General features: G+C 70.3%; 102 protein-coding genes and 4 pseudogenes (2 of these 106 cut by a window edge). 52 read left to right on the forward strand and 54 right to left on the reverse strand.

Annotated elements, in window-relative coordinates; translation table 11 throughout:
- Positions 1-621, forward strand: partial view of an LVIVD repeat-containing protein gene (locus ACFVKT_RS07990; RefSeq protein ID WP_385728775.1) — the final stretch only. The gene continues 882 nt to the left of window position 1, outside the view; the window shows 621 of its 1,503 coding nt (coding positions 883-1,503); the start codon falls outside the window, past its left edge; it ends in the stop codon at positions 619-621.
- Here ACFVKT_RS07990 and ACFVKT_RS07995 read toward each other — a convergent pair.
- Positions 609-1,328, reverse strand: coding sequence for a TetR/AcrR family transcriptional regulator (locus ACFVKT_RS07995; RefSeq protein WP_385728777.1), 720 nt, complete (start codon positions 1,326-1,328; stop codon positions 609-611). The genes ACFVKT_RS07990 and ACFVKT_RS07995 overlap by 13 nt on opposite strands.
- Positions 1,329-1,511: 183 nt before the next feature.
- Here ACFVKT_RS07995 and ACFVKT_RS08000 point away from each other — a divergent pair, with 183 nt between their 5' ends.
- Entirely contained in the window at positions 1,512-1,757 is a 246-nt protein-coding gene (locus tag ACFVKT_RS08000; RefSeq protein WP_385728779.1) for a DUF2630 family protein, read from the forward strand.
- 41 nt (positions 1,758-1,798) lie between these two features.
- Here the strand turns inward: ACFVKT_RS08000 and ACFVKT_RS08005 are convergent, their stop codons facing one another.
- The 4 genes from ACFVKT_RS08005 to ACFVKT_RS08020 form a co-directional block, all read right to left on the reverse strand.
- A complete protein-coding gene (locus ACFVKT_RS08005; RefSeq protein ID WP_385728781.1) occupies positions 1,799-2,497 on the reverse strand; it encodes an HAD family hydrolase in 699 nt (232 codons plus the stop codon).
- A 33-nt stretch (positions 2,498-2,530) separates the two neighbouring features.
- Entirely contained in the window at positions 2,531-3,214 is a 684-nt protein-coding gene (locus ACFVKT_RS08010) for a phosphatase PAP2 family protein (RefSeq protein ID WP_385728783.1), read from the reverse strand.
- Between the two features lie 71 nt (positions 3,215-3,285).
- Positions 3,286-4,221, reverse strand: a complete 936-nt coding sequence (locus tag ACFVKT_RS08015; protein WP_385728785.1) for a M56 family metallopeptidase — start codon at positions 4,219-4,221, stop codon at positions 3,286-3,288.
- Between the two features lie 109 nt (positions 4,222-4,330).
- Entirely contained in the window at positions 4,331-4,876 is a 546-nt protein-coding gene (locus tag ACFVKT_RS08020) for a DUF5134 domain-containing protein (protein WP_385728787.1), read from the reverse strand.
- Between the two features lie 239 nt (positions 4,877-5,115).
- Between ACFVKT_RS08020 and ACFVKT_RS08025 the strand changes: the two genes are divergently transcribed.
- Complete coding sequence (locus tag ACFVKT_RS08025) at positions 5,116-5,709, forward strand: MarR family winged helix-turn-helix transcriptional regulator (RefSeq protein WP_385728789.1); 594 nt, start codon at positions 5,116-5,118, stop codon at positions 5,707-5,709.
- Between the two features lie 23 nt (positions 5,710-5,732).
- Here the strand turns inward: ACFVKT_RS08025 and ACFVKT_RS08030 are convergent, their stop codons facing one another.
- Together ACFVKT_RS08030 and ACFVKT_RS08035 are read right to left on the reverse strand one after the other, a co-directional pair.
- Entirely contained in the window at positions 5,733-6,497 is a 765-nt protein-coding gene (locus ACFVKT_RS08030; protein WP_385728792.1) for a VOC family protein, read from the reverse strand.
- Between the two features lie 68 nt (positions 6,498-6,565).
- A complete protein-coding gene (locus ACFVKT_RS08035; protein WP_385728794.1) occupies positions 6,566-6,952 on the reverse strand; it encodes a VOC family protein in 387 nt (128 codons plus the stop codon).
- Between the two features lie 70 nt (positions 6,953-7,022).
- Between ACFVKT_RS08035 and ACFVKT_RS08040 the strand changes: the two genes are divergently transcribed.
- Entirely contained in the window at positions 7,023-7,565 is a 543-nt protein-coding gene (locus ACFVKT_RS08040; RefSeq protein WP_385728795.1) for a GNAT family N-acetyltransferase, read from the forward strand.
- Between the two features lie 3 nt (positions 7,566-7,568).
- On the opposite strand, the gene ACFVKT_RS08045 is transcribed toward ACFVKT_RS08040, so the two are convergent.
- Positions 7,569-8,252 carry a glycerophosphodiester phosphodiesterase gene (locus ACFVKT_RS08045; RefSeq protein WP_385728797.1) on the reverse strand — a complete coding sequence of 228 codons (684 nt, stop codon included), beginning with the start codon at positions 8,250-8,252 and terminating at the stop codon, positions 7,569-7,571.
- 379 nt (positions 8,253-8,631) lie between these two features.
- Between ACFVKT_RS08045 and ACFVKT_RS08050 the strand changes: the two genes are divergently transcribed.
- The 5 genes from ACFVKT_RS08050 to ACFVKT_RS08070 all read left to right on the forward strand — a co-directional run bounded on the left by ACFVKT_RS08050 (position 8,632) and on the right by ACFVKT_RS08070 (position 13,257).
- Complete coding sequence (locus tag ACFVKT_RS08050) at positions 8,632-10,029, forward strand: DUF6421 family protein (RefSeq protein ID WP_385728799.1); 1,398 nt, start codon at positions 8,632-8,634, stop codon at positions 10,027-10,029.
- A 35-nt stretch (positions 10,030-10,064) separates the two neighbouring features.
- Positions 10,065-10,823 carry an SDR family NAD(P)-dependent oxidoreductase gene (locus ACFVKT_RS08055; RefSeq protein ID WP_385729910.1) on the forward strand — a complete coding sequence of 253 codons (759 nt, stop codon included), beginning with the start codon at positions 10,065-10,067 and terminating at the stop codon, positions 10,821-10,823.
- The gene (locus ACFVKT_RS08060; protein ID WP_385729912.1) at positions 10,820-11,902 is read left to right on the forward strand and encodes a threonine aldolase family protein; all 1,083 of its coding nucleotides are present in this window, start codon (positions 10,820-10,822) and stop codon (positions 11,900-11,902) included. The genes ACFVKT_RS08055 and ACFVKT_RS08060 overlap by 4 nt, the downstream gene beginning before the upstream one ends.
- An 81-nt stretch (positions 11,903-11,983) precedes the next feature.
- Positions 11,984-12,556 carry a transglutaminase domain-containing protein gene (locus ACFVKT_RS08065; RefSeq protein WP_385728801.1) on the forward strand — a complete coding sequence of 191 codons (573 nt, stop codon included), beginning with the start codon at positions 11,984-11,986 and terminating at the stop codon, positions 12,554-12,556.
- Between the two features lie 8 nt (positions 12,557-12,564).
- Positions 12,565-13,257 (forward strand): B3/4 domain-containing protein, encoded by a 693-nt coding sequence (locus ACFVKT_RS08070; protein WP_385728802.1) that lies wholly within the window; start codon positions 12,565-12,567, stop codon positions 13,255-13,257.
- 4 nt (positions 13,258-13,261) lie between these two features.
- Here ACFVKT_RS08070 and ACFVKT_RS08075 read toward each other — a convergent pair whose 3' ends face one another.
- The gene (locus ACFVKT_RS08075) at positions 13,262-13,990 is read right to left on the reverse strand and encodes a lysophospholipid acyltransferase family protein (protein ID WP_385728804.1); all 729 of its coding nucleotides are present in this window, start codon (positions 13,988-13,990) and stop codon (positions 13,262-13,264) included.
- A gap of 183 nt (positions 13,991-14,173) precedes the next feature.
- On the reverse strand, positions 14,174-14,590 hold the full coding sequence (locus tag ACFVKT_RS08080; protein WP_385728806.1) for a DUF4395 domain-containing protein: 417 nt from the start codon (positions 14,588-14,590) through the stop codon (positions 14,174-14,176).
- A gap of 75 nt (positions 14,591-14,665) precedes the next feature.
- Here ACFVKT_RS08080 and ACFVKT_RS08085 point away from each other — a divergent pair, with 75 nt between their 5' ends.
- From ACFVKT_RS08085 to ACFVKT_RS08100, 4 genes are all read left to right on the forward strand, one after another.
- Positions 14,666-15,079, forward strand: a complete 414-nt coding sequence (locus ACFVKT_RS08085) for a TlpA family protein disulfide reductase (RefSeq protein WP_385729914.1) — start codon at positions 14,666-14,668, stop codon at positions 15,077-15,079.
- A gap of 207 nt (positions 15,080-15,286) precedes the next feature.
- The gene (locus tag ACFVKT_RS08090; RefSeq protein WP_385728808.1) at positions 15,287-15,796 is read left to right on the forward strand and encodes a flavin reductase family protein; all 510 of its coding nucleotides are present in this window, start codon (positions 15,287-15,289) and stop codon (positions 15,794-15,796) included.
- A gap of 216 nt (positions 15,797-16,012) precedes the next feature.
- Positions 16,013-16,798: an electron transfer flavoprotein subunit beta/FixA family protein gene (locus ACFVKT_RS08095; RefSeq protein ID WP_385728810.1), complete on the forward strand. Its 786-nt coding sequence runs from the start codon at positions 16,013-16,015 to the stop codon at positions 16,796-16,798.
- 67 nt (positions 16,799-16,865) lie between these two features.
- Complete coding sequence (locus ACFVKT_RS08100) at positions 16,866-17,828, forward strand: electron transfer flavoprotein subunit alpha/FixB family protein (protein ID WP_385728812.1); 963 nt, start codon at positions 16,866-16,868, stop codon at positions 17,826-17,828.
- A 69-nt stretch (positions 17,829-17,897) separates the two neighbouring features.
- Here ACFVKT_RS08100 and ACFVKT_RS08105 read toward each other — a convergent pair.
- Positions 17,898-18,791: pseudogene (locus ACFVKT_RS08105) on the reverse strand (endonuclease/exonuclease/phosphatase family protein).
- 205 nt (positions 18,792-18,996) lie between these two features.
- Between ACFVKT_RS08105 and ACFVKT_RS08110 the strand changes: the two are divergent.
- The gene (locus tag ACFVKT_RS08110) at positions 18,997-20,301 is read left to right on the forward strand and encodes a DUF6986 family protein (RefSeq protein WP_385728814.1); all 1,305 of its coding nucleotides are present in this window, start codon (positions 18,997-18,999) and stop codon (positions 20,299-20,301) included.
- A gap of 183 nt (positions 20,302-20,484) precedes the next feature.
- Positions 20,485-22,179 (forward strand): serine/threonine-protein kinase, encoded by a 1,695-nt coding sequence (locus ACFVKT_RS08115; RefSeq protein WP_385728816.1) that lies wholly within the window; start codon positions 20,485-20,487, stop codon positions 22,177-22,179.
- Positions 22,180-22,187: 8 nt separating this feature from the next.
- On the opposite strand, the gene ACFVKT_RS08120 is transcribed toward ACFVKT_RS08115, so the two are convergent.
- Together ACFVKT_RS08120 and ACFVKT_RS08125 are read right to left on the reverse strand one after the other, a co-directional pair.
- Positions 22,188-22,955 (reverse strand): hypothetical protein, encoded by a 768-nt coding sequence (locus tag ACFVKT_RS08120; protein ID WP_385728818.1) that lies wholly within the window; start codon positions 22,953-22,955, stop codon positions 22,188-22,190.
- 3 nt (positions 22,956-22,958) lie between these two features.
- On the reverse strand, positions 22,959-24,041 hold the full coding sequence (locus ACFVKT_RS08125) for a LacI family DNA-binding transcriptional regulator (RefSeq protein ID WP_385728820.1): 1,083 nt from the start codon (positions 24,039-24,041) through the stop codon (positions 22,959-22,961).
- Between the two features lie 237 nt (positions 24,042-24,278).
- Between ACFVKT_RS08125 and ACFVKT_RS08130 the strand changes: the two genes are divergently transcribed.
- The gene (locus tag ACFVKT_RS08130; RefSeq protein ID WP_385728822.1) at positions 24,279-25,238 is read left to right on the forward strand and encodes an ROK family protein; all 960 of its coding nucleotides are present in this window, start codon (positions 24,279-24,281) and stop codon (positions 25,236-25,238) included.
- A gap of 78 nt (positions 25,239-25,316) precedes the next feature.
- Here ACFVKT_RS08130 and ACFVKT_RS08135 read toward each other — a convergent pair whose 3' ends face one another.
- Both ACFVKT_RS08135 and ACFVKT_RS08140 read right to left on the reverse strand, forming a co-directional pair.
- Positions 25,317-27,359 (reverse strand): NPCBM/NEW2 domain-containing protein, encoded by a 2,043-nt coding sequence (locus ACFVKT_RS08135; protein WP_385728824.1) that lies wholly within the window; start codon positions 27,357-27,359, stop codon positions 25,317-25,319.
- A gap of 464 nt (positions 27,360-27,823) precedes the next feature.
- The gene (locus ACFVKT_RS08140) at positions 27,824-28,294 is read right to left on the reverse strand and encodes an excalibur calcium-binding domain-containing protein (RefSeq protein WP_385728826.1); all 471 of its coding nucleotides are present in this window, start codon (positions 28,292-28,294) and stop codon (positions 27,824-27,826) included.
- 123 nt (positions 28,295-28,417) lie between these two features.
- On the opposite strand from ACFVKT_RS08140, the gene ACFVKT_RS08145 reads away from it, so the two are divergent.
- Positions 28,418-28,609: a hypothetical protein gene (locus ACFVKT_RS08145; protein ID WP_385728828.1), complete on the forward strand. Its 192-nt coding sequence runs from the start codon at positions 28,418-28,420 to the stop codon at positions 28,607-28,609.
- 144 nt (positions 28,610-28,753) lie between these two features.
- Entirely contained in the window at positions 28,754-29,794 is a 1,041-nt protein-coding gene (locus tag ACFVKT_RS08150) for an NUDIX domain-containing protein (RefSeq protein ID WP_385728829.1), read from the forward strand.
- Positions 29,795-29,815: 21 nt separating this feature from the next.
- Here the strand turns inward: ACFVKT_RS08150 and ACFVKT_RS08155 are convergent, their stop codons facing one another.
- Both ACFVKT_RS08155 and ACFVKT_RS08160 read right to left on the reverse strand, forming a co-directional pair.
- Positions 29,816-30,883 (reverse strand): protein kinase family protein, encoded by a 1,068-nt coding sequence (locus ACFVKT_RS08155; RefSeq protein WP_385728831.1) that lies wholly within the window; start codon positions 30,881-30,883, stop codon positions 29,816-29,818.
- A 112-nt stretch (positions 30,884-30,995) separates the two neighbouring features.
- A complete protein-coding gene (locus tag ACFVKT_RS08160) occupies positions 30,996-32,351 on the reverse strand; it encodes a dipeptidase (RefSeq protein ID WP_385728834.1) in 1,356 nt (451 codons plus the stop codon).
- Positions 32,352-32,535: 184 nt separating this feature from the next.
- Here ACFVKT_RS08160 and ACFVKT_RS08165 point away from each other — a divergent pair, with 184 nt between their 5' ends.
- On the forward strand, positions 32,536-33,741 hold the full coding sequence (locus tag ACFVKT_RS08165) for a geranylgeranyl reductase family protein (RefSeq protein ID WP_385728836.1): 1,206 nt from the start codon (positions 32,536-32,538) through the stop codon (positions 33,739-33,741).
- 27 nt (positions 33,742-33,768) lie between these two features.
- Here ACFVKT_RS08165 and ACFVKT_RS08170 read toward each other — a convergent pair whose 3' ends face one another.
- Positions 33,769-34,221 carry a nitroreductase family deazaflavin-dependent oxidoreductase gene (locus ACFVKT_RS08170; RefSeq protein ID WP_385728838.1) on the reverse strand — a complete coding sequence of 151 codons (453 nt, stop codon included), beginning with the start codon at positions 34,219-34,221 and terminating at the stop codon, positions 33,769-33,771.
- Positions 34,222-34,514: 293 nt separating this feature from the next.
- On the opposite strand from ACFVKT_RS08170, the gene ACFVKT_RS08175 reads away from it, so the two are divergent.
- Positions 34,515-35,252, forward strand: a complete 738-nt coding sequence (locus ACFVKT_RS08175) for a TetR/AcrR family transcriptional regulator (protein WP_385728840.1) — start codon at positions 34,515-34,517, stop codon at positions 35,250-35,252.
- Here ACFVKT_RS08175 and ACFVKT_RS08180 read toward each other — a convergent pair.
- Positions 35,204-36,004, reverse strand: a complete 801-nt coding sequence (locus ACFVKT_RS08180; RefSeq protein ID WP_385728842.1) for a BTAD domain-containing putative transcriptional regulator — start codon at positions 36,002-36,004, stop codon at positions 35,204-35,206. The genes ACFVKT_RS08175 and ACFVKT_RS08180 overlap by 49 nt on opposite strands.
- A 124-nt stretch (positions 36,005-36,128) precedes the next feature.
- Between ACFVKT_RS08180 and ACFVKT_RS08185 the strand changes: the two genes are divergently transcribed.
- Genes ACFVKT_RS08185 through ACFVKT_RS08195 form a run of 3 tightly spaced genes read left to right on the forward strand, consistent with a single transcriptional unit; the run spans position 36,129 to position 40,272 of the window.
- Complete coding sequence (locus tag ACFVKT_RS08185; RefSeq protein WP_385728844.1) at positions 36,129-38,318, forward strand: MMPL family transporter; 2,190 nt, start codon at positions 36,129-36,131, stop codon at positions 38,316-38,318.
- 53 nt (positions 38,319-38,371) lie between these two features.
- Entirely contained in the window at positions 38,372-39,610 is a 1,239-nt protein-coding gene (locus ACFVKT_RS08190) for a sensor histidine kinase (protein WP_385728845.1), read from the forward strand.
- Positions 39,607-40,272 (forward strand): response regulator, encoded by a 666-nt coding sequence (locus ACFVKT_RS08195; RefSeq protein ID WP_385728847.1) that lies wholly within the window; start codon positions 39,607-39,609, stop codon positions 40,270-40,272. The genes ACFVKT_RS08190 and ACFVKT_RS08195 overlap by 4 nt, the downstream gene beginning before the upstream one ends.
- Here the strand turns inward: ACFVKT_RS08195 and ACFVKT_RS08200 are convergent.
- Entirely contained in the window at positions 40,233-40,523 is a 291-nt protein-coding gene (locus ACFVKT_RS08200; RefSeq protein WP_385728849.1) for a DUF6332 family protein, read from the reverse strand. The two genes, ACFVKT_RS08195 and ACFVKT_RS08200, sit on opposite strands and share 40 nt — an antisense overlap.
- A gap of 73 nt (positions 40,524-40,596) precedes the next feature.
- Positions 40,597-42,093 (reverse strand): MFS transporter, encoded by a 1,497-nt coding sequence (locus ACFVKT_RS08205; RefSeq protein ID WP_385728851.1) that lies wholly within the window; start codon positions 42,091-42,093, stop codon positions 40,597-40,599.
- 85 nt (positions 42,094-42,178) lie between these two features.
- On the opposite strand from ACFVKT_RS08205, the gene ACFVKT_RS08210 reads away from it, so the two are divergent.
- Positions 42,179-42,586, forward strand: coding sequence for a MarR family winged helix-turn-helix transcriptional regulator (locus tag ACFVKT_RS08210; protein WP_385728853.1), 408 nt, complete (start codon positions 42,179-42,181; stop codon positions 42,584-42,586).
- Between the two features lie 152 nt (positions 42,587-42,738).
- On the opposite strand, the gene ACFVKT_RS08215 is transcribed toward ACFVKT_RS08210, so the two are convergent.
- Positions 42,739-43,938 carry an MFS transporter gene (locus ACFVKT_RS08215; RefSeq protein ID WP_385728855.1) on the reverse strand — a complete coding sequence of 400 codons (1,200 nt, stop codon included), beginning with the start codon at positions 43,936-43,938 and terminating at the stop codon, positions 42,739-42,741.
- A 393-nt stretch (positions 43,939-44,331) separates the two neighbouring features.
- On the opposite strand from ACFVKT_RS08215, the gene ACFVKT_RS08220 reads away from it, so the two are divergent.
- Positions 44,332-45,159, forward strand: a complete 828-nt coding sequence (locus ACFVKT_RS08220; RefSeq protein WP_385728857.1) for a hypothetical protein — start codon at positions 44,332-44,334, stop codon at positions 45,157-45,159.
- 146 nt (positions 45,160-45,305) lie between these two features.
- Here ACFVKT_RS08220 and ACFVKT_RS08225 read toward each other — a convergent pair whose 3' ends face one another.
- The 12 genes from ACFVKT_RS08225 to ACFVKT_RS08280 all read right to left on the reverse strand — a co-directional run bounded on the left by ACFVKT_RS08225 (position 45,306) and on the right by ACFVKT_RS08280 (position 59,672).
- Positions 45,306-46,181, reverse strand: a complete 876-nt coding sequence (locus tag ACFVKT_RS08225) for an amidohydrolase family protein (protein ID WP_385728859.1) — start codon at positions 46,179-46,181, stop codon at positions 45,306-45,308.
- Between the two features lie 12 nt (positions 46,182-46,193).
- Positions 46,194-47,006 (reverse strand): HpcH/HpaI aldolase/citrate lyase family protein, encoded by an 813-nt coding sequence (locus tag ACFVKT_RS08230; RefSeq protein WP_385728861.1) that lies wholly within the window; start codon positions 47,004-47,006, stop codon positions 46,194-46,196.
- An 18-nt stretch (positions 47,007-47,024) separates the two neighbouring features.
- Positions 47,025-48,227: a DUF5624 domain-containing protein gene (locus ACFVKT_RS08235; protein WP_385728864.1), complete on the reverse strand. Its 1,203-nt coding sequence runs from the start codon at positions 48,225-48,227 to the stop codon at positions 47,025-47,027.
- 150 nt (positions 48,228-48,377) lie between these two features.
- Positions 48,378-49,478 carry a hypothetical protein gene (locus tag ACFVKT_RS08240; protein WP_385728866.1) on the reverse strand — a complete coding sequence of 367 codons (1,101 nt, stop codon included), beginning with the start codon at positions 49,476-49,478 and terminating at the stop codon, positions 48,378-48,380.
- Between the two features lie 71 nt (positions 49,479-49,549).
- Entirely contained in the window at positions 49,550-50,281 is a 732-nt protein-coding gene (locus ACFVKT_RS08245) for an ABC transporter ATP-binding protein (protein WP_385728868.1), read from the reverse strand.
- Positions 50,278-52,110, reverse strand: a complete 1,833-nt coding sequence (locus tag ACFVKT_RS08250) for an ATP-binding cassette domain-containing protein (RefSeq protein ID WP_385728870.1) — start codon at positions 52,108-52,110, stop codon at positions 50,278-50,280. The genes ACFVKT_RS08245 and ACFVKT_RS08250 overlap by 4 nt, the downstream gene beginning before the upstream one ends.
- Positions 52,107-52,991: a branched-chain amino acid ABC transporter permease gene (locus ACFVKT_RS08255; RefSeq protein WP_385728872.1), complete on the reverse strand. Its 885-nt coding sequence runs from the start codon at positions 52,989-52,991 to the stop codon at positions 52,107-52,109. The genes ACFVKT_RS08250 and ACFVKT_RS08255 overlap by 4 nt, the downstream gene beginning before the upstream one ends.
- Positions 52,991-54,214 (reverse strand): amino acid ABC transporter substrate-binding protein, encoded by a 1,224-nt coding sequence (locus tag ACFVKT_RS08260; RefSeq protein ID WP_385728874.1) that lies wholly within the window; start codon positions 54,212-54,214, stop codon positions 52,991-52,993. Before ACFVKT_RS08260 ends, ACFVKT_RS08255 begins: the two co-directional genes overlap by 1 nt.
- Before the next feature lie 415 nt (positions 54,215-54,629).
- Complete coding sequence (locus tag ACFVKT_RS08265; RefSeq protein ID WP_385728876.1) at positions 54,630-55,307, reverse strand: GntR family transcriptional regulator; 678 nt, start codon at positions 55,305-55,307, stop codon at positions 54,630-54,632.
- 82 nt (positions 55,308-55,389) lie between these two features.
- The gene (fahA, locus tag ACFVKT_RS08270; protein WP_385728878.1) at positions 55,390-56,580 is read right to left on the reverse strand and encodes a fumarylacetoacetase; all 1,191 of its coding nucleotides are present in this window, start codon (positions 56,578-56,580) and stop codon (positions 55,390-55,392) included.
- A gap of 136 nt (positions 56,581-56,716) precedes the next feature.
- Positions 56,717-57,922, reverse strand: a complete 1,206-nt coding sequence (gene hppD, locus ACFVKT_RS08275) for a 4-hydroxyphenylpyruvate dioxygenase (protein ID WP_385728880.1) — start codon at positions 57,920-57,922, stop codon at positions 56,717-56,719.
- A 238-nt stretch (positions 57,923-58,160) separates the two neighbouring features.
- Entirely contained in the window at positions 58,161-59,672 is a 1,512-nt protein-coding gene (locus ACFVKT_RS08280; RefSeq protein WP_385728882.1) for a glycoside hydrolase family 3 protein, read from the reverse strand.
- Positions 59,673-60,230: 558 nt separating this feature from the next.
- Between ACFVKT_RS08280 and ACFVKT_RS08285 the strand changes: the two genes are divergently transcribed.
- From ACFVKT_RS08285 to ACFVKT_RS08315, 7 genes are all read left to right on the forward strand, one after another.
- Complete coding sequence (locus ACFVKT_RS08285) at positions 60,231-61,295, forward strand: phytanoyl-CoA dioxygenase family protein (protein ID WP_385728884.1); 1,065 nt, start codon at positions 60,231-60,233, stop codon at positions 61,293-61,295.
- A complete protein-coding gene (locus tag ACFVKT_RS08290) occupies positions 61,277-62,596 on the forward strand; it encodes a DUF6271 family protein (protein ID WP_385728886.1) in 1,320 nt (439 codons plus the stop codon). Before ACFVKT_RS08285 ends, ACFVKT_RS08290 begins: the two co-directional genes overlap by 19 nt.
- Before the next feature lie 8 nt (positions 62,597-62,604).
- The gene (locus tag ACFVKT_RS08295; RefSeq protein ID WP_385728887.1) at positions 62,605-63,783 is read left to right on the forward strand and encodes a type III PLP-dependent enzyme; all 1,179 of its coding nucleotides are present in this window, start codon (positions 62,605-62,607) and stop codon (positions 63,781-63,783) included.
- The gene (locus ACFVKT_RS08300; RefSeq protein WP_385728889.1) at positions 63,780-64,385 is read left to right on the forward strand and encodes a GNAT family N-acetyltransferase; all 606 of its coding nucleotides are present in this window, start codon (positions 63,780-63,782) and stop codon (positions 64,383-64,385) included. The genes ACFVKT_RS08295 and ACFVKT_RS08300 overlap by 4 nt, the downstream gene beginning before the upstream one ends.
- The gene (locus ACFVKT_RS08305; RefSeq protein ID WP_385728892.1) at positions 64,363-65,562 is read left to right on the forward strand and encodes an MFS transporter; all 1,200 of its coding nucleotides are present in this window, start codon (positions 64,363-64,365) and stop codon (positions 65,560-65,562) included. The genes ACFVKT_RS08300 and ACFVKT_RS08305 overlap by 23 nt, the downstream gene beginning before the upstream one ends.
- 370 nt (positions 65,563-65,932) lie before the next feature.
- Entirely contained in the window at positions 65,933-66,829 is an 897-nt protein-coding gene (locus ACFVKT_RS08310) for a S1 family peptidase (RefSeq protein WP_385728893.1), read from the forward strand.
- Between the two features lie 693 nt (positions 66,830-67,522).
- Complete coding sequence (locus tag ACFVKT_RS08315) at positions 67,523-70,939, forward strand: CARDB domain-containing protein (protein WP_385728895.1); 3,417 nt, start codon at positions 67,523-67,525, stop codon at positions 70,937-70,939.
- A gap of 128 nt (positions 70,940-71,067) precedes the next feature.
- On the opposite strand, the gene hutH is transcribed toward ACFVKT_RS08315, so the two are convergent.
- Together hutH and ACFVKT_RS08325 are read right to left on the reverse strand one after the other, a co-directional pair.
- The gene (hutH, locus tag ACFVKT_RS08320; RefSeq protein WP_385728897.1) at positions 71,068-72,630 is read right to left on the reverse strand and encodes a histidine ammonia-lyase; all 1,563 of its coding nucleotides are present in this window, start codon (positions 72,628-72,630) and stop codon (positions 71,068-71,070) included.
- Positions 72,627-73,628 carry an ornithine cyclodeaminase family protein gene (locus ACFVKT_RS08325; RefSeq protein WP_385728899.1) on the reverse strand — a complete coding sequence of 334 codons (1,002 nt, stop codon included), beginning with the start codon at positions 73,626-73,628 and terminating at the stop codon, positions 72,627-72,629. Before ACFVKT_RS08325 ends, hutH begins: the two co-directional genes overlap by 4 nt.
- A gap of 260 nt (positions 73,629-73,888) precedes the next feature.
- Between ACFVKT_RS08325 and ACFVKT_RS08330 the strand changes: the two genes are divergently transcribed.
- The 7 genes from ACFVKT_RS08330 to ACFVKT_RS08360 all read left to right on the forward strand — a co-directional run bounded on the left by ACFVKT_RS08330 (position 73,889) and on the right by ACFVKT_RS08360 (position 79,964).
- Positions 73,889-75,094 (forward strand): ABC transporter ATP-binding protein, encoded by a 1,206-nt coding sequence (locus tag ACFVKT_RS08330; protein WP_385728902.1) that lies wholly within the window; start codon positions 73,889-73,891, stop codon positions 75,092-75,094.
- Positions 75,091-75,756, forward strand: coding sequence for an ABC transporter permease (locus ACFVKT_RS08335; RefSeq protein WP_385728904.1), 666 nt, complete (start codon positions 75,091-75,093; stop codon positions 75,754-75,756). The genes ACFVKT_RS08330 and ACFVKT_RS08335 overlap by 4 nt, the downstream gene beginning before the upstream one ends.
- Positions 75,753-76,442 (forward strand): ABC transporter permease, encoded by a 690-nt coding sequence (locus ACFVKT_RS08340; RefSeq protein WP_385728906.1) that lies wholly within the window; start codon positions 75,753-75,755, stop codon positions 76,440-76,442. Before ACFVKT_RS08335 ends, ACFVKT_RS08340 begins: the two co-directional genes overlap by 4 nt.
- A 47-nt stretch (positions 76,443-76,489) precedes the next feature.
- Complete coding sequence (locus tag ACFVKT_RS08345) at positions 76,490-77,410, forward strand: ABC transporter substrate-binding protein (protein ID WP_385729916.1); 921 nt, start codon at positions 76,490-76,492, stop codon at positions 77,408-77,410.
- A gap of 203 nt (positions 77,411-77,613) precedes the next feature.
- Positions 77,614-78,477, forward strand: coding sequence for a MurR/RpiR family transcriptional regulator (locus ACFVKT_RS08350; protein WP_385729918.1), 864 nt, complete (start codon positions 77,614-77,616; stop codon positions 78,475-78,477).
- Positions 78,478-78,679: 202 nt separating this feature from the next.
- Positions 78,680-79,276: a hypothetical protein gene (locus ACFVKT_RS08355; RefSeq protein WP_385728908.1), complete on the forward strand. Its 597-nt coding sequence runs from the start codon at positions 78,680-78,682 to the stop codon at positions 79,274-79,276.
- A gap of 235 nt (positions 79,277-79,511) precedes the next feature.
- On the forward strand, positions 79,512-79,964 hold the full coding sequence (locus ACFVKT_RS08360; protein WP_385728909.1) for a phospholipase: 453 nt from the start codon (positions 79,512-79,514) through the stop codon (positions 79,962-79,964).
- 87 nt (positions 79,965-80,051) lie between these two features.
- Here ACFVKT_RS08360 and ACFVKT_RS08365 read toward each other — a convergent pair whose 3' ends face one another.
- The 3 genes from ACFVKT_RS08365 to ACFVKT_RS08375 form a co-directional block, all read right to left on the reverse strand.
- A complete protein-coding gene (locus ACFVKT_RS08365) occupies positions 80,052-81,581 on the reverse strand; it encodes a metallophosphoesterase (RefSeq protein WP_385728911.1) in 1,530 nt (509 codons plus the stop codon).
- Positions 81,582-81,709: 128 nt separating this feature from the next.
- On the reverse strand, positions 81,710-82,516 hold the full coding sequence (locus ACFVKT_RS08370; RefSeq protein WP_385728913.1) for a DUF427 domain-containing protein: 807 nt from the start codon (positions 82,514-82,516) through the stop codon (positions 81,710-81,712).
- A 234-nt stretch (positions 82,517-82,750) separates the two neighbouring features.
- On the reverse strand, positions 82,751-83,530 hold the full coding sequence (locus ACFVKT_RS08375; protein WP_385728915.1) for a DeoR/GlpR family DNA-binding transcription regulator: 780 nt from the start codon (positions 83,528-83,530) through the stop codon (positions 82,751-82,753).
- A gap of 120 nt (positions 83,531-83,650) precedes the next feature.
- Here ACFVKT_RS08375 and ACFVKT_RS08380 point away from each other — a divergent pair, with 120 nt between their 5' ends.
- The 3 genes and pseudogenes from ACFVKT_RS08380 (at position 83,651) to ACFVKT_RS08390 (ending at position 86,331) form a co-directional block, all read left to right on the forward strand.
- On the forward strand, positions 83,651-84,541 hold the full coding sequence (locus tag ACFVKT_RS08380) for an SIS domain-containing protein (RefSeq protein WP_385728917.1): 891 nt from the start codon (positions 83,651-83,653) through the stop codon (positions 84,539-84,541).
- A gap of 81 nt (positions 84,542-84,622) precedes the next feature.
- Complete coding sequence (locus ACFVKT_RS08385; RefSeq protein WP_385728919.1) at positions 84,623-85,474, forward strand: ketose-bisphosphate aldolase; 852 nt, start codon at positions 84,623-84,625, stop codon at positions 85,472-85,474.
- An 81-nt stretch (positions 85,475-85,555) separates the two neighbouring features.
- Positions 85,556-86,331: pseudogene (locus ACFVKT_RS08390) on the forward strand (helix-turn-helix domain-containing protein).
- Here the strand turns inward: ACFVKT_RS08390 and ACFVKT_RS08395 are convergent.
- On the reverse strand, positions 86,321-87,454 hold the full coding sequence (locus ACFVKT_RS08395; RefSeq protein ID WP_385728921.1) for a methyltransferase: 1,134 nt from the start codon (positions 87,452-87,454) through the stop codon (positions 86,321-86,323). The pseudogene ACFVKT_RS08390 and the gene ACFVKT_RS08395 sit on opposite strands and share 11 nt — an antisense overlap.
- A 66-nt stretch (positions 87,455-87,520) precedes the next feature.
- Here ACFVKT_RS08395 and ACFVKT_RS08400 point away from each other — a divergent pair, with 66 nt between their 5' ends.
- Both ACFVKT_RS08400 and ACFVKT_RS08405 read left to right on the forward strand, forming a co-directional pair.
- Positions 87,521-88,165, forward strand: a complete 645-nt coding sequence (locus tag ACFVKT_RS08400; protein ID WP_385728923.1) for an alpha-ketoglutarate-dependent dioxygenase AlkB family protein — start codon at positions 87,521-87,523, stop codon at positions 88,163-88,165.
- Positions 88,166-88,213: 48 nt separating this feature from the next.
- Positions 88,214-89,461: an ROK family protein gene (locus ACFVKT_RS08405; protein WP_385728925.1), complete on the forward strand. Its 1,248-nt coding sequence runs from the start codon at positions 88,214-88,216 to the stop codon at positions 89,459-89,461.
- Here the strand turns inward: ACFVKT_RS08405 and ACFVKT_RS08410 are convergent.
- From ACFVKT_RS08410 to ACFVKT_RS08425, 4 genes and pseudogenes are all read right to left on the reverse strand, one after another.
- Positions 89,458-89,862 (reverse strand): annotated as a pseudogene (locus ACFVKT_RS08410) (MFS transporter); the annotation flags it as partial. The gene ACFVKT_RS08405 and the pseudogene ACFVKT_RS08410 overlap by 4 nt on opposite strands.
- A pseudogene (locus ACFVKT_RS08415) lies at positions 89,857-89,955 on the reverse strand (phosphotriesterase); the annotation flags it as partial. The pseudogenes ACFVKT_RS08415 and ACFVKT_RS08410, both read right to left, overlap by 6 nt.
- Complete coding sequence (locus tag ACFVKT_RS08420) at positions 89,949-90,533, reverse strand: DUF4865 family protein (RefSeq protein ID WP_385728926.1); 585 nt, start codon at positions 90,531-90,533, stop codon at positions 89,949-89,951. The pseudogene ACFVKT_RS08415 and the gene ACFVKT_RS08420, both read right to left, overlap by 7 nt.
- A 19-nt stretch (positions 90,534-90,552) precedes the next feature.
- Positions 90,553-91,134 carry a TetR/AcrR family transcriptional regulator gene (locus ACFVKT_RS08425; RefSeq protein WP_385728928.1) on the reverse strand — a complete coding sequence of 194 codons (582 nt, stop codon included), beginning with the start codon at positions 91,132-91,134 and terminating at the stop codon, positions 90,553-90,555.
- Between the two features lie 189 nt (positions 91,135-91,323).
- On the opposite strand from ACFVKT_RS08425, the gene ACFVKT_RS08430 reads away from it, so the two are divergent.
- The 3 genes from ACFVKT_RS08430 to ACFVKT_RS08440 are packed head-to-tail and all read left to right on the forward strand — an operon-like array spanning position 91,324 to position 94,927.
- Positions 91,324-91,614 (forward strand): SHOCT domain-containing protein, encoded by a 291-nt coding sequence (locus ACFVKT_RS08430; RefSeq protein ID WP_385728930.1) that lies wholly within the window; start codon positions 91,324-91,326, stop codon positions 91,612-91,614.
- On the forward strand, positions 91,611-92,369 hold the full coding sequence (locus tag ACFVKT_RS08435; RefSeq protein WP_385728932.1) for an ABC transporter ATP-binding protein: 759 nt from the start codon (positions 91,611-91,613) through the stop codon (positions 92,367-92,369). Before ACFVKT_RS08430 ends, ACFVKT_RS08435 begins: the two co-directional genes overlap by 4 nt.
- Positions 92,366-94,927, forward strand: coding sequence for an ABC transporter permease (locus tag ACFVKT_RS08440; protein WP_385728934.1), 2,562 nt, complete (start codon positions 92,366-92,368; stop codon positions 94,925-94,927). Before ACFVKT_RS08435 ends, ACFVKT_RS08440 begins: the two co-directional genes overlap by 4 nt.
- 26 nt (positions 94,928-94,953) lie before the next feature.
- Here ACFVKT_RS08440 and ACFVKT_RS08445 read toward each other — a convergent pair whose 3' ends face one another.
- Positions 94,954-95,469: an ATP-binding protein gene (locus ACFVKT_RS08445; protein WP_385728936.1), complete on the reverse strand. Its 516-nt coding sequence runs from the start codon at positions 95,467-95,469 to the stop codon at positions 94,954-94,956.
- A 215-nt stretch (positions 95,470-95,684) separates the two neighbouring features.
- Positions 95,685-96,008, reverse strand: coding sequence for a hypothetical protein (locus ACFVKT_RS08450; protein ID WP_385728938.1), 324 nt, complete (start codon positions 96,006-96,008; stop codon positions 95,685-95,687).
- A gap of 346 nt (positions 96,009-96,354) precedes the next feature.
- On the opposite strand from ACFVKT_RS08450, the gene ACFVKT_RS08455 reads away from it, so the two are divergent.
- Positions 96,355-97,479, forward strand: coding sequence for a PLP-dependent cysteine synthase family protein (locus ACFVKT_RS08455; RefSeq protein WP_385728940.1), 1,125 nt, complete (start codon positions 96,355-96,357; stop codon positions 97,477-97,479).
- A gap of 108 nt (positions 97,480-97,587) precedes the next feature.
- On the opposite strand, the gene ACFVKT_RS08460 is transcribed toward ACFVKT_RS08455, so the two are convergent.
- Positions 97,588-98,067 carry an SRPBCC family protein gene (locus tag ACFVKT_RS08460; protein ID WP_385728942.1) on the reverse strand — a complete coding sequence of 160 codons (480 nt, stop codon included), beginning with the start codon at positions 98,065-98,067 and terminating at the stop codon, positions 97,588-97,590.
- Positions 98,068-98,173: 106 nt separating this feature from the next.
- Entirely contained in the window at positions 98,174-99,004 is an 831-nt protein-coding gene (locus tag ACFVKT_RS08465; protein WP_385728944.1) for a DeoR/GlpR family DNA-binding transcription regulator, read from the reverse strand.
- A 271-nt stretch (positions 99,005-99,275) separates the two neighbouring features.
- Between ACFVKT_RS08465 and ACFVKT_RS08470 the strand changes: the two genes are divergently transcribed.
- Positions 99,276-101,678, forward strand: a complete 2,403-nt coding sequence (locus ACFVKT_RS08470; RefSeq protein ID WP_385728945.1) for a hypothetical protein — start codon at positions 99,276-99,278, stop codon at positions 101,676-101,678.
- Here the strand turns inward: ACFVKT_RS08470 and ACFVKT_RS08475 are convergent.
- The 4 genes from ACFVKT_RS08475 to ACFVKT_RS08490 all read right to left on the reverse strand — a co-directional run bounded on the left by ACFVKT_RS08475 (position 101,648) and on the right by ACFVKT_RS08490 (position 106,360).
- A complete protein-coding gene (locus ACFVKT_RS08475) occupies positions 101,648-104,083 on the reverse strand; it encodes a right-handed parallel beta-helix repeat-containing protein (RefSeq protein ID WP_385728947.1) in 2,436 nt (811 codons plus the stop codon). The genes ACFVKT_RS08470 and ACFVKT_RS08475 overlap by 31 nt on opposite strands.
- A 157-nt stretch (positions 104,084-104,240) precedes the next feature.
- The gene (locus ACFVKT_RS08480; protein WP_385728949.1) at positions 104,241-104,846 is read right to left on the reverse strand and encodes a hypothetical protein; all 606 of its coding nucleotides are present in this window, start codon (positions 104,844-104,846) and stop codon (positions 104,241-104,243) included.
- 80 nt (positions 104,847-104,926) lie between these two features.
- On the reverse strand, positions 104,927-105,859 hold the full coding sequence (locus ACFVKT_RS08485; RefSeq protein ID WP_385728951.1) for an MOSC domain-containing protein: 933 nt from the start codon (positions 105,857-105,859) through the stop codon (positions 104,927-104,929).
- 60 nt (positions 105,860-105,919) lie between these two features.
- Positions 105,920-106,360, reverse strand: coding sequence for a DUF6643 family protein (locus tag ACFVKT_RS08490; protein WP_385728953.1), 441 nt, complete (start codon positions 106,358-106,360; stop codon positions 105,920-105,922).
- 298 nt (positions 106,361-106,658) lie between these two features.
- Between ACFVKT_RS08490 and ACFVKT_RS08495 the strand changes: the two genes are divergently transcribed.
- Positions 106,659-107,951: a TerD family protein gene (locus ACFVKT_RS08495; RefSeq protein ID WP_385729920.1), complete on the forward strand. Its 1,293-nt coding sequence runs from the start codon at positions 106,659-106,661 to the stop codon at positions 107,949-107,951.
- A gap of 4 nt (positions 107,952-107,955) precedes the next feature.
- Here ACFVKT_RS08495 and ACFVKT_RS08500 read toward each other — a convergent pair whose 3' ends face one another.
- Positions 107,956-109,131 carry a glycosyltransferase gene (locus ACFVKT_RS08500; RefSeq protein WP_385728955.1) on the reverse strand — a complete coding sequence of 392 codons (1,176 nt, stop codon included), beginning with the start codon at positions 109,129-109,131 and terminating at the stop codon, positions 107,956-107,958.
- Between the two features lie 58 nt (positions 109,132-109,189).
- On the opposite strand from ACFVKT_RS08500, the gene ACFVKT_RS08505 reads away from it, so the two are divergent.
- Together ACFVKT_RS08505 and ACFVKT_RS08510 are read left to right on the forward strand one after the other, a co-directional pair.
- Positions 109,190-109,975: a glutamate racemase gene (locus ACFVKT_RS08505; protein WP_385728957.1), complete on the forward strand. Its 786-nt coding sequence runs from the start codon at positions 109,190-109,192 to the stop codon at positions 109,973-109,975.
- Positions 109,976-110,116: 141 nt separating this feature from the next.
- Positions 110,117-110,665: a hypothetical protein gene (locus ACFVKT_RS08510; RefSeq protein ID WP_385728959.1), complete on the forward strand. Its 549-nt coding sequence runs from the start codon at positions 110,117-110,119 to the stop codon at positions 110,663-110,665.
- Positions 110,666-110,671: 6 nt separating this feature from the next.
- Here ACFVKT_RS08510 and ACFVKT_RS08515 read toward each other — a convergent pair whose 3' ends face one another.
- Positions 110,672-111,134 carry the 3' portion of an O-antigen ligase family protein gene (locus tag ACFVKT_RS08515; RefSeq protein ID WP_385728961.1) on the reverse strand. 605 nt of this gene lie beyond the right edge of the window, so the window shows 463 of its 1,068 coding nt (coding positions 606-1,068); the start codon falls outside the window, past its right edge; the stop codon is at positions 110,672-110,674.

Genomic DNA, 111,134 nt, shown 5'->3' on the forward strand with positions numbered 1-111,134 from the left:
ATGGGCGACGGCATCCTGTTCTCCATCAAGGATCCGGAGAACCCCAAGGTCATCGACCGGGTCCAGGACAACGTGAACTTCGCGTTCTGGCACTCGGCGACCTTCAACCAGGACGCCGACAAGGTCGTGTTCACCGATGAGCTGGGCGGCGGTGGCGCGGCCACCTGCAACGCGGCCATCGGTCCCAACCGCGGCGCCGACGGTATCTACGACATCGTTGGCAAGGGTGACAACCGCAAGCTCGTCTTCAAGAGCTACTACAAGATCCCCCGTTACCAGGCCGACACCGAGAACTGTGTCGCCCACAACGGCTCGATCATCCCCGTCGAGGGCAAGGACATCATGGTCCAGGCCTGGTACCAGGGTGGCGTGTCCGTCTGGGACTTCACCGACTCGGCCAAGCCCAAGGAGATCGCCTACTTCGAGCGCGGCCCGCTGAGCACCACCACGTTCTCGGTCGGCGGCTCATGGTCGGCGTACTACTACAACGGCTACATCTACTCGAACGACATCATCAAGGGCTTCGACGTACTGAAGCTCAGCGACCGGCGCACCGACCCGGCGAAGCGGGTCAAGCTCCGCGAGCTGAACGTCCAGACGCAGCCGGACTACTTCGACTGATCGTCCGGCCGATCGGACCGGTCGTCGTCCTGACCACCGGGCTGATCGGCCGGCTGTCGGTCGGTCGCGAAGAACCGTGACAGGTCCGTGTCGCACGTCCCGCCGGGCACCTCGGTGTCCGGCGGGGCACCCAACTCCCGTTCCAGGCCATACCGTTTGAACAGCTCGGCCCGCAGCGTCGGAATCGGCATCGGGACGCCGGGGACCACGGCCGCGTACACCGCGCCCATGAGCAGCGCGCGCAGCATCGGGTAGTCGGTGGCGGCGTCCGGTGAGCCGAAGCGCGCGACGGTCTCACTGAGAAGCTGCGCGAGACGCTGTTGATCCGGGCACTCCACGAATCCCTCGGGCTGCAGGATCCCGGCCATGTGCTGGCGCATCAGCACCGGCTGGTCCCGGGCGAGCCCCAGAATCGAGTCGATGGCCCGCGCCATCCGCTCCCGGCCGTCCTCGGTGTGCGGCTCGCGCTCCAGTGCCTCTTCCAGCGTGCGGTGCATCAGCCGGTGCACGGCGGACTGCACGAGCTGACGCTTGCCGGGGAAGTAGTACGACACCAGTCCGCGCGCCGATCCCGCGCGATCCGCGATGTCGCCGAGCGTCGTCGACTCGTAGCCCTGCTCGCTCACCAGTTCCACCGCGGCCTGCAGAAGCCGTTCCCGGGAACGCCGCCGCAACTCTTCGTTGACGGATCGGCTGCGCGGGGACATTCTGAAACTCCTGCGTTGACTGGCTGTCAGCCAACTATACTCAGGTTGTCCGGACCAAGCCCCTCAGGGGGCTGATTCGGGCTGCCGTCTGCCTCGGGTGACGCGGGGGATCATCCGAGGCGGACGTGCGGGGCAGGGGCGGTCTCCTTAGAGTGGGCTGGAGTGCCGAGGAGGCGGGTGGACATGGATCAAGATCAGATCCTGGCCAGGATCACGGCGATGGTCGACGACGAACGACGCCTGCGCGACGCCCTCGCGTCCGGTCAGATCGACAGCTCGACCGAGCACGAACGGCTTGGACAGCTTGAGCGCGATCTCGACCAGTGCTGGGACCTGCTGCGCCAGCGGCGTGCGAAGTCCGAGTTCGGCGAGAACCCGGACGAGGCCCGGGTCCGTCCTTCCTCGCAGGTCGAGGGCTACCAGGGCTGAGGCGGCGGTTCCAGGAGCGGCCCGGAGCGCGCGCCGGGACGTCAGCCGGTCAGGTCGAGAACCGGCCGCAGCCCGTCCGGGCGCTCGGCCACCGGCAGATGGTCCACGAAGTGCACGGCGCAGCCCAGCGCCGCAGCGCCCCCGTCCGCAGGACGGCTGTCCCCGACCATCAGCGCGTCCTCCGGCGCGACCCCCAGAGCGTCGCAGGCGATCGCGAACAGCCGCGGATCCGGCTTCTGGATGCCATGTTCGTACGACAGGACGTACGAGCCGATGTACGGGTCGAGGCCGTACGCGCGGAAGACGGGCCGCAGATCCCAGCCGATGTTGCTGACCACACCGACGGCGATCCCGCGCTCGCGCAGCGCGTCCAGTACCTCCTCGGCGTCCGGGTAGGGCCGCCAGGCGTCCGGGACCATATGGCGTTCGTACAGCGCGTCGTGCAGCCCGGGATCGGGCAGCGTCACCCGGCGGGAGAGCGCGGTGTAGGCGGCTCGGTGCGACTCAGCGCTCTCGTCCCGGATCTCCCACACCTCGGTGATGTCGTCCGGCAGCGGCTCCGCCGGGGAAGCCCCGCCCGGAAGGGCGCCCGCCGACTCCAGGTCCCGGGCGGCGCGGATCAACTCGGGCTCGGACAGCGGGATGCCGGTCTCCGTCAGCACCGTCCGCAGCCAGGACTCGGTGGATTGGACGCGGAAGAGTGTTCCGGAGAAGTCGAAGAGCACGCCTTTGATCGTCATGAGGGAGATCCTTCGCGGCGCGGCCCGCACCGGTCAAGACCGCTTTGAAGCGGCCCACCGTTCGTAGGAGGCCACCGCCAGCGCCACCATCAGCGCCCCGAGAAGCCAGCCGCCCACGACGTCCGACGGCCAGTGGACGCCGAGCCAGACACGGGTCAGACCGACGCCCACGACGGAGACGACGGCCAGAGCGAGCGCCGTACGCCGCAGGGTGGCTCCGGCGTCGTACAGGTGCAGCAGCCACAGCAGCAGCCCGCACACCACCGTGGCCGTCATGGCGTGGCCGGAGGGGAAGGCCGCGTAGTGGGCGGAGTCGACGGGGTCGGGCCAGACGGGGCGTGCGCGGCCGATCGCCGACTTCAGCCCCTGCTGCACCACGGTGCCCAGCACACATGTGGCCACCACCCATAGGGCCGGCCACCACGCTCGGTGTCGCCACACCAGCCAGACCACGGCGGCGGCACACAGCGCGCGCATGGTCCAGGGATCCCACACCCAGTCCGTGAGGATGCGGAACGCATGGGTGAGGCCGGGTTCGTCGACCGCCCAGGGGTGCATGGTGCGGGCGATGTCCCCGTCGAGGGTGAGCAGTGGCTGCCAGGAGAACGCGACCAGCAGGAGAAGCAGCACGGAGGGCACGGCGAGAGCCGCCGCCGTGAGCGCCGCGGTCCGTGGACCCGGCGTGTGCGGAGGTGCGTCGACAGGCGGGGATTGCATGGGTTGATCCTCGCCGATGTACGGGGCCGGAAACCAACCTCGGGGAGCCCGCGGGTCGCGCAGCCGCCTGGTTACCCCAGCGCCCGCAGCGCCGGTACGAACGTCACCAGGAGCGGGATCACCGGCACCAGCGCGGCCGCCGCCGTCAGCCGCAGGCGCCGGGCCGCCGTGAGCCGGTCCGGGGGAGTGAGGAGGCGGTGGACACGGTGCGGGACATGGGACTGCGGGGTGGGGCAGGGCCCGAACACGCCCCGGTCCTCGTTGAGTTCCACCAGGGCGAGGGCGATCGTGAGGCGGCCGAAGCGGCGCGAGGCCATGTCGTCGGCGGAGAGTTCGACCAGCCGGTGCATCTCGTCGCGGAACGCGGCGAACACCGGAACCTGCGGGAATCCGTTGGCCAGCGCGCCCGAGCAGTGCAGCAGCCAGTCGTGCCGCGCCCGCGCATGCCCCTGCTCATGGGCGAGCACGGCATCCAGCTGAGGTCCCTTGAGACGGCGCAACGCGCCCGTGGTGACGACCAGTCGGGGCGCCGCTCCGGGCAGCCACCAGGCGTCCGGGCGGACCCCCTCCAGGACCACCAGACGGTCGGCGGCGGGCTCCTCGCCGGGCAACAGCGGGGCGCGCAGAAGGAGTTCGGTCCGGCTCTGCCGACGGCGGGCCCGGGCGCCCGCGATCTCGCGGACCAGCATCGCCGCGGTCCACACGCCACCGCAGGCGAGCGCGACGGCGGTCGTCGCGGCCCAGGGACTCCCGGTGCTCAACGAGTAGGCGTCCACGACCGAGTGCGGCGCCGGACCGAACACCTGGCCCCGGACCACCACCCAGGCGGCGGCCGCGCTCAGAGTCATCGACAGCGCGCAGCACAACAGGACGGCCGCGACCACGCACTGCCACACCCACAGGGCCACCACCGGTTCGCGGTCCACCCAGTCCGCCCTGGCGAGCAGTCGCGGAGCGACCACGGCAGCCAGCGCGCCGAGCAGCAACAGTGCCGCGGGGACCATCATGGCCGAAGCCTATGAGCGGGGTGTCGCCGGAGGATACGGGCCACCACGGCAAAGTGACGTACGCCACGGTCTTGTCGTGACAGCGCCCCGAGGTCGGGAGCCGTCGGTCTCAGAGCGTGACGAGCATGGCCAGCATCGCTATCCCCATGGACAGCCGGCAGGCCTGTGACAGTTCGGGGCGGTCGGCCCAGCCGACGGTCCCTGCGCCGCCGGCAACGCTGCCCATCGGCAGCAGGCGCAGGCCCGAGCGCAGCACATACCCGGCGAAGTAGAGCAGGAGCACTCCGGTCAGCAACGGCACCCCCGAACCGCCGTGGGTGTGCCCGCCAGGAGCGGCGGCCATCACCCCCGCCATGTAGACCATCGCGCAGGCACCTACCAGATGGTGCACATGGTGCGGGCTCGTACGGGCCACCCACAGGGCGCGTACGGCGGCTGCGCCGAACACGGCCGCGTAGGCGAGCCAGGCCCAGCGCGGCGGCGCGGCCACCGCCGCGGGCACGGCCATCGCGGCCATACCGAAGCCCATGAGCGCCTCACCGCCCGCGGCGCGGCGCTGCTCCTCGACGGAACTGCGCATCCGCAGAAGGCAGTAGGCCCCGGTCGCCGCACACAGCGCGACGAGCAGCCAGCCGGGCGAAGCCGGTCCGTGCATCGGGCACCTCCCCTCGACGGCATCGGACATCGGACAGTCGGTCAGGGCATGCCCGGCCGGGGCGGGGCGCAAGCGAGCGCAAGGGTGTACACGGGGGAGCGTTCTGAGCGCACTGCAGGTGAGCCGGTGCGGCGCGCCCCGCCGGAGGACCGCGTGATGCCGGTCGCAGAGGCCGCACACCGTACGCTCGCGGCGACGGTACGACGGCAGGGACCGCACTCCTTGGAGGACGCATAGGAATGACGGCAGCCAACGGGCGGACGACGGACGACAACGCCCATGCGGAGCGGGGGGAGATCTCCGACACCCGCTCCGGGCGGGGGGTAGGGCCCGACGACACCATGGCCGCGGTCGTACGGCAGTGGCAGGCGGTGCGACCCGACCTCGACACCGGACCGATGGAGATCATCGGCCGTATCAACCGCTGCGCCGCCCTGCTCCAGCAGGCGGAGGACGCCCCGCTGCGCCTTGCCGGACTCACCCGCCCGGAGTTCGACGTCCTGGGCACGCTGCGGCGGACCGGACACGAGCTGACCCCGAGCGAGATCGCCCGCGAGACGTTCTCCTCCGGCACTGCCGTCACCAAGCGCCTGAAGCAGCTGACCGAGCGAGGCCTGGTCGAACGGCGCGGCGACACCCGTGACCGGCGGGTCGCGCACGTCCGGCTGACCGACGAAGGACGCGAGCTGGTGGACGGCATCCTGCCCGAACAGCTCTCCTACGAGACGACGGTCCTGTCGGGCACCGACCTGGGCCGGCAACGCGAACTGGCCGACCTGCTGGCAGAGTTGCTCGGCCAACTGGAGGGCCGACTCAGAGTGTCACGCGCCTGAATCTCCGTGACCGGGCTCAGGCCTCAGCCCTTCTCACCCTCTACATGGATGCCGAAGGCTGCCCCCTGGGCGTCCCGTACGACGGCGATCCGGGGGCCGTGCGGCACGGACATGGGCTCCATGAGCAGGTGGCCCCCGGCCAGGAGGGCGGCATCCGCGGTGGCGTCCACGTTCTCGACGGTGAAGTAGGGCAGCCAGTGCGAGGGAACCTCGTGCGGGAACTTGTCGTCCATCGTCACCATCCCTCCGAAGTCGGCGCCGTCGACACCCCACTGCGTGTAGTGCTCCGAGGCGTTCACCGTCCAGCCGAACACCGTCGTGTAGAACTCGGTGACCCGGTCGGGGGCCCGGGTGAGCAGCTCCACCCAGCCGAGGGCGCCCGGCGTGTTGAACAGCCCCGCACCAGGGAAGGACCGCGCCTGCCAGAGCTGGAAGGCGGCGCCGCCCGGATCGAACAGGACCGCGAAACGGCCCTGGTCGAACACGTCCGTCGGGCCGAGGACCACCGTGCCGCCGGCCGCCTCCACTGCGGCCACGGCGGCGTCCGCGTCGGCCACGGCGAATGAGACGTTCCACGCGACGGGCTGCGACTCCTGGTACAGCGGCGCCAGCCCGGCGACCGCGGCGTCACCGAGGTGGGCCACGGTGTAGCCGCCCGCCCCCTGGCGCGCGTCAGACTCCGGACGCCAGCCGAACAGGTCGGCGTAGAAGCGCTTGGCCGCTGCCAGATCGCTGGTCCCCAGCTCTGTCCAGCAGGGCCCGCCGATCACCGGCCTGTCGAGCTTCATGAGGTTCCTTCCGAAGCGGACCCCCTCAAAACGCTAGTCCCGGGCCACCGTGGCGGCCATCCGGGGCTTCAGGGGCGAGAACGCAGCGGATGGTCCGCCGGAATCTCGACGAGCACGATCTCGGTGCCGTCCGGGTCCGAGACCCACATCTCGATCAGCCCCCATGGCTCCTTCACCGGCGACCGCAGGATCTCGACACCGGCGGCCGCCAGTTCCTCGTGCGCCGCCTGCGCGTCCGCGACCTGGAGCCACAGCTTCACCGCGGGGGACGGCGGCGTCTCGGAGCGCCCCGCGACCTCCAGGAAGCCGCCGCCGAGGAAGTAGACGGTGCCGCGTCCGGGGCCCGTACCGAACTCGCGGTAGACGGCGAGCCCCAGCTTCTCGCCGTAGAAGGCGCGGGAGCGCTCCGGGTCGGTGGGGCGCAGGAGGGTTCGGCTGCTCAGTACATGCACCATGCAGCCGAAGCGTAGGGGAGGGTTACGCTCGGCGGTGCCCGAGCCGCGCCACCGAACGGAGAACCGCTCCATGGACACCACCGCCTCCACCGGACTGACCTTCCGCGATGCCACCGACAGCGATGTGGACGCCCTGGTGGCGCTGATCGAGTCGGCGTACCGCGGGGACTCCAGCCGGGCGGGCTGGACCACGGAGGCGGACATCCTCGAAGGGCAGCGGACCGGCCCCGAGGGCGTGCTCGCGGTCATCAAGTCGCCGGACAGCAGGCTGGTGACCGTCGAGCGGGACGGCGCGGTCGTGGCCTGCTGCCAGCTCGAACACCGCGGCGACCACGCCTACTTCGGCATGTTCGCGGTCAGCCCAGCGCTTCAGGGCGCGGGCCTCGGCAAGGTGATCATCGCCGAGGCTGAGCGCCACGCGCGCGAGGTCTGGGGCGCCGAGGAGATGCACATGACGGTGATCTCCGTACGCGAGGACCTCATCGCCTGGTACGAGCGGCGCGGCTACCGCCGTACGGGAAAGATGAGTCCCTTCCCGTACGGCGATGAGCAGTTCGGCATCCCGCAGCGCGACGACCTGCAGTTCGAGCTGCTGGTCAAGCCGCTGGTGTGACGTTCATGCGGTGAAGCGGCCGGTGCGCTTGATCTCGGGATAGTCGGTGGTGGCGCCGTCCAGTCCCAGGGCGCGCACCAGCCGCAGCTGGTCCTGGGTGTTCACCACCCAGCCGATGATCCGCAGGTCGGCCTTGCGGGCGTGCTCGACGACCTCCAGGGTCAGCCGGCGGATGTTGAGACAGACGGTCGCGGCGCCGACGTCCACGGCGCGGTCCACCACGTCGGTGCCGTACCGGCTCGCGATCAGCGCGGTGCGGGCGCCTGGCACGAGCCGGGCGATCTCGTCGATCGCCTCGTCGTGGAACGAGGACACCTCGACCTGTCCGACCAGGTCCCGCCGGTGCATGACCTCGGCCAGCGCCCGTGCCGCCGCCACATCCTTGATCTCGGCCTGGAGCGGCGTCGTGAGGGCGTCGAGGACCTCCTCGAAGACGGGAACCCTCTCACCGCGTCCCGCGTCCAGCGCGCGCAGCTCGGCGAGGGTCTTCTCGGCGATCGGCCCCGACCCGTCGGTCGTACGGTCCACTTCGGCGTCGTGCATGACGACGAGGGCGCCGTCCTTGCTCAGATGCAGATCGAGTTCGATCAGGTCGAGGCCCGCGTGCTGGGCGGCGATGAAGGAACGGAGGGTGTTCTCGGGTTCGACACCCATGATTCCGCGGTGACCGATGGTGAGGAAGTTCAAGATGCGACTCGCTTCCGTCGACGGCGGCTCGGCTCGCGCGTGGTTCCGACGGCGGCGCCCACGCGGCAAGGCCGCAGCCTAATGGCCCTGCTCTGCGATGTACCCGCTCGTACGAGGGCCAATGACCCCGCCGGTCAGGGAAGACCCGCCCGGCGCCGCCACCCCGGGTCACTCCGCGGTGGGCGAGTCCCGGCGGCGGTTGACTCCGGGCGATGCCTTCGCCGCATCCGGCAGTGGTAGCCGCCCGAACGGTTTCCGGCAGGAAAAAAAGCGGTGAAGATGCGGGTGCGCAGGATAATGCCCCGAGTTCCCGCTTGTGAGAAGGAAGTCCACTCGCATACGGTGTTCTTACGCGAGGTTCTCCTGTGGAGGGTGGGACATGACGGAAATTCTTGTGCGGGTAGGTACGGAGGAGCAGGCTCCTTCCGTGGCCAGTGTGGTGGAGCACCCCGCATGGCCTGTCCTCAAGGACACCGTGGAGGAGATCAGGCCGTGGCAGGCCAAGGACGGCTCGATCGACTTCGCCGTGGAGGGCGCGCCGGACGCGTCCGACGCGGATCTGGCCGTACGCCGTGCCATTGACGCGATCGAGCGGCTCGCCCCGCTGCTGCCGCACGACGCCGCCTATCACGAGGCCCTTGTGAAGGATCTGCGCCGCTGGGCCGACGAGGGCTTCCAGGTGCCCGACTTCCTCGACTCGCTGCTGGCCTTCCGGCCCGCCGCGCACCGCGAGGACGGCCTCCAGCACCTGGTCGTGTTCCCGATGTACACGCAGAACGGCAACCCGGACCGCAACTTCGAAGCGGTCGTACTGCGCATGGTGTGGCCGGACTGGCTGGCCGAGCTGGAGCGCACCCGCTACGACAACCCGCTGTTCTGCGGCATCACCTTCGAGGACTTCACCGCCGGCTACGACACCAACTCGGCCGTGCTCTTCCCGGAGACCATCGCCGTGCGCGAGGCACCCGAGCGCTTCTCCTGGGGCGGCATCTTCTGCGACCGTGAGGCCGCCCGCTTCCGCGCCGTCACCGATGCCGCCGTGGGCATCCTCGGTCTGGAGCTGCCCGAGGACATCGCCGCGATGGTTCAGGACCAGGAGCGCTGCGAGCAGGCCTTCGTGCTCTGGGACATGGTCCACGACCGCACCCACAGCCATGGCGACCTGCCCTTCGACCCGTTCATGATCAAGCAGCGCCAGCCGTTCTGGATGTACGGCCTGGAGGAGCTGCGCTGCGACCTCACCGCCTTCAAGGAGGCCGTGAAGCTGGAGGCCGACGGTTTCCCGCAGGGCCGTGACGTGCAGTACGCCGTGCTCTTCGACCGGATGTTCCGCTTCCCCGTAACCGGCGAGCGCGTCCGCAATTACGACGGCCTCGGCGGCCAGCTTCTCTTCGCCTACCTCCACAAGCACGACGTCGTCCGCTGGACCGACAACAAGCTGCACATCGACTGGCAGCGCGCCCCGCAGGTCACCAACCAGCTGTGCGCGGAGATCGAGGACCTCTACCGCGCCGGCATCGACCGCCCCAAGCTCGTCCACTGGTTCAAGGCGTACGAGCTGGTCGCCACGTATCTCGCCCCGCACCCGGGCTCCCGCTGGGCCAAGGGCCCGGACGCGCTGGACGTGACCCAGCCTCCGCGCAAGCTCGTCGACGACGTGCTTCCTGACGAGTTTCCCCTGAGCATGTTCTATGAGGCGCTCGCCAAGAAGCTCAAGCACGTGATCGCCTCCACCAAGGGCATCACCGCGGCGAAGGCCGAGCAGGTCGCCGCGTGAGTGCCCGTGCCGAGGACGTATCGGAGGCGAAGACGATGTCCAACGGAAACGGCAACGGAGCACTCGGCGGAGCGGTGATCGCGGTGGCGGGCGCAGGCGGCCCCGCGGGCCGCGCGACACTGCTGCGGCTCGCCGAGGCGGGCGCGACCGTCGTCGGCTCGGACAACGACCCCGAGCGCCTCGCGGAGGCTGTGGACGCGGCCCGCTACGCGTACGGCGGCGCCACCGTCGTCGGTGAGACGGTCGACCTTCTCGACCTCCGGTCGACGCGCGACTGGGCCACCCGTATCGAGAAGGACTTCGGCCGCGTCGACGGCCTGGTCCACCTCGTCGGCGGCTGGCGGGGCAGCGAGACGTTCACCAAGACCGTCCTCGATGACTGGGACCTCCTCGAACTGCTGCTCATCCGCACCGTGCAGCACACCTCCCTCGCCTTCCACGAGGCGCTGCAGCGCAGCGAGCGCGGCCGGTACGTCCTGACCAGCGCGGCCGGCGCCAGCAAGCCCACCGCGGGCAACGCGGCCTATGCCGCCGCCAAGGCCGCCGCCGAGGCCTGGACGCTCGCCATGGCCGACTACTTCCGCAAGGCCGGGGGCGAGCAGGGGCCGACCTCCGCGGCTGCCATCCTGGTCGTCAAGGCACTGGTGCACGACGCGATGCGCGCCGAGCGCCCGAACGCGAAGTTCGCGGGCTTCACGGACGTCAAGGAGCTGGCCGATGCCATCGCCGGCGTCTGGGACAAGCCCGCCGCTGAAGTGAACGGAAAACGTCTGTGGCTGACCGAGAAGCCGTGAACCCTCCCAAGGCCCCGTATACAGCGGCCCGGCGTCACCACGACCCGGCCGTCCGGGGCTTCGCCAGCGACAACTACGCGGGGGCCCACCCCGAGGTGCTCGCCGCCCTGGCCCTCGCCAACGGCGGACACCAGGTCGCGTACGGCGAGGACGACTACACCGCCAACCTCCAGCGCATCGTCCGCAGCCACTTCGGAGCCACGGCCGAGGCCTTCCCGGTCTTCAACGGAACGGGCGCGAACGTGGTCGCGCTGCAGGCCGTCACCGACCGCTGGGGCGCGGTGATCTGCGCCGAGAGCGCGCACATCAACGTCGACGAGGGCGGCGCCCCCGAGCGCATGGGCGGCCTCAAACTGCTCACCGTGCCCACCCCCGACGGCAAGCTCACGCCCGAGCTGATCGACCGGCAGGCGTACGGCTGGGACGACGAGCACCGGGCGATGCCGCAGGTCGTCTCGATCACCCAGAGCACCGAACTGGGCACCCTCTACACACCCGACAAGATCCGGGCGATCTGCGACCACGCCCACGCGCACGGCATGAAGGTGCACCTGGACGGGTCCCGGATATCGAACGCGGCCGCCTCCCTGGACGTCCCCATGCGGACGTTCACCAACGCGGTCGGCGTCGACATCCTCTCGCTGGGCGGCACGAAGAACGGCGCCCTGTTCGGCGAGGCCGTCGTCGTCCTCAACCCGGACGCCGTCAGCCACATGAAGCACCTGCGCAAGCTGTCGATGCAGCTCGCCTCCAAGATGCGCTTCGTCTCCGTGCAGTTGGAGGCGCTGCTCGCCAAGGACCTCTGGCTGCGCAACGCCCGCCATGCCAACGAGATGGCCCAGCGGCTCGCCGAGGGGGTGCGCGCGGTGCACGGCGTGGAGATCCTCTACCCGGTCCAGGCCAACGCGGTATTCGCGCGCCTTCCGCACGACGTGAGCGAGCGCCTGCAGAAGCGCCACCGCTTCTACTTCTGGGACGAGGCCGCGGGCGACGTCCGCTGGATGTGCGCCTTCGACACCACCGAGGACGACGTGGACGGGTTCGTAGCGGCACTCAAGGAGGAGATGGCGCACCCGTAACCCGGGGCAGTGATGCATAGGTATGCGGTCACCTGAAAAGTCATTGACTCTCGGGTGGTCGCATTCCTATGCTCTGCGGGCATGGAGCTGATCCAGAAAACCACAGACCTGTCCGCGTACTTGGCCGCCGACGAGGTCATCGACCATCACCATCCGCTGGTGCGCGAGACGGCCGCACGGCTCGCCAAGGGATCCGCCGACTCGTATGCCTATGCACGGTCCGTATTCGAATTCGTCCGCGATGAGATCCCGCACTCACAGGACTCCGGCGACTTGCGTGTCACCTGGCGCGCGTCCGACGTACTGGAGCAGCGCACCGGGATCTGTTACGCCAAGGCCCATGCCCTTGCCGCGCTGCTGCGGGCCGAGGACATCCCGACGGCGTTCTGCTATCAGAAGTTCGACGAGGTGCACGGGCTCGTCGCCGTGCGGTTCAGGGGTGCCTGGCACCGCCAGGACCCGCGCGGCAACAAACCGGGAGTGGACGCCCAGTTCTCCCTGGACGGTGAACAGCTGGCCTTCACTCCGGACCAGGAGTTCAATGAGATGGACTACCCGGTACTGTACGCTGAACCTCACCCGGTTGTGCTGAGCGCCCTCAAGGCCGCCTCAGACCGGCCGCACCTCTGGCAGACGCTCCCCACCGCACTCTGAGGCAGGCCATGACCCTCACACTCACCGTGTCCGACGAGGTGCGCGCCCTCGCGCCCGGCTTCACCCACCTCGCCATCGAGGCGTACGGACTCGTCAACGGGCCCAGTACCGAAAGGACTTCGGCGCTGCTCGAAGACGCGGCCCGCCGGCTGGTCGTACGACTGGACGGTCGCGCTCCGCACGAGGACCCGCACATGGCTGCCTGGCGGGAGACCTACACGGCGTTCGGCTCCAAGCCCTCGCGGACCCGCAACTCGGCGGAGGCGCTGGCCAAACGGGCGCTCTCGGACGCCGGGCTGCCCCGGATCAACCTGCTGGTCGACCTCTACAACGCCATCAGCGTCGCCCACTTGATCCCGGTGGGCGGGGAGGACATCGACCGGATCCAGGGCGGGATGCGCCTCGTGCGGGCCACGGGGGACGAGGACTTCGTGACCGTCGCGGGCGGCGAGGAGGCTGTTGAGCACCCCGACGCGGGCGAGGTGGTGTGGTGCGACGACGCGGGGGTGACCTGCCGCCGCTGGAACTGGCGCCAGGGGCCGCGCACGCGGCTCACCGAGGAGTCGGTCTCCGCGGTCTTCCTGCTGGAGAGCCTGGCGCCGATGCCGGTGGCCGACGTCACGCGGGCCGGAGCCGAACTCGCCGAACTCCTGGAGAAGTTCAGCCCCGGGGCGCGGATCACCGTCCACGCCCCGGAGTGACGATTCAGCGCGCCTCGGCCGCCTTCACCTCTTCGGGGGTCGGCGCGGTGCCACCGAGGTGCGCGGGCATCCACCAGGTGTCGTCCGGCCCCTTGGGCCGCACGGGGTAGGCGCGCTGCGCGGCTTCGAGGAGCTCCTGTACGCGGTCACGCAGCCGCCGGGTGATCGCCCCCGCGTACTGGTCCTTCGGAGCCTCGACGGGCTCGCCGACCCGGATGGTGATCGGGGTGTGGCTGCGCTTGAAGTTGCGCGGGTGACCCTTGGTCCACAGGCGCTGGGTGCCCCACACCGCCATCGGGATCAGCGGCACGCCGGCCTCCTGCGCCATGCGCGCGGCACCCGACTTGAAGCTCTTCAGGGTGAACGACGGCGAGATGGTGGCCTCGGGGAAGACGCCGATGATCTCGCCGGAGCGCAGCGACTCCAGCGCGTGCTGGTATGCCGTCTCACCCTGCTTGCGGTCCACCGGGATGTGCTTCATGCCCCGCATCAGCGGTCCGGAGATCTTGTGCCGGAACACCGACTCCTTCGCCATGAAGCGCACGAGGCGCTTCTGCGGCAGGGCGGCCATGCCGTCGAAGATGAAGTCCAGATAGCTGATGTGGTTGCTGACCAGCACAGCGCCGCCCGAGCGCGGAATGTTCTCCGATCCCTTGCAGTCGATCTTGAGGTCCCATGCCTTGAACAACACTTGGGCGAGACCGACGACGGGACGGTAGACAAGCTCTGCCATGGACGGGGTGGGCCCTTCTCTCTGCCTGGGAAGGGGTTTCCCGGCGAAAGTTACGCAGCCGTAGGTTTACGGCATTGCGCAGATCGTGCCCGAAGAACGGACGAGTGGCCAGTCCTGGTGCCCGGACCGGGCGAGATCCTCGTCACGTCACCCCTTGATCCACCTCGGAGTTTTAACCCCCCTTTACTCCGTACGTACTGTGACTCGGCGCACTAGCAGGTACATCTCGCACCCGAGGCAGTAACCGAACGCGGCATTGAGGAACGCGGCCGCGAGCGCGCACCCGGTCGCCGCGAGCCCCAGCCACTGCGGCCCCACTACGTAGCCGACGAGCCCCACGACCGCGAACGCGAGGCCGACCGTCTGCGCGAATCGCGGCGGCTCCGGTGCCTCGAACTCCGTAGGCGGCCCGATCCGCGGGCGTACGGCCTTGCGGAACAGCCAGCCGTACGGGGAGCGCCCCACACCGCCCGCCGCACCCAGCGCGAACGCCAGCGTCTGCCAGGCGAGCAGCCAGGCGCTGCCGCTGATCAGGACGACCGCCAGCACGAGGGTCGTCACGGCCGCACCGAACCGCGGCCCTCTCACATCGATTTCCATGAACCAAGCATTCCGCACCGGGCGCGATTCCCGTAGCCGGGAATCTTTGCGGTCTCGTGAATGCTTGTGGAGAAGATGAACGGACTCGTGGTGTGCGTGGTGGTGCTCGCGGTGGCGAGCGCCTACGGAGTGCTGCATCGGCGGCGGAGCGGGAGGGTGAGGGTGCGCGGGCGCGACGGCGGAAAGCTGCTCGGCGCGGCCGAGTTGGGGGAGGGGCTCGGCGAGCGGGCCACGCTCGTCCAGTTCTCCAGCGCCTTCTGTGCTCCCTGCCGGGCGACCCGGCGGATCCTCGCCGAGGTGGCGGAGCTGGTCCCCGGGGTGTCCCACGTGGAGATCGACGCGGAGGGCCACCTGGACCTCGTACGCGAACTCGACATCCTCAAGACCCCGACCGTCCTCGTGCTCGACGCCGACGGGCGGATCGTGCGGCGGGCGACGGGGCAGCCGCGCAAGGCGGATGTGATCGCCGCGCTGGGGGAGGCCGTCTGACCCGTGGTGACCAAGGTGAGGCACCTCCCAGATACCGGAACGCACTTGACTGCACCCACCACCTATCGTCAGCCTGACCGTATGCCCCCGGAACTCCTTCTCTTCGAGCGCGTCCACGTGGACCTGGCCCGAACCGCGAGTGCGCGCTGTCCGGGCTGCTGAGCAGCCACGGATCAGCCCGTCACCTCTCGCAGAAGGAACAGGTCCATGACGGCCACGCCCGACCTCGGTACCCCCCAGCTCGCCTCCCCCGAACTGCTGCGCTCCGTCTTCAGGCGGCACGCGGCCGGTGTCGCCGTGATCACGGCTCCCGGCGGCGACGGCCCCGTCGGCTTCACCGCCACGTCGCTCACCTCGGTCTCCGCCGAGCCCCCGATCGTCTCCTTCGGGATCGGCGTGGGCGCCTCCAGCTGGCCCGCGGTCTCCGAGTCCGACCACATCGGCGTGCACATACTCGGGGAACACCAGCAGGAACTCGCCGGCACCTTCGCCAGGAGCGGCGCCGACCGTTTCGGCGCGCCCACCCGTTGGCGTAACGGCCCCGAAGGCGTTCCGGTGCTCGACGACGTCCTCGCGTGGCTCGTATGCCGTGTCGTCGCGCGCGTGCCCGCGGGGGATCACCGCATCGTCCTGGCCGAGGTCGTCCTCGGCGACCCGTCGGGCGCCGGCAGCCCGCTGCTCTACCACGAGGGGCGCTTCAACGGCCTGCGCGACTGAGCAGAGTCCGGTCCTACTCGTCGGCCCTACCCGTCGGTTACGCAGCGTTGCGAACGTCACAGTTCAAAGCGCTTGCTTAGTGGGCATCCACTGGGTGTACTGGTGAGTAATATTTCGGTCGGAGCGCGGGCCGCCCCGACCGGGATCGGCCGCTTCAGGCGCCTATGCTGCCGATAAGAAGGCAGCCAAAAATGACGATGCAGTAGGAGAGCCGGCGTGAGCTTGAGGATCGTTGTCACTGTGAAGTACGTGCCCGACGCCACCGGCGACCGGCACTTCGCCGATGACCTGACCGTCGACCGTGACGACGTGGACGGTCTGCTCTCGGAGCTCGACGAATACGCGGTGGAGCAGGCGCTGCAGATCGCCGACGAAGCCGATGACGCCGAGATCACGGTGCTGACCGTCGGCCCCGCGGACGCCAAGGACGCGCTGCGCAAGGCGCTGTCGATGGGCGCGGACAAGGCCATCCACGTCGAGGACGACGACCTGCACGGCACCGACGCGATCGGTACGTCGCTGGTGCTGGCGAAGGCCATCGAGAAGGCCGGCTTCGACCTGGTCATCTCCGGCATGGCGTCCACCGACGGCACCGCGGGTGTCATCCCGGCCCTGCTGGCCGAGCGTCTCGGCGTTCCTCAGGTCACCCTGCTCTCCGAGGTCTCCGTCGAGGGTGGCGTGGTCAAGGGCCGCCGCGACGGCGACTCCGCCTCCGAGCAGCTCGAGGCCTCCCTCCCGGCGGTCGTGTCGGTCACCGACCAGTCGGGCGAGGCGCGTTACCCGTCCTTCAAGGGCATCATGGCCGCCAAGAAGAAGCCGGTGGAGGCCTGGGACCTGGAGGACCTGGAGATCGAGGCGGACGAGGTGGGCCTCGAAGGCGCCTGGACCAAGGTCGACTCCGCGACCGAGCGCCCCGCGCGCACCGCCGGCACGATCGTCAAGGACGAGGGCGAGGGCGGCAAGCAGCTCGCCGAGTTCCTCGCGGGCCAGAAGTTCATCTGAGAACACCGGCCTGCCGCAGGCTCCCTGACCGCCCCTCATCTTTCGCAAGCAGGAGAGAAGAAGTCCCATGGCTGAAGTTCTCGTCTACGTCGACCACGTGGACGGCGCCGTCCGCAAGCCCACCCTCGAGCTGCTGACCCTGGCCCGCCGTATCGGCGAGCCCGTCGCCGTCGCCCTCGGCTCCGGCGCCGAGGCCACCGCCCCCGCGCTCGCCGAGCACGGCGCGGTCAAGGTCCTCACCGCCGACGCCCCCGAGTTCACCGACTACCTGGTCGTACCGAAGGTGGACGCGCTCCAGGCCGCGTACGACGCCGTGTCCCCGGCCGCCGTGCTTGTGCCGTCCTCCGCCGAGGGCAAGGAGATCGCGGCCCGCCTCGCGCTCCGTATCGGCGGCGGCATCATCACCGACGCCGTCGACCTGGAGGCCGGCGACGAGGGCCCGGTGGCCACGCAGTCCGCGTTCGCCGCCTCCTTCACCACCAAGTCCCGGGTGTCCAAGGGCACCCCGGTCATCACGGTCAAGCCGAACTCGGCCGCCGTGGAGGCCGCCCCGGCCGCGGGCACCGTCGAGGCCCTCGCCGTGTCCTTCTCCGAGAAGGCCACCGGCACGAAGGTCACCGCGCGCACCCCACGCGCCGCCAGCGGCCGCCCCGAGCTGACCGAGGCCGCGATCGTGGTATCCGGCGGCCGTGGCGTCAACGGCGCCGAGAACTTCGCGATCATCGAGGGGCTCGCCGACTCCCTCGGCGCGGCCGTGGGTGCCTCGCGCGCGGCGGTCGACGCCGGCTGGTACCCGCACTCCAACCAGGTCGGCCAGACCGGCAAGTCGGTCTCCCCGCAGCTCTACATCGCCTCGGGAATCTCCGGTGCGATCCAGCACCGCGCGGGCATGCAGACCTCGAAGACCATCGTCGCCATCAACAAGGACTCCGAGGCCCCGATCTTCGACCTCGTCGACTACGGCGTCGTCGGCGACCTCTTCGAGGTCGTCCCGCAGCTCACCGAGGAGATCAAGTCCCGCAAGGGCTGAGTCTCCGACGTACGAGGCATGAACAGAGGCCCCTGCCGCCGCGGTTGACGCGGCGCAGGGGCCTCTTGCTCATGGCGGGGTCAGCGTCGCCCGTACGGGCATTTGGCCGCTCGGGAACTGGCCGCCCAGGGAGAAGGTGTTGACCGTGGAGCGGTGTGCGGTCACACCCGGCGTGGCGAGGATCCGGTCGATGCGGTCGCCGTCCGGTGTCAGCGGCTGGTAGCCGTGGAAGGTGGCGTACAGCTTGCTGCGTTCGGCCGCCGTGTCCCAGGTGTCGACGAGTCCGGCGGCCGGCATCGTGTCGTAGACGGGGTTCTTGTGGGCCCCGACGTTGAAGTCGCCGGTCACGGTCAGCGGCACGGAACGGCCGAGTCCCGCGATGCGTTGGCTGATCAGCGCGGCGGCACGCGCGCGTGCGTTCTGGCTCGCGTTGTCCAGGTGGGTGTTGAGGAAGTGGAGCTCCCGCCCGCCGTTGCCGAGATCGCGGAAGCGGACCCCGGTGACCATGCGGATGGAGCCACCGCCCCAGGTGTTCGAGCCGATCAGGGCAGGGGTGTCCGAGAGCCGGAAGTGGTCGTATTCGACCGGGGCCAGCCGGCGGGTGTTGTAGAAGACCGCCATGAACTCGTCCCGGCTGCCGCCCGCGCGGCCGGTGCCGATCCAGTCGTAGTGCGGTCCGAGATCGGCCTCGATGTCGAGGACCTGCTGGTAGAGGCACTCCTGGGTGCCGATGACCTGGGGCTGTTCCTGGAGCAGCAGAGCCCGCGTCACGGGACGGCGGGCGGCTCAGTTGTTGGGTTCCGTGGTGCTCGCGTAGCGCAGGTTGAACGTCATGGCCTCCAGGCGGAGGGCGGCTCTCCCGGCGGCGGAGGCGGACGTCGTGCTCAGCAGGGGTAACGCGACCGCGGCGGCCACTGCGGTCTTGAGTCCCGTGGGACGGGTGAGTCTTCTGGCGTTCGGCACGCGTGCTCCTTCGATCGCTGGTCTCGCGCAGGATGATGAAGGGTGCGAACCGCAGTGTGCTGGAGGCAGCTGAGAGGGGAGTGAACGCGGCGGGTTCGGGGAGTGACCCGGTGCCCAAGAGGGTGTTGACCGGCGGGAAGGTCCCCGGATAACTTCGTTCTACGGATTGTTGATTCCGTACTGCGGAAAACATGGAGGGTGTGGAATGGGTCAGGGTCAGCAGGAGAAGGTGGCGACCAGCCTCACGGGCGCCGTCAGCGAGGAGATCAGCGCCTCCCTCGCCACGGTCGACGCCGAGCTGGAGCGCCACTACCCCGGCGATCCCGGCACCCGGCAGCCCGTCCACACCGTGTACGTACCCGGTGACGAGTTCACCGCCGACACGGTCCGCAGCTGGGGCGACCGCGCCCTCGCGGCCCTCGACGAGCACGCCCCGGACGCCGCCTCCCTCGCCGCCGTCCTCGGCCTCGGCGACGAGCTCGCGAAGCCCGTGTACGACCGTGTACGGGCCAAACTGGAGCGCGAACCGATCGAGGACCTGCGCATCGACTTCGAGGACGGCTACGGCCCGCGCCCGGACGCCGAGGAGGACGAAGCGGCGGCCCGCGCGGCCCGGCTGATCGCCGAGGCGTACGAGAACGGCACGGCGGCCCCCTACATGGGCATCCGCATGAAGTGCCTGGAAGCCCCGGTCCGCGCCCGCGGCATCCGCACCCTCGACATCTTCCTCACCGGCCTGATGGAGGCCGGTGGTCTGCCAGACGGGCTCGTCCTGACCCTGCCGAAGGTGACGTACGCCGAGCAGGTCACCGCGATGGTCCGGCTCCTGGAGGAGTTCGAGAAGGCGCGCGGTCTGGAGGCCGGGCGGATCGGCTTCGAGATCCAGATCGAGACCAGCCAGTCGATCCTCGCCGCCGACGGCACCGCGACCGTCGCCCGCATGATCCGGGCCGCCGAGGGCCGCGCCACCGGCCTGCACTACGGCACCTTCGACTACAGCGCCTGCCTCGGCGTCAGCGCCGCCTACCAGGCGAGCGACCACCCCGCCGCCGACCACGCCAAGGCGATCATGCAGGTCGCCGCCGCGGGCACCGGCGTGCGTGTCTGCGACGGCTCCACCAACGTCCTGCCCGTCGGTCCGACGGAGCAGGTCCACGACGCCTGGCGGCTGCACTACGGCCTCACCCGACGCGCCCTCGCCCGCGCCTACTACCAGGGCTGGGACATGCACCCCGGCCACATCCCGACCCGCTACGCGGCCGTCTTCGCCTTCTACCGCGAGGGTTTCGAGCAGGCCGCCGCCCGCCTCTCCCGCTACGCCAACCAGGCCGGCGGCGACGTCATGGACGAACCCGCCACCGCCAAGGCTCTCAGCGGCTATCTGCTGCGCGGGCTGGACTGCGGCGCCCTGGACATCGCCGAGGTGGCGCGGGTGACGGGGCTGACGCGGGCGGAGCTGGAGGGGTTCGCGGTGCCGAGGCGGGCGGACTTGACCATCTCGGCCAAGTAGAGGGCTCCGTAGGGGCGCGGGGACTGCGCGACCAGTCTGCGGGCGGCCCGCAGCCTCACGAGGGCCTTTGACGCCGGTTTGCGCGGCGACCACATCACAGAGGGCCTACTCCCGGCACCAGCCGTCACTCCTGCCCCGTAGGGTGGACGCCATCCACTGGCGTGACCAAGGAACGGGGCAGCGGTGTCTTCGGGGGAGAACCAACAGGCGGACGGAACCGGCCGGTTGCTGGCCGGGCGCTATCGCGTGCTGGCCCAACTCGGCCGAGGCGGTATGGGCGTCGTCTGGCGGGCCCGGGACGAGATCCTGGGCCGCGAGGTCGCCGTCAAGGAACTGCGCACCTACACGGACGCCGTCGCCCCCGAACTGGCCGACCTGGGCAGGCGGATGCAGCGCGAGGCCCGCGCGGCGGCCCGGGTGCGCCACCCCGGAGTCGTGGCCGTCTACGACGTGGTGGCGGTCGACGGACGCCCCCTCATCGTCATGGAACTGGTGGACGGCCCCTCACTGGACGACGTCCTGGGGGAGCGCGGCACCCTGACTCCCCGCGAGGCGGCCTCGATCGGCGCCAAGGTCATGGACGCGCTCGCCGCGGCCCACCGCGCAGGCGTCCTGCACCGCGACGTGAAGCCGGGCAACATCCTCCTGGACCGCTCGGGCCGTGTCGTCCTCACCGACTTCGGCATCGCCACGATGGAGGACGCCGGTGACGGCTCGACCACCCAGCTGACCCGCAGTGGTGAACTGGTCGGCTCCCTCGACTACTTGGCGCCCGAGCGTGCCCAGGGCGACGACCCGGGCCCGGCGTCGGACATCTGGGCACTGGGCGCCACGTTGTACGCGGCCGTGGAGGGGTCGTCCCCCTTCCGCCGTACGTCGACATGGTCCACGCTCACCGCGATAGTGGCCGAGCCGCTGCCGGAACCCCGGCGGGCCGGGCCACTGGGACCCGTACTGCGGCAGCTCATGCACAAGCAGCCGGAGCAACGCCCGGACGCGGACCGGGCGCGCGAGCTGCTGGAGGCGGTCGCGCGAGCCCCTGAGACGGACTCCCGGACGACTGGGCTGCGGATACCGGAGCCAAGGCCGTACGAGGAGACGGCGCTGAGTATCCCCTCCGTACCGCCAGGTTTCGGACCGCCGGAGCCCGTCGTCCCCGCGGCGGCCCCGGTGGCCGTCGGCACTTCTCCCGCACCCCGCCGCCGAGGCCGCGCCCTCCTCGCCGCGGCGGCCGTCACCGTCGTCCTCGCGGCGGCCGGCGTGAGCGTCGCACTGCTGAACAGCCCGGGCGACACCGGCAGCGCGGCCCGGCAGGTGCCGCCCCGGGCCGACGGCGCGGCGCCCTCCGGCGGAGCCAGCCGCGGCGAGGTGGACCTGTCGGACGACTCCGGACCGACCGAACTGGGCGACAAGAACTCCAAGCCCCCGGCACAGAAGCCCAGTCACCCGGGCGAGAGTGCTCCGAAACCCTCAAAGGTCCCTGTCAACGGCGTTGGCACCGGCGGGACTTCGGGTGGAACCGCGGGCGGCTCCACCGACGGCGGTGCGACCGGGGGCGGTTCCAGCAGCTCTCCCACCCCCGACCCCCCTCCCGAGCCGGTCTGCGACCCCATCGGCGGCGGCAGGTACAACTGCCAGGTCTGGCGCACCGCCACGTCCTACACCGCCTCCGGCGCCGCGGCCGGCACCCTCAACGCGGGCACCAACTACTTCTACTGCCAGCAGAACCTGGGCCGCCGGGAGACCTACGGCGAGTGGACCAACGTCTGGTGGGCCAGGACCGACGACGACAGCGGCAACGTCAATGTCTTCGTCAGCGATGTCTACATCCAGGGCGGCGACAACGACGCGCCGCTTCCGGGACTCCCGGTCTGCTGAGACCGCACTTACTTTTCCAGCCCTTCAGGCCCTTCAGGCCCTTCCAGGCCGGAGGGCATCGCAAGTCCTTCCTCGGCGAACAGCCGGGTGCCCTGCGCGCAGAGCGCTCTGTCGAAGCGCGCCCTCGTGCAGAACTCCTCGGGCGTGGCCCCGAACAGCTCACGCAGGCGCGGTGATTCGCCGAGGAGAGAGGTCAGCAGCGGACGCTCGCCCGGGTGCCCGCGCGGCGCACCCGAGCCGTCGTGAAGGACGCCACGGCGGTTGACGTAGACGTGGGCGCCGGGGAGGAGTTCGCCGGACTCCAGCTCGATCCGGAAGTCGTCCGAGGAGAGCCGGGCACGGTCGTACGCACCGGTCGGCGCCGTCACTCCCTCGCTGGCGTCGATGACCGCGAGCTGTGCCTCGTCGAGCCAGGTGACGAACAACTCGCTCACCGTTCCCGGTGCTTGGAACGGTGACGCGGACACGTAGCCCATCAGGCTCACATGGGCCGAGACGCCGACACCCAGGCCGGTGACCCGCGCCTTCACCATCGGGATACGGGAGGACACCTCGTACTCCGCCATCTTGTGCCGGAGTTGGGCGGGGCAGGCGTTGGAGCCGACGGCGATGACGGGGACGCGGTCCTTGTGCACCAGCCGCTCCAGGGGCAACAGGCGGTCCCCGTCCAGGAGTACGGACTCCTGAGGCCACTTGCCCGGATAGCTCAGCGGATGGTCACGTGGCGCCTCGGCGAGGCCCAGCGCTTCGAGCGTACGAGGATCCGGGCGGCCCATGGCTCAGACCGAGGGCGGCAGTTCCCCCGAGCCGCGGGTGATCAGCCGGGTCGGGAGCTGGATGCGTTCCGGAGTGATGAGGCTGCCGTCGAGCTGGCGGAAGAGGCGTTCGGCCGCGGTGCGGCCGAGGGCTGCGGCGTCCTGGGCGACGACGGTGACGCCGGGCTGGAGGAGGTCGGCGAGTTCGATGTCGTCGAAGCCGACGAGGGCGACCGGACGCCCGCGCTCGGCGATGACCCGGACCACCGTGACGGTCACACGGTTGTTGCCGGCGAAGACCGCGGTGACGGGGGAGTCGCCGGAGAGCATGTCCTCGGCCGCCTTGCGCACCCGCTGCGGGTCGGTGACGCCCAGGGACATCCACGCGTCCTCGACCTCTATACCCGCGTCCTCCATCGCGGCGCGGTAGCCGCGCAGTCGCTCGGCGGCCGTGTGGATGCGGGGCATGTCGCCGATGAAACCGATCCGGCGGTGGCCGTGGGCGATGAGATGGGCGACGCCGTCGCGGGCCCCGCCGAAGCTGTCGGACAGCACGACGTCGGCATCGATCCGCCCCGCCGGGCGGTCCACGAACACCGTGGCGACGCCCGCCTTTATCTCGGGCTCCAGATAACGGTGGTCGTCACCGGCCGGAATCACCACGAGCCCGTCCACCCGGCGCGCGCACAGCGCGAGGACCAACTCCTGCTCGCGGTCGGGGTCCTCGGCGCTGGAGCCGTTGATCAGGAGCGCGCCATGGGCACGGGCGACCTCTTCGACCGCCCGGCTCAGCGGTCCGTAGAACGGGTCCGCGAGATCCTCCAGGACGAGGCCGATGCTCGCGGTGCTGCCCTTGCGCAGCACCCGCGCGCTGTCGTTGCGGCGGAAGCCCAGCGCGTCGATGGCCTCCTGGACGCGGCGCTCGGTGTCCGGGGTGACCCCCGGTTCGCCGTTGACCACACGCGAGACCGTCTTGAGACCGACCCCCGCGCGCGCGGCGACATCCTTCATGGTGGGACGGTTGCCATAGCGGTTCTCGGATCGGCGGGCGGTCTCTGCCACGATGCGCTGTCCTGTCCTGTCGTCCACGGGGATGCGTCGCTCCATAAAGAATGATCCATGAGAATGGACTAGGGGGATGCGTCGGTCCATGGGGTTGTATGAGGATGTGGCGTCGAGCATAGAGCCTGGACAACGTTGTCAGATGCGGGAGACACTGTCCACCGCATTCTCCGGCCTGCGCCTTCCCCCAGAGGCGCGTCGTTCCGCCCTGTTTCCGGCCGGGGGCACGGGCCCGCAGCGCGGCGGGTCCGATTCGAGACCGCCTTGGGAGATCTGACACTGATGCACACCGACCTCGTGGCCGCGCTCGACATCGGCGGCACCAAGATCGCCGGAGCGCTGGTGGACGGCCACGGCCGGATTCTCCTCCGCGCGCAGCGTGCGACGCCTGCGCAGGAGGACGGCGACACTGTGATGGGGGCCGTGGAGGAAGTGATCCGCGAGCTGACCCTCTCCCCGCTGTGGAGCAGGGCGGGCGCCGTCGGTATCGGCAGCGCGGGACCCGTGGATGCCTCGGAGGGCACGGTGAGCCCGGTGAACGTGCCGGGCTGGCGCGGGTATCCACTGGTCGAGCGGGTCCGCAGGGCCACGGCCGGCCTGCCCGTCGAGCTGATCGGCGACGGCGTGGCCATCACGGCGGCCGAGCACTGGCAGGGCGCGGCACGCGGCCACGACAACGCGCTCTGCATGGTGGTGTCCACGGGGGTCGGCGGCGGCCTGGTCCTGGGCGGCAAGCTGCACCCGGGGCCCACCGGCAACGCGGGTCACATCGGCCACATCAGTGTGGACCTCGACGGCGACCTCTGTCCCTGCGGATCCCGCGGCTGTGTCGAGCGCATCGCGAGCGGCCCGAACATCGCGCGCCGTGCGCTGGAGGGCGGCTGGCAGCCCGGTCCGGACGGCGACACCTCGGCGGCCGCGGTTGCCGCCGCCGCCCGTGCGGGTGACCCGGTCGCCACCGCCTCCTTCGAGCGTGCGGCGCAGGCCCTCGCGGCGGGCATCGCGGCGACCGCGACCCTCGTCGAGATCGACATCGCCGTCATCGGCGGCGGCGTCGGCAAGGCCGGGGACGTCCTGTTCACGCCGCTGCGCAAGGCGCTGGCCGACTACGCGACGCTGTCCTTCGTCCAGCGCCTGACCGTGGCGCCCGCGCTGATGGGCACGGACGCCGGGCTGGTCGGCGCGGCGGCGGCCGCGCTCACCCGCAGGGCGAACACGACCGCCGCAGGTGTGAGCGGCTGACCCGGTGGCGGCCGGGCGGCGCGTCAGCAGGTGAGCTGTGCGTCCGCCCGTCGCCGTGGTCCGAGTTGCTTCCGGGCTTCAGCAGGTCAGCTGTGCGTCCGCCCAGTCGCCGTGGTCCGAGGTGCTCCCGTCACCGCCGTCGGTGACGACGAGACGCACCGTCTGGGCGCCGCTCACGTCGGCCGAGATCGCCTGCGCGGCCTGGGCGTTGGTGAGTACGTCCGAGGAGGCCACCTTCGTACCGTCCGCCCAGATCTCGAAGGCGACGGAACCGTCGTTCCCTTCCTCGTCGTCGACACCCACCTGCGCGCTGACGGTCTCGCACGCTTTGCCGGTGTAGTACTCGACGGTGCTGTCGGCGTGCACGCCGAGCCCCTTGGTGTACACGACACCGTTGACGGTCATCGGATTGCCGTCGCCCGCTTCGTTCTCACCGTTGCTGGTGTTGCGCTCAACAGGGCCCCAGCCATTGGTCGTCGACAGCCACGGCAGGTCCCCGAGGAAGGAGACTCCCGAGGGCGGTGCCACGACGACGGATGCTGTCAGTGGCAGCACCCTCTCGGCGCGCACCCCTGTGGGCGAGCGGTAGGTCACCTTGAGCGTCAGGTCGTACGAGCCCGCGGGCGTGCCCTTGGGGGCGGTGACCTTCCACGACGTACTCAGCGACCGGCCCGTCGGCAGCGTGTGCGCGCCCGCCGGTGAGGTCGCCTTGACCGTCCAGCCCGCCGGCCCGTTCAGTTTCACGGAGACCTGCTCGGCGGCCGTACGGCCAAGGTCGGTCACCGTCGACTTCAGCGTGACGGGCTTGCCCGCCTCGACCAACAGGCTGCCGTCCAGGCCGAGTTCGACGGCGGGCGGGTTCTTGGCCCACTTGGCGTCGGTGGAGACGCGTACGAGCACGGTGCCGTGCGCGGGAACGGTCGCCGAGATGGTGCCGGCGGTGTTGTAGCTCTTGTGCTGCCACAGATCGCGCACGGTGTAGGCGCCGGCGGCGGGCAGTCCGACGGCCCGCGCGGTGGTGGCGACCCTTTGCGCGCTGCCGGTCTCGTTGAACAGCGCCACCGTCCGGCTGCCGTCCTTCATCTCCTTGGCGACGACCCAGCGCCCGCCCTCGGAGGAGAGCACCGTGCCCTGCCTGCCGAGCGGGTCCTGGTCGACGGTGATGACCTCCTTGTTGCCGAGGATCTCGAAGGTCGCGTCGGACGCGTCGCGCAGGTCGGAGCCGATGAGCAGAGGCGCGGCCATGATCGACCACAGGGAGAAGTGCGAGCGGTACTCGGTGTAGGTCATGCCGCCGTTGCCGACCTCCAGCATGTCCGGGTCGTTCCACCGCCCGGGACCGGCGTACTGGGCGAGGGGCAGGTTCTGCTTGAGGATCGACAGCATCGAGCCCCAATTGTCACTGATGTCACCGGTCGTACGCCACAGGTGTCCGACCTCGGACGCCCATTCCCAGGGCTTGTTCTCGCCCCACTCGCAGAGGCTGTAGACGATGGGGCGGCCCGTTGTCCGCGTGGCGGCCAGCAGGGCGTCGCGCATGGTCGTATAGCGCAGGCGGGCATCCACGCCCTGGTTGTTGCAGTTGTCGTACTTGAGGTAGTCGACACCCCAGTCCGCGAACTGCTGGGCGTCGCTGTACTCGTGGCCGAGCGCACCCGGGAAGCCCGCCTCGTTGCAGGTCTTCGTACCGGCGCTGGTGTAGATGCCGAGCTTCAGTCCCTTGGAGTGGACGTAGTCGGCAACTGCCTTGAGTCCATTGGGGAATCGGACGGGATCGGGTACCAGCTTGCCGTCCGCGTCGCGGGACTGCAGGGCCCAGCAGTCGTCCAGATTGACGTACTGGTATCCGGCGTCCTTGAGACCCTTCTCGACGAAGATGTCGGCGATCCCCTTGACCATGTCCTCGTTGAACTCGGCGCGGCAGTGCGTGGAGTTCCAGTTGTTGAAACCCATGGGCGGGGTGAGGGCCAGGCCGTCGTCCACGGTCGGGGAGACATCCTCGGCGGGGGCGGCTGCGGGGGCGGCCAAGGCCGGCGCGGCGAGGCCGATCGTACACAACAGTCCTGCGGCGAGTGCCCCGACCGCTCTTCGGCGGGCTGTACGGGTGTGAAGGTGACGCATCGTTACGTTCCTCCGAGCACGCGAAAGGTGGGATGACGTCATGCCTGTGTCATCGCTGTGCGTTTACGGTAGGACGTGTCGGACACTGTTGGAAGGGTTGCGTCATGACGGACGCAATGCGAGAGCAGATGTTCGATATGTCGTCAGAACGCTTGACGCTGCCCCTTAATGGGAGTGGGATCCAAGTCCCGTGTTCGGTTGTGTTGATTGCGGCATGGCGTAGGCAGGCAGGTCGCGGCTGACGTGGAAGTGCCTCGTCCTGCACTCAGGCATGCCAGAACATCGGATGTTCCGGTGAAGTCACTTGCGTGGCGCGGGCGTTGGGGTCGGCATGGTCACGCTTGGCGACCTGCTTTCGGCGTCCGGCGATGGACCTGACGGAAACACGAACGAAGCCGGCGTGGGGACCAACGCCTCGGACGTGGTCCCCAACGCTCCGGGCTCCTCGTAGGGCAGGCGGCGCTCTACTCGCAGCCGACGCCGTCCCCGTCGCGGTCGAGATGGCGGCCGTAGCCGGGTTCGCCCACGTGCACGGGAGCGGCTCCGGCGGCGCGGGCGGCGGCGCAGTTCTGGTAGTAGACGTCGTCGCTTCCGCCGCCGCTGTCGTCGCCGGTGTCGCTGCCGGCGGCGGGTTGCGCGGTGACAGTCGTTCTCACGGTCGTCGTCGCCCGGACCGTCACGGTGGCGGCGGGCTTCGGTGTCGCTGTCTCCGTCGCGGTCGCGGTCGCGGTGGCGGTGGCGGTGGCGGTGACCGTGGCCGTCGGCTGGGCAGCGGCCGCCGCAGGTTCCTTGTCGTCTCCGCCGCCGGTGGCTATGCCGATGCCTATGCCGATGAGGAACGCCACGGCGAGCGCGGGCAGGAGGAACCGTTCGCGGGCCGAGACCGGAGCGGTGCGGACGGGTGCGGCTGATGGTGGTGTGTACGGGTTGGTCATCTTGTCCCCCCCAGGGATGTTTCGAGGGGGATGACGGTAGTGCTGCGGATGTGCCGGATGGTGCGAAGTCGCGTTGCGTGACCCACCCGTTACTGATGCCAGGGCTTCGCAGTTGAACCGGGCATGAAGAAGCGAAGCATGCTTGCCATTGCCTCCCTGGCCGCCGGATTCGTCGTCGCGGCGGTCACGCCCTCCCACGCCGACACGGACGTACTCGACAACCTGGACGTCAACGACACGCTCAGCAATCTCGACCACACCGTCAGCAGTGACAGCCTGGCCCTGGACAAGGGTGCACTGGGCCAGAACGGCTGAGAGGTTCGATCCGCGGCGCCGGTGTCCCTGGGCGGGGGCGCCGGCGCCTTGCTTTCGGCTCCCTCCGGCTCCCTCATCAGGGGCTGGTTTCCGTGGCAGGGTGGAGCGGGCAAGCCTCAGGGGGCCAACAGAAGAGGGGGAACCGTGATCATCTGGATCAACGGTGCGTTCGGTGCGGGGAAGACCACCACCGCACGGGAACTGATCGAGCTGATCCCGAACAGCACGCTCTTCGACCCCGAGGTCATCGGTGGCACGCTTCCGCAGTTGCTGCCGCCCAAGCGCCTCGCCGAGGTCGGCGACTTCCAGGACCTGCCGATCTGGCGACGCCTCGTGGTCGACACCGCGGCGGCGATGCTCGGCGAGCTCGGAGGTGTCCTGCTGGTCCCGATGACCCTGCTGCGTCAGGAGTACCGCGATGAGATCTTCGGTGGCCTCGCCGCGCGCCGGATCCCCGTACGGCATGTGCTCCTCGCCCCGGCGGAAACGATCCTGCGCAAGCGAATAGCGGGGCGTGAGGTGTCGCCGGAGCTGCCCGACGGTGAGATACGGGTGCGCCAGTGGTCCTACGATCACATCGAGCCGTATCGCGCCGCACTCAGCTCCTGGCTCCTCGCCGACGCCCACCCCGTGGACACCGGCGCGCTCACCCCGTACGAGGCCGCTCTGCGCATCGCCGAGGCCGTGCACGCCGGTGACGTGTCCGTGTGCGAGATCGTGCAGACCCCCGAACCCACCGCGGAGACCGTCGCCGCGGGGGTGCTCCTCTTCGACGAGCAGGACCGTGTGCTGCTCGTCGACCCGACGTACAAGGCGGGCTGGGAGTTCCCCGGCGGCGTCGTCGAGCCCGGCGAGGCTCCCGCGCGAGCGGGCATACGCGAGGTCGCCGAGGAGACCGGCCTGCAGCTCGAGGACGTACCCGGCCTGCTCGTCATCGACTGGGAGCCGCCCGCGCCGCCCGGCTTCGGCGGCCTGCGCCTCCTCTTCGACGGCGGCCGCCTCGACACCGCCGCCGCCGGACGCCTGCTCCTCCCCGGCCCCGAACTGCGCGACTGGCGCTTCGTGAGCGAGCAGGAGGCGGCCGGTCTGCTGCCACCCGTGCGCTACGAGCGGCTGCGATGGGCGCTGCGGGCGCGGGAGCGGGGGGCGGCGTTGTACTTGGAGGCGGGGGTTCCGGTCGGTTGACGTTGTCGCCATGAGGTGAGGTCACGGGCGCCAGGAGTTGCCGAGCCGGAGCAGCTTCTCCGCCGGATACGGGGTCTGCCGGGTCTCCTGACGGAGCCTGCGGATGAAGTCCGTCATCACGGCGGCGAGGGGTGCGTGCCGGGTGATGATCGCGGCGGCGGTCTGCGGGATTCCCTCGGGCCGCCTCCCCTCGGCGCACTCGTGCAGCATCTCCTCCCGTTCGTCCCTCCCGTACCCGTACAGGGCGGTGATCAGCCAGTTCACCAGGTACGACTGCGTGTACGAGCGGTCGTAGTTCGCATGCCGGGCGAAGAAGCCGGCCTCCTCCTCCGACAGTTGGAAGCGTGAGGAGAGTGAGAGGCCGTAGTCCGTGAAGTACAGCCGGCGGCCGTCGGTGAGGATGTTCTCGAAGTGCGCGTCGAAGTGCAGGAGTCCGCGCGCGTTCATGAACGACACCCCGGCTTCCAGTCCCTCCTCGACCAGGGAGTACGCCGCCGGGTCGCCGGGTTCCTCCTGGAGCCGCTTGCCCAGCCAGCGGTGGAGGTTGTGCGGGATGTACTCCATGAACAGAGTGAGACTCGCCGTGGCGTCGCGGAGAGCCTCGATGCGCCGGCGTACCGGCTCCGCGCCTGCCCAGTAGGCGACGGCCCTTTCCACGTCGGCCAGTTCGTCGGGAAGCGGCTGCGCCGAATCGGGCAGCGCCCGCCAGTGATACATCAGCGGGAAGCCTCCGAACCGCCCGCCCAGCACCCAGTTCGTCGTCATCGTGTGCGCGGAGAGTTCCCGCCAGGCCCCGAATCCCGGCCCTCCGCCGACGCCGTACTGGCAGAAGGACGGCACGCCGAAGAGATTGGCCGTGGACTCGGTGTGCTCCGGCAGCCGCTCCAGATCGGTGAGCGGCACCCGTTTGACGAAGACAGGCGTTCCGGCGACGTCCAGCAGCGCGGATCTCCCGCCGATGCCGGTGCCCAGGGGCTGGGCGGTCGCCACCAGATCGCCGAGTTCGCGATCGCCGTACCGGGCCAGGGAGGTGGATACCTCACTGTGGATGCCGAGGCGCACTGCGTGTGTCAGGTCGGAGGTCTCCACCGCGCCAAGATTGCCATCCCTGGTCGTGGTCTCGCCGAATTCCGCGGTGCGGCCTCTGCACAGAGCAGGTCCTGCGCTGTGGGCGGGCCGCCTCAGCGGCCCGCCCGCGCTCTCAACTCGCCGCGTAGTTCCGCAGGAAGAGCGCCTCCGCGACCGAGAGGCGTTCCAGCTCGTCCGGGGAGACGCCCTCGTTGGCCGCGTGGATCTGTGCCTCCGGCTCGCTGAGGCCGATGAGGAGGATCTCGGTCCGCGGGTACAGCGAGGCGAGGGTGTTGCAGAGGGGGATGGAGCCGCCCATGCCCGCGTACTGCATTTCCTGGCCCTCGTACGCGACCGACATCGCCTCGGCCATCGACGCGTACGCCGGGCTGGAGGTGTCGGCGCGGAACGGCTGCCCCTCGCCGATCTGCTCGGTGCTCACCCGCGCTCCCCAGGGCGTGTGCGCCACGACGTGGGCCTCGAGGAGCTTGGTCGCCTCGGCCGCGTCCATGCCCGGCGGCACCCGGAGGCTGACCAGCGCGCGGGCGCCCGCCTGCACGGAGGGGGTCGCACCGACGACCGGCGGGCAGTCGATGCCGAGGACGGTGACGGCCGGACGCGCCCAGATACGGTCGGCGACCGTGCCGGTGCCGATGAGCTCCACCCCGTCGAGCACCTTGGCGTCCGCACGGAACGCCTCCTCCTCGTACTGGAGGCCGTCCCACTCCGTGTCGTCGGCCAGCCCGTCGACCGTCGTCGAACCGTCCTCGGCGCGCAGCGAGTCCAGTACGCGGATCAGCGCGGCGAGCGCGTCGGGCGCCGCGCCGCCGAACTGGCCCGAGTGCAGGTTCCCTTCGAGGGTGTCCACCGAGACGCGTACCAGGGTCATGCCGCGCAGTGTCGAGGTGACCGTCGGCAGACCGGCCCGGAAGTTGCCGGCGTCGCCGATGACGATGGTGTCGGCGGTCAGCAACTCGGGGTTCTCCTCGGCGTATGCCTGAAGACCGCCGGTGCCCTGCTCCTCCGAACCCTCGACGATCACCTTGACGTGCACGGGCACGCCGCCGTTCGCCTTCAGCGCACGCAGCGCGAGGAGATGCATCACGACACCGCCCTTGCAGTCGGCGCTGCCCCGCCCGTACCAGCGGCCGTCGCGCTCCGTCAGCTCGAACGGCGGCGACACCCAGGCCGCTTCGTCCAGCGGCGGCTGCACGTCGTAGTGCGCGTACAACAGGACGGTCTTCGCACCCTCGGGACCGGGCAGGAAGCCGTACACCGACTGTGTGCCGTCAGGGGTGTCGAGCAGTGCCACGTCCTGGAAACCCTCGGTGCGCAAGGCGTCGGCGACCCAGTTCGCGGCGCCCTCGCTCTCGCTCTTGGGGTATTGATCGAAGTCCGCCACCGACTTGAAGGCCACCAGCTCGGTGAGCTCCGCCTTCGCCCGGGGCATCAGGGAGGCGACGGTCTCGGCGACCGAATTCGACGACATGGGCACGCTCCTTGTGGGTGCGACGTTGTACTTCTGTGTACAGGTGATCGTGCGGTGTGTAAGCGGCTCCCGGTGTGCAGGGCGCCTACGCTGCCGATCCTCCCACAGTGGCCTGCGGCGATGGCCGCCGTAGGATGCGGGAGACACGTGCGGCAGACGGCTGGACTGGGAGCAAAAGACCATCGTGAGCAGCGAGAACTCTTCGGCGGACGACGGGCAGCGGGTGTGGGACGTCGTCGTGGTCGGCGCGGGGCCCGCAGGCGCCTCGGCCGCCTATGCGGCAGCGGTCGCGGGACGCAGCGTCCTGTTGCTGGAGAAGGCGGAGCTGCCGCGCTACAAAACGTGCGGCGGCGGAATCATCGGCCCCTCGCGCGACGCGCTGCCGCCCGGCTTCGAACTGCCGCTCCAGGACCGCGTGCACGCGGTCACGTTCTCGCTGGACGGGAAGTTCACGCGCACCAGGCGCTCCCGGCAGATGCTGTTCGGGCTGATCAACCGCCCCGAGTTCGACCAGCAGCTGGTCGAGTTCGCACAGAAGGCGGGCGCCGAACTGCGCACGGGCGTCACGGTCACGCGCGTCGAACAGCATGGTTCCGCCGTTCCGGACCGGCGTACCGTCGCCGTCGTCCTCCAGGGCGGTGAGACGGTGCTGGGACGGGCGGTCGTCGGCGCGGACGGCAGCGCCAGTCGCATAGGCGCGCACGTCGGTGTGAAGGTCGACCAGGTGGACCTCGGCCTGGAGGCGGAGATCCCCGTCCCGGAGACCGTCGCCGAGGACTGGGCCGGACGCGTCCTCATCGACTGGGGTCCCATGCCAGGCAGTTACGGCTGGGTGTTCCCCAAAGGGGACACGCTCACCGTCGGTGTGATCTCCGCACGCGGTGAAGGCGCCGCCACCAAGCGGTACTTGGAGGACTTCATCGCCCGGCTCGGGCTCGCCGGTTTCGAACCGAGCATCTCCTCCGGCCACTTGACGCGCTGCCGCGCCGACGACTCGCCGCTGTCGCGCGGCCGGGTGCTGGTGTGCGGGGACGCGGCGGGGCTCCTGGAACCCTGGACACGCGAGGGCATCTCCTTCGCCCTGCGCTCCGGGCGGCTCGCGGGGGAGTGGGCGGTCCGGATCGCCGAGGCGCACGACGCTGTCGACACGCGGCGCCAGGCCCTGAACTACGCCTTCGCGATCAAGGCGGGACTCGGCGTCGAGATGAGCGTCGGCAAGCGGATGCTCTCGGCCTTCGAGCGTCGGCCGGGTGTGCTCCACGCGGTGATCACGGGCTTCCGGCCCGCGTGGAGTGCCTTCGCCGGGATCACGCGCGGCTCGACCTCGCTCGGTGAGGTCGTCCGCTCCCGCCCGATCATCGGTCGCGCGCTGAACGCGCTCGACCGGTAGGTTCCGGGCCGCGGGCTCCGTAGGGGGTCACGGCTTGACCGTGATCCGGAACACCGGGTGCTTGGGCGCGGCGGCGAGGAGTTCCTCGTCGCTGGAGTTCACATTGATGTCGCCGAAGAACCGTCCCACTTCCCAGCCCCACTTCTTGAGGTAGGTGCGCAGGACCACCGGCTTCTCGGCGTCGGCCAGCTCGACCGCCGTGAACTCCTGGGTCCTGCGCCCGACCTGAAGCCGTCCTCCGCCGGCCGCCCGCATGTTGCGGACCCATTCGGAGTGGCCGCGGGCGGAGATGAGGTAGGGGCCGCCCTCGTACGGGAGCGGGTTGACGGGAACCTTCCGCCACTCGCCGCTCTTGCGGCCCTTGACGGAGAGCTCGGCACTGCCGAGGAGGCTCACGCCGTGGCGCGCGAGCCAGCCGACGAGGCCGTTCATGGCCCTGTCGAAGGACTTGGGCTTGATGTAGTGGGCCGACGACGACATGGTTCCTCCTGGGTTTTGGAGAGCACTGCTCTCGCTGGTTTGGGAGAGCAGTGCTCTCGCTTGAGAGCAGTCTGTACGAGATCGGTGATCCAAAGCAAGAGCACTGCTCTCGTTTTTGTGCGGCGCTCTCGTTTTGGTGCACTGCTCACGTCGGTGAGTGCCGCGGCAGGGGGGAGGCGACACGGCCCGGGAGTCGCGACCCGGGCGTTCGCCATCGCGGAAGCACCGCTCCGATTTCAGAGCGCCGCTCTCCTTTGTGTGCACTGCTCCGGAAACGTGGCACACTGCCCCGCATGAGTACCGCACGAGGGGCACGTGCCCGAGCAAGGATCGAGGTCACCGCGGCCATCAAGGACGAGGCGCGCGGTCAGCTGGCGGCGGAGGGCGCCGCCAAGCTCTCGCTGCGGGCCGTGGCCCGCGAGCTCGGCATGGTCTCCTCCGCGCTCTACCGCTACTTCCCCAGCCGCGACGACCTGTTGACCGCACTCATCATCGACGCGTACGACTCCCTTGGCGAGGCCGCCGAGTCCGCGCACGCCCGAGTCGCCGGCGCCGCCCCCCGCGAGCGCTGGACAGCGGTCTGCGTGGCGGTGCGCCACTGGGCACTGGAGCGTCCGCACGAGTACGCGCTCATCTACGGGTCGCCCGTGCCCGGGTACACCGCGCCTGACACGACCGTCCCGGCCGCGTCCCGCGTGGGCCTGCTCCTGATCGGCATCGTCCGCGACGCGTACCAGGGCAAGGGGGTCGCCCGCCCCCGCCTGCCCGCCGAGCTGAAGACCGAGGCCCAGCGGATGACCGCCGACCTCGCGCCCGACCTCCCGCCCGAGGTCGTCACGGCGCTCGTGGCCGCCTGGGCGCAGCTCTACGGGCTGATCAGCTTCGAACTGTTCGGCCAGTTCCACCGGGTCGTCGAAGACCGCGAGGCGTTTTTCAGGCACGCGGCGGATCAACTGGCCCACGGCGTGGGCCTGGTGTTCCCTCAGCCCGCCGAAACGGTGGCCAAGGGGTCCAGCGGCTCAGGGTCCTGACGGAGGATCCGCGCGTGCAGCGAGCGCAGCGCGGGCCCGGGATCCGCGCCGACTGCCTCGGCGAGACGCTGCCGTACGCCCTCGTAGGCGACCAGCGCGTCCGTAGGCCGGCCGGTCCGGTACAGCGCGAGCATCAGCAGCTCCGCGAGCCGCTCGCGCAAGGGATGCGCGGCGACCAGCCGGACGAGTTCATGGACGTACTCGAAAGACCTGCCGAGCTCGATCTCGCCGGCCAGCCGTGCTTCGAGGACGGTGAGCCGCTTCTCCGCCCACCGGAGCCGTTCGGCCGCCAAGTAGGGGGCCCGTAGTCCCTCCGCGAACTCTCCGCGCCACAACTCCTCTGCCTGTGCGACCAGTTCGCCCGCGCGCCGCAGCTCCCCGGCGTCCCGTGCCGCAAGCGCCGCGTCCACCAGCTTCCGCCGCTCCCGCAGGTCGTCGGCCTCCGCGCCGGTCAGCCGGTAGCCGCTGCCCGTCCACACCAGTTCCGCCCCGTCGCCGAGGGCGCGGCGCAGCCCGGAGACGTACTTCTGCACGAGATTGCGGACATGCGCGGGCGGGGCGCCGCCCCACACTGCCTCGACCAGACCGTCGTAGGAGATCGGGCGGCCGTCCTGCAGCAACAGCACGGCGAGCACCGCGCGTTGCTTGGGTGGGCCGAGGGGGATCTCCGCTCCGTCGCGCAACGCCCGGAGCGGGCCGAGCAGTTCGAAGCGTAGGCGGTCGTGCGTGCCGTGCGGAGTCCCGTCACCCATGAGTTCGAGGTTAGCCCGGAACCGGCGTGGCCCGGGTCCTCGCATTCCAGTGGATCTTCCAGCGGATGGTCAGCGGCGCCGGTGACCGTGGCCTGGCAAGGACCTCCGGAGAAAGGCCACCACGATGTTGACCCGCCTCGGCCGGCTGGCTGTGCGGCGCAGTCGCGCCGTTCTGCTCGGCGCCCTCTTCGTCTTCCTCGGTCTCGGCGCGTACGGCGCGGGCGCCCAGGGCGACCTGGACCTCGCACGCTGGAGTGCGCCCGGTACGGAATCGGTGCGCGCGGGCGACGTCCTGCGTGCGGAGTTCGGCACCGGTAACCCCAGTCTCGCGCTGCTCGTCACGGCCCGCGACGGAGACGTGGACAGCTCCGCCACGGCCCGTGCGGCCCGCGCCCTGGCCACCGAGGTCGAGGACCTGCCCATGGTCACGGACGTCACCTCGTACTGGGATGCCGGAAGCGCCGCCCTGCGCAGCGCCGACGGCACTCGCGCCCTCGTGCTCGCGAGCCTCGAAGGCAGCGCGACCGAGACCCGCCGGGAACTCGCCTCTCTCTCGCCCCGGTTGACCCGCGTCACACCCGAACTGACCGTGCGAGCAGGGGGACAGGAGGAGATCTCCCGGCAGGTCGGCGAGCAGGCCCGCGCCGACTTCCTGCGCGCGGAGGCGCTGGCGATCCCGGCCGTCGTACTCCTGCTGATCCTCGTCTACCGGCGTACGGCCGCCGCTCTTCTGACCGTCGCCGTGGGCCTGTTGTCGGTGTTCGGCACGCTTGCCGGGCTGCGGCTGCTCGCGCAGTTCACCGAGGTGTCGACGTTCGCGGCGAACCTCGCGCTCGTGCTGGGACTCGGACTCGGCGTCGACTACAGCCTGTTCGTGATCAACCGGTATCGCGAGGAACGCGCGGCGGGGCACGCACAGCAGGCCGCCGTCGTGCGGGCGACCGCCACCGCCGGACGCACCGTCGTCTTCAGCGGAGTCACGGTGGCGGTCTCGCTGTGTGCGCTGCTCGTGTTCCCGTTCTTCTTCCTGAGTTCGTTCGCGTACGCGGGTGTCCTCGTCGTCTTCACGGCGGTCTCCGGAGCGGTGCTCTTCCTGCCCGCCGCGCTGGCCCGCTGGGGCCACCGTGTGGAACGCCCCGACGCACCTGCCTCCGGCTTCTGGCACCGCACCGCCCTACGGGCCATGCGCCGCCCGCTCGTCACCGGCGCCGGAGTCCTCACCGTCCTCCTCCTCGCCGCGTCGCCCCTGCTCGGCCTGCGCTTCGGGCTCCCCGACGAACGGACACTGCCCGTCGGCACGTCCTCACGCACCACCTCCGAGATAGTCCACGAGGAGTTCCCCGCCGAAGCCACCGACACCGTGCAGGTCGTCCTCGACAAGCCGGCCGACACCCGCGCGTACGCCGCCGAGCTCTCCCGAATCCCGGGGATCTTCCAGGTCGACGCCCCGCAGGGCGCCTATCGCGACGGGCAGCGCACCGGCCCTCCGGGCCAGGACGGGCTGACGGCACCCGACGGCCGCGTACGCCTCGCGCTCATCCCGACTCAGGAGGCGATGTACGGCGACGTACCCGCGCTCGTCGAACACGTCAGGGACACCCCGGCGCCGGCCCGGGCACTGGTCGGCGGCTACCCCGGCGAGACCACCGACTTCCGCTCGACGCTCCTGGACCGGCTGCCCCTCGCGATCGGGCTGGTCCTGGCGGCGACGTACCTGATCCTCTTCCTGATGACGGGCAGCGTGCTGCTGCCCCTCAAGGCGACGCTGCTGAACCTGCTCAGCCTGGGCGTGATGTTCGGCTGCCTGGTGTGGGTGTTCCAGGACGGGCATCTGTCCGGGGTGCTGGGATTCACGCCGACCGGCTCGATCGAGCCGAGCGTTCCGGTGCTGATGTTCTGTGTGGCGTACGGACTGTCGATGGACTACGAGGTGTTCCTGCTCGCCCGTATCAAGGAGGAACACGACAGACTCGCCCGCATCGAGGATGAACACGACAGGGCGGGTGACACGGAGCGCGCGGTCGGCGAGGGCATCCGGCGCAGCGCACCGCTGATCACCGCCGCGGCCGGGATCCTCGCGCTCTCCTTCCTGTCGTACGTCACCGGAGGCGTCGTCTTCCTCAAGGAGCTGGGCCTCGGCACCGCCCTGACGATCCTCGTGGACGCCACCCTCATCCGGGTGGTGCTGCTCCCCGTGACGATGCGCCTTGCTGGCCGCGCCAACTGGTGGGCACCGAAGCCGCTGCGGCGACTTCACCGGCGTATCGGCATCGAGGAGGAGCCGCAGGAGGTACTACGCGGGGAGTACGTGTGATCACCTCGCCCGGCTGACGCTCTGGGACGCCAGGCGCGTCTAGCGTGACCGTCATGGAAGAGCAGCGCACTCCCAGGTCCCCGGCATGGGGCGGCCCACCCCAGTGGTGGCGGCACGGACCGCCGGGGTGGCGCGGAGGGGACGACCGGGAGCGACGCGCCCGCTGGCCGTGGCGTTCCACGCTGGCGCTGACCGTCTTCGTGTTCGTCGGCTCCAATTTCGCGAGCCATGCGCAGGAGGGCGAACGCGCGTCCCTGGACCTCTTCGCGCGGGCGCTGCTGCTCGTGGGGTGCGGTCTGCTGCTGTGGCGGCAGCGGTACCCGGTGTTCGTCGTCTTCGGCACCGCGGCGGCGGCCATGCTCTACCTGGGTGCCGGATACGCGTACGGGCCGGTCTTCTTCACCGTCGCCCTGGGCTGCTTCAGCGCGATCGTCGCGGGGCACCGCAGAGCCGCCTGGGCGGCCGTGGGGATGCTCTGGGCCGGGCATGTGCTGGTGGCGCACTGGCTGTACCGGTGGCTGCCGCCGTCGGGGGACAAGCCGGCGGCCTGGGGGCAGGAGATGGCCGTCGCCACCTGGATCGTGGCGATCGTGGCGCTGTCCGAGCTGGTCCGGGTACGCCGAGAGCAGTGGGCCCGGGACCGGGTCGAGCGGGCACAGGCCGCCAAACGGCGTGCCGACGAGGAGCGGCTGCGGATGGCGCGCGAGCTGCACGACGTCCTGGCACACAGCATCTCGGTGATCAACGTCCAGGCGGGTGTGGGGCTCGCGCTCCTGGACTCCGACCCGGAACAGGCGCGCACGGCGCTCACCACGATCAAGGCGGCGAGCAAGGAGGCGCTCGGCGAGGTCCGGCAGGTGCTCGACACGCTGCGCGCGCCGGGGGAGGCGCCGCGCGCTCCGGCGCCCGGGCTCGACCGGCTCCCCGAACTCGTCGAACAGGCGTCGGGCGCGGGCCTGACGGTCGAGGTCCGGGGCGAGCCCCCGGAACTCACGCCGGGCACCGACCTGGCCGCCTTCCGCATCATCCAGGAGGCGCTCACCAATGTCGTACGGCATTCGGGATCGCGGCACGCGCGCGTGCTGGTCGAGCGGGCGGAGGGCGCGCTACGGCTGCGTATCGACGACGACGGGCCCGCGACCGGCGTGGACGCGGGCGGCAGCGGCAACGGACTGGCCGGAATGCGGGAGCGGGCCGCGGCCCTGGGTGGCACGATCGAGGCGGGTCCGCGTGATGACGGAGGGTTCCGCGTCATGGCCGTACTGCCGCTGAAGGCCAAGGAGGAACGGTGATCCGCGTACTGCTCGCCGACGACCAGTTGCTGGTCAGGGCAGGCTTCAAGGCGCTGCTCGACGCGCAGCCGGACATCGAGGTGGCCGGCGAGGCCGCCGACGGCGAGGAGGCGCTGCGTCAGGTGCGCCAACTGCGCCCCGACGTCGTCCTGATGGACATCCGGATGCCCCGGCTCGACGGCCTCGCCGCCACCCGCCGTGTCACGGAAGACGCTGAGCTCAAGGACGTCAAGGTGGTCATGCTCACCACCTTCGAGCTGGATGAGTACGTCTTCGAGGCGATCCGCTCCGGCGCCTCAGGCTTTCTGGTCAAGGACACCGAGCCGGAGGAACTCCTGCGCGCGGTAAGGGCCGTGGTCGGGGGCGACGCGCTGCTCTCGCCTGGTGTGACCCGCCGGCTGATCGCAGAGTTCGCGGCCCGGTCGAAGGAGCCCGCGGCATTCCAGTCCCTCGCCGAACTCACCGAGCGGGAACGGGAGGTGATGGCCTTGGTCGGCATCGGACTGTCCAACGACGAGATCGCGCGGCGACTTGTCGTCAGTCCGCTCACGGCCAAGACCCACGTCAGCCGCACGATGGTCAAGCTGGGCGCCCGCGACCGGGCCCAACTGGTCGTGCTGGCCTACGAGTCGGGGCTGGTGCGGCCGGGCTGGCTCGGCTGACTCCCGCCCTCGTGGCCGAAGCGGAGCAGCACGCTGACCGTGCGTACGGCGAAGAGGACGGCGGCGAGCACGATTCCCGACCCGAGCAGGGCCTTGGCGACCGGGCCGGGGAGATCGAAGAGCAGTGCCGGACCGGCGACGGCCCCGAACACGACGGCCCCCGCGAACGCCGCGCTCAACAGCGCGTATCCGATCTCGACGGTGATCGCGTCACGCTCGGCCTGACTCCGCCGCCCCCTGGTGAACCCCATACGCCGAGTCAAACAGGCGTGGGACCTGTGGGCAAGAACGCCCGCCGGTCCCACGCCCGTTGAGGCGTCCCCCTCAGTCGCGGACCGCCACGCGGTCCGCGCCCGCCTCCTCCTGGATGGCCGGCTCCTGTACGGACTTCACGACCACGATCGACTCCCGCGTACGCCGCGTCCGCAGCCCCGGCAGGGTGATCAGCAGGCCCGCGAAGGCGATCACCGTCACCACCAGCAGACCGGGCCGGTAGCTGTCGAGGACGGCCTGCGGCGAGGAGTCCCCGGAGGAGTTCGCGGCGACGACCGCCGTCACGACGGCCAGGAAGATCGCGCCGCCCACCTGGACCGAGGTGTTGAGCAGTCCCGAGACCATGCCCTGTTCATGGTCGTCGACGCCGTTGGTGGCCTGGATGTTGAGTGACGGGAAGATCAGCGCGAAGGCCCCTCCGATCAGCACCATCGACGGCAGGATCAGTGTCGCGTAGCTCGGGTCGAGGCTGACCCGCAGGAAGAGCGCGTATCCGGTGATCATCAGCGCGAAGCCGACGACGATCAGCCGCTGAGTGCCGAACCGGTCGACGATCGCACCCATCTTCGTCGCGGACAGCGCGACGATCGCACCCGCGGGCAGGAAGGCGAGCGCGGTGTGCAGCGCTGACCAGCCGAGCAGGGACTGCATGTACAGCGTGACCAGGAACTGGAAACCGACGTACGAGCCGAAGAGCGTCATCGCCCCCAGCTGGGCACGGAGTTGGGTGCCGGAGCGCAGTACGCCGAGCCGGATCAGCGGACCGGCCGAGCGCTGCTCGATCCGCACGAACACAGTCAGCAGGACGGCGACCGCGAGGAAGGACAGCAGCGTACGGGCCGAGGCCCAGCCGCTCTCCCCCGCCTCTACGACGGTGAAGACGAGCAGCAGCATCGAGGCGGTGCCGATGATCGCACCGGGTATGTCGTAGCCGTTGTGGTCCTTCTCGCGCTCGCTGCGCGGGAGGAGCTTCAGGCCGACGAACAGGGCGATCACGGCGATGGGCGCCGGCAGCAGCATGGTCAGACGCCAGCTTGCCTCGGTGAGCAGGCCGGACAGGACGAGGCCCATGGAGAAGCCGGTGGCGGCGCAGGTGGTGTAGATCGAGAGGGCGCGGTTGCGCAGCGGGCCCTCGGCGAAGGTGGTGGTGATGATCGACAGGCCCGCGGGCGCGGTGAACGCCGCGCTCAGGCCCTTGATGAAGCGGCTGGCGATGAGCAGCGGACCCGAGTCGACGAGGCCGCCGAGCAGTGAGGCGAGCGCGAACACACCCAGAGCCACGAGGAACACCTGGCGCCGGCCCAGGAGGTCGGCGGTGCGACCGCCGAGGAGGAGCAGGCCGCCGTAGCCCAGGATGTAGCCGCTGACGATCCATTGGAGCGTCGAGGTGGAGAGGTCGAGTTCGGAGCCGATGGAGGGCAGGGCGACGCCGACCATCGACACGTCCAGCGCGTCAAGGAACATCGCGGCGCAGAGCACCAGCAGGGTGCCCCACAGCCGAGGGGTCCAGCGTCCCTCGGTTGCGGAGGTGGTGAGCGGAGAGGTCATGCCGGAGACAATACATGCGCATGCATTCAATGCAAACGCATTTAATTCCGATGCAACAAAGGAGATTTTTTGCTACCGTTCGCCCATGGCGGCGAAGAAGGCCGAGCAGGTGCTCGTGAACCAGTGGCGCGACATCCTCGCGGTGCATGCGCGCACCCTTTGTGAGCTGGACCGCGAGCTGCACCGGCATGGCCTCGGTGCCAGCGATTTCGAGGTGCTCGATGTGCTGGCCGGGAGCGCCGCGTCGGACGGCGGCGCCTCCTACCGCGTGCAGGAGATCGCCGAGCGCGTCCATCTGAGTCAGAGTGCGCTGTCCCGGCTGATCGCCCGCCTGGAGCGGGACGGTCTGGTGACGCGCGGCATGTGCACGGAGGACCGTCGCGGGGTGCGCGTCTGCCTCACGCCGAAGGGGCGCGGCCTGCACGGCGAGGTGCTGCCGGTGCAGCGTGCGGTGCTGACGCGGATGCTGGCCGGCGGAGACCAGGGCGACTGACCCGCGGATGCCGGCGGGTGGCGATCAGGGCGACCGGCCCGCGGATGCCGGCGGGTGACGATCGGGGCGACTGACCCGCGGATGCTTGCGGGTGGAGGCCAGGGCGACTGGCCGGGGTGGTCTGTTCGGCCGTAAGTGCCGTCCGCCCGGCCTCAGTTGATGGCGACGCGTCGTGTCGCGAAGCCGATCAGCGCGGCCACCGCCGCGAGGGCGGCCACACTCGTGAGTGCCACGGGCAGTGAGTACCAGTCGGCCATGAAACCGATCGCGGGCGGCCCGAGCAGCATGCCGCCGTAGCCGAGGGTGGAAGCGGTCGCGACCCCGCTCGGTCCGGCGAGCGCCCCGGCGCGTTCGATGGCCACGGGGAAGATGTTGGCGAGCCCGAGCCCGGTGACGGCGAAGCCGAGCAGCACCGCCCACACCGAAGGTGCGAGGGAGCCGAGCAGCATGCCGAGCGCAGCCGTTGTGCCGCCCGCGACCAGCGTCCGGGTCCGGCCCAGCCGCTCCAGGAGCGTCGTTCCGCTCAGGCGCCCGATGGTCATCGCGAGGGCGAAGCAGGAGAAGCCTGCGGCCGCGACGCCGGGGTGCGCGTGCAGGTCCTGCTCCAGGTGCAGCGCGCCCCAGTCCGCGAGAGCCCCCTCGCCGTACGCCGTGCACAGCGCGATCAGGCCGAAGACGACGACCAGCCCGCGGGTACGCCCGTCGAGGCGCCGTTCCGCACCCTCCTCGTGGCGCATGTGATCCGGTGGCGCCGGGGGCTTGTACCGCAGCAGTGCACGCCCGGTGACGGCGGTTACGAGCAGGCCGATCGCCGTGAGCCCGAGCAGATGGCGGGTGGGCGACACCTGTCCGGCGACCAGACCGCCGAGCCCCGCACCGACCACGCCTCCCAGGCTGAACGCCGCGTGGAAGCTCGGCATCACCGGCCGCCGCAGCGCGGCCACAAGGTCGACGGCCGCGCTGTTCATGGCGACGTTGAGCCCGCCGTACCCCACGCCGAGCACGAACAACGCGGCCCCGAGAGCCGCAGCGGAGTGGGTGAGCGGGGGCAGAGCGATGCTGAGGGAGAGGAGGACGGCGCAGATGACGGTGACGGGGTGGCTGCCGTAGCGGCGGCAGAGCCGTCCGGTGATCATCATCGTGAGCACCGCGCCGACGGAGACGCCCAGAAGTGCCAGGCCAAGGGTGCTGGCGGAGGCGTGGGTCTGGTCCTTGATCGCGGGGATGCGGACGACCCAGCCCGCGAAGAGGAAGCCGTCGAGGGCGAAGAAGGCGGTGATGATCACCCGGAGCCGGGTGAGCGTGCTGTCTGGTGCGGTGTCTTCCGTCCTGGTTTTGTTTATTTGCGGCACAAAGTCAGGCTAGGTTGAAGCCGGGGAGAGGGCAAGGTGCTTGAGCGACGCCGGCGTCGTCGGCCTGGTCCTGGGTGCCGGTGTGGCTGACAAGTAACGGCTGCGGTCGCTGATCGCAGATGAAACACCGGCAGCGGGGCAGTCGTTCCGTGGCACTGTCCGCATCGCTGGGGAGCCTCGCTCTTCCGCAGGCTCTTGCGGATCTTCCCGGGCGCCAACAAGGGGCGGGCTGTCCGTCAACAGCAGCGGGAGTCACGCGCATCACGCCGTCAGGGGCGTGGTCGGCGAGTTGTGGTTCGGCCTGGTCTTTGCTGTCGGCCATCGCACCGATGGACACGGTGCCGAGACGGGCGTCGGGTGCCGGCACGCTCAACTATCAAGGGATATCGATTGATGGAGAATCGCAGAGAAGAAAGAGAAGAAGGGGAGCAGGCACCCGGGCGCAAGGTGCTCGACCTGACCTTTGTGCAGGTCGCGGCGAGCGCGCTCGCGACGGTGGTGGGTGCGGTGCTGGCCTCCCTGCTGGGGGTGACCGGGACGATCATCGGCGCCGCCGTGGTCAGCACCAGCGCGACCGCAGGCGCCGCGGTCTTCTCGCATGCCTTCCGGCGGACGGGCGAGGAGATCCGTAACCGGGTGCCGCCCGTAGGAGTGCCGAGGACGCCGGGCGAGGAGCGTGCGGAACAACGCGCGGACGCCCGGGCGGCGTTCGGGTCACCGGCGGACGCCACGGCTGCCGACGCGACGCCGTCGCCCCATGGCCCCGGTGCCGGGCACGCTGTGACGACCGCGCCCTCCACGGGCGAGTCGGTCACCACCTATCGGGGTGGCTCCTCCCGGAAGTCCTTCGGCTGGAAGAAGTACGCCCTGGCGACGGGCTTGGTGTTCGCCTTGGCGATGGTCACGGTGACCGCGGTCGAGCTGATCGCGGGCAAGCCGGTATCGGCGGTGGTCAAGAACGAGCCGGGCAGGGGGACTTCGGTGGGAGGCGGCACGGACGGTGACTCCGCTCCCGCCGACAGCCCGACACCCACCCCGGGTGTGTCCAGTGGCACTGCCTCCCGGACGGACAGCTCCGCCGCACCGGACGCGAGCCCGCAGCCGGACACCAGCTCCGGCCCGAGCGCGATCCCAAGTGCCAGCTCCAGCCCAAGCGCTCCGGCGTCGTCCGTGCCGTCCGGCGACGGTGCCGTGAGCGATTCCGACACCACCGCTGACTGAGCGGCGACCGGGGCCGGTCAGGTCCTCGCGTGAGCGGTGCCGGCCGGGTCTCTCCGCCACCACCGGAGTCGATCCGTACGCCTGTGTACGCACCCGGCGGATGGCCTCGGAGTTCCTGGAGCGGATACTCCTGCGGCCTTCCGTCGTCAGTCCGTGTAGAACAGGCGTGCCGGGGAGTCGACGAGGATCTGTCGGCGGTCGGTCTCGTCGGGGGCCCAGTCGGCCAGCAGGTTCAGCAGCTCGCCGGTGTCCCGTTGGCCGTCGATCAGGTGCGGCCAGTCCGAGCCCCACACCAGGCGGTCGGGGCGGGCCGCGACGAGGGCGCGGCCGAGCGGCTCGACGGAGGACAGTGGCTTGTCCTTGGCGATGCGGTACGGCCCGGAGAGCTTGATGTAGCAGCTCCCTCCGTCGAGGACGCGCACCAGACGCTCGAAGTCCGTCTCCGTCAGCCCGTCCGACTCCTTCATGTATCCCATGTGGTCGATGACGAAGGTGTCTTCGAGGTCGGCGAGGAACGGCAGCAGGTCCCGTACGACGGTCCCGGGTGTGTAGAACTGCAGATGCCAGCCGCGCGGCCGTGCCCGGTCGGCCATCCTGCGGACGTAGGAGATGAGGTCGTCGGTCGGCCAGGAGGCGCGGGCGAACAGGTCGAGGCGGATCGCCCGTACGCCCAGCTGGTGGTAGAAGTCGAGTTCCGTGTCGGGGGTGTCCTCCTCGATGCGCACCACACCCCGGCAGCGGGAGCCGACCTTCTTGAGCACCTCGACGAGCAGGCTGTTGTCCGTGCCGTAGTAGGTGGGCTGCACGAGGACCATGCGTTCGATGCCGAGCCGTTCGGTCAGACGCAGGTACTGCTGGAGGGTCCCGTCCGGGAACGCGTACAACCGGTCGCGCACGTGCGCATAGCCGGGCTCGAAGACATGGAAGTGCGTGTCGCAGCTGTCGGGGGGCACTTGGAAGCGCGGCAGCGTATTGCTCTCGGCGGCCCGCATCGGCGACGGCTCGGGGAGTTCGGTGGTCATGGGGGTCCGTCCTTACTCTGAGCGGGCCTGCTCGGTGGGAGGGGTGAATGCCTGCTGGGCGTGGGCCTGCGCGGCCTCGAAGAGCAGTGCCGTGTCGGTGCCGGTGATGCGCAGTGAGCAGACGCCGAGCGGGACGAGCGCGTCCAGGATCGTCCGGTCGCCGATGCCGCCGAGGACCATGAGCTTTCCGTGCTTCTGGCAGGCGTCCGCCAGGGTCTTCACCGCGTCACGGACGCGCGGATCGTCGTACTGACCCGGCACCCCCAGCTCGGCGGTGAAGTCGTTCGCGCCGAGGGCCAGCATGTCCACGCCGTCCAGCGCGGCGATCGCCTCCGCGTTCGCGACGCCGTCCGGCGTCTCCAGGAGGATCTGCACGATCGTGGCGTCGTCGAGCGCCGGGTTCAACTCCCGTGCGGGCGTGGGGCGCAGGCCGAGCTGGGGGACCATGTTGGTCTGCGAGCGCTGTCCACGGGGGGCGAAGCGGCAGGCGCGGGTGATGTCACGTGCCTGCCCCACCGTCTCGATGCGCGGCGCGATGATCCCGTGGGCTCCGCCGTCCAGGAGGCGGCCGATCATCCCGTACTCGCGCTCGGGGACCCGGACCAGCGCGGTGAGCCCGAGACTGTCGGCGGACGCGCACAACTGGGCGGCGACATCGGTCGACATGGTGGAGTGTTCGAGGTCGACGAGGATGCTGTGGTGGCCGGTCGAGCGGGCGATGTGGACGACGTCCGTCGTGCGGCTGCCGCGGACGGCCAGCATGAGGGTGGGTTCGCCGGCGTGCAGGCGTTCCAGGAACCCACCGGAGAAGGGGTGTTGGGGCATGGGGGAGTCGCTTTCTGGTCAGGCCGCCGCGGAGACGGAGCCGTAGGCCGGGTAGGGCTCGTCGTCGAGGCCCGGGACGGTGACGGTCAGGGGGTTGTTGCCGTGTTCGATGAGCTGCTGGGCGGCGTAGTCGGTGACCGCGCCGGACAGCAGCTGGCGTGGGTCTTCCATGACCAGGCGCAGCCGGGTGACGAGGGTGAACCAGTCCTTGGGGGAGCGGATGCGGGGCTGTTCGGTGATGACCTCGTCGGCCCGGGTGACCGTCCGCTCGCCCAGGAGCCCGGGACGGTCGTCGCCGGGGGAGAACGCCGGATAGCCCTCGAACATGGCTGCGCCGAGCTCGACCGTCACCCTGGTGCCCGCCCACAACTGCCGTAGCACCGGCTCCAGCGCCTCGACCTCGCTCAGGTCTCCGCCGACGGGCGTGGCGAATCCGGGTGCGTGCGGGGCGATGTAGAGGCGCTCCAGCGGCAGCGTGTGCCGCGAGGCGGCCAGTACGGTGCCGGCGACACCGTTCGTACGCCATGTCACCCCGGCCGTGGGGCGCCCTATCTGCCCGACGACGACCACCATGGTGCGGGCCCAGTCGATGTTCTGGCCGTCGCACCAGGCGATGAGCCGGTGCGCGTTGTCCATGCCGACCAGGAAGAACGTGGCGACCATGATCCGGTTGAACGACACCGGGAGGTCAGGACCGTCCTCCAGATACTCCTCGCGCAGCGTCCGGTGGTTGAGGCAGGACGACGGGTCGGCCAGCGCACGCAGGAGATACCGCTCGGTGACGGCGCAGGCGTAGTCGACCATCGTCGCGATGGCCTCCTCCCGGCCCCGGTGGGCGACGGCGGCGATCCGGTCGCGCCACAGGGCCGTGCTGTTGGCCGCGCGTGAACGCCGTACCTGGTGCAGCAGTTTCTCGGCATCCGCCCGCCACACCCCGCCCGGGTCGTGGCCGTAGAGCTCGACGAGCGAGGCCAGCGCGGTGCCCAGATGCGATACGGCGGCCAGTTCCTTGAAGCCGCGGTTGCTCAACCGGTAGGCCAGGACGGTCGGCGGCCGGCCGTCGCCCGGGTACAGCGCCATGTCCGCCCCGGTCACCACGAGCAGCGGATCGCGGGCATGAGCCCGGGCCGCGGCTGCGCGCAGATGCGCACCTATGGAATCGGGGCCGGCTGTATATGCCGTGAACAGGTCGATGAGTTCGGGACTCTCGTGATCAGACATGTCGGTCTCTCTTTCGCGAGACGTCGCAAGACTTCGCAAGACGTCGCAGGGCTTCGTAAGACGTCGCAGGGCTTCGCAGGGCCTCGCAGGGCTTCGTATGGCAAGTGGCAGACGCGGCCGAGCGGGACTCGGCCGGCCGTCAGTCCGCCCTCAGTCCGTGAAGCGGTAGACGCGGGTCTCGGCGGCGAAGCGCAGTTCGGCCGTCAGCGAGTTGGTCTGCACGATCAGCGGACCCGAGGTGCTGTCCAGCACGGCGAGATCGGTGCCGCCCGTCGTGGGGAACGTGGCGACCATGTCCAGCCGGTCCCCGTCCCACCGGTAGATCTGCGACAGCAGCGCGGACGTGGGACCGGTCCGGGGGCCCTGAATGAAGTTGACCCGGATGACATAGAGCCCGCGGGCGGTGCGTACGACGGCGAGCTCCCGCGCGCCCACCCCCGCGAGCTTCTGGTGCTCCACGAACCGGTCCGCCGCGGCATCCCAGCGCAGCACCCGCGAGCCGTCGTCGATACAGGCCACCACCAGGTACGTACCGCTGCCGCCGGGGTCGTCGAAGGTGGCGAACGCCCGGCCGGCGGCCGTGGCGAGGTCCTGATGGGGAACGAACTGCGTCCCGTCCCAGCGGTACAGGACGCTCGGCACGACATGGTCGGCGTGGGCGAGCAAGGTGTGGCCGCCCACCGTGAACAGGTGCCAGTTGTACGCCCACTCGGAGGGGATGTCCTGGAAGTGCGCGAAGCGGGTGCCGTTCCAGACGTAGATGACGGACGGCCGGTTCTGCTCGGCGTGTTGGGGGAGCGCGACTCCCTGGGCCAGCGCGAGGAAGTGCCGGCCGTCGACGGTGAAGTACCGCCACTGCTTCGCGGCGAAGGAGTCGAAGGTCTGGAAGGGCACGAACCGGGCGCCGTCCCATTCGAAGAGCATGGACGGGACGGTGTAGTCGTAGGGCCCGGCTCCGGTGCGGATGCTCGCCACCGCCAGGAAGTTCCGGTGCCCGATGGTGAAGGACTCGGCGTCCTCCCCGCCGGGTCCCTCCAGGGTGCCCCACGGTTCGAAGCGGTCCTCGTCCCGGCGCAGCAGCAACAGCTCGGTCTCGCTGTCGCCGCCGTTCATGTGCGCGGGCGTTCCGGGGATGTCGTAGGCCAGTTGGGGGATCGCGAGGAGTTCCAGACCGTCGACGTGGACGGGTTGCGCGGCGCGGGCCCCGGAGGTGGCGATCGTCTGGATCAGGCTCAGGTATGTGCTGGTCATGGCAGCCTTCCGGCGCTAGCAGGGCTACTTCTCATCGGGGTGGACGGGCTGCCGCGGCCCAAGTGGCGCGCTCATGACGCCTCTTGCCTGGGAGCGGCTCCGAAGAAGAGCTGGGCCATGTCCGGGTCGGCGAGCAGCGCGTCGGCGGCGCCGGTGTGCAGGACGCGGCCGCCTTCCATGACGACCGCGTGGTCGGCGAGGGTGAGGCCGAACCGTACGTTCTGTTCGACCATCAGGACGGTGACCCCTTCCTGGTTGAGCGTGGTGACGGAGTCGGCGAGCTGTTTGGCGGCCTTGGGGTCGAGGCCGAGTGTCGGCTCGTCGAGGAGGACGACCCGGGGGCGCAGCATGAGGGCGCGTGCGAACTCGACGGTGCGGCGCTGACCGCCGGACAGGGAGGCGGCCTTGTCGTCCGCGCGCTCGGCGATGAGCGGGTAGAGCTCGGTGATCTCCTCGTACCGGCGTCGGTTGCGCTCGCGTTCCTTGCGGTTGACGTAGGCGCCGAGCATGACGTTCTCGCGCACGGTAAGGGACGGGAACAGCCCGTGGTGCTGCGGCACTTGGACGACTCCGCGGCGCAGGATCTCCGCGGGGGAGTGGCCGCCGATCTCCTCGTCGCCGAGCAGGACCTGGCCCCCGCGGGGGCGCAACAGCCCGCTGCACGCCTTGAGTACGGTGGACTTTCCCGCTCCGTTGGGGCCGACGATGCAGGTGATGGCGGATTCGGCGGCGGTGAAGTCGACGCCGCGCAGGATGTCGCCGGCGCGTCCGTAGCCCGCCACCAGATTCCTGAAGGTGATCATGAGTTGGCTCCCGTGGTGGCCGGGGTGTTGCCCGGGCCCGGCGTGTGGTCGCCGAGGTAGGCGTCCAGGACGGCGGGGTCCTGTTCGATCTGTCCGGGCGGGCCGCTCGCGATGACGTGTCCCTGCGCCAGGACGTGGATGTGGTCGCACAGCGACAGCACCAACGGCATGTTGTGCTCGACGATCACCACGGTCGTGCCGGCTTCGTTGAGCTTGCGGACGATGCCGCTGAGCCGTTCCACGAGCGCCGGGTTGATGCCGGCGGCCGGTTCGTCGAGCAGCAGTATCCCGGGCTCCAGCATCAGGGCCTGGGCGAGTTCGACGAGCTTCTGCTGCCCGTACGACAGGTCGCCCGCGCGGTGTTCGGCGTACGCCTGCATACCGACGAAGTCGAGCCACTCACGGGCCCGCGCCGCCTCCTTGCCGCTGATCGCCGAGGCGGCCAGTCCCGCGGTGGTGAACGAGCGGCTTGGCACGGCGAGGTTCTCCACCGCGGTGAGCTGCGGGAAGACCCGGGTGGCCTGGAAGGTGCGGGCCAGTCCGGCGTGCGCCCGCTGCCAGCGCGGCAGTCCGTCGATCCGCCGCTCGCCCAGGTGGATGCTGCCGCTGTCGGCCGGGAGGCTGCCGTCGAGGAGGTTGAACACCGTGGTCTTGCCGGACCCGTTGGGCCCGATCAGTCCGGTGATCGAACCGCGCTCCACGGTGAACGAGCAGTCGTCGACGGCGCGCACCCCACCGAACGCCTTGCTCAGGGCGGCCACTTGCAGCAGTGGACCCTGCGCCGTCGTGGGGGTGCGGTCGCGGACCACGGCGGCGGGAGGCAGGGCGTCGGGAACCGGGGTCAGCCGGGTGCCGGCCACCGCCTGCGGCCCGGTGCGGCGTCGGCGGGTCACCCAGGCGGCGCCCTCGGTGAGCATGCCCTTGGGGAAGAACAGGACGATCGCCGCGAGCAGGGCACCGTAGATGATCAGTCGCCACGAACCGGCGTCGGGGCCGCTGAGGGTCTGGTTGGTGAGCTGGTTGAGCAACTCGAGCAGGAAGGCGCCGAGCACCGGCCCCCACAGGGTGCCAACGCCGCCGAGGTGCGCGGCGAGCACGATCTGCATGGCGATGACGATGTCGAACATCGACGCCGGTTCGAGGAAGGCGATGTAGTAGGCGTAGACGCCGCCGGCGACACCGATCGGGAAGGCGCTGGCCGCGAACGCGAACATCTTGTAGCGGTCGGTGCGCAGTCCGATGCCGTCCGCCTTCGACTCGTCGTCGCGGATCGCCATCAGGCCGATGCCGAACTTGGAGCGGCGGATCGCCCACGAGCCCCACACGGTCAGCGCGAGCAGCGCCAACAGGTAGTAGTAGAACGGCCAGTTGAGATACGCCCGGTCCCAGGTCGGCAGCGGCAGCGCGAGCCCGTGGTTGCCGTTGGTCAGCGATCCCCAGTTGGACACCAGCAGCGCCGTGAACTCCAGGAAGGCGAAGCTGATGATGACGAAGGCGATACCGCGGGTGCGCCGGCCGACCAGACCGAGGACGAGGGCGGAGGCGGCCGCGACGACACCTCCCACCGGCGCGGCCAGCAGCGGGGAGATGCCGGTGTGGATGGACAACAGGGCTGTGGTGTAGGCGCCGACGCCGAGGAAGGCGCTCTGCCCGAGCGAGATGTAGCCGGCGTACCCGGAGATGATGTTCCAGCCGGAGGCCATGACGGCCAGCAGGAACCCCATGATCGCCATGTTCTGCAGATAGGCGTTGTCGTTGACGAGCGGGAGGACGGCGAGGCCTGCGGCGGCGAGACCGATCCCGTACGCCCGTAGGCGGTTGATGGTCATGCGCGGCTCATGTCCTCTCGCAGCCGGGTGCCGAGCAGGCCCTGCGGGCGGACCACGAGCACCAGGATGATGGCCAGATAAGGGACCGCGACGGCCCAGTCGGGCGCCACGTACGTGGAGGTCAGCGACTCGGCGACGGCGATGACCAGGGCGCCGAGCACACTGCCGGGCAGGCTGCCCATGCCGCCGAGCACGATGATGGCGAGCGTAAGTCCGATCCAGTGGTCGGCCGAGCTCGGCATGAACGGATACAGCAGACTCAGCAGCGTCCCGCCCGCGCCCGCCGCCGCCACGCCGAGCGCGTAGGCGGCGGCCCACACGGAGCGGACCTCGATGCCGATGAGCCGGGCGCCTTCCGAACTGGACGCGGTGGCCTGGATGGACCGGCCGAGCCAGGTGTGGCGCAGCAGCAGATACAGACCGGTGAGGACCACCGCGGCGACCAGACAGGCGTACACCTGGGCCTGCGGAAACTTCAGCCCGAGGATGTCGAAGGAGCGGTTCGCGTAGCCGGGCGTGACCGACTTCGGCTCGTTGCCCCAGATCAGGGCGATGACGCCCTTGGTGACGAGCGTGAGGCCGAAGGTGGTCACCAGCGCCATCGACGCGTCGGTGGTCCGTGACCGCTCGATGAAGACGTAGTACGTGGCCCAGCCGACGACCAGCAGACACGGCGTCGTGATGAGCACCAGGAGCAGCGGGTCGATGCCGGTGGCGTTCCACAGCGAGTACGTGAGGTAGGCGCTGAGGATGAGCATGCCGCCCTGGGCGAGGTTGACGACCTTCATCACGCCGAAGATGAGGTTCATGCCGGAGGCGACCAGGGCGTACACACCGCCGACCAGCAGCCCCAGCACCAGGGCCTGGAGGAACGTACCCACTACGACCACCCGGGCTTGGGGTTGACCGCCTTGTCGACGGTCTTCTGGCTCGCCGGGGCGACGAACTCGAACTTTCCGCTCTGCCACTGGGCGAGCAGCATGTTGCCGTCCGGGACCCCGCGCTCGTCCCACTTCAGCGGGCCCACGATGGTCTGCACGGTGTGTGAGTGGAGCCAGTCGGCGAGCTTGTCCTGGTCGAGACTGCCCACGCCCTTGACCGCGGCCTCCAGCACCTGGCCGGCCGTGTACGCGTTGGCGGCGTCGTCACCCGGCGCCGATCCGTAGGCCTTCGTGTACGCGGCCACGAACTCGGCGTTGCCCGTGAAGTCGGCCTTCGGGCTCCAGGCGGCCGAGGTGAAGATGCCCTCGGTGTTCGCCTCGCCGATCGCCTTGGGATAGGAGCCGATGAGGCTCGGGGCGTTGGTCTGGAACATCATCTTGGGGCTGAACTGCTGCTTCTGCAGCGCCTTGACGAAGCCCGCGCCGTCGTTGGCCGCGACAGCGCCGTGGATGATCAGGTCGGGCTTGGCCCGCGCCACCGCGCTGGCGATGGAGTCGAAGTTGACGGTGTCCGGCGCGTACTTCTCGCTGTAGACCGTCTTCACGCCGAGCTTGGTGAGTTCCTTGCGGAACTCCTCGACGGTGACATCGGTGTTGGGGTCGTCCTGGGTGGGATAGGCGGCCGTCTTCGGCCGCTCGGCGGCCGGCAGCGACTTGACGTACTGCACGAACTGCTCGGGCAGGTCCAGCGAGGTGCTGGGCTGCGCGAAGAACAGGTAGTCGTAACCGCGGTTGAAGATCTCCTCGGCGCCGCCGGAGGGTTCGACGTAGAGCATCTTGTTCCGCTCGGCCACGGCTGAGGCCGGCAGGTTGAGCTTCGAGGAGAAGGTGCCGAGCAGCAGGTCGGAGCGCTCCTGGCTGATGAGGCGGTTGTAGTTGGTGACGACGGTGTTCTGGTCGAAGCCGTCGTCGAGGACCTTCAACTCGACCTCGCGGCCCAGCAGTCCGCCGTCGGCGTTGAGCTGGTCGAGCCACACCTTGTAGCCCTCGTACGCGGGCTTGGAGGCATCGGCGACCGGGCCCGACAGCGGCAGTGAGGCACCTATCTTGATCGCTCCGCTGCTCGAACCCGACCCCGATCCGCACGCGGTGGCGAGCAGCAGCACCGCCGCCGTCGCACTGAGCAGGGCTGAGTGTCGTCCGCTTCGGCCGATTCCTGGCATGACATTCACCTCAAGTTGGTGATCGTGATGGCGGTTCACATGGACGGCCCCGCGGACCGGCGCGGCACCGGATGGCACAGCACCGGGACGGAGGTGGCGACCGGAAGCGGTGACGGCTCGTCAAATGCAGTTCCGGAGGCGACCCGTTGGCGCCTGTCCCTTGCGCGTGGAACGTCTCCCAGCCGTGCAGGCGACGCCCGACCGTGGGTGGTGACGGCTGAGGTGCCCACAGGCACCCTTGCCCTTGATGTGCAATGTATACATTGCACATCAAGGGTCGACAAGGGATCGGGCAAGGGTTGCCGCAAAAAGCTCTACTCGCGGGTAGCTCCGAGTGCCGGCCGGGCCCGGCCATCGGGTTTGCCGAGTGCGATGGCAAAGTGGCGCCGGGTCATGACGGGCGCCGGGCCGTGCCTCAGTGGTGGCTCTCTCCGTACATCTCCGCCGCCTCGCGTGCGTGCTCGGCCGCGGCGGCCTCCGCCCTCGGCGGGTCGCCGTCGACGATGGCGCTGACGATCGCGTCGTGCTGGCGGGGTGCCAGGTCCTTGCGCCGGTGGATGTTGCTGAGGCTCACGATCGCGAACCGAGCCCAGATGCGGTCGAGCGTGTCCTCCAGCAGAGGGTTGCCCGAGAGGCGGGCCAGCATCATGTGGAAGTCGAGATTCGCGCGCCAGGCCCCTGTCGGGTCACCGGCCTCGGCCTGCTCCTCCACCCGGCGCGAGGCCTCCTTGAGCCCGCTGAGCTGCGCGGGGGACAACTCGCCGTCGCGCTGTGCGGTGGCCGCGAGCTTGGCGGCCAGCGCGTCCAGCGCGCCCTGCAGTTGCGTCGCGTGCAGCATCTCCTGCGGGGAGAGCGAACTGACCACCACACCCCGGCCCGTCGAGGTCACCAGGCCGTCGCTCTGGAGCCGGCGCAGCGCCTCGCGGACGGGCGTCCGGCTCATGCCGAGGTCCTCGCAGATACCCAGCTCCGTCAGCCGGTCGCCGGGCGTGTAGTGCCCGTCGATCAGCCGCTCGCGCAGCCGCCGGTAGGCGAGTTCGGCTTGGTTGTGCAGCCCTGGAGGCTCTTCGGGACGGGCACCGGAAGAAAGCATGTACAACGTATACATTGCATTCAGTCGTGGAGGCAATGCCATGCCGCCCACGCTCCCGACCGGATGGTACGCCCGCCCCGGGTCACCCCGCGGCGGTGTGGACCCGGCCGGTGACTTCGCCCAGGCCGATGCGGTTGCCGTCGGAACCGGGTGCGGTACCGCTGACGGTGACCTCGTCGCCGTCCTCCAGGAAGGTACGGGCCGAACCGTCGGGCAGGGTGAGGGGGCGGGCGCCACCCTCGCTGAGCTCGATGAGGGAACCGCGTTCGTCGGCACGGGGGCCACTGACTGTGCCCGACGCGTAGAGGTCGCCGGTACGGGTGGAGGCTCCGTTGACCGTCATGTGAGCCAGCATCTGTGCGCCGGTCCAGTACATCGAGGCGAACGGGGGCGTGGAGATGAGGAAACCGTTGAGGCGGACCGCGAGGTCCAGGTCGAGCCCCTGCTTGCCGGTGTCGGCGAGATACGGCAGCGGCTCGGGATCGCGCGGGGGCGGCGTGGTCCAGGCGGCGTCCAGGGCGTCGAGCGGCACGATCCACGGGGAGACCGACGTGGCGAACGACTTGCCCAGGAACGGTCCGAGAGGAACGTACTCCCAGGCCTGGAGGTCGCGCGCCGACCAGTCGTTGACCAGGCAGACCCCGAAGACGCGGTCGCGGAAGTCGGTCCCGGACACCGGCTCCCCCTGACGTGAGCCGGTGCCGACGACGAAACCGACCTCGGCCTCGATGTCCAGCCGCTGGGAGGGGCCGAAGACGGGCGACGCCGCTTCGGGGCTCTTGCGCTGTCCACTGGGCCGGGTGACGGGCGTGCCCGACACGACCACGGTGCCGGCCCGGCCGTGGTAACCGATGGGCAGATGCTTCCAGTTGGGGGTGAGCGGGTCGCTGCCGGGACGGAAGAGACGCCCCAGATTCGTCGCGTGGTGCTCACTGGCGTAGAAGTCGACGTAGTCGGCGACCTCGAAGGGCAGGCTCAGCCGTACGTCCTGGAGCCGGTGCAGATGTGGCGTGACGGCCTCCTGGTGCCGGCCGTCGGCCAGTAGGTCGGTCACCCGGGACCGCACCTGCGTCCAGCGGTCGCGGCCCTGCGACATGAACGCGTTGAGCGAGGACCGGGCGAAGACCTGGTCGTCGAGCACCGCCGCGAGATCCAGCACCTGGGAGCCCACGCGGACCCCCACGCGCGCGGCGCCGTCGCGCGGGGAGAACACCCCGTAGGGCAGATTGCTGATCCCGAACAGGTCGTCGGACGGCAGGTCCAGCCAGGTCATGGGGCGTCACTTCCAGTGTCTGAGGGTCGGTGGGCGGGCCGGACGGGCCGGGCCGGCGATTGGATCGTCGGGGGGAGCTTCGGGAGCCGACGCGAGTTCGCCGTTGCGACAGCGGTCCCGGCCGGCCGGCTCCAGGTCAGAAGTTGCCGCGCCTGGCCTGCTCGCGCTCGATCGCCTCGAACAGGGCCTGGAAGTTGCCCTTGCCGAAGCCGAGCGAGCCGTGCCGCTCGATGAGCTCGAAGAAGACGGTGGGACGGTCGCCGATCGGCTTGGTGAAGATCTGCAGCAGATAACCGTCCTCGTCCCGGTCGACGAGGATGCCCCGCCGCTGCAACTCCTCGACCGGTACCCGTACTTGGCCGATCCGGGCGCGCAGTTCAGGGTCCTCGTAGTACGAGTCGGGGGTCGCGAGGAACTCCACCCCCTCCGCGCGCAGGGCGTCGACCGAGGCGATGATGTCGTTGGTGGCCAGCGCCAGATGCTGCGCCCCGGGGCCCTGGTAGAACTCCAGGAACTCGTCGATCTGCGACTTCTTCTTCGCCACGGCCGGCTCGTTGAGCGGGAACTTCACTCGGTGGTTGCCGTTCGCCACCACCTTGCTCATCAGCGCCGAGTACTCGGTCGCGATGTCGTCCCCGATGAACTCGGCCATGTTCGTGAAGCCCATGACCCGGTTGTAGAAGTCCACCCAGTCGTCCATCTTGCCGAGTTCGACATTGCCCACCACGTGATCGAGGGCCTGGAAGATCCGCCTCGGCGCACCGGGGCGCTTCACGTACGAGGAGGAGCGGGCCACATACCCGGGCAGGTAGGGCCCGTTGTAGCGGGACCGGTCGATCAGCGTGTGCCGGGTCGTCCCGTACGCGGCGAGCGCGGCCCGGCGTACGGTGCCGTGCTCGTCGCTGATGTCGTGCGGCTCCTCCAGGACCTTGGCGCCCTGGGCCCGCGCGTGCCGGACACACCGGTCGACGTCCGGTACTTCGAGCGCGATGTCGCTCACTCCGTCGCCGTGTTTGCGGTGCGCGTCGGCGAGGGCGCTGGCCGGGGCCACGGCTCCCTTGAAGACGAAGCGGATGGCACCGCTGCGCAGCACGTACGCCTGATGGTCACGGTTGCCGGTCTCGGGGCCGGAGTAGGCGATCAGCTCCATGCCGAACGCCGACTGGTAGAAGTGGGCGGCCTGGGTGGCGTTGCCCACCACCCACTCCACGGCGTCCCAGCCCGTCACGGGGAACGGGTCGCTGTTCTCGTCGTACTCGACCAGGCCGACGAGCTGCTGAAGCTGTGTCAGGTCCAGTTCGGCCAGGCGCTCCTGGCTGGTGAGAGTCTGCTCGATGCTCATGACGGAGCTCTCCTTCAGGCGAAGGCGGAAAGGCGGACCGTCCCGGGCGTACCGAAGTCGCAGCCCGCGATGACAGACAGCACAGCTCCTGAAGCCAGCCTGTGCAAGAGTTGCTCTGAACGCTGGGCAGACTGCCCAATCTGCATAGCCGGAGCGGCCCGGCGCTGGACAGAATGTTCAGCGATGAGCCGCTCCGGAACAGGGACCGGTTTCAACCGGCGTACCGGGAGCCCAGGTCCTAGTGGGCCCCCACCAGTACCTCCGCGGCGGCCACCCCGGAGGCGGCGGTGGCACCGTGGGTGAAGATCTGCATCGCTCCCGGTACGGCGGCGCCCGGCAGGCCCATCTCCACGACGATGGCGTCCGGGCGCGCCGCGATGAGGTCCGCGAGGGCGCGGGCCATCCACTCGTGCCGGGAGGCGTCCCTGACGACGACCACCAGGGGGCGCCCCTTGGCCGATTCCAGCGCGCAGGCCTCCACGGCCGCGGCCCGCGAGTGCAGATCCTGCTGACGCACGCGGGCGATGGTGGTGCCGGGGAGCCGTTCGAGCAGCGGGGCGGCGACACCCCACGGGGTTTCCTTGCCGATGGCCAGGTTGGTGGTGGCCACGAACTCCACCACGTGGGGTGCGGCGGACAGGGGCAGGGCGTCCTGGACCGCTCCTGCCAGCCGGATGGCGCGGCGGGCGGCCGCGAATCCGATGTCGTTGCTGATCGTGTCGACGGTGTCGGCCTGGGTCAGGCCGGCCGACCAGCTCGCGAACTCCCGGACGCGCCCGGCCGCTTCCTCGAGGCGGTCATGGCCGAGGTCGCCGCGGACCACGGCGTCGACGAGGGACCCTGCGAGCAGGCCGACGGTGGCCTCCTCGGCGTTCTCGCCGCCGACACAGATCGCGTCGGCACCCGCGGCGATCGCTCGCACCGTGGCGCCGTCGATCCCGTAGCGGTCGGCGACGGCACCCATCTCGATGGCGTCGGTGACGATCATGCCTTCGAACCCGAGCTCCCGGCGGAGCAGGCCGTCCAGGATGCGCGGGCTGAGAGTGGCGGGCAGCTCGGAATCGTAGGCGGGGACCAGGAGGTGGCCGCTCATCACCGCACGGACACCCGCGTCCAGGGCGGCCCGGAACGGGGGCAGCGCCTGGGCGGCGATCTCCTCGCGGTCGGCGCCGTAGGTGGGCAGGCCGTGGTGGGAGTCGACGGCGACGTCTCCGTGACCGGGGAAGTGCTTGGCGCAGGCGGCGACTCCGGCCGACTGGAGCCCCCGGATCCACGCGGCGGTGTGCCGGGACACCACCTTCGGGTCGATACCGAAGGACCTGACCCCGATGATCGGGTTGTCCGGGTTGGAGTTGACGTCCGCGCTGGGCGCGTAGTCGAGGCTCACTCCGGCGGCACGCAGTTGGCGGCCGAGGCCGGCGGCGACGGACTCGGTCAGTTCGGTGTCGTCGACGGTTCCGAGTGCGAAGTTGCCCGGCCGGGTGGAGCCGGTCGCGGACTCGATCCGGGTGACATCACCGGCCTCCTCGTCGATCGCGATGATCAACTCCGGGTTCTCCGCGCGTAGTTGCCCGGTCAGCTCGGCGACCTGTTCCAGCGACACGATGTTGCGGGAGAAGAGCACGACGGACGCCAGTCCGTCACCGATCTCGCGCAGCACCCAGGCCGGCGCCTCGGTGCCCACGAACCCCGGCTGCAGGACGGAGAGCGCCAGCCGACGCAACTCCTTGCTGTGCTTGCTGGAGACCATCGAGTGCGTTCGCCTTTCGGGAGGAGCCCGCGCATCCGTGCCGCCGATGCCTCGCATCGACATGACGACATGGATTTGGTACAGACCAATGAGCTTTGGCCCAAGGCTAACCGTTCGTGTCAAGGGTGTTGGTGGGCCGGCGCCGGCATGGCTCTGGGGCTGTTGTCCGAGGTGGCCGCCTTCCTGTGTGCGAGGTGACCACCTTCCGCCCGCTTTCAACCCGCCGTTCATGAAGGCGTTTTGAGTGCGACGTGCACTCAAAGACATGTTTGACAGGGTGAGTTGGTCTAGTCCAAATTGGTGGTGCGCGAGTTCGAAGAGGGGCTGGTGTGGCACCTGATGCGGTGACCCTGCAGGCCGGCCATCCCTCTTCCTTGTTGTGCGACGTGCGCCGCTGCCGGCTCCGTCGTACAACGCCGGTGCGCGTCCGGACGGCAGGTGAGCAGACCGTCGCACGTCCGGATCCACGTGGCGAACGTGCCGCACGCCATCGGTGACCGCGTTTCCGTCCTCGTGGACACATCTGTCGACGGGGAAGACCGAGGTCTGGAGCACTGCATGCCCACGCCTGACCGATTTCTCCATCGAGCTGCTTCTCCCGTCCCCTACTTCAGCGCGGACGCGGAGACCTATCTGGCGCAGACCCCCCTGCGCGATCTGAAGAAGACCGTCCCGCTCAGGGTGTTGTCCGAAGAGGACTTCGCCTCATGGCAGACCTACGGCTACGTCGTGGTGAAGCAGGCCATCCCCGCCTCGGCGGCCAAAAGCCTGCTGGACTTCACCTGGGACTTCCAGCGGCTCGACCCCGAGCGCCCGGACACCTGGTACGAGGAGCGCAAGTACCGCTCGGACCTGGACCGGGACCTGCACATCTACGGATTCGTGGAGGCGTACCACCACCAACTCCTCTGGGACAGCCGCCAGACGCAGCGGGTCTACGACGCGTTCGTCGACGTATGGGACTGCGAGGAGCTGTGGGTCACTCTCGACCGGCTCAACCTGAACCCGCCCAACATCAAGAACCGCGACCGGGCCCTGATACCCCGCACGGACGAGGGCTTCGACATCGAGCTGCACTGGGATGTCGACACCACACTCGGAATTCCGCCGCAGCGGGTCCAGGGGATCATCGCGCTCAACGACATCACGCCGGAGCTCGGCGGCTTCCAGTGCTCCCCGGAACTGTTCCGGCAGTTGGACCACTGGAAGGCACTACAGCCGGAGGGTCGTGACCCGATCCGGCCCCGGATCGACCGGGCCGAGTTCCCCGTATTACGCCCCGAACTCGAGGCCGGCGACCTGCTGATATTCAACGGACTGCTGGCACACGGTGTGGCCCCCAACACCTCGCAGAACGGCGTACGGGCGGCGCAGTACCTGTCGATGATGCCGGCGCTGGACACCCACCAGACCCTCAGGCGCTCACGGGTCGACTCGTGGCGCAACCTCAGCACACCGGACTGGAACGCGACGCTGCTCGGTGACGCCAGGCTGCACGAGTCACTGAGGTACGACAGGGCCGAACTCGACGAACTGGGCGCCAAGTTGCTGGGCCTCGCGTCCTGGAGCGGTGTGGAGCTGGACGAGCCGGTCGGAGAAGCGGCATGCGCCGAATATGCCTGACCCTTCCCACGAACAGACCGTGCTCCGCGACCATCGAGGCCATCGGTGAGGAAGCGGCCTACGCGGCGCAGCACTTCGACGCCGAAGTGCACCTCCTGATCCTCGACTCCTGCGACACGCCCGCCTACGCGGAACACGCCTTGACCGTGCGCCGCCTCCCCGCCGATGAGCGGATCGTCGTCCACCACATCGACGAGGCGGAGCAACAGGACTTCCTCCAGCGGGTGATCGGCCGGGCCGGGACCACGAAGCCCGACCTCCTGCTGGACCTGATGCTCCCCGACCGCCTCTCCTACGGGGCCTGCACCAACCGCGCGTTCCTCATCGCCGTCGCACTCGGCTGCGAGTCCGTGCACCGCAGGGACTCCGACAGCCGGTACCAGGTCGTGAACGGCGAGACCGTCTTTCCCATCCATCACGAGCTCACGGCGCTCGGTAGGCGCGCGGCCGAGGTCGGGCCGTATGTCACCGAGAACGCGCTGGCCGCGCAGCACCAGGACAAGCGGGTCGCGATGGTGGGCAGCTCCTTCGTGGGCGAACTGTCCGTGGACATCGGCGACATACTCCGGATCGACCGCGACGTCTACTACGACATGGTCAGCCTGTGGGCACCCACCCACTGGTCCGACGAGTTGAAACAGGAACTCGTCGACGACTCCTTCCGCGGCGCGGGCACGGACCCGTTCGTCAAGGACCATTCGACGCTGGCCCTCGTCGACCCCATGCGCGTGGACATGTGCAACATCAGCTTCCACGGGGTGCACGAACGCGTGCCGCTGCCGCCTGCCACCGACACGATCGGCAGCGACTACTTTCTCATCCACCTTGTCCACGACGCCGCGCTGCCCGGTGTGCTGCACAACCGCAACATCGAGAACTTCTACACCGGCGAACGAAGAACCGACTCCGGGTTCATGGCGTACCAACTGCGCTACGTCAAGTTCCTGCTGTCGATGCTCTACTTCAACTCCATCTACGACGGGATGGCCCAGGCCGGCCCGGCGCTGCTCGACGACGAGGGACAGCTACGCGCGTCCGTCGTCGCCCGGTTGGCGAGCGAGAGCACGGGGCTCGACCGCACCGAGAACGTCCAGCGCCTGGACATCCTGGACACCTCCTACCGCAAACTGGGCGGAATCTACGCCGAGTTCGCCGACCTGCTGGCGACGCGCCGCGAACGTCTCCTCGACGAAGCCCGCAGCGACATCGAGGCCTTCGCCCTCTTGGTCGAGGCATGGGACCCGCTGGTGCGGGTGGCTCGGCGCACCCCCGTACGCCTGTCACCGGGGCGGCCGCGGTGAGCGAGACCATGACGCAACTGTCCGCACCTCTGCTCGCGGCGCTGACCGCCGCCGACGAGGACCGGATCGTTCTGGACCTGGCCGGAATCGAGGAGCGGTACGAGACGCTGCAACGCGAACTGCCGGGAGTCCTCGTCCGTTTCGCCATGAAGGCCTGTCCGGTGGACGAGGTGCTCGCGTGTCTGGCGCGCAAAGGCGCCGGCGTCGACGGGGCGAGCCCGCGTGAACTGCAACAGGCGCTGCGGACGGGGGTGCCGGTCGGCCGTATGCACTTCGGCAACACCGTCAAGTCCGACCGGGACATCGCCGATGCCCATCGCCTCGGCATCAGGGACTTCGCGACCGACAGCCTGGAGGACGTGGCGGCGATCGCGGCCCATGCTCCGGGAGCGCGGGTGTTCTGCAGACTGTCGACCAGCGGCGAAGGGGCGCTGTGGGGCCTCAGCAACAAGTTCGGCTGCTCGCCCGCCGACGCCGTGCAAGTACTGGAAGCCGCACGGGAGTTGGGCCTGACCCCTTCAGGCCTGTCCGTGCACGTCGGTTCCCAGCAGATGACGGCGGACGCCTGGCACAGCGCCGTCGAATGCGTGGCGGACGTCCTGACCGAGCTGGGCAGCCGTGGGATGACGCTGGACCACGTCAACCTCGGCGGCGGTCTTCCGGCGCTCGGCTACCTCGACAGGTTCGGCATGCCGCTGGACCCGCCGATGGACAAGATCTTCGCCGTGATCCGCGAGGGGATGCGGTACCTCAGGGGGGTGCATGGCGACCACTTGAAGTTCGTCATGGAGCCGGGCCGCTATATGGTCGCCGACCACGGCGTCATCCGGGCGCAGGTGGCCCGGCTGTCCGAGCGGCGGGGACCGGAGGGCGAGCGTCAGTACTGGCTCTACCTGAGCGCCGGCAAGTTCAACGGCCTCTACGAGATGGACGCGTTGCAGTACCGGCTCGTGTTCCCCACGCACCGCGACGCCGAGTGCGTTCCGGCCGTCGTGGCGGGGCCCACCTGCGACAGCGACGACGCCTACCACCATGAGCACGGCCTGGTCGACGTACCCAAGGACCTGGCGTCGGGTGATCCGGTCTGGGTGCTGTCCAGCGGTGCCTACTCGATCAGTTATATGACCGAGGGCTTCAACGGTTTCGCCCCGCTCCCGTACACCCTGACGAACGCGGGCCGCCCGTGAGCGACGTCGTACACATACGCGCCATCACGGACCCCGACTGGGACTCCATCGTGGCGATGGAGTCCCGCGCCTACACCGGACTCGGCCTGTCGGAGGGGCGGGCCGCACTCCGGTCCAGGGCGGGCGTCTCGCCCAGTACGTGCTTCGTCCTGGACCTCGGGTCCGGGCCGGCCGGCTACCTGCTGGCCATGCCCTATCCGGCGTTCCGGTACCCGGATCTGGAACGGGCCGGGGAGCCGGCTGTCCCACCGCGCCAGGGGCCCGGCTCGGGCAATCTGCACCTGCACGACATCGTTATCACCGAGGAGTTACGCGGCAGGGGACTGGCCCAGCGCCTTCTCCAGCACCTCACGCTGACGGCCCGGAGGCGTGGGGACGAACGGATCTCGCTGATCGCCGTCGGCCACAGCGACAGGTTCTGGTCGGCGCGCGGGTTCACCGCTCACCCGGGGATCTCTCCCGGCGGCTACGGCACGAACGCCGTCTACATGTCCAAGGCGGTGCCGACCGACCTGGATGCACAGCCTGAGCCGACCGGCGTGGTGCCGCGCGGCCCCTCCGCCCCGACGAAGCGAGCTGATGTGCGTGTCCCGTGTTCATGACCCCGCTGTCCGTACTCAAAACCCCTTTCTCCGTGCTCAGTTGGCGATTGCCGCGCTGTTCTGTTCCCTCGGTTTCCAGTACGCCACCTGGGCCGCACGGATCCCCGCCATCAAGGCGGATCTCGAGCTGACCGCGGCCGAGGTGGGGGTGCTGCTGATGGCGGCGGGGATCGGCGCCGTGGCGTCTTTCCCCCTGGTCCCGGTGCTCATGAAGCGGCTGGGTTCGGCGCGGCTGGCGCTCCTGTCGACTCTCGGCCTGACCCTCCTGCTCCTGGCGCTGGCCGCAGCGCCGAACTATCCGGTCGCCCTGCTGGTCATGTGTGCCGACGGCGTCCTCGTGGGATGTCTGAACGTCGCCATGAACGCGCAGGGAGCGGCTCTTGAGGCGCGGTACGAGCGCAACACCATGGCCAGGCTGCACGCGACCTTCAGCGGCGGCTCGCTGCTCGCGGCGCTCCTCGCCTCCGGTATGAACGCGGCTACCTCGTCGGTCGGGGCGCACTTCGGTGTGGCGGCCGTGGTCCTCGTCCTGCTGGCCGTCGGCGCGCGGCCCGGTCTACTCGCCGAGGACGAGCGTGCCGAGGGCGCGCTCGCCGAGGAGAAGGAGGGGAAGAGCCGTAGCCGCTGGACTCTTCCGTCCCGTGTGACGCTGTGGATGTGCCTCGCCATGGCGTTCGGAACGGTCACCGAGGGGTCCATGAACGACTGGTCCGCCCTCTACATGAAGGACGTGGCCAAGGCGTCGGCTGAACTCGCGCCCCTGGGAATCGCCGTGGTGGCGGGAATGATGGTGGTGGCCCGCCTCTTCGCGGACGGCTGGCGCAGCCGCTGGGGCGACGGCCGTGTCGTCGTCCTCGGCAGCGCGCTGGCGGCCGCCGGGCTGGCCTTCGCCCTGGTGAGCGGGGGAGTGGTGCCGGCGCTTATCGGGTTCGCCTGCGTCGGACTGGGATGCGCGGCGGTGACCCCGTGCGTCTACGTGGCCGCCGCCAGACAGGGCTCGGACGCGCTGGCTCTCGTCGCCGCCATGGGCACGACGGGCCTGCTGGCCGGCCCGCCGTTCATCGGTTTCGTGGCGAACTCCAGCAGCCTGGTGTGGGGTCTTGGCGTGGTCGCGGCGGCGGCGCTCGTGGTGACCCTGTGCGGTACGCAGATCCGCTGGACACCGGTGACCGGCTGAGTCTTTCCGCGTACTGCGCACGGTTCCGTTCGGGCGTGCTCCACTCCCCAGTGGGCCAACTCCGGCTTTGCGGCCGGAGTTGGCCTACCTGTGCATGGCACGGCCGGGGACAATGAGGCGTTGACCGGCTGCCACCGGGTCTTGCCGGCCGGCTGGTTCCCGCGCGCCATGAAGCGCCCCCGAGCCCCTGGCCGGGGCGCCTTTCGTCGGTGCGCGCGCCCAGCAGTACGGCGCTGAAACACGGCACAGCAGTACGGCGCTGAAGCACGGCACAGCAGTACGGCGCTGAAGCACGGCGCTGAAGCACGGCACGCCCGCTGACCAGCGGCGCGTGGCGAACCTGACGGACCGTCCTCGGGGAGATCCGGTGATGAGAGCACGCCGTATCAGCTTCAGGCGTTCCCGGCTGATCGCCTCGGGGCTGAGCCTGCTCGTCGCCGCCGCCCTGGCGGTGTCCGGACCTCAGGCGGCTGCGGCGCCCACGGACGGCGCCGCACCCTCCGCCGCCTCGGTGTCCGGCGTGACCTCGGCCGTGGAATCCCTGGATATCGCCGGGACCACATGGACCGTGGACGAGCGCACCGGGCGACTACTGGTCCTCGCCGACTCCACGGTCGCCGAGGCGGATCTGGCCGGACTCCGCATCGCCGGCAGCCGTTTCGCCGGGGCCATGACCCTCGAACGGCTCGACGGCCGGCTGCGCACTCTCCTCTCGGGCGGCGACGGCATCTACGCCTCCGGCTGGCGCTGCTCGGCGGGCGTCAACGTGAGAAGCGGCTCCACCTATTACTTCGTCACCGCAGGGCACTGCACCTCGGGCACGACGACCTGGTACACCAGCTCCGCCATGACCACGGCTATCGGCCCCACCACCGCCACCAGCTTCCCCGGTGACGACTACGGCCTGGTGCGGTACACCAACCCGGCCGTGCCGCATCCCGGGACCATCGGCACCGTGCTCATCACCGGGACCGCGGCCGCCTACGTCGGCCAGAGCGTCTGCCGCCGGGGCGCGACCACAGCTGTCCGATGCGGGGTGGTCACCGCGCTCAACGCGACCGTCAACTACGGGAGCGGAGACGTGGTCTCCGGGTTGATCAGGACCAACATCTGCGCCGAACCAGGAGACAGCGGCGGCCCGCTCTTCTCGGGCGACAAGGTCATCGGCATCCTCTCCGGCGGCTCAGGGAACTGCACCACGGGAGGGACCACCTACTATCAGCCGATCCAGGAAGTGCTGAACGCCTATGGCCTGACCCTCGCCTGACCCTCGCCTGACGAGGCGTCGGACCTCAGCACCTGGTGCCCGTCACCGGCGCCGGTTCCGGTCGGGCATCCGCGGCGCCGCCTTGGACGCTTCGCGGACGGGCCGGTGAAGCCCCCATCCGCGGCGCCGCCTTGGACCCTTGGCGGACGCGCCGGTGAAGCGACCGTGGCGGGTCGACCGACCTACTCGGGCCGCTCAGACTTCCGAGGCCACCCGCCTGCGAAGACCGGGGCACGCCCCGGTCTTCGCAGGCCGGGGACCGGGGTGTGCCCCGGGACTTGGCGGCCCCGGCCCGGCCGTCAGCGCGCCGGTCCGTGACCGCCGCAGTGCTCTCGAATCCCCAACTCCCGCTCATCCGCCGGGCTTCGCCATGCGGCCGGCGCGTGCGACACCCCGCTGACGGACACCGCCCAGCTTTCTCCCCGGCACCGGCTTGCCCCTCGGCGACCGGTCGTGCGCATGCCATTGACAAACGGAACCGTAGCCAGAAATCTGTCCTGCGAGAGCAAAGAGCCGATCGAATCACGCAAATTAACGACTGCCTAGCGGCAATCCTCGGCAGGCGGGCAGTGGCCCGCCCCTGCCACCTCGCGTACCTTCGCGCTTCACCGTTGACTTCCCGGCCCCGGCCGGCCCCTCCGCATCTCTCAGCACGCTCCCCCCGTCGTCCCCCTGCCATGGAACGAGGACGCCATGAGACGGAAGCGATTCGGACTACGGACGACCATCGGCCTGCTTCTGGCCGGCCTGGTCACCGTCGGTCTCCAACCCAGCACCGCCACCGCCGCACCGGCGGCGGTCCGCGGACCCAACCTGGCGCTCGGCAAGAGCGCCACGACCAGCGGGTCCCTCGGCGGCTATCCCGCCACGAACGTCACCGACGGCAGTCAGCAGAGTTACTGGGAGGGCCCGGCCGGGTCGTTCCCGCAGTGGATACGCGTCGATCTCGGCGGCACCGTCGAGGCCAACCAGGTCGTCCTGAAGCTGCCCACCACCTGGGAGGCCAGGACCGAGACCCTGTCTGTCGAGGGCAGCGCCGACGGCTCCACCTTCACGTCCCTGTCCGGTTCGGCCGCGCGTCGCTTCGATCCGGCCGCAGCCAACACGGTCACCCTGGACTTCACCGCCCGCAGCGTGCGTCACGTCCGCGTGCAGGTGAGCGCCAACACCGGCTGGAACGCCGCCCAGTTGTCCGAGGTCGAGGTCTACGGCACCGACAGCGGGGGCGAACCCGAGGAGCCGCCCGTCGACGGGACCAACCTCTCGCTCAACAAGCCGATCGAGGCCTCCTCGACGGTCCAGTCGTTCGTGGCGACCAACGCCAACGACGGGCAGGTGGGCACCTACTGGGAGTCCAACGGCCAGCCCGCGACGCTGACGACCAAACTGGGCGCCAACGCGGACCTCAGCGGAATCACCGTGAAGCTCAACCCGAACGCGGCCTGGGCGACCAGGACACAGAACATCCAGGTGCTCGGACGCGAGCAGTCCGCGAGCGCGTTCACCTCGGTCAAGGCCGCCGCCGACTACACCTTCAACCCCGCCACGAACGCCAACTCGGTCACGATCCCGGTCAGTGGCCGGTACGCGGACGTGCAGTTGAGGTTCACGAGCAATTCGAGCGGATACGGCGCGCAGGTAGCGGAGTTGGAGGTCATCGGCGCCGCGGCCCCGAACCCCGACCTCGTCGTCACCGACCTGACCTGGACGCCGGCCGCACCCACCGAGTCGGACACCGTCACGGTCCAGGCGACCGTGCGCAACTCCGGTACGGCCGCCGCCCCCGCCACCACGGTGAACGTTAGCCTGGACGGCACCGTCGCGGGCAGCGCCCCGGTCGGCGCGCTCGCGGCGGGTGCTTCCCAGACCGTCTCGGTAGCTGTGGGCAAGCGCGCCACCGGGAGCTACACGGTCTCCGCCGTGGTCGATCCGACGGACACCGTGCCCGAACTGGACAGCACCAACAACAGCCGCACCGCGGCGAACAAGCTGACCGTCACCCAGAGTCCCGGACCGGACCTGGAGGTCACCGGCATCACGACCAACCCGGCCAGCCCGGCAGCCGGCGCCTCCGTGTCCTTCACCGTCGCGGTGCACAACCGGGGCATCTCGGCCGCGGCCGCGGGTTCCGTGGCACGCGTCCAGGTGGGCAGCACCACGCTCAACGGCACGGCCGGTGCGATCGCCGCCGACGCCACCGCGAACGTCACCATCAGCGGCACGTGGACCGCGACGAGCGGTGCCAGCGTGCTGACCGCGACCGCCGACGCCACGAACACCATCACCGAGACCAACGAGAGCAACAACATCTTCTCCCGCTCGATCGTGGTCGGCCGCGGCGCGGCGGTGCCGTACATCGAGTACGAGGCGGAGGACGGTACATACCAGGGAACGCTCCTGACGGCAGATCCGCTGCGGACCTTCGGCCACACCAACTTCGCCACCGAGTCCTCGGGCCGTGCCTCGGTCCGCCTCAACTCCACCGGACAGTATGTCCAGTTCACCTCCACCAGCCCGGCCAACTCGATCGTCGTACGCAACTCGATCCCGGACGCGGCGGGCGGCGGGGGCACCGAGGCCACGCTGAGTCTCTACGCGAACGGCACCTTCGTACGGAAGATCAACCTGAGCTCCAAGTACAGCTGGCTGTACGGCAACACCGACTCGCCCGAGGGTCTCACCAACACCCCGGGGACCGACGCACGCCGGCTCTTCGACGAGTCGAACGCGCTGCTCACGCAGACCTACCCGGCGGGCACCACCTTCCGGCTGCAGCGCGACGCGGGTGACACGGCGTCCTTCTACATCGTCGACCTGATCGACCTGGAGCAGGTCGCCCCGCCCACCGCCCAGCCGGCCGGCTGCGTCTCGATCACGCAGTACGGGGCCGTGCCGAACGACGGTATCGATGACACGGACGCCATCCAGCGTGCCGTGACCGCCGACCAGAACGGGCAGATCGACTGCGTATGGATCCCGGCGGGCCAGTGGCGCCAGGAGCAGAAGATCCTCACCGACGACCCGCTCAACCGCGGTGAGTACAACCAGGTCGGCATCAGCGACGTCACCATCCGCGGTGCCGGCATGTGGCACTCCCAGCTCTACACACTCACCCCGCCCCACCAGGCGGGCGGCATCAACCACCCGCACGAGGGCAACTTCGGGTTCGACATCGACGACAACACCAAGATCTCGGACATCGCCATCTTCGGCTCGGGCACCATCCGGGGCGGCGACGGCAACGCCGAGGGCGGCGTCGGTCTCAACGGCAGGTTCGGCCAGGACACGAAGATCACCAACGTATGGATCGAGCACGCCAACGTCGGGGTGTGGGTGGGTCGCGACTACAGCAACATCCCCGAGCTCTGGGGGCCGGGCGACCGGCTGGAGTTCAGCGGGATGCGGGTCCGCAACACCTACGCCGACGGCATCAACTTCGCCAACGGCACCCGCAATTCGACGGTGGTGAACTCCTCGTTCCGCAACACCGGTGACGACGCCCTCGCCGTGTGGGCCAGCAAGTACGTCAAGGACCAGTCGGTAGACATCGGCCACGACAACCACTTCCGCAACAACACGGTCCAACTGCCGTGGCGGGCCAACGGAATCGCCGTCTACGGCGGCTACGGCAACACCATCGAGAACAACCTGATCTACGACACCATGAACTACCCGGGCATCATGCTGGCGACCGACCACGACCCGCTGCCCTTCTCCGGGCAGACGCTCATCGCCAACAACGGGCTGTACCGCACCGGCGGTGCGTTCTGGAACGAGGATCAGGAGTTCGGAGCCATCACCCTGTTCGCCCAAGGGGTGAACATCCCGGGGGTCGTCATCCGCGACACCGACATCCGTGACTCGACCTACGACGGTATCCAGTTCAAGACCGGCGGCGGCACGGTGACGGCCCAGATCTCCAACGTCACCATCGACAAGTCGAACAACGGATCCGGCATCCTCGCCATGGGCGGCGCCCGCGGCAGCGCCACCCTCAGCAACGTCACCATCACCAACTCACGCGACGGGAACATCCTCGTCGAGCCCGGCTCCCAGTTCGTGATCAATCAGAGCGTCATGAGCTACGGTCTCAGGCCCCCACAGCCGTAGGGGATCCCCGGCCACAGAACCACAACTGATGGGCCCGCCCCGGAAAGGGGGGCGGGCCCATCAGCCTGGGACCGTAATCACGGTCCGAGCCCATTGAGCGCGTACGGCGGCTTGCACGTGGACATTGGTCAGGACACCCCTCCCGCCATGGCGCGCAGGGCGCTTCGGACATCGTCGGACTCCAGCACATCGCGGCTCACCCGCTCTGCGTCCACTCCACAGGGCCGGTCGTCGTCCAGCGGCGGAACGACCTTGCGGACCGCGCGGTGCAGGAACTCCGGTCCCCGCCCGAGGGCGGTCGGTGCTGCCAGGTCCACCGCCTGGGCGGCCACCAGGGCTTCCACGGCGAGCAGTTGACGCAGCCGGACGAGCATCGTCGTCAACCGCCGCGCGCCGAGTGCCGCGTTGGTCGAGTCGTCCTCGACGGCGTCCGCCCCGTGCCGGGGGTCGGTGCACACCGGGGCGGACAGCATGCGGATCTCGGCGACGAGCGCCTGCGCCGTCTTGGAGAGCGGGGCGAAACCCGAGCGCTCGGGGCCGTACGACGTGAGGTTCGCGGGCAGTCCGCTGACGGCCGGGTTGAGCAGCCGCCGCATGCGTTCGGCTGAGATCGCCGCGGTCTGTGTCAGGGCCAGCGCGAGAGTGTCGAGGGCGAGAGCCAGAGCGGGGGTGTGGAAGTTGCCGGAGGAGAGGATCTCGCCGGTGTCGGCCAGCACGACCGGATTGTCACCGCAGCCGTTGAGTTCCGGATCCAGCGCGGCGACCGCGAAGTCCAGTGCGGCGTGCAGAGCGCCGTGCACCTGGGCCGCGCAGCGCAGGCTGACCGGGTCCTGGACCCGCCGCGCGTTCCGCGGATCGCCCAACTCGCCCCCGTCCAGCAGCGCGAGCAGCTCACGCGCCGCCCGCGACTGACCCGGCGCCGGACGCAGATCCAGCACCCGGGCGTCCAGGGGGCTGGTGTTGGCCCGGAAACCCTCGAAGGTCAGCGCGGTGACCGCCTGGGCCAGCGTGAGGACGGCGGCCGCCTCATGGAGGGCGAGGGCGCCGTTTCCCGCCGCCAACGGGCTTGCGCTGCACAGCACATGGCCGTCCCTCGGACCCAGCTCGGCCGGGGCGAGACCGGCCCGCCGCAGCGCCGTGGCGCCGTCGAGCACCTCACCGGCGAACTCGGCGCGGCCCTCGCCGATGACGACCAGACCGACATGGGCCATTTGGTTCAGGTCGGACGCGCCGATGGATCCGACCTCGGGAATCACCGGATGGACGCGCGAGTTGAGCAGCGCGACGAGCAGGCTCAGGATCTCCGGCCGCACCCCGCTGCCGCCCCCCGCGATCCCGTTGACGCGGGCGAGGAGCGCGGCACGTACGACAGGGACCGGCAGCGGATCACCGACCCCGTTGGCCCGGCCCCGGACCGTACGGACGCTGAACTCCGTTAGTTCCTCGCGCGGCAGGGCGTACGACGAGCGGCTGCCCAGCCCTGTCGTCAGGCCGTATGTCGGTACCTGACGGTCGACGACATCGTCCACGACGGCTCGGTCGCGGACCAGCCGGGGGAACACGTCTGCGGTCAGGGAGACTTGGGCGCCGTGGTGGGCCACGGCGACGACGTCGTCGTAGGAGAGCGTCCGCCCGTCCACGACGACCGAGCTCTCGACGACGACTGAATCATTGTGGCGCGCGCCCGTCATGAGAACCGCAGCTTCTGGCCGAGGCCGCGCTCCGCGGCCTTCGCCAGCATGGCGGCGCCGAGCGCGATGTCCGAGAGCGAGAGCCCGCGATGCCAGAAGAGCGTTGTCTCGTCGGCGTGTTCGCGGCCGGGCTTGTCGCCGACGATGATCTCGCACAGCTCGCCGTGCAGGGTCTCCTCGCTGAGCCTGCCGGACTCGACATGGGCGCGCAGCGCACCGAACGGCCCGGACCGGCACTGGCCCCAGTCGTCGACTACGATCTTGTCCATGACGTCGGTGAGGGAGAGTTCGACCGCGCTCATGGTTCCGTACGGCACGACCAGCGCCCCCGGCGCGATCCACTCGGTCTTCAGCAGTGGCTCCGGGCGCTCCAGCCTGGAGGCCTCCACCACGATGTCCGCGCCCTCGACACAGGTCTGCCAGTCCTCGGTCACGATGACGGGCTTGCCGAGGTCGCGCTCCAGCCGCTCGGCGAAGGCCTTGCGGCTCTCGGGGCGGCGCGAGTGGACACGTATCTCGGTGAGGTCGAAGATCCGGTCGAGCAGGCGGACATTCCAGTACGACGTCGCGCGGGCGCCGATATGACCGAGCACCTTGGAGTCCGGGCGGGCCAGATGGCGTGCTCCCAGCGCGGTGAGGGCACCCGTGCGCATCTCGGTGATGGCGGTGGCGTCGAGGATGGCCACCGGCATGCCGGTGCGCGGGTCGAAGAGGTTGAGCAGTGCCATCTCGGAGGGCAGTCCGGCCTTGTAGTTGTCGACGTAGTCGCCCACGATCTTGACTCCGGCGAGCCCGAGTGGGGCGACGTAACCGCGCAGGACGTTGAAGTGGCCGTTGAACGCGGGATCGGGCATGAGGTGGACGCGCGGTTCGATGACCGTCTCTCCGCGGCCCTGGGCCCGTAGTCCCTGCTCGACGGCGTCGAGCACCTCGGTGTCGGACAGCTCGAGCTGCTTGATGTCCGAGCCGTTCAGGAAAGTGAACCGGACCGGTTCCATAGGGTGGCTCCCTGCATGTGGGATGGGCTGATGGGGACGGTGTGACGCCCTCGGCGTGGCAGAAACATGACCGTCGACGACAACATTCGGGGTGGATTTGGTTTACATAGAAAGGTGCATAGAGTAATCAACCGGCATATTTCGGGCGCTCTGATCTTGCCTTCGCAGGAACGTAACGCGCCGTTTACGAAAGAGCATTGACTGTCATTCAGTCACCGGCAACTCTGCATGACCATATGCAGTCGGGGTAAGGGGCAGCCTTGATCAAGTTCGACGCAGTAAGCAAAAACTATCCAAACGGCACGACGGCCGTGGACGAGCTGTCCCTGGAGCTGGAAGAGGGCGGCATCACGGTCCTGGTGGGTCCCTCCGGCTGCGGCAAGACCACGACCCTGCGCATGGTCAACCGCATGGTGGAGCCGACGGCCGGGACGGTGAGCCTGCGGGGCCAGGACATCCGGGAGGTCAACGCCCCGGAGCTGCGCCGCGGTATCGGCTACGTGATCCAGCACGCCGGGCTGTTCCCGCACCGCACCATCCTCGACAACATAGCCACGGTTCCGCTGCTGCTCGGCTGGAGCCGGAAGAAGGCGCGGGCGCGGGCGGCGGAGCTGCTGGAGCTGGTGGGACTGCCGGGCGAGATGGCCAAGCGCTATCCGTACCAGCTCTCCGGCGGACAGCAGCAGCGTGTCGGGGTCGCCAGGGCGCTGGGCGCCGATCCGCCGGTCCTGTTGATGGACGAGCCGTTCAGCGCGGTCGACCCGATCGTGCGGGGGGAGCTCCAGGCGGAGTTCATCCGGCTGCAGAAGGAGCTCCACAAGACAATCGTGTTCGTCACGCACGACATCGACGAGGCGATCAAGCTCGGGGACAACATCGCGGTGTTCCGAACCGGCGGCAAGCTCGCGCAGTTCGACACCCCCGAGCGTCTCCTCGCCCATCCCGCCGACGAGTTCGTGGCCGACTTCGTGGGCCAGGACCGCGGTATCCGCCGACTGTCCTTCGTCAAGGCGGCCGATCTTCCGCTGCGCGACGGTCCGGTGCTGCCGGCCACCTCTTCCGTGGCGGTGGCCCGGGCGGCAACCGATCCGTGGGTGCTGGTCGTCGACGGTGACCGGCGTCCGCTCGGCTGGACCGCGGTCGCCGAACTGCCGGAGGGCGGCACGCTCGCGGACGCGCCTCTGACGCCCCTCGGCCACACCTTCAGCCTCGTCGGCGATTCGGCGCGGGCCGCCCTCGACGCGGCGCTCCTGTCGCCCTCCCGGCTGGCCGTGGGCGTGGACGGGCAGGGCGCTGTCATCGGCGTCGCGGACGCGTACGAGCTGTCCGCGGCGATGGCCGGGGATGCGGCAGGGGACGAGACCGGGCACGGGGTCGGGGACAAGCCGGCGGCGGAAGCGATACCCGCGGCAAAGACGGCCGGGGACGACAAGGCCGCCGACGGCGCGGCCGGTGGTGAACGATGAGCGACGGGGAGCCGCTGGTCCGGTGGGACTGGGTCGGAGATCATCTCGGTGAGCTGGGTCACTACACCGGTGTCCATCTGCAACTGGGCCTGCTGCCGGTGCTGTTCGGCCTGATCATCTCGGTGCCGCTCGGTATCCTCTGCCATCGCTGGCGATGGCTGTACCCACCGGTCCTGACCGTGACCAACGTGCTGTACGCGATCCCGTCGCTGGCCATGTTCATGATTTTCGTGCGCTATACAGGGCTCACCGAACGCACGGTGATGATCCCGCTGACGCTCTACACGCTTTCGGTCCTGGTGCCCAACGTCGTGGACGGGCTCGCCTCGGTCCCGGAACCGGTCCGTCAGGCGGCCACCGCGATGGGATTCAGCACCGTGCGCCGCGTCGTCCAGGTCGAACTGCCGATCGCCGTACCGGTCGTCGTGGCCGGTGTACGCGTCGCCGCGGTGTCGTCCATCAGCCTCGTCGCGGTCGGGCAGTTGATCGGGCAGGGCGGTCTCGGCTTCTACATCACCCGGGGCCTGCAGCTCGACTTCCCGACCCCGATCATCACCGCGATCGTCCTGATCATGCTGCTCGCGCTCGTCACCGACGCGGTGCTGGTCCTCGCGCAGCGGCTGCTCACACCGTGGGCCCGGGGCAAGGGGGCGGCGGCATGAACGACCTCGTGAACCAACTCCAGCTCGTGGGCGACTGGTTGACCTCCTCGCAGCAGTGGCACGGCGATGACGGAATCCCCCATCGTCTCCTGGAACACCTCACCTACAGCGGCATCTCGCTGCTGTTCGCCACCCTGATCGGGCTCACCTTCGGGCTCCTGGTCGGACACACCGGCCGCGGGGCGTTTGCCGTCGCCAGTGTCGCGAACCTCGCGCGGGCCATCCCCACCTTCGGCCTGGTGGTCCTCGTCGTCACGCTCGCCGGGCTCAGCACCACGCCCGTCCTGGTCGCCCTGGTCGCGCTGGCGGTGCCGCCGATCCTCATCAACACCTTCGAAGGCGTCCGTGGTGTGGACGCGGACACTCGGGATGCCGCACGCGGGGTCGGCATGACCGAGTGGGAGGTGTTGGTGCGGGTGGAGGTGCCGATGGCGCTGCCGTTGATCCTGCTGGGGCTGCGGGTCGCCGCGATCCAGGTCGTGGCCACCGCGACCATCGCCGCCTACCCGGGTCTTGGGGGCCTTGGCCGCTTCATCGTCGACGGGCTCGCCCGCAACGACTACGAACTGGTCATCGGCGGCTCCACAGTCGTGGTCGTGCTGGCTCTCCTCGTCCAGGTTCTCTTCACCGCGCTGCGGCGCGTTATCGTCTCGCCGGGACTTCAGGGCCCGGCAGCAAAGTCATGAGTTTCAGAGCCCCAGGGCTCTTCAGAGAGGAAAAACCCATGAGAAGCATGATCCGTGGCGCCGCGTTCGGCCTGATCGCCGCCCTGTCCCTGAGCGCGTGCGGCAGCGGCGACAGCGACGAGAATCCCCTGACGGGGAGCAGCGGCGACAGCGACGGCAAGGCCCTTGTCGTCGGCTCGGCGAACTTCCCCGAGAACCAGCTGCTCGCCGAGATCTACGCACAGGCCCTTGAGGCCAAGGACCTGAAGGTGACCCGCAAGTTCGACATCGGGGCCCGCGAGGTCTACTACGACCAGGTCGTCAAGGGCGGTATCAACGTCTTCCCCGAGTACAACGGCGCGCTGCTGGCGGTCGCTGTCGACCCGAAGAGCACCGCGACCAGCACCGCGGACATCAACGCCGAGCTGAAGGCGAAGCTCCCGTCGTCGGTGGAGATACTCGACTCGGCCGCCGCCGAGGACAAGGACTCCGTCACGGTCACCCCCGAGACCGCCGAGAAGTACAACCTCAAGACGCTCGCCGACCTCAAGCCCGTCGCGGGCGACATGACCATCGGCGCCGGCTCCGAGTTCAAGACCCGCACGCAGGGCGCGGTCGGTCTCAAGTCGATCTACGGCGTGGAGTTCGGAAAGTTCCAGCCGCTCGACGCGGGTGCGCAGAGCACTCTGCTCGAACTGCTGAAGAAGGACACGGTCCAGGCCGCGAACCTGTACACCACCGACCCGGCCATCGTCGAGGACAAGCTGGTGGTCCTTGAGGACCCGAAGAACCTGTTCTCCTCGCAGAACATCACGCCCCTCGTCTACAAGTCCTCGGTCAACGACACCGCCAAGGCGGCGCTCAACGGTGTCTCGGCCAAGCTCACCACCGAGGACCTGCTGGAGATGATGGAGAAGCTCGTCAACGACAAGGAGGACGCCAGCACCGTGGCCAAGGAGTGGCTGACGCAGGCCGGCATCGTCAGCTGACCGGGGGTCTCCGGACCCTTCCTGGGGCTTGCCGATCCGGAGCGGGCGGTGCCGACCGTGGGTCCGGCCACAGCGCCACCGTCCGCCCGGCCGTGAGTCCTGCCCGGGCGTGAGTCCCGCGAGGCAAAGACGAAGGCCAAGGAACGAGGGGACGCGTGCGACCGGCCGACAAGGAGTTGCCTGCGACCGGCTGGGGGACCGAGATGAGCGAGAGCGATGTCGACGAGGCCGGCACACCCGGCGCCTCCGCCCGCCTGCACCAGCTCTTCGAGGGCCGTCGGCTCACCCCGACGCAGCGCCGTATCGCCCACTGCCTGGTCCGGCAGGCAGCTGCCGTGCCCTTTCTGTCGAGCGTCGAGCTGGCCCAACTCGCCGGGGTGAGCCAGCCGTCGGTGACCCGCTTCGCGGTCGCTCTCGGCTTCGACGGATACCCGGCGCTGCGCAGGCACCTGCGGGATGTCGCGCCGGCCGCCGTCGCCGTGGACGGGCGGCCGAGCAACCAGTACCAGCAGGCGGTACAGGCCGAGATCGACAACCTGCGGCAGCTTGCCTCCCTGCTCGCCGACTCCGGGCCCGTGGAACGGGCGGGCAGGCTGCTCGCCGCCTCGCGCCCGCTCCCGGTGCTCGGCCTGCGGGCCTCCGCCGCCCAGGCACGCGGCTTCGCCTACTTCGCCGCGAAGGTGCATCCCGACGTACGACTGCTCGACGAGGGCGGTTCGTTGCTCGCCGACCGTATCGACACCGCCCGGCACGCCGGGGCGAGCGCGCTCCTGTGCTTCGCGCTGCCGCGTCATCCGCGCGAGCTCCTCGACGCGCTCGGCCACGCCCGTGCCACCGGACTGACGGTGGTGACGATCGCCGACGGCACGTTCGCCCCGGTGGCCGCGCACAGCGACCTGCTCCTCCCGGCCGCCGTGGGCACCGGCCTGGTCTTCGACACGGTGAGCGCTCCGATGCTGCTGGGCCAGGTTCTCCTGGAGGTGATGTGCGACGGTCTGCCGGACGCTCAGGCCCGCCTGGAGGAGTTCGACGCGCGGGCGGCGGCGCGAGGGCTGTTCGTCGACTGAACGGTCCACCTGTCGATGCGTCAGTCCCCTGACAGCCGAATGCCGTAGACGTATTGGCGGCCGCATCCTGCGGGCGGAAGGTGCTGGTCAGCGCCTTGTCGGCGGAGCGCGGGGGCCGAATGGCGGATCCATGATCGGTTGCGGGAAGGAGCGGTGGTTCCCACGGTGGCCCCAGGAACTGCAGCTCTCGAAAGGACTGTGCATGCGTGCCCTAGTTTCCCGCGGACTCCTCCTGTCACCCCTGGTCTGCGCCGCTCTGGTCTTCGGTCCGCTCGGCACCGCCGCTGCCGCTGTCGACGTATCCCGGACGGCTCCGGTCGGTGCCGCCGCGGCATGGTCCTCCGCCGACACGGACGCAGTACTGGAGCGGCTTGACGTACTGGACAGGGTGAACCACCACGACGACCTGCTCGACCCTCTGCTGGACGTGCTGTCCACCCTCACCTCGCGGCCGGCCGGCCCCCTCGACGCGGTCGAGGCGGCCGGTCTCGTGACGACGGTGGAGGCGGCGAACGCATCCCTCCAGCAGCGACTGAAGGAGCGGGTCGGCATCACCTCGAACACGACGGACCGGGCCGGGGTGGCCGCGGCCGACCCGGTCTCCGATCTGGTGGCCCAGCTCCAGGCGGCGATCGACAGCCTGGTCAAGGCGCTGACCTCGCTCGACCTGGGCGCGGTACTCGGCGCGGTCACGGGCCTGCTGGGGCCGGTGCTCGGCCTGGTCACCGGGCTCCTCGGCGGCGCGACGTCCGCGCTTCCGGCAGTGCCCGCGCCGGGCAGCCCGGCGACCGTCTCGTAACGGCGGCGGTGTGCGACGGCGGGGTGCGGAGGCCTTTCCTCCGCACCCCGCCGCTTCTCGTCCGACTCCGTGAACCCGGCGAACTCCCGCCGGGTTCACGTTCCGATCCCCTGGCACAGCCGAAAGTTAATGGGTCATTAGGAGATGTGAGGTGTGAAGGCACAGCACTGATGGCGATCCTCTTGTCATGAACCTGCGGCTCGACGGACGGGTCGCAGCCTCATGGAGGTGTGGGATGCACCGCAGACTCGCCGCTGGCCTTGCTGCCTCAACTCTGGCCCTGATCACCGTCGTCGGCACCGCCACAGCGGCCGACGCAGCTCCCGCCGACAAGCCCCAGGTCCTCTCGAACTGGACCCAGACCACCGCGTCGAGCTACAACACCTGGAACGCCGCCCGCGCGAACCAGGCCGCGTGGTCCGCGTACGCGTTCGACTGGTCCACGGACTACTGCTCCTCCTCGCCGGACAACCCGTTCGGCTTCCCCTTCTCCACGTCCTGCGCCCGACACGACTTCGGCTACCGCAACTACAAGGCCGCGGGCACCTTCGACGCCAACAAGTCGCGCCTCGACAGCGCCTTCTACGAGGACCTCAAGCGCGTCTGCCTCAACTACAGCGGTGCGACGAAGACGTCCTGCGACGGTACGGCGTGGACCTACTACCAAGCGGTGAAGCTGTTCGGCTGAGCCGGTCTGCCGGGCTGCCGGTCGGCTGGTCGGCCAACGAGTTCGGGACGCCGCACGCGCGGCGTCCCGAACTCGTTGAAGCCCCGCTCAGCCGGCCACCGGCTCACCAGGCGTGTCCTGGAAGGCCGTTCGGGATGGCCGGCGGGTGACGCCGGACAGGTCGTGGGCGGTGACACTGTTGCGGTCGGCGACCGAGCGTCCCAGCGCATGGTGCGGCCACAGCCCCGCCGCCACCCGGCGGCTGCGCTCGCCCCACTCGCGGGCCGCCGCGCTGCTGGACTTGTAGTGGTTGAGGGCGAATCCGCCGGAGTGGATCCGCAGCAGACAGAAACCGCCGGGATAGTCCTTGACGGCGCTGACCTCCTGCAACGTGACATGCGGAGCCTGCGGCAGGACGGTCCGCTTGTTGCGGTGGGTGTGACCCGCGTGGTGGAGGAAGACACCGGGGGCATCGGCGTAGGCGTCGAGGACGGCCCGGGCCTGACGCCGGCCGAGCTGCTGCCCCCTGGTCACGGGAAAGACGGAGTCCCGTACGGTCAGCGGGTGGTGGCCGAACACCACCGTGGGCCGGTCCGAGTCCTCCTTCAACCGGGCCCGGAACCAGGACAGTTGCTCCGCACCGAGCCCGCCCGCGTCGGCGCCGTTGCCCTCCTTCACGTACGTGTCGAGCCCCACGATCCGCAGCCCGCCGAGGTCGTGGGTGAAGTACGAGGGCGCCCCGCCGCCGAGGAACCCGGTCCGGAAGGCGTCCGAGTCCTCGTGCCCTGGCCGGGGACGGTCGTGGTTCCCCCGTACGACGAAGTAGTCCCGCCCGTGGGCGCCGAACCCGTCCAGGATCCGCTTGGCCTCGGCCAGGTCCCGCGGCGCACCCCCCGCCGAGATGTCCCCGGCGGCCAGCAGCACATCCGCCCCGCGCCGCCGGGCCTCCTCCACCACCGCCCGGCTCATGATCTCCGGGTACGGCGCGAGCCCCGCCTCCTGCGACACCCCGCGCATCATGGGTACGCCCCCGACCAGGCCGGCGGTGGTCTCCCCGACGTGCAGGTCGTTGCAGAGGGCGATCGTCAGCAGGTGCCGGCCGGGCGGGGGCTGCGGGGTGGTGAAGGAGTACGGGCCTCCGCGCGTCCCCAGTCCGTAGCGGTTGGTGCCGACGGCGTTGCCGCGGATGAGGTGCAGCGAGGTGGGGGTGGCGGCCACGCCCCGCGAGCGCGCCTGGTAGTAGTACGTCTGCCCCGGCTCCAGACCCGTGAGCTCCACATGGTGGTGAGCGGTGGGCCGGGCCTCCGACGCGGTGCGGTTCAGCCGGGTGGGGTGAGTGCCGTAGACGACCTCGCCCTCCGTGACCGCGGGGAGCATGTGCCCCGTCCCGTCGTCGGTGCCGGGTATTCCGGTGTGCCAGGTGATGATGGCGCTGTCCTCGGTCAGGGTGACCAGTTCCAGGTGGACGGCGGCAAGGATGTCGGGGGGATGGAGGCGGTGCTGGTGCGCCGGGCCGTGGAGGGTGGCCCGCAGCAGCGAGGGGGCGAGCAGGACGCCGGAGCGCAGCATTTCGTACGGAGCGGGGAGGGCGGCCAGGGCGGACAGGGACGCGAGGGGAGCGGAGAGGCAACAGCGCATGCCCCCTGCGTGCCCCCGCGCAGTGAACGTCGGCAGTGTTGCCGACGGCGGCACCAGGTATGGCACGCGACATCTCCGTCCGGGCGCGGCTCGACGTGGGTGGAACCGGCCGGTCGAGTGACCGGCGGTCAGCTCGTCGACAACGTTTTGCTGAACGGAGTGACGGGGCGCTCCACGCGCTCGCCATCCACCGTAATGTCCACCGCCTCGTTGTAGAAAGCGATGAGCCCTGTGATGGTGGCCACCGGGGGCAGCGGTTCCTGGTAGCTCCAGACGAGGTTCGCGGGCACGTCGGCGTCGCCCTGCCACGACCAGTACTCGGCCGTGCCCTTGTAGGGGCACCCGGTGCTGTGGTCGGTCGGGACGAGGAGATCGAGGCGTACATCCTCACGCGGGATGTAGTAGCGCGTCGGCAGGCCGGTCTCGAAGAGCAGCACCGGGCGTCGGGTGTCCGCGACGACCGTGCCGTCGATCTCGACCTGGACATGCCGGCTGCTCGGCAGGGCGTCCACCCGCTTGTGCGGGTCCCGGGGATGGATGAAGATCTCTTCCTCTTCCTCGTACCAGTGGTCGAGTCCGCGGCCACTGCGCCCGAACCACTCGAAGGCGATATGCCCGGCCAGGTCGTCGGCGGGGAAGGTCCAGGCCGCGTTCTCCACCAGCTCGCCGCCGGCTTCGAGGTCGTAGAAGATCCGCGACCCCGTGTGCGTGCCCGTCGGTGGGTTCTTGGCCGGGCGGAGCAGGTCCTCGCGGACTTCCTCGCGGGGGAAGGCGTACGTCGGGACGGGCAGCGCGGGCTCCCACACGAGGACGGGGTGGCGGCTGTCGACGACGGTGACGTCGCCCTTGCGGCCGCGTACCCAGCGTTCGCTGGGCTCCCACAGGAGGCCCTCCGGCGTGGTCCGTACCGATCGCGCGGTCGGGAATGCACTCATCGTCCGGTCTCCTTCGGTTGCTTGGGACCCTCGGGCGCCCGGCGGGACAGCCCGACACCTCCGACAGCAGTGTCCCGACCTACGCCTTCCAGTGCGAGCCGGTCACCAAGCCATGGCCGGCGGGTACGGCGGTCGGACGCAAGTCTCCGAAGGCGGATCGCGGCGGGCGGACCACCGGCCACCGACGGCCGGTCACGGCGGTCGGACAAAGCCACCGACAGCCGGTCGCGGCGGTCAGACGGCCACGACCCCGACCCCCGCCTCCTCGAACCCGCGCACCGCCTCCTCGCTCACCGCCGTGTCCGTCACCAGCGTGTCCACCGACTCGGCCGCGCAGATCCTGGCGAAGGCCCGCCGGCCGAGCTTGCTGGAGTCGGCGGCGACGATCACGCGCTCGGCGCGCTCGCAGAGCAGCCGGTTGATCGCGGCCTCCGCCTCGTCATGAGCGGCCGCGCCGTGCGTGACGTCGAAGGCGACCACGCCGAGCACGGCAACGTCGAGGGTGATCTGGCTGAGCACACCGTCCGCGAGAGGGCCGATCAGCTCGTACGACTGAGGGCGCGCGACCCCGCCGGTCACCACGATCTTGAACTGGGGGCGCACGGCAAGCTCGTTGGCGATGTTGAGCGCGTTCGTGACCACCGTCAGCGCGGGTGAACCGGACGCGAGATCGGGGCGCACAGCGAGCGCGCGCGCCACCTCGGTGGTGGTCGTGCCGCCGGTCAGACCCACCGCCTCGCCGGGCGCGACGAGGGCGGCCACCGCTTTCGCGATGCGCTGTTTCTCGGAGGCGTGCCGGGCGGTCTTGTAGCGCAACGGCAGTTCGTACGAGACGCCGTGCACGACCGCGCCACCGCGGGTGCGGATGAGCATCTGCTGCTCGGCGAGCTGGTCGAAGTCGCGCCGGATCGTCGCAGCCGACACCGCCAGCTCGGACGCGGCCTCCTCGACATCCAGCCGGCCCCGCTCCACGAGCAGGTCCAGCAGTGTCTTCCAGCGGGCGTCGCGCGACATCCGCACACTCCGTTCCTCGATCTTCCGCGACCCTAGCGCACCCTTCCCGCATCAGAATGCTTGTTCATGCTCGAAAGGTGGCTATATCTTGCATGAACAAGCATTACCGGGAGGCGTTGCATGACCCATGTCGAGAACGAGCTCAAGAGCCAGCCCGAGTGCTGGATCCGCGCCGCCGAGCAGGCTCCGGCGCACGCTGCCGTGCTGCCCGCGGCGGGGGAGCGGGTCGCCGTCGTGGGGTGCGGTACCTCGTACTTCATGGCGCAGGCCGTCGCCGCGCTGCGCGAACGCTCGGGCCAGGGCGAGACCGACGCCTTCGCCGCGTCGGAGTTCCCGGGCGCCCGCTCGTACGACCGGGTGGTCGCCCTCACCCGCTCCGGCACCACCACCGAGGTGCTCGAACTCCTGGAGCGCCTGAAGGGGTGTACGCGCACGACAGCGATCACCGCCGACCCGCACACGCCTGTCGTGGACTCCGCGGACGAGGTCGTGGTGCTCGGTTTCGCGGACGAACAGTCCGTCGTGCAGACCCGGTTCGCGACCACCGTGCTCACCCTGCTCCGTGCCCACCTCGGTCTCCATGCTGACGCCGTCGTAGCCGATGCCCGCACCGCCCTCAGGGAGCCGCTGCCCGAAGGGGCCGTCGGCTGCGGGCAGTTCACCTTCCTCGGGCGCGGCTGGACCGTCGGGCTCGCCAACGAGGCCGGGCTCAAGATGCGCGAGGCCGCACTGGCCTGGACCGAGGCCTACCCGGCGATGGAGTACCGGCACGGCCCCATCAGCGTCACCACCCGGGGGACCGCCACCTGGATGCTCGGCGAGGCGCCCGAAGGCCTGGCCGAACAGGTGCGGGCCACCGGCGGTCTGTGGGTGGCGGGCGAGCTCGACCCGCTCGCCGAACTCGTCCGCGTCCAGCGGCTGGCGGTCGCGGTCGCGGCATCCCGCGGGTTGAACCCGGACCGGCCGCGCCACCTCACCCGCTCGGTGATCCTCGGCCGGGCTTCCGGCTGAGTCGGCTCAACCACCCCTCGGCCAACCATCCCCCCGGCTCAACCACCCCTCGGCTCAACCACCCACGGAAAAGGAGGAGTTGTGCCACTCGCAGCAACCGGTGAACTGGTCCTCGCGGCCGCCGGGTCGCGGACCGCGGTCGCCGCGTTCAACGTCATCACCCTGGAACATGTCGAGGCCGTCATCGCGGGCGCCGAGTCCGTGGACGCACCGGTCGTCCTCCAAGTCAGCGAGAACGCCGTCAAGTTCCGCTGCGGACGGCTCCTCCCGCTGGCCCGCGCCGCGACCGCCGCGGCCGAACGCGCCGGTGTCCCCGTCGCGTTGCACCTCGACCACGTCCAGAGCGACGCCCTGCTGCGACAGGCGGCCTCCGCCGGGTTCAGCTCCGTGATGTACGACGCCGCCCGGCTGCCGTACGAGGAGAACCTCGCCGCCACCAGGGCCGCCGCCGACTGGGCACACGCCCAAGGCCTCTGGATCGAGGCCGAGTTGGGTCAGGTCGGCGGCAAGAACGGGGCGCTGCCCCTCGACGCCCACGCGCCCGGCGCCCGTACCGATCCCGCCGAGGCCCGCGCCTTCGTCGCCGAGTCAGGTGTGGACGGCCTGGCCGTCGCCATCGGCAGCTCGCACGCGATGACCACCCGCACCGCGACCCTCGACCACGACCTGCTCAAGCGGCTGACGGCGGTGCTGGACATACCGCTCGTCCTGCACGGCTCCTCCGGTGTGCTGGACGAGCAGCTGGCGACGGCCGTCGTGGGCGGTATCGCCAAGGTCAACGTCGGAACGGCCCTGAACCTCGCGATGACCGGCGCCATACGGGAGTTCCTCGCCGCCCACCCCTCGGCCGTGGACTCGCGCGAGTACCTCGGCGTGGGGCGGGAGGCGATGACGGGGGCGGTGGAGCGGCTCATCGGGGTACTGCGCGGGTGACCTCGGGAAGTCGTGCTCCACCGCGGGAAGGATGCACAGCGAGGCCTGCGGCCTCCGCAACGCCGCTGGTGTTTTTTCACCGTGCGGGGGACGGTGATCCACCTCGTCGAACCGCCCGCCGTCGTCGACATCGGCGTCGGTGTGCACGGTGTCGCGAGCCCCACGGACCTCTTCCGGCTGCCCGAGCTGTGGCAGCTGCACCTCTACCAGTACGAGGCCGAACCGACCGTCGACGGCAGGGCCCACTCCATCCACCCCGGCCGCGTGAGCCTCGTACCGCCCGAAGCACCACGGTCCGCTACCGCTACCGGGGCCGCTCGGAACACCTCTACGCCCACCTGCGCATCACTCCGGCCGGCCCGTCGCGCACCGTCCCCGTCATGCAGGACGCGGGACCCGAACTCCCCATGGTCTCGGGCCTGTTGCTCCACGCGATGACAGCGATCGGTCCCCGGAACCCCCGAGCGCACCAGGGCCGAGATCTGGACCGCGCTGTGGCGCACAGCCCACCTGACCCCGGCCGCCACCACGAGCCCCGGCCCCCACCCCGCGGTGAGCACGGCGATCGCCCACATCGAGGCCCGGCTGGCCGGCCCGCTCACCATCCCGGGGATCGCCCGTGCCGCGGGGTCTCCCACAACCACCTCGCCCGGCTCTTCCGCTCCGAGACGGGCACCACCGTGGTCGCCTACATCCGCCGCAGACTGGAGCGCGCCCACCACCTGCTGCGCGCCTCGACGCTCTCCATCCCGGCGGTGGCCGCGTCCGTCGGGATCCCGGACCTTCAGGCCTTCAACAAGGCATGCCGCAGAGAACTCGGGGCATCGCCGCGCACCCTGCGGGGCGCTACTTCTTGACGGCCCGAAGGACCACGAACTTCGCGTCGCTGGCGATGAGTTCACTGTTGCCGAAGAGCCGGCGCAGTTTCAGGTGATACCCGAGGTGGCGGTTGCCGATCACCCACAGTTCGCCGCCCGGCCGCAGCGCGCGGCGCGCGTCCGTGAACATACGCCAGGCCGTGGCGTCCGTCGTCGCCTGGTGCGAGTGGAACGGCGGATTGTTGAGTACGAGATCTACGCTGCCGTCGGCGAAGTCCGTCAGCCCGTCTCCGACGCGGAACTCCGCCTTCGTACCCTCGACGTTCGCCGCGAACGTCTCCCGCGCGGAGGCCACCGCCTGGTACGACTCGTCCACGAACAGCACCTCGGCCTCCGGGTTGGCCAGCGCGGCCGCCGTACCCACGACTCCGTTGCCGCAGCCCAGATCCGCGATGCGCTCGGGCCCGCGGCTGCGCGGCATGTGCTGGAGGAGGAACCGGGTGCCGACGTCGAGCCGGTCGGCGCAGAAGACGCCCGCGTGGTTGATCACGGTCCGGCCGGAGACCGTACCGACACCGTCGGGGAGCTCGTAACTGTAGGGCCACGGGTTGGAGTTCCGGGCGATCCCGGGGAACGGCGTGCAGAAGATGAGCCGGGCCTTCTTCTCGGCCAGAGAGGTGCGGGTCGGGCCGAGGATCCGCTCGAAGAGGTGCAGCGTCGAGGTGTGGATCTCCTTGACCATCCCCGTGCCGACGACGACCGTCCCCTCGTGCACGCCGGGCGCCAGCCGGTGCAGCTGGTCCTCCAGGAGCCCGAGGCTCTTCGGCACCCGGACGACCAGCACGTCGATGCGGTCGGGAGGCGTGTCCTGTGTGGTGAGAAGAGGCACCGCGGACTCCTCGACACCGGCTCGCGCCAGGTTCGCCCGCGTCGCCTCGCGGGCGAGGAAGGAGTCGGTGATCTGCGTCGGGTGGTGCGCCGAGAGCGCCGTGGCGAGTGCGCCCCACCGGTCACCGACCACCACGACCGAGCCCGACAGCGGGGTCCCGCTCTCCGCCAGATGCCGCAGCAGATACGTGTCTGCTGCGTCCCAGGCGCGCAGCTGGTCGCGGGTGTCCTCGGGGAAACGGGCGAGTGCGTACTCGCCCCAGGGTGTAGCCATAGAGTCGGTCATCGTGGGTCAAGGCTAACGGAGCCGCAGCTCAGCGCGGTGGGCGAGGACAGGCCGATGTCGATGTTGTTCCCCCGGGACCGTACGGAGGTCGCTCCGGACGCGGTCCACATGCCCGACTGGCTGGATGCCGACCGTCAACGGCAGCTCCTTGAGGCCTGCCGTGCCTGGGCCCGCCCACCGTCCGGCCTGCGCACGGTCCGCACCCCGGGCGGCGGCACGATGACCGCCCGGCAGGTCTGCCTGGGCTGGCACTGGTATCCGTACGGATACGCCCGCACGGTCGTCGACGGCGACGACGGTCCCGTGAAGCCGTTCCCCCAGTGGCTGGACGACCTCGGCCGCCGCGCGGTCACGGACGCCCTCGGAGCCGAGGCCGCGACAGCCGCGTACGACATCGCACTGATCAACTTCTACGACGCCGACGCCCGCATGGGCATGCATCGCGACAGCGACGAGAAGTCGGACGCGCCGGTGGTGTCGCTGAGCCTGGGCGACACGTGCGTCTTCCGGTTCGGGAACACCGCGACGCGCACCCGGCCGTACACGGATGTCGAGTTGCGCAGCGGTGACCTGTTCGTGTTCGGCGGGAAGTCCCGGCTCGCGTACCACGGGGTGCCGCGTGTGTACGCGGACACGGCGCCGCCCGAGTTGGGGCTGACCGGACGGCTGAACATCACGCTTCGGGTGAGTGGCTTCTAGACGACCGGGCGGGCCTCCGCAGGAGCGGATCATGGGAGACTCGCCCTCATGAACGGCAAGGCGGGCCCCCGGGCGGCGGGGGAAGGGAACACGCGGGCGCGGCTGGACCGGGGGCGCGGGGCGCTCGGTCCCGCGCTGGAGCTCGTGCACACCGGACGCGCGCCGACGCGCGCCGTGCTCACCGCCGAGCTGGGCGTCACCCGGGCGACGGCGGGCGCGGTGGCCGCGGAGCTGGAGGCACTGGGACTGATCAGGGTCGACGCGCGGCCCGGAGCGGCGGCGGGTTCGCAGGGCCGGCCCTCGCACCGCCTGGAGGTCGCCGAGGACGGTCCCGTCGCGCTCGCCGCGCAGGTGCACGCCGACGGGTTCCGCGCCGCTCTGGTCGGTCTCGGCGGGCGTCTCGTCGCCACCGCGCCCGGCGTCGAGACGGTCGAAGCCGATCCTGCGAAGGTGCTCGGCTCCGTCGTCGAAGCCGGCGCCGAGCTGCTCCGCGAGACGGGGCTGCGCTGTGTGGGCGCCGGACTCGCCGTGCCGTCCGCCGTCGCCGAACCGGAGGGGCTCGCCCTCAACCCGCTGCATCTGGCCTGGCCCGCGGGCTCCCCGGTGCGCCAGATCTTCGCCGAGAAGGTGCGCGCGGCCGGAATCCAGGGACCCGCGTTCGCCGCCAACGACGTGAACCTCGCCGCCCTCGCCGAACACCGGCACGGCGCGGGCCGCGGCGCCCGCGACCTGCTCTGCGTGGCCACCGGGCACCGGGGCGTCGGCGGCGCGCTGGTCCTCGACGGCCGCCTCCATACGGGCAGTTCGGGGCTCGCCCTCGAAGTCGGCCACCTCACCGTCAACCCCGAGGGCCGCCCCTGCTACTGCGGCAGCCGCGGCTGTCTCGACGTCGAGGCGGACCCGCTGGCCTTCCTCACCGCGGCCGGCCTCGACCCCGGCCCCGAGGTGTCGCTGCTCCAGCAGGCCAACGAGCTGATCCGCCACCAGTACGCCGACCCAGCCATCCGCCAGGCCACCGAGGCCCTGATCGACCGCCTGGGCCTCGGCCTCGCGGGCCTGGTCAACATCCTCAACCCGGACCGCATCATCCTCGGCGGCCTGCACCGCGCCCTCCTCGACGCCGACCCCGACCGCCTACGCGCCGTCGTCGCCGCCCGAAGCCTCTGGGGCCAGAGCGGCGGCGTACCCATCCTGGCCTGCACCCTGGACCACAACAGCCTTGTCGGAGCTGCCGAGTTGGCGTGGCAGCCGGTGCTGGACGATCCGCTGGGCGCGTTGGCCGAGGCCGGGGACTAGGCGGGTTCCACCGCGCACTCGGGCACACGGGCCTGTTCGGTACGGCGGACGAGGACCGGCAGGACCGTCATGATCCCCAGCAGGGCCATGCACGCGCCGAGCCACAAGGGCGCACGCAGCCCGAAAGCGCCGATCAGCGGCCCTCCCAGCGAGGTCGCGATGATGATGCCGAGCGTGATGAACGATGAGTGGACCGTGTTGACCAGGGGACGCGCATTGCCCTCGCGCTGCACGCGGGTCACCATCGCCGGATTCATGGTGACGCCGACCAGGCCGATCCCCATCATGAACACCACCGCGGGGACGGGCAGTTGGGCAAGCAGGGCGAAGCCGGTCAGGAAGCCCGCGTTGAGCCCCAGGCCGATGAGCAGCACGCCGAGGGTGTGGCGGTCGGCGAGCCGGGGGCTGCTCAGGAAGAGGTGGTCGTGCGCGTCGCACACCCCCAAGTCCTCAGGGGGCGTGTCCCCGAGGACGGTACGGACCATGCTCACCACTGACGGCCACGCGGGAGCCGGTCGCGCTCGGGCGTGTTGACGTACAGCACCTGGAACACCTCACCCGGCGCCTTCGGCGCGTCGTGGTCCCAGAGGGAGAAGTGCACGAGCTCCCAGTGACGGGGATCGACGACGGCGGCCGCGCACACGGCACCGTCCAGTCCTGCCAGCCGCTCAGCCTCCCGCACCGCCTCCGCCATCACCTCGGAGAGCCGCACCCCCTCGGGCACGCTCTGCCGCCGCCGCACGGCGACCGCGGCCGGCGAACCCGCGGCGACCCCCTCCTCGTACGACAGACCGGTCCAGTGCCGCACCTCCGGCCGCCCGAAGTCGTCGGCCAACCCCTGGAAACCAGGCCCCCAGAGGAAGGAGTTCATGCCCTCCGGGGCGTTCCACAGATAGAACGGCCCGTACTGGTTGACCGGCGACCCGTCGACCCCGCGCTCACGCATGAGGTACGCCTTCAGACCGAGGCCGGGGAAGTCGTCGAGCAGCGGCCCCTTGCCCGTCGCCCGGGTGCGGATGATGTCCATGTCGTAATCGGCGGGCAGCGTGACCTCGTACTGCATGGCGTGCATCGGTTGCCTCCTGAGGGGCTCAGCGGGGAATCGAGTGGGTGGCGCCGACCGGCCTGAGCAGGGAGAGCAGGCCGCGGACTCCCGTGTCGAAGGCGGCGGGTGAACCGGAGGCGCGCGCCAGCACATACCCGCCCTGCACGGTCGCCACGATCGTGGCGGCGACCTCCTCCGCGTCGAGTGAGGCGGCGAACTCGCCCTGCTCCTTGCCCTCTTCGACGATTCCGGCCAGCCGCTCACGCAGCCAGTCGATCGTCTCGTCGACCGGCGCCCGCAGCTCGTCGCTCGCGACCACTTCGGGGTCCATCGTCAGTCGCCCTACAGGACAGCCGCGCAGGACGTCGCGCTCGCGGCGCAGGTACGCCGCGATGCGTTCGTACGGGGATCCGGGCGTGCTCAGTACTCCCTCGGCGGTAGCGCGCAGCTCCTCGGCGGTGCGGCGGATCGCGGCGAGGGCCAGATCGGGCTTGCCCCTGAAGTGGTGGTACATGCTGCCCTGCCCCGCGCCCGCGCGCTCCAGGATCGCCTTGGGGCTGGTTCCCACGTAACCGCGCTCCCACAACAGCTCGCGCGTGGACTCGATCAGCCGCTCCGGAGTGCTCATGAACGCACTGTACATACCAGTAGGTACAGAAGTCGAGGGGCCGGGGAAGCAGCCGAGGGGAGCGTTCGTACTCCCGCGGAGGTACGCACACAGCCGCTGGCCGTACGACGACTCGGACCCCCGTCCGGGGCGAGTCTCAAGGCATCGGAACAGATTCCACAGACATCCCGAACGAGGAGATGACTTGAGATGCAGACCCTGGCGAACTGGGACGGCGGCCCCGGCCCGTGGATCCTCTTCTTCCCGCTTATCTGGGCGGCCGTCGTGATCGGCGTCGTGACCGTCCTGCGCCGCACCGTCTGGCGTGGCCGGCGCGGCCCGTGGCGCGCGATGGCGGACCCCCGCCCGACGGGTGACGCGCCGATCGCGGTGCTCGGCCGCCGCTTCGCCTCCGGCGAGATCGACGAGGACGAGTACTGGCGACGGCTCTCCGTCCTGGACGAGCAGTTCGGGCCCACGGGCAAGGGCGGTGCGGCATGACCACCCTGACGGTCACTCAGGCGGCGGCCCGTGTCTCCGACGCCGTCAAGGTGTACGGCAGCGGGGACACCGCCGTGCGGGCCCTGGACGGGGTGAGCGTCGGCTTTCCGGCCGGGCGCTTCACCGCGATCATGGGGCCCTCGGGGTCCGGCAAGTCCACCCTGATGCACTGCGCGGCGGGCCTGGACACCCTCACCTCCGGTGCGGCCTTCATCGGCGACACCGAGCTGAGCACGCTCGACGACCGCCGCCTCACCCTGCTGCGCCGCGACCGTGTCGGCTTCGTCTTCCAGGCGTTCAACCTGGTCCCGACGCTGACCGTCGCGGAGAACATCACCCTGCCGCTGGACCTCTCGGGGGCGAAGGGCTCACGGGAGTGGATCGACGCGCTCGTCGACGTCGTCGGCCTGCGCGACCGACTTCACCACCGTCCCAGCGAACTCTCCGGCGGACAGCAGCAACGCGTCGCCGTGGCACGGGCGTTCGCCGGACAGCCCGACGTGGTCTTCGCCGACGAACCGACCGGAAACCTCGACTCGCGCTCCGGCGAGGAGGTGCTCGGCCTTCTCGGCCGGGCGGTGCGCCAGATGGACCGTACGGTCGTCATGGTCACCCACGACCCGGTCGCCGCCGCACACGCCGACGAGGTCGTCTTCCTCGCCGACGGCCGCCTCGTGGACCGGATGGAATCCCCGACGGCGGACAAGGTCCTGGACCGGCTGAAGGCCTTCGACGGCAAGGGGTCACCGTCATGAACGCCTCCCTGCGCATTAGCGTCTCCTCCCTGCGCGCCCACAAGCGACGCTTCGCCGGTACGTTCCTCGCGGTGGTCCTCGGTGTCGCCTTCCTGGCCGGAACACTCGTCATGGGCGACACCCTGCGCGCCAGCTTCGACACGATGTTCGGCAACGCGAGCAGCGGCACCGACGCCGTCGTCCGCAGCGCCGACACCATCACCACGCCCGGTGAGAGCGAAGGAGTGCGGCAGCCCGTCGACACCGACCTGGTATCGACGATCGGGCAGACCCCGGGTGTGGCGGCCGCCGTGCCCGACATCCAGGGCGCCGGCCAGCTCGTCGGCGCCGACGGCAAGCCCATCGGCGGCCAGGGCCCGCCCACCCTCGCGGGCAACTGGATCGACGACCCGGAACTCAACGCCTACCAACTCGCCGAAGGGCGGGCCCCGTCGAGGTCCGGCGAGGTCGTCGTCAACCGGGGCGCCGCCGACAAGGGCGACCTGAAGATCGGCGACACCACCACGCTGCGCACGCCCGACCCCGTCGAGGTGACGATCGTGGGCCTCGCGACCTTCGGCGGCGAGGACGGCATGGCCCAGGTGACCTTCACCGGTATGACCCGGGCCGACGCCGAGAAGTACCTCACCGCCAAGCCCGGCGAGGCCGCGAGCATCCGCGTGCGGGCCGGCCCCGGCATCAGCCAGGAGGAACTCGTCTCCGCTCTGACGCCTGTACTGCCGAAGGGAGTTGAGGCGATCACCGGCCAGGAGTCGGCCCAGGAGAACACCGACATGATCTCCAGCCAGTTCCTGAGCATCTTCACCACCTTCCTCCTGGTGTTCTCCGGCATCGCACTCCTCGTCGCGACCTTCTCCATCCACAACACCTTCGCGATCGTCGTCGCCCAACGCACCCGCGAGAACGCCCTGTTGCGTGCACTCGGCGCCTCACGCCGCCAGGTGACCGTCTCGACGCTCATCGAGGCGAGCGTGGTCGCCGTGACCGCGTCGGCCGTGGGTCTCGTCGCCGGTATCGGCATCGCGGCCGGACTGCAAGCACTGTTCCCGGCCATCGGATTCCCGTTCCCCGAGGGCGACTTGGTGATCAGCGGACTGTCCATGGCGCTGCCGCTCGCGGTCGGCGTCATCGTCTGCCTCGGCTCCGCGCTGCTGCCCGCCGTACGCGCCGGCCGCACCGCACCCCTGGCCGCACTGCGCGAGACAGCCGTCGACCAGTCCGGGGCCTCCAGCACCCGCGCCGTGGTCGGCGGCGGCCTGGCCGCGCTCGCGATCGGCATCACGCTGTTCGGCGTACTGGCGAGTCCGTCCCTGTGGCTCGCGGGCCTGGGCGCCATCCTGGCCCTCGCCGCCTTCGTGGTCCTCGGTCCCGTCGCGTCCTCGACAGCCGTACGCGTCCTCGGCATGCCCCTCGACAGGCTGCGCGGTGTCACCGGCGGACTGGCCCGGCGCAACGCCCTGCGCAGCCCGAAGCGGACCGCCGCCACCGCGAGCGCCCTGATGATCGGCGTCGCCGTCGTCTCCCTGTGCACGGTCTTCGGCGCCTCGCTCAAGGCCACCATGGACCAGACGGTCTCCCGGTCCTTCGCGGGTGATGTCGCCGTCAGCACCCCGTCGTTCGGCGCGGGCGGCAGCGGTCTCAGCCCGAAGCTGGCACCCGCGATCGCCGAGCAGCCCACGGTCGAGAACGCCGTCGGCCTGGGCCGCGGGGTCGCCGAAGTCAACGGCAAGGGACGGGCGTTGACCGTCACCGACCCGGTCACCCTCGGCAAGGTCTTCGACCTCGGCGAGGTACGCGGCTCGCTCGACGACCTCGGCACCGACGGCATCGCCATCACCGGGAACGAGGCCGACAAGCAGCACCTCAGGGTCGGCGACACCGCCCAACTCGCCTTCACCGACGGCAAGAAGGAGACATTCACGGTCCGCGCGGTCTACGGACAGTCGGAACTCGCGGGCGACTACGTCATCACCCGCGCCGCCTGGAACCCGCACCGCACCCAGGACGCCGACACACTCGTCGCCGTCTCCTTCAAGGACGGCGTGAGCACGGCCGACGGCAAGGCCGCCGTCCAGAAGGTCGCGGAGCAGTACGGCAACCCCGAGGTGCAGACCCGCGAGGAGTACGCGCAGTCCTCGGCCGGCGGCATCGACATGATGCTGACCCTGGTCTACGCCCTGCTCGCCCTCGCGGTGCTCATCGCCCTGCTCGGCATCGCCAACACGCTGACACTCGCGATCCACGAGCGCACCCGCGAACTCGGCCTGCTGCGGGCCGTCGGCCAGACCCGGGCGCAGTTGCGCGCCATGGTCCGCTGGGAGTCCGTCCTGGTCGCCGCCTTCGGTACGGCGGGCGGACTCGCCCTCGGCGGCTTCCTCGGCTGGGTGCTCGTCAAGGCCTCGGACGGTGCGAGCGACAGCGACTTCGCTTTCGCCCTGCCGCCTGTGCAGCTCGTGGTGGTCACCCTGGTCGGCCTCACCGCCGGAGCCCTCGCGGGCCTGCGTCCGGCACGTCGGGCGGCACACCTGGACGTGTTGCGTGCCATCGCCACCGAATGACGTACGAGGAGGGTGTCACCGCCCGGTCAGCCGGCAACGGCGGACCGGGCGGGAGCGTGTTCGGGCCTGAGGCCGTCGACCGGTTGCAGACGCGGGGCCTCGCATGCCGTGTCGTACGGAGGAAGGACGGGCACCGCCACGACGGGCGCCGGCGCCGGGAGTGTGAACCACACGACCTTGCCCGACTCGCCGTCAGGACGCACGCCCCAGCTCTCGCTGACCGCGGCGACCATCGCAAGACCGCGCCCGCAGGTGGCGGCGGGGTCCGCGTCCCGAACCTCGGGAAGGCGGGGGTCGTGGTCGTGCACCGAGACCGTGAGCCGGTCGAGCAGCAGCTCGATCTCCACGGTGCACAGCTTGTCGGGCTGGGCATGCCGGTGGACGTTGGTCAGCAGCTCGGTCACACCGAGCGCGGCCGGGTCTATCAAGGGGTCCAGATGCCAGTAGCGCAACTGCGCAGATACGATTCTGCGGACCTGGCCGATCCGCGACGGCAGGGCTTGGAGCTCCACCGTGCAATGCCTGCTTGGCTGGCTGATCACGGCTGCGACTCCCCGAATTGAGGTCCGGAAGAAGACGGAGATCGGGCCGGCAGAGTGGCTGAGTGGAACGGCCGCCTGCTGACGTGGCCGGCGGGCTGGTTCGCAGCGTTATCGCCGGTAAACCCAGAGTAGTGATGTGAGAACAGAGTGACTCAAGGGGTGCGGTCCTGCAACTCGCGGGCGCTTCTGCCCCCGCAGCCCCTGTCGCCGTGGCTTCAGTGCTTGCGCCCCGCGGCCTTGCGTACGGCCTCTATGAAACGACGGGCCGAGGGCGGGCCCGGCTTGCCCGGAGCGGGGTCGTGCTCGCCGAGGGTGAGCGAGTACCGGGTGCCGTTGACGTCCGCCAACGCCCGGTCCTCCGGCGCGAACCACGGCTTGGAGGCGCGCACCGCCTGCACGGGCGCGCTGTCGATCTCGCTCCCGTAACTGGTGAGCAACTCCAGCCTGCCATCGCTGATCCGGACCTGTCCGGCCCGGGTGAGCGAACGCAGCCTCTTCCCGATCCGCACGCCCGTGGCCGTGAACTCCGGCTCCGCCATGATGCCCCGCCCCCTTGTGCGCTTCGGCCGTGCTCTGTCGTGATCCAGTGTGCACCCCACCGAGAGGGCCCGGCTCATTCTCGATGAGCGTCGCGCTGCCGACCCTGGTCCCGCGGTGCAGTCTGCCCGCACCCGGCGGCGAGCACCAGTGCGCATGGCGAGGTCATGACGGGAACGGGAGCACTTGTCCGGATGCGCCCCCGCCGTCCCGCACACCCGTGCTCCAGGGGTGCCTTTGGGGTGCCCAAAGGCATGTTTATGCAGGTGAGAAGCGTGCGGAAGGTGCCTATGATCGAAGGTGTCCGACCTCGTGACCCGGCGTCGGCGCGATCCGAAGGAGCCCGCCGTGACCACCCCTCAGCAGACCCGGACCGGCGAAACCCTCGACGTCGACCGAAGCGACCCGGGGTACCGGGCCTGGCTCAAAGAAGCCGTGCGCAAGGTGCAGGCCGACGGCAACCGCTCGGCCGACACACATCTGCTGCGCTTCCCGCTCCCCGAGCAGTGGGGCATCGACCTGTATCTGAAGGACGAGTCGACGCACCCCACTGGCAGCCTCAAACACCGGCTCGCCCGCTCTTTGTTCCTCTACGGGCTGTGCAATGGCTGGATCCGGCCGGGCCGTCCGGTCATCGAGGCGTCCAGCGGCTCGACGGCCGTCTCCGAGGCCTACTTCGCGGGACTCATCGGCGTGCCCTTCATCGCGGTCATGCCCCGCAAGACGAGCGCCGAGAAGTGCCGCCTCATCGAGTTCCACGGCGGCCGGTGTCACTTCGTGGACGACTCCCGCAAGATGTACGAGGAGTCGGCCGCCCTCGCGGCAGAGACCGGCGGCCACTACATGGACCAGTTCACCTACGCGGAACGGGCGACGGACTGGCGCGGCAACAACAACATCGCCGAATCCATCTTCCGCCAGCTGGAGTTGGAGCGGTTCCCGGAGCCCGCGTGGATCGTCGCCACAGCCGGCACCGGCGGCACCTCGGCGACCCTCGCGCGCTACGTCCACTACATGCAGCACGACACCCGTATCTGTGTCGCCGATCCGGAGAACTCGTGCTTCTTCGAGGGCTGGACCACCGGCGATCCGGACGTCACCTGCGACTGCGGTTCGCGCATCGAGGGCATCGGCAGACCCCGTATGGAGCCGAGCTTCGTGCCCGGCGCCATCGACCGGATGATGAAGGTGCCGGACGGGGCCAGCGTGGCCGCTGTAAGAGCGCTGGAACAGGCCATCGGCCGCAAGGCGGGCGGCTCGACCGGAACCGGCCTGTGGGGCGCGCTGAAGATAGTCGCCGAGATGGTCGCGGAGGGACGCACGGGGAGCGTGGTGACGCTGCTGTGCGACCCCGGGGACAGATATCTCGACAAGTACTACTCGGACGCGTGGCTGGCCGAACAGGGGCTGGACATCGCGCCGTACACCAGGGCGATCGCGTCGCTGCTGGAGACGGGTGTCTGGCAGAACTGACGTAGGGGAGACGCCGCTGGGAGGGTCACCGGCCGGCCGGACGGCGGTGACACGGTCACGTGCCGGCCGGGCGTTGGTCGAGGCGGCCTTGGGACGGTCGCGCGTAGGTCAGACGTTCGTCGACGCCAGCCGCCGGTCCAGCGCCGTCACCGTGTCGCGGAACGTTCGTGCCAGGGCCGCCCGGCTCAGCCTGAGCGCCAGCCGGAAAGGCGCTGTGCCGTCCGTGGCGAAGGTCCACTGGACCCGTGTGCCCGTCCCTTCGGGGGTGAGCCGCCACTCCTCGACCAGGGCGCGGGCCCCGGGTGCGTTAGTGACGTCCACTCGGTACGTGTACACCTCGGGAGCCGTCGCCACGAGCACCGTCTCCTGGAAGCGAATGCCGCCCCGGAGCCGGATCTCACGCCCGGCGCCGTCCTCCGCCGACCGGGCGAGGGTCACCGCCGAGAACCACTCCGCCCAGCCGGGAACATCCTCGGCGAGCGCGCGGAAGACCGCCTCCGGGGACGCGGTCACCACCCTGGCGAACACCAGACGCACCGGAGCGCTCTCGATGAACTCGGGTCCTACCGGGCGCAGTTGATGTGCCATGTACGAACCCCCTGGGGGGACGCGGTTCCGGGCGGAAACGGGCAGTGACGGAGCGCGCCCGCACCGCGTGGGGGCGAGGGCAACCGTCACCATAGCTGGCGGACCGTCAGGTGTCTGTATCGTCTCCGGGCTCACCGGCCACCACCAGGCGCCTGAGGTGCTCCGAGATCTCCTCGCGGGCCTCGGCCGGCAGACCCGCGTCGGTGACAAGCGTGTCGACCTGCTCGAGCGCGGCGAACGAACTCAGGCCCACCGTGCCCCACTTGGTGTGGTCGGCGACCACGACGACCCGCCGCGCGGACTGCACCAGCCGCCGGTTGGTCTCGGCTTCCGCCAGGTTCGGCGTCGACAGGCCCGCCTCGACCGATATCCCGTGCACACCCAGGAACAGCACGTCGAAGTGGAGCGCCCCGATGGCCTGATCGGCCACGGGCCCGACCAGCGAGTCGGACGGCGTGCGCACCCCGCCCGTCAGGACGACCGTGGCGGCACCCTGCCGCTGCCCGGAGACGCGCTGCGCCGAATGGAACACATCAGCAACCCGCACCGAGTTGGTGACCACGGTCAGGTCGGGGACGTCCAGGAGATGCTGGGCCAGCGCGTACGTCGTCGTACCGCCAGAGAGCGCGATCGCCGTGCCCGGTGCGACCAACTCGGCGGCGGCGCGCGCGATGTCCTCCTTGGCGGTGAGCTCCAGGCCCGACTTGGCCTCGAAACCCGGTTCGTGTGTGCTCGCCTCGACCAGCGGCACCGCGCCGCCGTGCACCTTCTCCACCACGCCCTGGCGGGCGAGGGCGTCGAGGTCGCGGCGGACCGTCATGTCGGAGACGCCGAGCTTGCGGGTCAGTTCGTTCACGCGGACGCCACCGCGGCGTCGTACTTCGTCGAGGATCAGGGCGCGACGCTGCTCCGCGAGGAGGTTCTGATTCTCACTCACGTCCGCTCCGGTTCCTTTCGTCCAAGCCTGTCGACACTCCGTCCGAACCCACTCCCACGTGGACATTCTCCCCGTCCGAGGGCTTCAGGACGCCTCATCCTCGCACGGGTCACCGACAGCCGCGCCACTGCCCGTACAGACTTCCGCCACGCTGCTGTCACACGTATCGGGGAGATTCCGTGACGACGGGTGCACACAGCGTCCGCGGGCGGGATCCTTGTGCCTGCACATGACACATGGGAGACACGCGGCACGGGGGAAGTGCGAAGCGGTGGAAGCTGCACGGGAAAACGGTTCGACGGGGGAGCTCGGCAGCCCCGTACAACGGCCCGAAGCGGCCGCACCCGCCCTGGAACTCCTGGTTCACGGAGTGGGCGGAGCTTCACCCGAGGGGATGCTCGACGACCCTCGGACAGTGCGCATCACCGGCGACGAGACGGCGGCCGTCTACCGGCGCATAGCCGACGCCGACGCCGAGCGGCACCCCGGTGCCCAAGGGGGCCGGCCGGTGCCCGAGGCCTACGTATGGTGCAACCTCACGTCGGGCAACGGCTCGCGCGCCCTGTGGCTGTTGCTGCTGCCCTTCATGGTGGTCAACCTCGCGCACTGGATGCGCCCCACCACCCGGGGCCGCACGCGCACGGTCCGCCTGTACGGCCTGCTGGTCCGCCTGGCCGGACTCACCCTCACCGTGCTCCTGGTCGCCGCCGCCTGCGAGGTCGCCCTCGACCTGGCCGCCTGGCAGTGCGCGGGCACGCGCGCGTGCGCCGCGGAGCACTCCTGGCTGGAGTTCCTCTCACCGGCCGCGTCCCACGACGGCTGGTGGACCCAGCCCGGCCGCCGTCTCGCCCTGGCCTCCCTGGTGCCCACTGCGCTGACCGCCCTCCTGTGGTACCTGTCCCACCGCACCTGGAGCGCGTACGAGTCGCAGCAGCCGATGTCCCGCAAGGCCGAGCCCGACGAGGAGACCGGCCGGTCAGGGCTTGGCCGGCCCGGATTCTGGTACGGGCGCCGGCTGGTGGCCCGGCTGCGCGCCGCGCACACCGCCGCGGGCCTCCTGACGGTCGCCGCCGCCGTCGGCACCTCCGCCGCGCGTTACGACCGCACGTCGGACGGCCCCGCCGCACTGGCGACCCTGGGCCTGCTCCTGGACGTCGTTCTCGTGGCGGGTTTCGTCGTCGTGGTGTGGGTGGTGTGCCGCAGGGGTCGCACCGAGAACCGCCTCGACGAGGAACTGGACCAGCCCCTGGTGCGCTGGCTGCCCACTGGTTCCGTCATCCTGCTGGCCCTGACCCTGCTGTACGCAGGCTGGTCTCGGCCCGGCTGGCACTCCCAGGGGCGGCTGCCCGGCGACATGACGTTCGGCGGCATCGCCCTTCTCCAGGGACTGCTCGTCATCGTGCTGGGAGTGGTGGCTCACATCCTGTTCCGCGCCCGGCCCGATACACGCACCGCGATGCGCGGTCTGGCCGGTCCCGCCGTCGCCATGCTGGCCTGCGCGCTGGGCGGCGTGATGTCCGGAGGGGTGTCCCAGCGTGTCGCCGACTGGCTGGACGGCACCCGGAGCTCGATCCCAGGCCCGCCCGTCCTGCTGACCTGGCAGGCCTCCACGATCCCCGTGCTCCTCGTCGTGCTCGCCTTCCTCGTCGGCTGGCTGTCCTGGCGCACCTGGCTGCTGCGCAAGCGGGAGACGGTCGCCGTGGAGTTCGACTACGAGGGCGAGCCCCAGGACCCCGTCCGTACGCGCCACATCGCGAGCACGCGCGCGATGGCCTCCCTCACCGACAGGGCGCCCCTCCTGATCGCCGTCGTCTCGTCCGCCACCTGGCTGCTCGGCGCGGGAGCGCTGGCCGGAGCGCTGGCGACCGAGGACGCTCCCAGTGAGGCCGCGCACGGGACGCAGGCGTTCGTCCAGGGCGCCGCCGAGACCGCGCAGGCGCTCGGCTCCTGGCTGATCGGCCTCGGCTTCATACTGTTCGTCACCTGGGGCCGCCGCGCCTACAAGGACCCGGCGGCCCGCCGCACCATCGGCATCCTCTGGGACGTCGGCACCTTCTGGCCGCGCGCAGCCCACCCCTTCGCGCCGCCCTGTTACGCCGAGCGCGCCGTGCCCGACCTGACCTGGCGCATGGCCACCTGGACCCGTGCCACCGGCGGACGGCTCGTCGTCTCCGGGCACTCCCAGGGCAGTGTGCTGGCCGCCGCGGCGGCCTGGCAGCTGAAGCCGTCCGTACGCAAGCGGGTCGCGCTCCTCACCTACGGCTCACCACTGGAGCGGCTGTACGGGCGCTGGTTCCCGGCCCACTTCGGCCCGGCCGCCCTCGCCTCCCTGCACCGTGACGTCGCCTGCTGGCGCAATCTGTACCGGCTGAGCGACCCCATCGGCGGAAGCGTCAGGTTGGCGGGGGAGTGCGGCCCTGAGGTGGACCGGGAGCCCCTCAAGGACCCGCTGGCCTACGGACGCACCACAGAGCACCCGCTGCCCGCGCCGATCCTGGGCCACTCCGACTACCAGGCGGATCCCGCCTTCGCCGTCGAGAGGGAGGAGCTGCTGGCCCGGCTGACGCCGGACGTGCCGCTTCCCCGCGCGCGGAAGAACGACGGCGCGCCGGCCGCCCCGCGACCTCGGGACGACGGCCCGCCTCAGGGGAGTTCGGGGAGGTCCTCCGAATAGAGGAGGGTGAGGTCGTCCGTGCTCGGCTCCGTGAGCTGGGCGACCCGCCCCGCGTGCCGCTCGACCATCGCCTCGAATGTCTGCCGCGCGGTGCGGCCGTTGCCGAAAGCGGGTCCCTTGGGGATCGCCGTGAAGTACTTCGTCAGGGCCTCGGGCGCCCCGGCGGCCAGCCGGTATTCGTGCTCCTCGGCCTGCTGCTCCACGATCCGCAGCAGCTCCTCGGGGTCGTAGTCGCTGAAGGTGATGGTCCGTGAGAAGCGGGACGCCACACCGGGGTTGACGGTCAGGAAGCGCTCCATCTCGGCCGTGTAACCCGCCACGATGACCACCACCGCCTCCCGGTGGTCCTCCATCAGCTTCACCAGTGTGTCGATGGCCTCGCGCCCGAAGTCGCGGCCCGAGTCCTCGGGCGACAGCGCGTAGGCCTCGTCGATGAACAGCACCCCGCCGCGCGCCCTGTCGAACGCCTCCTGCGTGCGGATCGCCGTGGAACCGATGTGCTCGCCGACCAGGTCCACGCGGGACACCTCGACGAGATGCCCCTTCTCCAGGACGCCGAGCGAGGCGAGGATCTCGCCGTACAGCCGCGCGACGGTGGTCTTGCCGGTGCCGGGGGAGCCGGTGAAGACCAGATGGCGCCGTGCGGAGGCGGCTTTGAGGCCCGCCAACTGGCGGCGCCGGCCCACCTCGATCATGTCGGTGAGGGCGCGCACCTCGCGCTTGACGCTCTCCAGGCCCACCAGCGTGTCGAGTTCACCGAGGACGTCCTGCGACGAACGCGTCGGCTGCTCGGGCTCCTGCGCCGCGACGAGCGGCTCCTGCTCGGTGGTGCGCTGGCCCGGGATCGCGCCCAGCAGGCTCGTCGTCGCACTTGACGTCTGTACGGCGGTCTCGTGCGCCGGGGACCGCAGGCCCGCGCTCTCGTCGCTCGTGCAGTCCTCCATGACCGGCCCGTCGCCCGCGCCCTGTGCGGTTTTGGCGTCGGCGAACTCGTAACCCCCGCGCGCACACCGCTCCGTACGGCACTTCTTCAGCGTCGCACGGGCGCCGTCGATCACATGGAAGCCGTAGCCCCCGCTGTCCGTCACCCGGCAGTTGTGGAAGCTGCCCCGGCCACCCGCCGACACATAGAAGCCGGCCTCGGCGGGCGAGGTGACCGTGCAGCGCTCGATGGTGGGATCGGCTCCCTTGGTGACGATCACGCCGGTCTGGGTGCCGTCCACGGTGCAGCCGGACAGGGTGCCGCCGCTGCCGTGGTCACGGAACCAGGCGCCCGTCGCGGCGTCCCGGATACGGCAGTCGTCGAGCTGAGCGGTCGCGCCGTCGCTGACCGACACGGCGGTGTTCCGCACCTGAGAGAGGTCACTGTCGACGACATCCGCGCGGGAACCGCGGTCCAGGACGAACAGGGCGTCCGGCACGTCGTGCACCCGGCACGAGTCGAGTACGGCGGTCGCGCCGTCGCTGATCCACACCGCGGGGTAGTCGCCGGTGCTGTCGAAGATCTCGCACTGGTTGGCGTCCACCCGCGTGCCCGGGTCCCAGACCGACAGACCGTTGCGCCCGAACTGCCGCACGGTGGTGCGCGTCAGCGTGAGGACCGAGCGCGAGCGCAGATCGACGGCGTTCTCCGGGATGTCGTGGATGCGGCAGTCGGCGAGCGTGAGCACCGCGTCCGTGTCGAGGGTGATGCCGTCCCCGGTCGTACGGTGCACATCGCAGTCGGTGAGATGGCCCGTGGCCCGCCCGGTGATCTGTACCCCGGAGCCCTTGACCTCGTAGATCTCGCAGCCGACGGCCTCCAGCGACGAGCCCTCGCCGGTCGCCGACAGGCCCGCGCCGGAGGCGTGATGGACCCGGCAGCGCTCCAGGCGCGGACGGCCGCCGCCACGGACGACGATGCCCGACTGGCCCGCGGCGACGACCTCGCACTCCTCGAACACCCCACCGCCGCCGTCCAGTACGGCGATGCCGATACCGGCCGGATTGTCGACCGTGCAGCGGCGGACGGTCGGACGGGCGCCGCCGCGCACCTCGATCCCGGCGGCGGAACGCGTGACGATCCGCACATCCAGCAGCTCCGGGGTGCCCTCCTCGACGAGCAGCGCGGGCGCGGCGGAGTCCTGGCCCTCCACATGCAGGTCCTGGACCACGGCGGAGGCGCACACGGTGAGGGGCACTCCGTCGACCGGCGCGATGCGTACGGAGCCGGGGGAGCCCTCGGGGCCGCGCAGCGTCACCGCGCGCTGGACCACCAGGTTCTCCCGGTAGGTGCCCGGAGCGACAGTGAGGACGTCACCGTCGCCCGCCGCTTCCAGAGCGGCGGCCAGCGATGCGTACTCACCCGTGCGGCGCCGCCACCGCGAGGTGCCGGTGTGCGTCACCTGGACCGTGCCCTGTGCCATGGCGCTGTTGTGCCCCCACCTCGTGATATGCGGGTCCTGCGAGGCCGAACCGAAACCCCGTCGGCATGACGGAAAGCCTCTCACGACGGTGCCGAAGACCTCGCCGGTCCACCGTAGCGTGCGCGGGCACGCCGAGTTGACCGTAGTGGGAAGGCGGTCAGCTGCCCGCGCCGGTCCTGCCCCAGTCGGGACCCGCCTTGTCCCAGGCACGGTCCCAACGGGCGTACCGGCGAAGGACCATGCGCCAGACGATCAACCGCCTGCCGCCCTCGACGAGTCCCACCGCAATTGCGGCCGCGCCGAACCCGGCCAGCACGGCGTGCGTCGTCGCGGTGGCACCGTCCAGCGGGCGGGCGGCTATGCGGCCGTGCGCGTCGGTCCAGATCGTGAAGTGGTCCCCGGGCACGGGGGACTTGAGGGCGGCCGTCGCCGCGCCGTGGTGCGATGTGCCGTCCGGTGCCGTCCAGTCGGCCATCACACGGCTGTGGGCGTCCCGTCCCGAGGCTGTCTCGGGGTCGGGGTCGAGCGGGCTGTCGGACAGCTTCCTGACGACGGTGGCCACCACCTCGTGGCGGGCCGCACGCTGATCCCGTACGGACTGCTGCAGGGCGCTCTGGGCCGAGGCTCCGACGGCGGCTCCGACGAGGGGTGCGACGGCGAGGATGAGCACGATGGCAGCCAGAGCCAGCCAGGCCTCGGCAAGATCGGTCCTTCGGCGCAGCGGGTTGTGCCGCCAACGCCAGAGTCCGCCGATTGCTCGCACCGTTTCGCACCCCCTTCCGCTTCCGTGATAACCCACCGCGGAGCCGTTCGCGCGTCGAGCCCGGGGAAGAGAGAGCGAAATCACCCCGCCCCGGGCCGTTCGTGCACTCCTTGCGAAGTCTCAACGACCGTGTCAGGGGACCGGGTTCCCATTGTGCGTGGCCTATTCACCGAACTTGGCCGGGCGGCTTGTCCGAGGACCGTGACGGTGTCGCCGATCCGGACCGTGCCCGGGGTCTCGGGCACCAGGTTCTGCCCGAAGACCAGCCGGTCCCCGAAGCGGCGGTGGCGCCCGAGGGTCCGCAGGGGTTCCTTGCCGCGCTCGGCGCTGCCCTGGTCGGTGGTGGTGACGACACACCGGCCACACATCTTGGCGACCCGGAAGGTGACCTCTCCGATGGAGATCCGCGACCAGTCGTCCTCGGCCCAGGCCTCCGTGCCCGCCACGACCACGTTCGGCCGGAAGCGGTTCATGGGCAGCGGACCCTCCTCGGCGTGATCGCCTTGGTCGATCAGCGAGTTGAGGGCGTCCAGCGAGGCGAGGGTGGTCAGCAGCAGGGGATAGCGGTCGGCGAAACTGACCCTCTCGCCCGGCCGGGAATGCGGGGCGTCGTCGATCGAGCGACGTGTGGCGGGGTCGTCCATGTGCGCGAGGCGCACGTCGGCGCCCAGAAAGTCGCTGCACCAGGCATGCGCGGCGTCGTCGGCGAGGACCGCCTCCACCTTGGTCCCGAAGATGGTCAGCGTCGTCGTGCCCAGCCGCTCGGGCACGGGAACGGCCACCGGCTCACGGTCGGACGCGGACAGACGGACGCCGCCGGGCAGAAGCTCGGCGGCGGCCAGCGCCAGACGTGGCTGCTGGCGTTGGGTGACGACCTTTCCCCCGTCGTCGATGACTACCCAGCGTCGGTCTCCGGCCAGCCCCCAGGGCTCCACCACGGTTTCCCGCACCGCCTGGCCCTTGAAGGCCTTGACCGGGTGGACATGGATCGAGTGCAGCTCCGCGTTCCCCATGACGCCATCGTGCCAGTCGGCACCGACAATCCCGCTCCGACAACCTCCGTGCCCGCCGGCTCAGTACCCGCGGTACTGCTGGCCGTTGTACGGATCCTGATAAGGAGCCGGAGCGGGACGGGGAGCCGCGGGGCGCATGGCCTCGTAGCCGGTGCCGGGCGCCATCGGGCGCTGTTGCTGGGGCTGGCCGCCCGGGTAGCCGCGCGGGGCGCCGGCCTGCTGCGGAATGTAGGGCGCCGGGGCCTGCTGCAGCGGTGCGGGCTGCTGGGCCTGCGGGTAGCCGTATGCCGGGGCTTGCTGTGAGGGGCCGGCGGGCAGGGCCGGAAGTGCCGACGGGAGCGCCGGCAGGTAGCTGTTGCCCGAGTCGTAGGCGGCGGGAACTCGGATCGGGGCGATCTGGGGAGTGCCCCGCTCGGCGACGAGCGAGTCGTAGATCGGGGTGTCCGGGAAGGACGGCGCGGAGTAGTAACCGCCGCCATAGGTGGAGCGGGGGGAGGTCATGGCACATAAGTTAAGCCCACGATGTGCTGGTTGGGGAGACCGATAAGAGGGTTGTTTTCCGTGTCGGCAGTGACTTGGGATCCCCAATGCGAGCGAACTCGTCAAAAAAGGGCACCAAAGCGCGTTCAGATCGTGTAAAGGCCTAGTTCCTGGCAGGTTACCGGCGGTTGACCATCAATCTTCGGGTGCGGATCTTGGGTGTTCGTCGCGCCGGGGATTAGGTTTGGCGGGAGCGCGGCCAGCGGACCGACCGAGGCGCCCTTCGGCGCGGAGACACGTGATGGGGGCGTACATGTCAATGCCTAAGGGATCGAATGTTCCCGTGCCGACGACCGCTCTGCGCGTCGAATTGGGATGGCGTTCAGCGCCGGGTGTACCCGACGCGGACGCCTCCGCGCTGTTGCTGGTCTCCGGAAGGGTTCGGTCGGACGGCGATTTCGTCTTCTACAACCAACCGGTGCATTCCTCCGGCGCCGTGCGGCACGAGGGCAAGCGGAGCGAGGGCGGCCAGGTGACCGACACACTGCTCGTCGACCTCGCGCGCGTGGAGTCCGGGATCGAGACCGTGGTGCTGGCCGCCTCCACGGACGGCGGCCCCTTCGGGCAGGTGCCCGGTCTGTACATCCGGGTGCTCGACGGACAGCGGGGGAGCGAGGTCGCCCGCTTCGACAGCGCCGACGCGAGCGTCGAGACCGCCTTCGTACTGGGTGAGTTCTACCGGCGCCAGGGCGCCTGGAAGTTCCGCGCGGTCGGGCAGGGGTACAGCAGCGGACTGGAAGGGCTGGCCACGGACTACGGGATCACGGTGGACGAGCCGCAGCACGGGGCGGCGCCCGTGGCTCCGCCGGCGACCGTGCGGCCGCCCGTCGCGCCGCCCGTCATGACGCGGGCCCCGGTCGCCCCACCCGTCACCACGCCGCCCCCCGTCCCGCCCACAGCTCCGCCGGCCCCGGTGCGCCTGACCAAGGTCACGCTCACCAAGGAGGCCCCGTCGGTCTCGCTGAGCAAGCAGGGCGGCACGTCAGGCGCCATGCGCGTGAACCTCAACTGGCAGGTGCGCAAGCAGTTCTCGGGGTGGGGCAGCAAACTGGGCCGGGCCGTCGCGATGCACGCGGATCTCGACCTCGACCTCTGCGCGCTGTACGAACTGTCCGACGGCCGCAAGGGAGTTGTCCAGGCGCTCGGCAACGCCTACGGAGCGCTGCACCAGCCGCCGTACATCCATCTCGACGGCGACGACCGCACCGGTGCGTCGGCGAGCGGCGAGAACCTGTCCATCAATCTCGACCACAAGCAGAGCTTCCGGCGCATCGTCATCTTCGTGACCATCTACGAAGGTGCGCGCTCTTTCGCCGACCTGGACGCCACGGTGACCCTCCAGCCGCTGAACGGCGCGCCGATCGACTTCTCGCTCGGCGAGTGCACCGTGCCCTCGACCGTCTGCGCCCTCGCCCTCATCACCAACAACGGCGGCGACCTGATCGTCCAGCGCGAGGCCCGGTTCCTGGTCCCCGAGCGCGGTGTCAGTCCCCAGCGCACCATCGACTACGCCTACGGGTGGGGCATGAACTGGACCCCCGGCAGGAAGTGACAGGTCAGCGCTCGTCCAGGGCGGCGTCCGGACGGGTGTAGGTGCGGCCCTTCCAGGCCGCCCCCCGCCCCCTGTAGTGCTGCACCGCGGAATCGACCGTCATGAGGAGGTACAAGAACGCGGTGACCGGCAGCAGCGGAGCGAGCCACAGGGGCTGCCGGTAGTAGCGCAGCATCGGCAGATACGTCGCCGTCATCAGCAGCCACGCGAGCCCCCCGGCCGTCGCGGCCCCCGCACTCCCCGCGGCGAGTCCCACGAAGAACGCGAGCGGCGGCACCAGGTAGACGACGGCGAGGCCGGCGACCGTTCCGGTGAGCAGCAGCGGACTGTGCCGCAACTGGGCGTACGCGCTGCGCGAGACCATCCGCCACAGGTCGTGCAGCCGCGGATACGGGCGCACGCTGTCCACGTGCTCCGCGAGCCCCAGCCAGATGTGGCCCCCGCTCCCCTTCACCGCCCTCGCGAGCGCGACATCGTCGATGACGGCGTGCCGGATGGCGTCCGGAATCCGCGCCCGCTCGGCCGCGTCCGCACGCAGCAGGACGCAGCCGCCCGCCGCGGCAGCAGTGCGCGAGCCCCGTAGGCCGATCCGGCGGAAGGGATAGAGCTGAGCGAAGAAGTAGACGAAGGCGGGCACGACGAGCCGCTCCCACACGCTTTCCACCCGCAGCCGGGCCATCTGCGAGACCAGGTCGAAGCCGCCGGTGCGCGCCGCCGCCACCAACTCCCGCAGGCTGTCCGGCGCATGGGCGATGTCGGCGTCCGTCAGCAGCAGATACTCGGGATCACGCGCCCGTGCCAGGCCGATGCCGTGGCGAACGGCCCAGAGCTTGCCCGTCCAGCCCGCTGGCGGCTCCCCGGGAGAGCCGACGGTGAGCGGCAGCCCACCGTGCCGCCGCGCCAGCTCTAGGGCCAGCTCCCCGGTGCCGTCGGAGCTGCCGTCGTCGACGAGGAAGACCTCGGCCCGCCCCGGATAGTCCTGAGCCAGGAGCGACGGCAGGCTCTCGGGCAGTACGGCGGCCTCGTCGCGCGCCGGTACGACGACACAGACGGACGGCCACTCCTCCGGCTCCCCGCGCGGCGGCAGTCTCACATCCGTACGCCAGAAGAAGCCCTGGCCGAGCAGCAGCCACAGCCAGGCGGCCAGTGATCCAACAGCGGTCCACACAAGGGCGCTCACCCGCCGAAGTCTGCCCCACCCCAGCGGCCCGTCGAGGCGGATCGTCTATGGTGACCGGGTGAAGATCGCGCTCATGGACTCCGGTATGGGACTGCTCGCCGCCGCCGCCGCGGTACGCCTTCTGCGACCCGACGCCGATCTCATCCTCTCCTCGGATCCCGACAGCATGCCCTGGGGCCCGCGCACGCCGGAGGACGTGACCGTGCGGGCCCTCGCCGTCGCCGATGCCGCGGCGCGGTACCGCCCGGACGTGCTGATCGTCGCCTGCAACACCGCCTCCGTGCGCGCCCTGCCCGCGCTGCGCGCCCGTCTGGAGCCCGGGGTGCCCGTCATCGGCACCGTCCCGGCGATCAAACCGGCCGCGGCCGGCGGCGGACCCGTCGCGATCTGGGCCACGCCCGCCACCACGGGCAGCCCCTACCAGCGAGGTCTGATCCGTGAGTTCGCGGACGGAGTGCACGTCACCGAGGTGGCCTGCCCCGGGCTCGCCGAAGCCGTGGAGCACGCGGACCAGGCGACCATCCACGCCGCGATCGCCGCGGCCGCGGAGCGCACCCCCGACGATGTAAGGGCCGTCGTCCTGGGCTGCACCCATTACGAGCTGGTCGCAGAGCGCATCCGCGCCGCCGTGCAGCGGCCCGGTCTGGCGCCGCTGGTCCTGCACGGCTCCGCCGGAGCGGTCGCCGCCCAGTCGCTGCGCAGGACCGGTGAGTCCCCGGCCCCGGAAGCCCCCGCGGACGGTTCGCTCACGGTGCTCCTGAGCGGCCAGGAGGGTGCGCTTCCCGCTTCCGCGCTGGCGTATGAGGAAGGCCGCCTGCTGTCCGCGGTCACCCCCGCGCGCTGACCGCCGGTCACCGTCGGACACCCTCCGTACAGCCACCCTCGGTTACGCCGCGGACGCACTGTGTACGAAGAACGTCCACCCGGAGCAGTAACGCTCCGCAACCCGGTGCCCGCACTGCGGAACCTGAGTAGTCTCATTGGCATGAGGGACCACCCCCACGGTGAGAACACCTCGCACCCCGAGATCTGGACGGGGCGCGCGACCAACCGCGTCCAGTGGCTGCCCGCGCTCGGCGGGGCCGCCTGCATCGCGCTCGGCATCGAGCTGGCCGTCGACTCCACATGGACGGCCGGCAGCGCCCCGCTCGTCATGTCCGTCGTCGGATGCATCGCGGCAGGGCTGCTCATCCTGTTCGGCACGCTCGCGTTCGTGCATGTCGCCGTGAAGGTCGACAAGGACTCCCTCGAAGTGCGCTGCGGCCACATAGGGCTGCCGCGCCGCCGAATCCCGCTGTCGAACGTCGTGGGGGCCGACTTCGCGCCCTCGGTCACCCCCCGCCAGTGGGGCGGCTGGGGCTACCGCTGGCGTCCCGAGATGGGAACCGCAGTCATCGTTCGGCGCGGCGAGGGCGTGGTGCTCCTTCTCGGGGACGGCCATACGTTCACGATCACGGTGGACAACGCGGAGGCGGCCGTACGGATCATCCGCGACCATCTGCGTACGGCGACCACGCCGGGGACGGCACTCTGACGGCCGTTACGGCTCCAGACGGTCGCTCCGGGGACGTTCTTCCGGGACCGTGGTGAATTCTTCGTCGGACAGCGGTCGTGATGTGGCGAGCCCTGCCAGCAGGCCCGCGCCGGCCGTCACTGTAGTGAAGCTCAGGACGTTGCCGACCGACGCGACGACCGCCAGCGCGGTGAGGGCCGCGCCCGCCGTCAGGGCTATGGGTGTGGGACGCCGCGTGCGCCACAACGCGTACAGGACCCAGCAGAACACCGCCGCGAGCAGCAGTACGCCGATCACGCCCTGTTCTGCCGCCTGCTGCAGCGGCGCGGAGTGCGGCTTGCCGTCGGGCAGGAGCGACTGAGTGACAGTCGGGCTGAGTTCCCCGTAGCGCCCCGGGCCGACGCCCAGGGCCGGATACTCGCGGGCGAGGTGCAGCGCGTCGCGCCAGAGCAGGATCCGGTGCTGAGTGAGAGGGCCTTCCAGTGCCGCG

The organism is Streptomyces sp. NPDC127595, assembly GCF_042671685.1.
In the GTDB taxonomy this organism is placed as follows: domain Bacteria; phylum Actinomycetota; class Actinomycetes; order Streptomycetales; family Streptomycetaceae; genus Streptomyces.

Excerpts from the sequence above, each read along its gene's own strand:
- ACFVKT_RS07995 (WP_385728777.1), bottom strand. The coding sequence starts at position 1,328 with ATGTCCCCGCGCAGCCGATCCGTCAACGAAGAGTTGCGGCGGCGTTCC.
- ACFVKT_RS08000 (WP_385728779.1), top strand. The coding sequence starts at position 1,512 with ATGGATCAAGATCAGATCCTGGCCAGGATCACGGCGATGGTCGACGAC.
- ACFVKT_RS08005 (WP_385728781.1), bottom strand. The coding sequence starts at position 2,497 with ATGACGATCAAAGGCGTGCTCTTCGACTTCTCCGGAACACTCTTCCGC.
- ACFVKT_RS08010 (WP_385728783.1), bottom strand. The coding sequence starts at position 3,214 with ATGCAATCCCCGCCTGTCGACGCACCTCCGCACACGCCGGGTCCACGG.
- ACFVKT_RS08015 (WP_385728785.1), bottom strand. The coding sequence starts at position 4,221 with ATGATGGTCCCCGCGGCACTGTTGCTGCTCGGCGCGCTGGCTGCCGTG.
- ACFVKT_RS08020 (WP_385728787.1), bottom strand. The coding sequence starts at position 4,876 with ATGCACGGACCGGCTTCGCCCGGCTGGCTGCTCGTCGCGCTGTGTGCG.
- ACFVKT_RS08025 (WP_385728789.1), top strand. The coding sequence starts at position 5,116 with ATGACGGCAGCCAACGGGCGGACGACGGACGACAACGCCCATGCGGAG.
- ACFVKT_RS08030 (WP_385728792.1), bottom strand. The coding sequence starts at position 6,497 with ATGAAGCTCGACAGGCCGGTGATCGGCGGGCCCTGCTGGACAGAGCTG.
- ACFVKT_RS08035 (WP_385728794.1), bottom strand. The coding sequence starts at position 6,952 with ATGGTGCATGTACTGAGCAGCCGAACCCTCCTGCGCCCCACCGACCCG.
- ACFVKT_RS08040 (WP_385728795.1), top strand. The coding sequence starts at position 7,023 with ATGGACACCACCGCCTCCACCGGACTGACCTTCCGCGATGCCACCGAC.
- ACFVKT_RS08050 (WP_385728799.1), top strand. The coding sequence starts at position 8,632 with ATGACGGAAATTCTTGTGCGGGTAGGTACGGAGGAGCAGGCTCCTTCC.
- ACFVKT_RS08055 (WP_385729910.1), top strand. The coding sequence starts at position 10,065 with ATGTCCAACGGAAACGGCAACGGAGCACTCGGCGGAGCGGTGATCGCG.
- ACFVKT_RS08065 (WP_385728801.1), top strand. The coding sequence starts at position 11,984 with ATGGAGCTGATCCAGAAAACCACAGACCTGTCCGCGTACTTGGCCGCC.
- ACFVKT_RS08070 (WP_385728802.1), top strand. The coding sequence starts at position 12,565 with ATGACCCTCACACTCACCGTGTCCGACGAGGTGCGCGCCCTCGCGCCC.
- ACFVKT_RS08075 (WP_385728804.1), bottom strand. The coding sequence starts at position 13,990 with ATGGCAGAGCTTGTCTACCGTCCCGTCGTCGGTCTCGCCCAAGTGTTG.
- ACFVKT_RS08080 (WP_385728806.1), bottom strand. The coding sequence starts at position 14,590 with ATGGAAATCGATGTGAGAGGGCCGCGGTTCGGTGCGGCCGTGACGACC.
- ACFVKT_RS08085 (WP_385729914.1), top strand. The coding sequence starts at position 14,666 with ATGAACGGACTCGTGGTGTGCGTGGTGGTGCTCGCGGTGGCGAGCGCC.
- ACFVKT_RS08090 (WP_385728808.1), top strand. The coding sequence starts at position 15,287 with ATGACGGCCACGCCCGACCTCGGTACCCCCCAGCTCGCCTCCCCCGAA.
- ACFVKT_RS08100 (WP_385728812.1), top strand. The coding sequence starts at position 16,866 with ATGGCTGAAGTTCTCGTCTACGTCGACCACGTGGACGGCGCCGTCCGC.
- ACFVKT_RS08110 (WP_385728814.1), top strand. The coding sequence starts at position 18,997 with ATGGGTCAGGGTCAGCAGGAGAAGGTGGCGACCAGCCTCACGGGCGCC.
- ACFVKT_RS08120 (WP_385728818.1), bottom strand. The coding sequence starts at position 22,955 with ATGGGCCGCCCGGATCCTCGTACGCTCGAAGCGCTGGGCCTCGCCGAG.
- ACFVKT_RS08125 (WP_385728820.1), bottom strand. The coding sequence starts at position 24,041 with ATGGAGCGACGCATCCCCGTGGACGACAGGACAGGACAGCGCATCGTG.
- ACFVKT_RS08130 (WP_385728822.1), top strand. The coding sequence starts at position 24,279 with ATGCACACCGACCTCGTGGCCGCGCTCGACATCGGCGGCACCAAGATC.
- ACFVKT_RS08135 (WP_385728824.1), bottom strand. The coding sequence starts at position 27,359 with ATGCGTCACCTTCACACCCGTACAGCCCGCCGAAGAGCGGTCGGGGCA.
- ACFVKT_RS08140 (WP_385728826.1), bottom strand. The coding sequence starts at position 28,294 with ATGACCAACCCGTACACACCACCATCAGCCGCACCCGTCCGCACCGCT.
- ACFVKT_RS08145 (WP_385728828.1), top strand. The coding sequence starts at position 28,418 with ATGAAGAAGCGAAGCATGCTTGCCATTGCCTCCCTGGCCGCCGGATTC.
- ACFVKT_RS08160 (WP_385728834.1), bottom strand. The coding sequence starts at position 32,351 with ATGTCGTCGAATTCGGTCGCCGAGACCGTCGCCTCCCTGATGCCCCGG.
- ACFVKT_RS08170 (WP_385728838.1), bottom strand. The coding sequence starts at position 34,221 with ATGTCGTCGTCGGCCCACTACATCAAGCCCAAGTCCTTCGACAGGGCC.
- ACFVKT_RS08175 (WP_385728840.1), top strand. The coding sequence starts at position 34,515 with ATGAGTACCGCACGAGGGGCACGTGCCCGAGCAAGGATCGAGGTCACC.
- ACFVKT_RS08180 (WP_385728842.1), bottom strand. The coding sequence starts at position 36,004 with ATGGGTGACGGGACTCCGCACGGCACGCACGACCGCCTACGCTTCGAA.
- ACFVKT_RS08185 (WP_385728844.1), top strand. The coding sequence starts at position 36,129 with ATGTTGACCCGCCTCGGCCGGCTGGCTGTGCGGCGCAGTCGCGCCGTT.
- ACFVKT_RS08190 (WP_385728845.1), top strand. The coding sequence starts at position 38,372 with ATGGAAGAGCAGCGCACTCCCAGGTCCCCGGCATGGGGCGGCCCACCC.
- ACFVKT_RS08200 (WP_385728849.1), bottom strand. The coding sequence starts at position 40,523 with ATGGGGTTCACCAGGGGGCGGCGGAGTCAGGCCGAGCGTGACGCGATC.
- ACFVKT_RS08205 (WP_385728851.1), bottom strand. The coding sequence starts at position 42,093 with ATGACCTCTCCGCTCACCACCTCCGCAACCGAGGGACGCTGGACCCCT.
- ACFVKT_RS08210 (WP_385728853.1), top strand. The coding sequence starts at position 42,179 with ATGGCGGCGAAGAAGGCCGAGCAGGTGCTCGTGAACCAGTGGCGCGAC.
- ACFVKT_RS08220 (WP_385728857.1), top strand. The coding sequence starts at position 44,332 with ATGGAGAATCGCAGAGAAGAAAGAGAAGAAGGGGAGCAGGCACCCGGG.
- ACFVKT_RS08225 (WP_385728859.1), bottom strand. The coding sequence starts at position 46,181 with ATGACCACCGAACTCCCCGAGCCGTCGCCGATGCGGGCCGCCGAGAGC.
- ACFVKT_RS08230 (WP_385728861.1), bottom strand. The coding sequence starts at position 47,006 with ATGCCCCAACACCCCTTCTCCGGTGGGTTCCTGGAACGCCTGCACGCC.
- ACFVKT_RS08235 (WP_385728864.1), bottom strand. The coding sequence starts at position 48,227 with ATGTCTGATCACGAGAGTCCCGAACTCATCGACCTGTTCACGGCATAT.
- ACFVKT_RS08240 (WP_385728866.1), bottom strand. The coding sequence starts at position 49,478 with ATGACCAGCACATACCTGAGCCTGATCCAGACGATCGCCACCTCCGGG.
- ACFVKT_RS08245 (WP_385728868.1), bottom strand. The coding sequence starts at position 50,281 with ATGATCACCTTCAGGAATCTGGTGGCGGGCTACGGACGCGCCGGCGAC.
- ACFVKT_RS08250 (WP_385728870.1), bottom strand. The coding sequence starts at position 52,110 with ATGACCATCAACCGCCTACGGGCGTACGGGATCGGTCTCGCCGCCGCA.
- ACFVKT_RS08260 (WP_385728874.1), bottom strand. The coding sequence starts at position 54,214 with ATGCCAGGAATCGGCCGAAGCGGACGACACTCAGCCCTGCTCAGTGCG.
- ACFVKT_RS08265 (WP_385728876.1), bottom strand. The coding sequence starts at position 55,307 with ATGCTTTCTTCCGGTGCCCGTCCCGAAGAGCCTCCAGGGCTGCACAAC.
- fahA (WP_385728878.1), bottom strand. The coding sequence starts at position 56,580 with ATGACCTGGCTGGACCTGCCGTCCGACGACCTGTTCGGGATCAGCAAT.
- hppD (WP_385728880.1), bottom strand. The coding sequence starts at position 57,922 with ATGAGCATCGAGCAGACTCTCACCAGCCAGGAGCGCCTGGCCGAACTG.
- ACFVKT_RS08280 (WP_385728882.1), bottom strand. The coding sequence starts at position 59,672 with ATGGTCTCCAGCAAGCACAGCAAGGAGTTGCGTCGGCTGGCGCTCTCC.
- ACFVKT_RS08285 (WP_385728884.1), top strand. The coding sequence starts at position 60,231 with ATGCCCACGCCTGACCGATTTCTCCATCGAGCTGCTTCTCCCGTCCCC.
- ACFVKT_RS08290 (WP_385728886.1), top strand. The coding sequence starts at position 61,277 with ATGCGCCGAATATGCCTGACCCTTCCCACGAACAGACCGTGCTCCGCG.
- ACFVKT_RS08295 (WP_385728887.1), top strand. The coding sequence starts at position 62,605 with ATGACGCAACTGTCCGCACCTCTGCTCGCGGCGCTGACCGCCGCCGAC.
- ACFVKT_RS08305 (WP_385728892.1), top strand. The coding sequence starts at position 64,363 with ATGTGCGTGTCCCGTGTTCATGACCCCGCTGTCCGTACTCAAAACCCC.
- ACFVKT_RS08310 (WP_385728893.1), top strand. The coding sequence starts at position 65,933 with ATGAGAGCACGCCGTATCAGCTTCAGGCGTTCCCGGCTGATCGCCTCG.
- ACFVKT_RS08315 (WP_385728895.1), top strand. The coding sequence starts at position 67,523 with ATGAGACGGAAGCGATTCGGACTACGGACGACCATCGGCCTGCTTCTG.
- hutH (WP_385728897.1), bottom strand. The coding sequence starts at position 72,630 with ATGACGGGCGCGCGCCACAATGATTCAGTCGTCGTCGAGAGCTCGGTC.
- ACFVKT_RS08325 (WP_385728899.1), bottom strand. The coding sequence starts at position 73,628 with ATGGAACCGGTCCGGTTCACTTTCCTGAACGGCTCGGACATCAAGCAG.
- ACFVKT_RS08335 (WP_385728904.1), top strand. The coding sequence starts at position 75,091 with ATGAGCGACGGGGAGCCGCTGGTCCGGTGGGACTGGGTCGGAGATCAT.
- ACFVKT_RS08340 (WP_385728906.1), top strand. The coding sequence starts at position 75,753 with ATGAACGACCTCGTGAACCAACTCCAGCTCGTGGGCGACTGGTTGACC.
- ACFVKT_RS08345 (WP_385729916.1), top strand. The coding sequence starts at position 76,490 with ATGATCCGTGGCGCCGCGTTCGGCCTGATCGCCGCCCTGTCCCTGAGC.
- ACFVKT_RS08350 (WP_385729918.1), top strand. The coding sequence starts at position 77,614 with ATGAGCGAGAGCGATGTCGACGAGGCCGGCACACCCGGCGCCTCCGCC.
- ACFVKT_RS08355 (WP_385728908.1), top strand. The coding sequence starts at position 78,680 with ATGCGTGCCCTAGTTTCCCGCGGACTCCTCCTGTCACCCCTGGTCTGC.
- ACFVKT_RS08360 (WP_385728909.1), top strand. The coding sequence starts at position 79,512 with ATGCACCGCAGACTCGCCGCTGGCCTTGCTGCCTCAACTCTGGCCCTG.
- ACFVKT_RS08365 (WP_385728911.1), bottom strand. The coding sequence starts at position 81,581 with ATGCGCTGTTGCCTCTCCGCTCCCCTCGCGTCCCTGTCCGCCCTGGCC.
- ACFVKT_RS08370 (WP_385728913.1), bottom strand. The coding sequence starts at position 82,516 with ATGAGTGCATTCCCGACCGCGCGATCGGTACGGACCACGCCGGAGGGC.
- ACFVKT_RS08375 (WP_385728915.1), bottom strand. The coding sequence starts at position 83,530 with ATGTCGCGCGACGCCCGCTGGAAGACACTGCTGGACCTGCTCGTGGAG.
- ACFVKT_RS08380 (WP_385728917.1), top strand. The coding sequence starts at position 83,651 with ATGACCCATGTCGAGAACGAGCTCAAGAGCCAGCCCGAGTGCTGGATC.
- ACFVKT_RS08395 (WP_385728921.1), bottom strand. The coding sequence starts at position 87,454 with ATGGCTACACCCTGGGGCGAGTACGCACTCGCCCGTTTCCCCGAGGAC.
- ACFVKT_RS08400 (WP_385728923.1), top strand. The coding sequence starts at position 87,521 with ATGTCGATGTTGTTCCCCCGGGACCGTACGGAGGTCGCTCCGGACGCG.
- ACFVKT_RS08405 (WP_385728925.1), top strand. The coding sequence starts at position 88,214 with ATGAACGGCAAGGCGGGCCCCCGGGCGGCGGGGGAAGGGAACACGCGG.
- ACFVKT_RS08420 (WP_385728926.1), bottom strand. The coding sequence starts at position 90,533 with ATGCACGCCATGCAGTACGAGGTCACGCTGCCCGCCGATTACGACATG.
- ACFVKT_RS08425 (WP_385728928.1), bottom strand. The coding sequence starts at position 91,134 with ATGAGCACTCCGGAGCGGCTGATCGAGTCCACGCGCGAGCTGTTGTGG.
- ACFVKT_RS08430 (WP_385728930.1), top strand. The coding sequence starts at position 91,324 with ATGCAGACCCTGGCGAACTGGGACGGCGGCCCCGGCCCGTGGATCCTC.
- ACFVKT_RS08435 (WP_385728932.1), top strand. The coding sequence starts at position 91,611 with ATGACCACCCTGACGGTCACTCAGGCGGCGGCCCGTGTCTCCGACGCC.
- ACFVKT_RS08440 (WP_385728934.1), top strand. The coding sequence starts at position 92,366 with ATGAACGCCTCCCTGCGCATTAGCGTCTCCTCCCTGCGCGCCCACAAG.
- ACFVKT_RS08450 (WP_385728938.1), bottom strand. The coding sequence starts at position 96,008 with ATGGCGGAGCCGGAGTTCACGGCCACGGGCGTGCGGATCGGGAAGAGG.
- ACFVKT_RS08460 (WP_385728942.1), bottom strand. The coding sequence starts at position 98,067 with ATGGCACATCAACTGCGCCCGGTAGGACCCGAGTTCATCGAGAGCGCT.
- ACFVKT_RS08475 (WP_385728947.1), bottom strand. The coding sequence starts at position 104,083 with ATGGCACAGGGCACGGTCCAGGTGACGCACACCGGCACCTCGCGGTGG.
- ACFVKT_RS08485 (WP_385728951.1), bottom strand. The coding sequence starts at position 105,859 with ATGGGGAACGCGGAGCTGCACTCGATCCATGTCCACCCGGTCAAGGCC.
- ACFVKT_RS08490 (WP_385728953.1), bottom strand. The coding sequence starts at position 106,360 with ATGACCTCCCCCCGCTCCACCTATGGCGGCGGTTACTACTCCGCGCCG.
- ACFVKT_RS08495 (WP_385729920.1), top strand. The coding sequence starts at position 106,659 with ATGCCTAAGGGATCGAATGTTCCCGTGCCGACGACCGCTCTGCGCGTC.
- ACFVKT_RS08510 (WP_385728959.1), top strand. The coding sequence starts at position 110,117 with ATGAGGGACCACCCCCACGGTGAGAACACCTCGCACCCCGAGATCTGG.